The sequence below is a fragment of the Caldalkalibacillus salinus genome (assembly GCF_016745835.1).
Taxonomy (GTDB): Bacteria; Bacillota; Bacilli; order Caldalkalibacillales; family JCM-10596; genus Caldalkalibacillus_A; species Caldalkalibacillus_A salinus.
In genome coordinates, this window is record NZ_JAERVL010000015.1 from 173,015 (window position 1) to 282,362 (window position 109,348).

The window sequence follows — 109,348 nt, forward strand, 5'->3', positions numbered from 1 at the left end:
CGCCGCTAGCATGACAGAGAAATTCATGACGACCGTCATGCCGTACACGTGGAAAAAGGGGACTACCCCCATCGTGCGCTCTGTACCATACTTAGAGGTCGACAGCCATTTGCAGCACTGGTACGTGTTGACGACAAGGTTACGGTGTGTGAGCATCACCCCTTTAGGATGACCGGTGGTCCCGCCTGTATACTGTAATACAGCAATATCGTCGGGGGTTCTACTCGCTTTGATATCAGATGGTTTATTATGTCTTTTGATCAGGGATAAAAATGGACGAACGTTGCCTTTAAATGCAATATCCACCTTTAACCCTTGTTTTCTCTGAACTAGGGGGTATAGTACATTTTTAGGAAAGGGTAGGTAATCTTTGATACTGGTGATAATGATATTTTTCAGTTCACAGTCAGCTTGAACTTTGGCAATTCTAGGATAGACGAGGTCTAACCCAATAATCGTTTTTGCTCCCGAATCTTGCAGTTGATACTTCAATTCACGCTCCACATATAACGGATTAGTCTGGACCACGATGCCTCCCGCTAGTAAGACACCATAATAGCTAATGACCGCTTGGGGACAGTTTGGTAACATAATAGAGACCCTGTCGCCCTCTGATACGCCTAGTGCTCTAAGAGAGGCGGCAAAAGCGTGTGCCTCATGATATAACTGCCTGAAAGTGATCCCTTTACCCAGAAAGCGTATGGCGATACGATTTGGTTTTTTATGGTAGGCTTCTTCAAGAAGATCCTGTAAGCAAACTTCCGGGTAGTCTAACGTTGTTGGTATGTCGTGGGGGTAATGTTCGTGCCAACGCAACTGTTTTTGACTCATCACTCACGTCCTCCCCTTTCTCTCATTCCATTACTAGCCCCTTAGTTATATATAGTCAGCCCAAGTAGAAAACAGAAGCCCCTTTTTATCGGTCAGTGTTAAAAATTTCGGAACTTACTGTTTTTGGAATTTAGGAGAAACTTTTTTCCCTTATCCAGCGTCTAATATCGTAGATTCAAAGATTAATAGACTGATAGAAATGGGAGAGATGATGAATGAGAACACCGAAGAGCTTTCAGACATGTATCGTGCTGCTCATCGCCTTCAGTATGGTATTTGCTTACATGCCAGCTAGCGCAGTGATTGCAGCATCTGACAGCATCAAATTACAAAGTGATCGTACACTATCACACGGTGCCACACACGAGGTTTATAGTAAAGAGATTGACGGCCAATCCGTCCATTTTGATGTGGTGCGAGTGGACCTCACACATGATTACATACGTGTCGCACCTATGTATGGGGACGAGATAAGTAGTCGTGAGCGTGTCACATCGATGACAAACAAAGAAGACGCCGTTGCAGGCATTAATGCGAGTTTCTTTAACATGCAAAATGAAGGAGGTACGTTTGGTGCCGTTGTACGTGATGGAGAGCTTATTTCAAGTCCAGCAGACGTAGACGGTTGGAACACGTTTGCCATTTTACAAAACCGTGAAGCTATTATTCGAGAGCTTGGGTTCACGGGAGAAATCGTCGCACCAACGGGAAATACTTTTCCACTCACTGGTCTAAACAAAACTGAATATTGGTCACCAGACTCCCCGGCTAGTAACTACTCTGGCACGGTCCATATGTTCACATCCGAATGGGGAAGCGAAAGTCGTGGTGCGATTGAAGGCTACGATGAACTAGTAGAAGTAGAGGTGACTCAGGGTGTTGTCTCCGATATACGCTTAAATACGAGTCGTACTATTCCAGAAGATGGTTACGTTTTAATGGGACACGGACAAGGTAGCACCTTCTTACAGGAGAATTTGGATATCGGTGATACTGTTGATCTGCAATACAACCTGACACCTGAAAACCTTGATATCAACCAAGCCGTCGGTGCTAACTTCTTACTAGTAGAGAACGGACAAGTTGTACCCGCAATGCCTGAAGACAGTGCATTACAAGGTAAGAATTCAAGATCTGCTCTAGGTGTAACACAAGACGGACAAACCTTGTTCATGGTTTCCGTGGACCGTAGTGATGTGAACCCTGGTGTGACATTAGAACAGTTAGCATCATTCCTCGTTGACCTGGGGAGTCACAGAGCGGTAAACTTAGATGGTGGTGGCTCTACATCACTTGCGATTAAGCAACCCGGTCACCTTCAATCAACGAGAGTTAATACAACGTCTTGGGAACGTAGTGTTGCAGATGCGTTAGGCATTTTTAACACGGCTCCTAAAAGTACTGCTAAAGAATTGCAAGTTAGCGGTCCAGAGGTCGCTTTACTTAATGAAAGTACGACATTCCAATTCAATGGCTATGATCTAAACTATCATCCTTTCTCACCGGAAGAAGTCAATTGGACTGTTAAGGATGGAACAGGACAAGTAAACGGAAAAAGTGTGCAGTGGCAGGAGCCAGGTGAGACCTTCATACAGGTCGAAAAGGACGGTGTGACAGCCAGCCACTCACTTCTCGTGATTGGTCCTGAACAGATCGCTGACATCAATGTTGCACCGGAAGATATCCTCATGTTCCCAGGGCAGCAACAAGATTTAGACGTTCAAATTGTATTGAACAATGGAAAAACTTATACATTTGCTGCTAATCAGTTAGAGTGGAATACGAACGGATTGGGAACGATGGATGGGTATTCTTTTACAGGTGATTCTAGTCCTGGTGAAGGTACTATAGATATTTCTATTGTGGGTAAAACGAAACAGATTCCTGTCATCATCGGATACACGTTTAGAGATATTCAGAATCACTGGGCTAAGGAGAGCATCGAGTATCTAACCGAAAAAGGCTATGCGAGCGGGTTAACAGCTAGCGAATTTGGCCCGAACCGAGACCTTACGAGAGCAGAGCTCATCGTCTTTTTATCGCGCGTAATGGAATGGAATATCGCAGAAACGGAGCAAATAGTTGAGTTAGATGAGGACGTTCCTCCTTATGCGGAGGCTGCTATCAAATACGCTGTTCACCATGATATTATCCAAGGTGACCATAACGGAAATATACACGCTTATAACCCTATTTCTCGCATGGAGATGGCCACCATTCTAGAACGTATTCTTTCATCCCAAGAAACGCCTCCGGAGGAAAAGCAACAAACACCTATAGAACAGGTATATTCAGACTGGGATGAAGTCCCTGAGTGGGCACAAGAACCCGTCCAATATGTCACTGATCGCCAGATATTCGGTGGCGCAGACGGTCAATTCAAGCCCCGACACAACATCACGCGTGCTGAAGTTGTCACTGTGTTAGTCAGAGCTTTTTTCGGGGATGATTCAAAAGAAGAAACAATGAGCGGTGAAAATGACGAAACAACCCAAGAAGAAAATGATGAAACAACTCAATAAGATAATGAAGACACTGAATTAGAGTCAGCTGAGACTGACCGATTGCAAATAATGTAAGATATGTAACCAAAAAACGAAGCACCTAGATATAGAAGGAGTTCCTATGAAAAAGTTTTTAGTGATGTCATTAGCATGTCTTTTACTCATTCCAGCCACCATTTTTGGTGGCTGGAAAGTCATTGAATGGAAAGCATTGCATGACCTTAGTGGTCAAAATATCAATGTACAGCCCTACGAAAAGAACATAACTGAAAAAACGTACGATGTGATTGTGGTTGGCGGTGAACCTGAAGGCGTGGCTGCTGCTGTCTCTGCAGCAAGAAACGGGTCAAAAACCCTCTTAATTGAACACAGAGATGGATTAGGTGGCTTGATGACTTACGGCATGCTCAATTTTATTGACTATGATCAAGATAAAAACGGAGATATAGCCAATGCGGGCATTTTCAAAGAGTGGCACCAACTCGTTGGAGAAAAGGATGTCTTTGATATTGAAGTTGCAAAAGACGCTTTTCTATATTTAGTCCAACAAGAAGAGAACTTGACCCTGTCTTTAAACACTAAACTGAAAGACGTAAAATTGGCAGGTGACGGGAACCGTCTTGAAGGAGTTATAGTAGAAGACGAGAACGGCGAACACACTTATACAGCCCGTCGGTTTATTGACGCTACTCAAGATGCGGACTTGGCTGTCCTAGCCGGTGCCCCGTATTTTGTAGGGGGAGCTGATATAGGTGTAGAAGATAGAAAAATGGCTGTCACACTGATGATTCACCTTGACAATATCAGTTGGGAAGGGGTGGCTTACGCTGTGGCCACTAGTCAGTTTGGCCCAGCTAAAATGAACCCTGTTGCCGCATGGGGATTTGTTGATCTCCACCACATGTACACCCCTAAAGAGCCAGGGACACGTTTACGTGGCTTGAATATTGCCAGACAAAGTGATCGCTCGGTCTATATTAATGCTTTACATATATTTGATGTTGACGGTTTAGATTCAGCCTCCAAAGCAGAAGGTATTGAACGTGCTAAACGCGAAACTGAGCATATTGTTGACTACCTCAGAGCAGAATTCCCAGGGTTTAAGAACGCAACCATCGCTAGCTACCCGGATGAATTATATGTTAGAGAAACACGACATATTCTCGCAGAGTACCAGCTCCCTATTACTGATGTTTGGGAAAATAAAGATCATTGGGATCGTATCGGCTTTGGCGCTTATCCCGTGGATATCCAAGCAACGTCTGTAAATGACTACGGTTATATTGTGACAGACCCTATACAATATGCGATTCCTTTTCGCTCCTTAGTCCCCCTTGATGTTGATGGGTTGCTTGTGGCTAGTAAGGCTTCAGGTTATTCCTCCTTAGCTGCCGGGAGTGCAAGAATTATACCGACAGGCATGACTGCCGCTGAAGCTGCAGGGGTTGCTGCTAGTCTATCGCTAGAACAAGACATCTCGTTTAGAGACATGATGGATGAGGAAAAACTGATACAAAAACTACAGAAAACACTACAAGAGCAGGGTGCCCTTGTTTATCCTTACTCTATTGATTATGCTTATAAGGGAGAATGGTACTATCCAAGCATTCAAACGATGTTGATGTACGGCCTTATTTCGGGTGGTCACGACAATGACCTTCGTGTAGATGAACCTATGAGTGAACTGGCGTTTGTCAACCTCATCACAAACGGGTTTCAACGTATTAACTCAGATTTGTACCGTCAACATGAACGGGGTTTAAGTGATATACACTTAATGGCACAGAAAGATCAAACACCAATTACGAGAGATCAATTTGCACGTTTCCTGCTCACTGTTCAGGGTCACTCTAGAGAGGGTGATGCGTGGCAACGTGTCATGGATCAACCAGATGTGTTGGACACGACCATCATCGATCGTCTTGATGAAAACCGTGAAATAACACGCAAAGAAGGTTATTATTTGCTAGCCCGTATCTTTGACCTACTCGAGAACGAAAGCTTCCCTACGAACCATACTGAATGACTCATGTAAAGGATGTCGCCCATGTTAAAAAAGATTCTTTGGTTACTCGTCATCATATCTATTCTCGCTTCTATTCCACTTGTTATTGATCGTTACCAAGGTGAAACCTCTACTAAAAGGGTAGAGGTTGTAGTCGATTATGATAAAGTATCACGTATGAGTATGAGGTCTCCCATTGATATCACCCCTCAAGACATACTCACGCAGCTATCAGAGGCGGGCGTTAATTCGGTCGCCGTGTTTGAGAATACTGTGGGAGATCTTATTGATCGTGGCATCATACAACTCTACACAACGAACCACCTGAATTTATTTTCTGAATACAGCGATTTACCACAGGATCAAACCCTTGCTTTATTCTCCACTCACTTAAGTGATGAAGAGATTGAGACCTACGAAGCGTTATTCCTAGAAGCGATCCCAGATGTGGCTCAAAGCTACGAATGGGATGGTCGACCGGCCGTGATGATTGATAAACCGGCAAATAACATCAGGAACACTGTTCTTGGCTTTGATTTTGACCAGTTACAAACCCTTCAAAACCAAGGCTTCCACGTGATTGCACGTATTAAAACGAGCCGTGAGTGGAACGAGGATTTTCTAGAGTATCAGTTCAAAAAACTGAGTGAGCTTGGTATACATACTACAATCTTTGATGGAAGAGATGTCCTAGGCTACCCTGAAAAGGAAAAAATGGCGCAAGTGGCCGATTGGATGAAAGAGTACCAGTTAAAATTCATCACGATAGAATTCCATGAACAAGACGGGGCTCATACGCTAAGCGAATACACTGATCACCAAATCATACGTTTATTAAGTGTCACGGACCAAATGATGAATGAGGACGAAGTGAGTACAATTTCAAATATGCTCACTTTAGGGATTGAGGAACGCAATGTACGAATGGTTTATCTTAATCTCCCTGTCTCACAACCTCATCAACCTCATACCGATTTAGAGACCATACTGCAAAAAGCGAATGAAGTTGTCTATTTTACGCTAGAAAGCATTCGACAGAATGGGTATGAGTTGGGGTACGCCGCCCCTTTTACCATTTTTGAAGTCAAGGGACAAGCATGGCACAGACTAATCATGATTATAGGCGCTTTGGCACTCGCAAGTTTATATGCATACAAACTGCGCCCTAAGCTCGCTTATCTACCTATTCCTTTAGGCCTGCTTGTGTTTGTGTTAGGACAAGTGACTGACCGTTCTATGTTGATTTATCAAGGTTTCGCCTTAGTGGCTGCCTTCATAGCCCCAACAATAGCCACAATATATATCATTGAGTTCTTACAAAAACGTCAATCACTCCAAAAATACCCTACTCTTGTCAGTATTGGGTTGTTCATCGTGGCTGGCATCATTAGTTTATACGGGGCATTAGTGGTTGTATCACTCCTTAACCACCTCTCATTCATTAAATATATGACACAATTCAGAGGAGTTAAAACCTTACACCTTGCACCTTTTATCTTACTGACCCTTTATTTCCTAGCACAATTCCGTATCGTGGACCTGTATGACCGAGTGAAATATGTGCTACAGTACACGATTCAAGTGAAACATGTGTTGACCGTAGCAGCCATTTTGTTCGGGGTTGTCTATTATGTCTCACGTTCTGGTAACGAAGGTGTTGTCTTACCATTTGAGCTTGAGTTTAGACAATTATTGAATGATCTTCTGGGCGTAAGACCACGTACAAAGGAATTATTACTAGGGCATCCGCTGTTCATATTGGCTAGTTACTTTGTTCTAAAGTATCGTAAGGGCGTTGTCCTTTTCTTCGTCGGTATCATTGGTCAGATCTCAATGGTCAGCACGTTCACCCACCTACATACGCCGTTACTCGTATCGCTGCAACGTACAGTGTACGGTATGATCGGTGGTATCATGACAGGTCTACTCCTTATTTTATTGTGGCGTATACTAAACAGCTTGTGGAACAAAAGGGAGCGTTTATTAGATGGAGGATAATAAGATTAAAATTATGCTATCAGGCTACTTCGGTTATGATAACGCAGGGGACGAAGCGATCCTCTCGTCAGTCATACAAGCCATTAGGACCGTAGCAGAAGAACCCGTGACTTTTGTTGTCCTTTCTGGCAACCCTGAGCAAACAGAAAACGTTCATCGCGTTAAAGCGATTCACCGTACTGACTTAAAAACCATTTGGGCTGAATTGAAGGACACCGCCATCTTCATCAGTGGTGGTGGTAGTTTACTACAAGATAAAACAAGCCCAAGGACGATACCTTACTATCTGGCTATGATTCACTTAGCCCAACTTGCTCATGTGCCGGTTGCAGTCTACGCTCAAGGCATAGGACCAGTGCAACGCAAAATATTTCATAAGTGGATTGCAACGACATTAAAACGTGTGCAGTACATCTCTGTTCGCGACCCAAAGTCAAAGGCGTTGTTGGTGGATTGGAAACTCCCTGAACAAAAGGTGGCACAGGTCGTCGATCCCGTGCTCCTCATGTCCACTGATGGCATAGAGTCTGCGACGAGGTTATTAGCACGAGAGAATATTACCTTAAACGCGCCTCCAATCATGTTCTCTATCAGACAATGGGCGGAGGGCGATCAAGACTTGAAAGTGGTGGCGCAAACGTGTGATGCCCTTATTGAACAAGGGGAAGAAGTCCTTATGGTGCCGATGCACTACCCTGAAGACGCCCAGGTGGCTTGTGAAATATTATCTTATATGAATCATAGGGCGCACATCTTACAGGAGCCGTATACACCACAAGAACTCTCGCAAATCGTGTCTGCCGGAAAATTGATGGTTGGTATGAGACTACACGCTTTAATATTTGCAACCGCTCAAGATGTCCCTTGTTTAGGTCTCTCCTATGATCCTAAAATAGATGCGTTCATGAACATGTTAGGTCAAGATCCAATAGCCCGTGCAGGTCATTTGGCCCATCCCGCTTTATTAGAAGCGATTGAAGAGGCAATAGATGGGCTTCCTGACTTAGAACAAAAGACACAGGCTAAAGCGAAACAATTGAGAGATCAAGCGCTGATACCGGCTAAACAGGTTGTTAAGATGCTAAACTCTCATTCAGTAAAATAACGTGTGTAGTGAGCGTTGTGATCAACTGTGCGTAGTGGACGATCATACCTCATGATATGTACATGCGAATAAAAAAAGCGCTACAGTGGGTTTGCCACTTTAGCGCTCTTTTATCTTCTAATAGGCTAAGTGAAATACAGCAGGTACAGTGCGCCTGCTAACATGAAAACAACACTTAACACCATCAACACTTTCCATAGCGTTTCCAATCTTTGTTCCCCCCACTCAAGCTACAATACTGACGCCCACAGTTGTAACAGACACCTTCATTTACTTTCTACCTTTTGACCTTTAGATCTACAGATCAAGCATCACAGTCTTCCTCAGTTAGGCAAGAGGGCTCTTATGCTCTTATATAACACTTATGCTGGCCCCTATAACGTAGGATAGGCCGATAGAAATAAAGGCGGCCAAGAGTGCCACAGCGATGTTGCCCTTTTCTATCTGTTCATCAACCTTGAAACTAGGGGTTGCAAACTCAAAGATAAAATAAGCGAAGAGTAGTATAGTAAAACCAAACACGCCCCAGATCATCATTTGCCATAACGTGTCATGGTGCAGGATAGAAAACCGAAAGACGTTCGCAATACCAAGTATTTTTCCCCCAGTGGCTAAAGCCACCGCAAAATTGCCTTTCTTAATCTCTTCCCAGTTCTTATATTTGGTCACCAGTTCAAAGATAGCCAAAAAGACAAATATCGCTAAAAAGGCGACACTTGCATTCGCGATCACCATAACATAATGGTTCTGTAATAACTCATTCATCTTCTCCACCTCATCCCAGGTCAGTGTCCGCTTTAACTTTTAAGTGAGTTCTGCTACAGTGACGCCACTGCCTCCTTCGCCTGCACCACCTAGACGAATGTTTTTTACCCGCTTATGCTTGCGTAGGAAGTCTTGTACGCCTTTGCGCAGTTGGCCAGTCCCTTTTCCATGTATGACGTAGACCTGTTGGTAACCACTTAAAAGCGCCTGGTCTAAATATCGATCCACTTGTAGTATCGCTTCATCTGTCGTTTGTCCTCTCAAGTCCACCTCCATCTTAGCCGGTTCATTCGCTGTCTTCACGGTCGGTCTTGGTGCGACTTTCGGCTGTTGTTCACGGTGGACCTTTTCCATTTGGTCTGTTGCGACCTTCATTTTCATAATACCGATTTGGACTAAAAATTCTTTATCTGACGCTTTCTCTACGATGTGGCCTTTTTGACCGAACGTATGCACATACACTTCGTCTCCCGCCCGGAAGGATTGCGCCCCCTTCTTCTTGGCTTTGTTGGTCTTTGCAGGCTTAGACTTTCTTTCCGTGGTTTCTTTGAGGTCATCTAATTGTTTCTTGGCATCGATGAGAACATGTTCTTTGACTGTCTCATCCTTAGACGCCTTATCTCTCAGGGTTTGAATAATCTCGTCCGCTTCTTGCATGCGCTTCGTGAAATACTCATTCGCTTTCTTCTCCGCTTCCTCAATGCGATGCTGTTTCTCGCTTTCAAGCTTTTCTTCTTTTTGTTGTAATTCATGTCTTAATTTTTGTACCTCTTGTTTGTAACGATCCGCCTCTGTACGATCTTTTTCCGCCTGTTTGCGATTTTCTTCTAGTGATGCGATCATGGCTTCTACCCTTGTGTCGTCCTCTCCTAGCTGGCCTTGGGCTTGTTTAATGATATCATCGGATAACCCGAGTCTATGGGCGATGGAGAAAGCATTACTCTTGCCGGGCACACCGACTAGCAACCGATAAGTCGGACGTAAGGTTTCGACGTCAAATTCTACACTCGCGTTCATGACACCTTCCTTGGAGTACGCGTACGCCTTTAATTCACTGTAGTGTGTTGTCGCGACCACACGTGCCCCTCTATTATAAACATCATCAAGGATGGCCATGGCAAGTGCTGCACCTTCGGTAGGGTCCGTTCCTGCTCCTAATTCATCGAATAACACCAAGCTCTGGTCGTCTAACTCTTGTAAAATACGGACGATATTTGTCATGTGCGAGGAGAAGGTACTCAAGCTCTGTTCAATACTTTGTTCGTCACCGATGTCAGCATAGATATTAGACACTACTGCGATTTCCGTTTCCTCTTCTGCAGGTACAGCAAGTCCGGCACATGTCATTAAAGTGAGTAGTCCTAACGTTTTTAAAGTGACGGTTTTACCACCCGTGTTCGGACCTGTAATGACCATAGAAGAATATGAATCTCCTAATTCAAACGTAATAGGCACGATCTCTTCTTTAGAGATTAAGGGATGGCGCGCTTGTTTCAGGTGGAAATAGCCTTCTTGATTGACTTTAGGCTGGACGCCTTGTAGTGATTTGGCGTAGTATGCCTTGGCAAAGATAAAATCAATGTCTGCTAAAGCTTGGATATTCACATCAAGCTCTTCTACCGCTTCCATTACTCGGTCAGACAGCTGACGCAGTATTTTTTCAATTTCTTTTTCTTCTTTTACTTTCGCTTCTCTTAACTGGTTATTAATCGTGACGACTGCACTAGGTTCAATAAATAATGTGGCCCCTGATGCAGACTGATCATGGACAATGCCTCCAAAATGATTGCGGTATTCGGGTTTAATCGGGATACAATATCGATCATTCCGTATCGTAATAATCGCGTCTTGAAGCATTTTTTGGGCGGATGATGAACGTATCATCTGCTCGAGCTTTTCTCTAGAACGGCTCTCAAACGTACGGATTTGCGCCCGAACCTGTCTTAATGTTGGGCTCGCTGCGTCCATCACTTCACCATGCTCATCAATACAAGCGTTAATCTCTTGTTCTAGGGCTTTCAAAGATGATATTTGTTGCGCAAGGTTCTCCAATATGGGCAGTTCAATGTCTTCGAGTAATTGTTCAATAAAGGTTTTAGTTTGTCGACCACCATATAGTGTACTTGCGATATCTAGTAGTTCTTCAGCGTTTAACATACCGCCAATTCGCGCCCTTTTGATAGAGGCCCGAATATCACGAATGCCTCCGAGAGGGACTGAACCCTTAAGTCTTAAAACAGTGCTTCCTTCTTCGGTTGCTCTCTGTTGCTCAACCACCCAATCATAGTCAAAAACGGGGGTCAGCTTTTCTACTTTTTCCTTGCCTATATAAGATGACGTATGTGCCATTAATTGTTCTTTTATTTTTGGAAATTCTAATACGGATAATACTCTGTCATTCAGCATAATGTCCTCCCTGTAGATTAGGGTCTTTCTTGTAGTCTTACTTGTACCTTTAGAACCTTTATTGTCCCATTAGGTCTTTCTTGTCCCTATGTCTTGTAATTATGGTGTCTTATCATCATTTGCTAGCATCTTACCCGTTTATTATAGCATATAAAAACAGTCCCAACCCTATAAAAGAATTGGGACTGCGTATGCTAAGTGGTTGAGAAATGTGCCTTAAACTGTTCTTCCAACTTTTGTATGATTTTCTTCGACTTCTCAACTTCTTCTGTCTCTATAGATGCGTCGGAATCCTGCGGCTCGGAGAATTGATTTATAGAGGAGTCTAATACGTCCACATCGACATAGTCATCTAGTCCAATCTGATATTTATGTCGAAGAAGGAAAGGCTTCCCTAGACGCACAAGGGCTTCGTCATCACCAAATTCTCCTTCCTTAACCATCACAGGTACTCTTATAAACAAGTAGCCAGGGTTGTCGGCAAGCTTTTTGTCAAAAAAGCCATGATCGTATTCCCAATTCCCGCCTTCATCAAAACCGTGCTCGTGGAAAAACTGACGGATATCTACGAAATGGCCTTCAAAGTTCTCAAGTGCCGTATTTTCAAACGGATACATAGGCGACCTCCAATGACGATTTTAGTTCTAATTTTCCCTTCAATGGTCACTTTCATGCGCCTAAGTGTGACTCCGTCTAGGTTTTGATCATCCCTATTATGAACTACATTATAAACGTTAGGCCACGACATCTCTACCTTGCTCGTATTTTTTGTACTGTTCCTCATTCATGATTTGAGCTAGTGTCGTCATCATATGATATACATCAATAAAGCGAGTATATAACGCAACGGGCGCTAATCGAATTACATTAGGGGAACGGAAATCTGGGATCACACCAGCATCCTTTAACGCTTTACATATACGGGGAGCTTCAGAGTGTTCCAAAGCGATGTGGCCTCCCCGGTTTTCTGCTTTTAAAGGTGTGCCAATAGTCAAGCGTTTCTCTTCGTCAACCTGCTCATTATAAGCTTGAACAAGCTTCACGAGATAATCGGTCAGTGCTAACGATTTTTTACGAATATTCGTCATCCCTGCTTCCTGAAAAAGCTGCATTGAACCGTGAACGGGAGCCATGCTTAACATGTGAGGTGTTCCGATTTGAAAGCCACCGGCAGACGGTTCCGGTTCAAATGATAAGCTCATATCAAACTGCTTGTCTTTCTGAGTACCGAACCAGCCTGCTAGCCCTGGTACCGCCCCGTGATGCTTTTCATGTACATACAAACTGGCGACACTCCCCGGACCACTATTAAAGTATTTATAGTTACACCAGAAAGCAAAGTCCACGCCCCATTCATGTAAGTCATGCTCAACGGATCCAGCTGAATGGCACAGATCAAAACCGATCAGTAATCCTCTATCATGGGCTTCTTTTGTCAGATAGGCCATGTCCAACAATTGACCACTACGATATAAAACAGCGGGAAGCATCACAATCGCAATCTCATCATGATGACGATCCATCCATTCGACCACTGTCTTTTCGTTAATGGTTCTCCCATCCTCACTCGGCACGAGCAGTAAAGTCTCATCTACATCGAAGCCGTGCAACTGAACCTGACTTTGTAAAGCGTAAATATCAGTCGGGAAGTTTAAAGCGTCGGCCAGTATTTTTTTTCGATTCCCTTGAGGACGATAAAAGGTAGCCATCAGTTGATGGAGATTGACTGTTGTCGAGCCGGTGACAATCACCTCGTTTGGCTTTGCACCCAGTAGTGACGCTTGGATCTCGGCACTTTTTTCTGCATAGTAATACCAAGGAATGTCGCCGTTCATCCAACCGTCTATCCCTAACTCTTTCCAATCCTGAAGAACTCGTAGTACACTTTGTTCGGCTTTTTTGGACATCAATCCTAGAGAGTTTCCATCCATATAAATGTGATCGTCTACACCATAAAACTGATTTCGAAATCCTTGAAGTGTATCCTCTTGATCCAATTGTAAGGCTGTGTCTTTTAATTGATCTAAATTAAGCATCCTTTGTTCCCCTCTCATGTTATGATATGGTTATAGATTAGTTATAAAATCAGGAGCGTGATGATAAAATGAAAGCGATTGATATTACTCGTCCATTATATCCTACCATGGCAGTCTGGCCAGGGGACACCCTTTTCTCATACGATTTAAATTGGGCAATGGAGAAAGGCTCATCTGTTAACGTGGGAACAGTGAAGATGAGCATACATACGGGAACGCATGTCGATGCACCATTTCACTATCAATCTGAAGGGAAAACGATCGATCATATCCCGTTAGACACGTACATCGGACCGGCCCAAGTCGTTCATCTTCCTTCCAAAGTAACGTTTGAACGACAAGACTTTGAAGCGTATGATTTCACACATACCCCTCGTCTTCTCATTCGAACTGACGCTTGGCCAGAGGGGGCCTCTTTCCCTGAACATGTGCCTACACTCGCTCAGGAAGCAATACAATTTTTGGCCCATGAAGGCGTCGTATGCATCGGGCTTGATCTCCCTTCTGTTGACGATATAGATAGCAAAACTTTAGATAACCATCACACCTTAACACAACATCAAATCGCCATTTTAGAGGGCTTGGATTTATCCCATGTTGAAGAGGGCACGTATGAACTAGTGGCTCTTCCTTTAAAAATAAAGGGCGCTGACGGTTCGCCTGTTCGTGCTATTTTAAGACACATGGGTTAGCCAGCTGAAAGTGTCATTCCTTATAGATAGGGCTAAATCATTTTGCTGATTTAGCCCCTTTTTATTTCCTATAGAGTTTTGCATTCATTGCGTATAACATCAACTCATACGCGTCATAATGTGTGTTTTATCAATGAGACATGGCTACTGTTAGTAAAAAAACTGCGAGGGTACCAATATACCGGCCTAGACTACCTGTCCTAGTCTAAAATCGCTTTCGCTTTAGCTACAACGTTTTCGACAGTAAAGCCGTACTCTTCAATGATTTTTCCACCAGGTGCTGAAGCCCCAAACGTTGTGATGCCAAGTACTGCACCTTCATCACCTGTATAACGTTCCCATCCTAGAGGGAAGGCCATTTCAACGCCTACGCGTTTTTTCACTTGTGGAGGCAGTACTTCGTGCTTGTAAGCCTGGTCTTGCTGTTCAAACAAGTGCCAGCTTGGCATACTCACGACTCTCACTTTGTGCCCTTCTTTTTCAAGCTCTTTCTTCGCTTCAAGAACGAGATTCACTTCTGAACCAGAGGCCAATAATATAAGATCTGGTGTGCCCTCACTGTCTGAGAGGATATAAGCACCTTTACTGACTTTGTCATAAGCGTTGGCGGTCTCTGCGAGCACTGGTAGGTTCTGGCGTGTAAGCACAAGTAACGTCGGTTCTTCTGTGTTGTTCATCGCCACCTGCCAAGCCGCCTTCGTCTCATTTCCGTCCCCTGGTCTAATCACATTAAGGCCCGGGATCGCTCTCAATGCAGGTAGCTGTTCGACTGGCTCGTGTGTTGGGCCATCTTCACCAACAGCGATACTGTCATGGGTAAAGACAAACGTTACAGGTAACTTCTGAAGCGCCGCAAGACGAATAGCTGGACGTAAGTAATCTGAGAAGACAAAGAACGTCCCGCCAAACACTCTTAACCCACCATGTAGTGTCATACCGTTCAATGCCGCGCCCATCGCATGTTCACGAACACCAAACCAAATATTTCTGCCACTATAATCTGCAGGCTCGAAGTTATTTTCATCCTTGATTAGGGTTTTGTTTGAACCCGCTAAGTCCGCAGACCCTCCTAGGAAGTGAGGTACGCTTTTAGCAATGCCATTTAAGACTTCACCGGATGCGGCTCTTGTCGCAATTTTATCCCCTGTTTCGAAGGTTGGAAGCGTATCCTCCCAGTTGTCTGGTAATGTCCCTTCGATGGCTTGTGTTAGCTGCTTTGCTAATTGTGGATGTTCCTGCTTGTACGCCTCAAACCTGTTATGCCATTGTTTTTCCACACCCTCTGCTTCACTCTTGAGCTCTTCGTAGTACGATTGGACATCTTCAGGGACATGGAATGGTTCATGAGGCCAGTCATAGTGCTCTTTGACCAACGGCATTTCGTCTTCTCCTAGTGGGGCACCGTGAACTTTATTCGTGCCACCTTTATTTGGACTTCCATATCCGATCGTGGTCTTTACTTCAATGAGAGTGGGTTTCTCTGATTCAGATTGTGCAGCAGCAATCGCTTTTTCAATTTCTTCTAGATTGTTACCATCTTCTACTCTTAAGTAATGCCAGTGATTTGCTTCAAATCTCTTTTGAATATCTTCAGAGAACGATAGGTGCAAGTCTCCATCGAGTGAGATATCGTTAGAGTCATAGAGCACAACCAGTTTGCCTAGCTTGAGGTGACCGGCGAGTGATATTGCTTCAGCGGCAACCCCTTCCATCAAGTCTCCATCACCACATAGCGCATAAGTATAATGATCAATGACGTTATGTACATCTTGGTTGTATTTTGCGGCTAAGTGACGTTCGGCCATGGCCATACCAACAGCCATACCAATGCCTTGTCCTAATGGTCCTGTCGTCGCTTCCACACCTGGTGTATGACCATACTCTGGATGACCTGGTGTCTTAGAATCCCATTGCCTGAAAGCCTTTAAGTCCTCCATAGAGACACCGTAACCGTGTAGATGCAGTAAGCTGTATAACAACATCGATCCGTGTCCCGCACTTAAGACAAAACGGTCCCTGTTAATCCACTCAGGGTTGTTTGGATTATGATTCATAAACTTCGTCCATAGCGTGAAAGCCATAGGAGCTGCTCCCATTGGTAAACCTGGATGTCCAGAGTTGGCTTTTTCTATGGCATCAATTGATAGTGTTCGGATCGTATTAATCGCTTTTTGTTCTAATGCTCGATCCACTTTTGGCATTCTCTCCAACCTCCTGTATGAGTTCTTCATTATCTATAAGTTGCATTATCTCATTTTTTTATACTAAAAATCAATTTTATTGCAGATAAAACGTCTAAAAAATCAGCGGATGCCCTATACCATGATATTCATCATCGACATAGGTTATTAGTGGGAGTCAGAACCCCCCCCCAAAAAAATGAATGAAAAAAGGAGTGTTGTCTACATGGGTCACGGTTATGGAGGATTTACTTTGATTGTGGTTCTATTCATTCTTCTTATCATCGTAGGGTGCGGTTGTAACATTTATTAATGTTATGAAGAGATCCGACTTACTTTGATTGAAAGGAGGATTCTCACATGAGTCACGGATATGGCGGATTTACACTGATTGTCGTCCTGTTTATCCTGCTAATCATCGTTGGTTGCGGCTGTAACCTCAACTACTATTAATCAATAATATCGATATCAAAATAAATTTCAGCCGCATAAATTAATCTTTAATCAAAAGGTGAAGGTCTAGGGGACCTTCACCTCTTTTGTTATTATACCCAGAATAAGTTTATTATGATAAAGCAGATTCTCGACAATTTCCTCGGAAATAGTTATGGTTAATTTCCAGCGGTGCCGGTGTACCACGGTCCTACATGGAGTCGTCGTTACTTGTCAGCATGCTGCATGGCAACATTGGCTAATGTCTTAGACATGACCCCAGTACCACCTTTGGTCCCTCGTTCACTTTCCTTATCTGTCCAAGCCGTTCCAGCTATATCGAGATGGACCCAAGGGGTGTCTTCAGCGAACGCTCCTAAAAACAGCCCCGCGGTGATAGCGCCTCCCATTCTACCTGGACTGTTGTTAAGGTCAGCGACATCACTTTTTAACAATGCTTGATAGGGATCAAAACTTGGAAGCTGCCATAGGTACTCTCTAGCCTCTTGGGAGCACGCTAGTACTTGATCCATCCAAGATTGTCGATTTGTAATGGCGCCTGTGCTCACTTTACCTAACGCTACCATCATGGCACCTGTAAGCGTGGCCACATCGATGAGGTGTTGAGCCCCCAGCTGTTTAGCGTAAGTGATACCATCGGCCAATATGAGCCGACCTTCTGCATCAGTGTTTTTGACCTCAATCGTTTTACCGCTAAGTGACGTGATGACATCACCTGGCTTGATGGCGCTACCACTAGGCATATTTTCTGATGAAGGAATGACGGCCAGTACATTACACTTTGGTTTTAAATGCCCTATCGTCTCCATTGCGCCTAAGACGGCGGCACTGCCTCCCATATCCATTTTCATTTCATGCATATTTAATGCGGGTTTTAATGAAATACCGCCACTATCAAAAGTTAATCCTTTTCCAACAAAAGCCAGAACATCATCCCACTCTGGTTTACCCTGATACTTCAGCACAATCATCTTGGGTGGTTCCGTACTCCCAGCGGAAACAGCAAGTAAAGCGCCCATTCCTAGTTTCTCCAACTCTTCCTTGTCCAATATGTCACAAGCCATATCGTGGCGTTCAGCTAACGCGTCAGCTTCTCCTGCTAGGTGTGTCGGAGTCATATAGTTCCCCGGTGCGTTCATCAAGTTTCTAGCGAGGCAGACCCCCTCAGCGTGCGCTTTACCTTTATGTAAACCTCTTTCAATCCTATCTTTGTTTGCGTGACAGACAACAACCTCTCCATGCAAAGATGCCGTTTCGTCTTGATCCGTCTTTAGTCCATGGTACTCATACTGCGCCACAACCTTACTCTCACCTAGACTTACAGCAACTGCTTCATCTGATAGGTCAGGTCCGGTAAAACTATCGAAACAGTAAGTAAGGTGTTTAAATTGACGTTGCTTAAGCTCTTTTGTTACTTTTGCTGTACATTCATCAAGGTCACGCAATGAGATATTTTCTTTCTTTCCTAGACCGATGAAGGCCACATTCTTCACATGTGCGCCTTTCATGATCGGTATTACAGTGACTTTCTTTTTCTCAGCAAAATGCGATTGAGCCTTCACATACTCGGCAAGAGAGCTCTCGATGGCATTCACTTGTTGAAAACAAGGGGTTTTGAACGTTTGCTCGTTGTTTTCATACAGTCCAAAAATAATCACTTCTGCCTGTTGTAGCTTACCGATGACTTCCATTGTTATGCACCTCCATTTTTCTTCAATTATACGTGAGTCTAAACATTTTGGGAATCATCGGTTGATCTTGTCTACACCCCGTTTTGATAATGTTAATTTTGTAATTGTAGATATTTTAATTCAGGTATATGATATAAATAAGAAAGGTGGTACATGAATGGAATTATTTTATAATATCCCTCTGTGGACATCGTTAACTGCCATTTTACTTGCTCAGTTTATAAAAGTTCCCCTGTATTACTTTCCAAACAAAAGCTTTAATTGGGGCCTGATCTTCAGCACCGGGGGAATGCCCAGCTCCCATTCAGCGGCGGTGACCGCACTTGCAACAGCCATCGGGTTTGACCATGGTTTAGATTCACCTTTGTTTGCTATCGCTGCGGTGTTCGCGATTATTGTCATGTTTGACGCTGCAGGTGTAAGACGACACGCAGGGGAACAAGCCGTTGTCCTTAACAAGCTCGTTGAAGAGTTTAACTATATTATTCATGAGATGAAAACATGGCAAGATCAAACTGAACATGTGAAGCGTAAAAAGTTAAAGGAATTGTTGGGCCACCAACCTATTGAAGTCCTTGTCGGTGGTTTATTTGGCATCGTCGTCGCTTTCATCTTTCATATTGTTGTCCTGTTTTATTTATAGTCATGAGGGTTTTATTGGGATTATTATGAGAGTTTTATTACAAAATAAAAAAAGAACGGACTTGTGCCGTTCTTTTTCTCATTACGTTTCCGTATTCGAGTAGATCAAATGTCTAAAGGAAGTAGACTCGACTATCAAGATGGGCTCGGTCGATACACTTGCATGGCCTTATCCTGGTTAAGCTGGTCGAGGACCGCTTCAGATACTTCCCTTGGTCCTTCTTCAATAACGTAAACATTCAATTTTCTTTTCCCCCACACTTCGTATACGTCATCCACCGTTTCAAAGTATAAATCTATCTTATTGCCTTTTATGGCCCCACCAATGTCTGCAACAACACCATAGCCGTATCCTGGGATATATAAGACTGAACCGATGGGAAAAACACTCGTATCTGCGGCTATTGTTGAGAATAAATCTCTACGGACTTTTACGCCCGAATAGGTGATACCGTATTGAGGGTGATCTGGTTTTTTACCAGTTGATTCGTAACCAGCAGTGTATCCGGTTGCCAGTACCTCTTTTACCGGATATTGATTTAGATTCAATTGTTGTTCTAAAGCAACCAAGTCATACTCAATATCCAGATCCATGGATTGTCGACTCGCCTCTCCCTCCGTAGGAGGCCCAGTGTCTTGACCACCATCAAGTACATGGTCTTGTGAGACATTGGTTTCAAATGCTGGGTGTTGTGCGCTCTGTCCTTGGTCAGGTTTCTTTGAATTTATATTTTCATGATTAACATGGCTTTCATTCATGTTGTTCTCAGTATATTCCTCGTCATGCAACGATTCTTCTTTTTCACGAGATTTTGTATTTTGTAACGATGCTAATTGAAGAAAATCATGCTTTGATGTCATTCTTTTATCTACTCGTCGGTGAGATTCTAGTGGCATGTGATCAATGACAGCTTCTTCTTCAGTTGATTGTAATTGTTTCAGTAGGGTTTCATGATGGTATAAATGTTCTTCAGACTCTGACACTTCTTGAGGTATCTTGTGCTCTTCAACAGGGTTACTATCAGCTTCCATATAGCCTGCAAACCATAACGTTGAGAACATCAAACTGGTCATAAACATCGTGACCATCATCAACTTAACTCCAAGCTCACGTTTCACGTTCACTGGATATTCCCTCCTCTCCTTTTTCATAGTGTCCAGAACAAGGAAGGAATATACATGTGCAGCAACAAAAAAGACGCCTAGTGGCGCCTCCGTCTTAATGGGCATATCATGATTGAATCCGTATTGAATACATAACAAATTTGAATCAATACTAAAAGCTTATGTTCATGTCATAAATGAGTCTAAAACATTCTATAACCCTTTTGTCGTAGTAAACGTATCGCCAATCCGCTGAGTATAGCGCCTAATAAACCGGCACCAAGTATGATATAGTCCACATATAATAAACCGGCAATCTGCTCTGCTAAATGGCGAATGATTTCACCAGGGTTAAGTATAGATATTTGTCCTTCCTCTTGCACAGACCAAACAAATGCCTTATCCTTTACCATCATTAGCACAACGATGGGGTATAGTATCAACCCAGGTAACCAGGTTGTCTTCAATAACATGTTCAACAAAAATCCAATCCCAAAAAATAAGATAAGAAACAATAGGACAGATATGATTATTTGCGCTAATAACAAGCGTTATCACCTCATTTTGACTGTTCAAAGAAAACTGTACTCATTTTTTCTACCTTTGTCAATGTACAATTAATCACGACAGCCACAACGAGCCAGGTCCTTTTCTATGCTAAAGAGACAAGAAAAAAGCTATCACGTGGATAGCTTCGCCATTTATGATTGGGCTTTATTGCACTGAACGGCAAGGTAGAGAGCGTAAACAAATCATTTTATAGTAAATTTAAATGCACTAACTCAATACGAGGTTGACTGAAATGGTTCTTCGTATTAGTATTCCATTCAACATGTCTTGTGCAATGTTTACAGGATTCTGTTCCGCCTAATAAGAGCTGTACATACCCATGATCATAACAGTAAGGACACTTTACATTCTGTTCTTTTGACTTCATTAACATGTCTCCACCCCCCTGTTATTTTTAAGGACTACTATAGCATTTCCTCTTAAGAGTTAAAACCTTGTAAATATTCTGAATAATTAAATCTAACGCAATGGAAGCGTATACATGCTGTTTATGCTTTTATTTTCGCACTTTTTTGTCTTATGAACTAGGACAATTAAGATTCTGATAGGCTGCGGCTGACCCGGGGGTTATGGAGAAGACATTACAAAACAACACTAAAAGCCGTCAAGATCGAGTTGACGGCCAGTGTCCATTACGGTATCTGTATTTGTTATCAGAAGCTTTAGGTCATAATAAAAAGAGGCTACGGTCTAAAATCTACCCTTACGTAAAACGAGAGGGATGCCACCAATAATAAAGAGGTACCGGAGATCGATAATCTTCTTCATGAGTGAAGCAATTGGACCGAAAATTTTCTTTTTACCAACGATACCGATCGCTTCTCCTTTACCTAATGAAGCCACTGTACCTTTGATTTCAGGTTGGAATTGACGTAATAATTTAGGTTGCCCTCTTACGACAGCCACAAGGTTTAAGGATAAGTTCATCGCCATTTGGATCGCCATTTGCGCTGTTGGAGGGTAAGGACGGTTAATTTCTTCATTAATAATGAGCGCACAGTCACCGACGACAAAAATGTCTTCGAAACCAGGCGCACGTAGATATTCGTCTACCTTCACACGGCCTCTCATCGTTTCAATACCTGCATTTTCAACGATACTATTACCGCGTACGCCACCCGTCCAAACAATCGTGCCTGCTTTAATTTCTTCACCATCTGCTAGAACAACGCCTTCAGGTGTACATTCCTTGATCGGTGTATCAATCTTAAACTCGACACCCTTTTTACGAAGCACGTCCATGGCATACTCAACAAGTTCCGGGTCAAAACCGGGTAGTGCCGTTGGCGCCGCTTCAATGTTGATAATTTTAACTCGCTCTGGATCGACATCAAATTCTTTGCAAAGCTTCGGTAAACGGTCTGCAAGCTCACCTACGAATTCAATCCCTGTAAAGCCAGCGCCTCCGACAACGAAACGAAGATAATCTTCACGTTCAGGTTCATTTTTATATTTAGCAAACATATACTCAATATGTTCACGGATATAGCGCACAGAGTTAATACTGCGAATACTAAAGGCATTCTCTTTTAACCCTTCGATACCGAATGTTTCAGGTTCGCTTCCTAAACTGATCACAAGGTGGTCATACTCTTGCTCCCCGTTTTCGAGTTGCACCTTTTTCTCTTCAGTATTAATGGACACTACAGTATCTTGAACAAAGTTGACACGCTTCGTGTTAAGTAGGTCGTTGATGTCGACTCGTGCACGGTCATGATGCATTGTTCCAGCTGCAGGTTGATGAAGCTCCGTAGTAATATAGTGGTAATCATGCTTATTGACTAGTGTAATCTCCGCTTCATTGTAGTGTAACTTTTTTTGGAGACGTTGAGCAGTGACAATACCACCGTAGCCACCACCAAGGATTAAAACTTTCTGTTTACTCATTTCAATCACATCCATTTTTTTATTTGTCTGCGTTTTACTGTTAATTTTCCCGTAACCTACGCGTTTAAAAGCATGAATCATTTGCCTATTTTAGCGAGAGGCTACGAGACCGAAATTGCTTCATGTGACAATGTCTATCTCTAGTATGCTAACCTACTGAGATTGTTCAGTATTTCACGAACAGTGCCACAAAAGAACACAACAGTGCTTACTTTTGACGTATTTTCCCTCATTAAGGTTTTCCCTCTTACATCATAGGGGGTATTGCGCAATTTTTCAAGACAAAATTGAATATTTTATTACATTTCAAGCTTTCATTCGTGTTTAAAAAAGCTTATAATAGTAAAAGATTGTCTTTTTTGCATTCTGAGTGGAGGTGTTTTGATGTCACGTGACGAGCAAGTGTTTGAAATCACTGTCATCGGCGGTGGGCCAACAGGGCTATTTGCAGCTTTCTATGCGGGTATGAGACAAGCAAGCTGTAAAATTATTGAAAGCTTGCCCCAATTAGGCGGACAGCTGTCAGCATTATATCCAGAAAAATATATCTATGACGTGGCGGGATTTCCAAAAGTTCGTGCCCAAGAACTCATTGATAACCTGAAAGAACAGCTAGATCACTTTGATACGAACGTTGCCCTTGAAGAAACTGTCGAGGACGTGTCTAAGAACGAAGACGGCATTTTCGAGATTCGTACAAATATGCAAACGCACCTATCTAAGACTGTTATTATTACAGCCGGCTGCGGTGCATTCCAGCCTCGAAAGCTAGATATTGAAGGTGCTGAAAAATTTGAAAGCACGAATCTTCATTACTTCGTTGATGATCTCCAAAAATTTGCTGGTAAAAACGTGCTCGTATGTGGTGGAGGAGACTCTGCCGTAGACTGGGCGCTCATGCTAGACCCTATCGCGGATGTGACTTTGGTTCATCGTAGAGATAAATTCCGTGCACATGAACACAGTGTTGAGAATTTGAAGCAATCGAACGTTAACATACAGACACCCTATCGCATCGTTGACCTTGTTGGAGAAGAAAAAATTGAGCGTGTGGTGCTCGAGCATTCTAAGACCAAAGAGCGTCATGAAGTTGAGGTTGATGCCCTTATTGTTAATTATGGCTTTATTTCTTCTCTTGGGCCTATTCAAAAGTGGGGACTTGAAATTGAGAAAGGCTCCATCGTTGTTAACTCTAGAATGGAGACAAACGTACCGGGTATTTATGGCGCAGGTGATATTACCACTTATCCAGGTAAGATTAAGCTGATAGCTGTAGGATTTGGGGAAGCACCAACAGCGGTGAACAATGCCAAATCTTTTATAGATCCAGACGCAAAGGTCCAACCTGGTCATAGCTCTCATATGAATTTTTAAGCAAGTGAACGGAAGTCCATAGAAAGATGGGATGAAAGAAGGAGTTGAATCCAAAGATTCAGCTCCTTTTTAAATGCCCGCAGCGTATAGATATGCCGATATTTTAGAGGATTCCTTAACAAAGTTGTTTTTATTTAACCTTCTTATAATGGGATAGGGTTTGTGTTGTTTTGATGTCAGGTGTGCGAGACGATTAATCCGATTGTGAACAACATCAATTTTTTGGCTCATTAATAAAACTTCAGGATGGTCGATTCCTTTTAACCTAGCCAACTCAATCATCTGCTTTTGCATACGTTCCATTTTTAATAATAGTATTTTTTCCATTGCAAATCCTTTCTTAACTTCTTTCGTCATTCTCTACCAACATCGTTTATTCTATCTAATTTTTACGCACTTTACAAACAAGATTTTCCACTATTTTTAGCCAATCATGTCGGAAAAAGGACCATCAAGTCGCTTTTATAAAAGTTTAACTTTTCTGAATTTTATAACGGAAGAGGCTATCCTTGTCACATCTTTAGTGTCCCTATATAATATAGGAGACATGCACTATCACGTCAAGTGCGAGTAGGAGGAATAGTTCATGAGTATCACACTCACTAATGTAGACTCAGACCTACAAGAAATCGTAGAAAAAGTAGAGCAAGGTGAAAGGTTAACCTTAGAGGATGGCATTAAACTTTATCATTCATCTGATCTTTTAACGATTGGCCAACTTGCCAATATGGTTAACCAACGTAAAAATCAAGATCGTGTCTATTTTATAGAGAATATGACCATTTACCACACTAACGTGTGTGAAGCACATTGTCGTTTTTGTAATTTCCGTAAGGATCCTGGAGAAGACGGTTCATATACTTATACAGGTGATGAACTAGTAGAGCAAGTCCATCAAAAGATAACGGACACTACACAAGAGTTACATATGGTTGGCGGGCACAACAATACCCAGTCATTTGATTACTATGTCGATATTGTCAGAAAGTTAAAGGCCGCTTTTCCACACCTACGAATGAAAATGTACACACCTGCCGAAATCGAGTTCTTCAGCCGTATCTCAGGCCTGTCTACTGAAGATGTACTGAAAACATTGCTTGATGCTGGTCTAGACACGATGCCAGGCGGTGGGGCTGAGATATTATCCGAGCGGTACCGTTTAAAAATGAGTCCGGAGAAGGTTTCAACAGATGAATGGTTGAACATTCACAGGCAGGCCCATCATTTAGGGATGAAAACCCATGCCACTATGTTATATGGCTCCATTGAAACAATCGAAGAACGCGTACAGCACATGTTACAATTACGCGAACTCCAAGACGAAACAAACGGTTACATGGTCTTTATTCCCTTAGCAGTACAGCCGATTAGCCCCAAAGCGGGTATAAAGCGACGTACCTCAGCTTTCGATGATATTAAAACGATCGCGATTAGTCGGTTAATGCTCGATAACTTTGACCATATTAAAGCTTATTTCATTAACATTGGAACACAGTTGACACAGCTTGCGTTAACCTACGGGGCTTCAGATGTACATGGGACCCTTATTGAGGAAAGAATTAGCCACGCAGCCGGGGCGCTTACACCAGCGGGACTCACACGAGACGAACTCGTGTGGTTAATTAAAGGTGCTAACAAAGTACCGATTGAACGAGACACGTTCTATAACACGATTAAAGTGTACGAATAAATAAATCGTAAACTTACAAAAAACCTGTTGTTATTCTATTTGGGAATACAACAGGTTTTTATATTTGTTCATATCGATGCTCAGTCTTTTTAACATTAATCAGTCAGTATAGAATTCACCTGTACAAATATATTCTGCGGGACCTGTCATCCACACGTGTGCATCGGTATGCCAACTAATCTCCAGGTCCCCGCCCAGTAGATGTACGGTAATCGGTTTACCTTGTGGCACAAGCCCACGTATATGCGCGGCCACTACAGCTGCGCATGCCCCGGTTCCACAAGCATAAGTCACACCTGAACCTCGTTCCCAGACACGAAAATCTATTTCTTTTTCATTGATGACCTTAATAAATTCCACGTTAATCCATTCGGGGAAGCATTCATGTTTTTCAATTTTTGGGCCGAGTGTTTCCACCGGGGCTTCGTTTATATCATCTACGAATATCACGGCGTGCGGATTGCCCATAGAAACACCCACAAAGGATATCGTTTCACCGTCAATGTCTAACTGTTCATCTGTCGCTTGATCTTGTAGGTCTTCACCGAACATCGGTAAGGCCGCCTTTTCTAGTCGAGGCTGTCCCATGTCAATCGTCACCGATTGAACAACGCCATGATCAACGTTGATGTTGGCGTCAACGATGCCTCCTAACGTTTCAATCTGAAACTGTGTCTTATTTACAATACTGTGATCGTAAACGTATCGGGCAACACAGCGCAGACCGTTCCCACAATTCTTAGCTTCCGATCCATCTGAGTTAAAGACTCTCATTTTGATGTCTGCCGTTTTAGAAGGGGCAATAAGTATCATACCGTCTGATCCAATACCCGTTTGAATTTCAGATACCTTGCGAGCTAAGGAAGGCAAACTGTCTTCCTCTAACGGCTCCTCAAACTGATTAATATATATATAATTATTGCCCAACGCGTGCATTTTAGTAAATTTAACTGCCTTTGTCATCTTCGTTTGCTCCTCTTCATATACAAAAAGAGTGGATTTTATCCACTCTTTTTTGTTCATCATATTCTATTTTACCATGCACGTATATCTTAGGAAACCATACCGACTAATGTAGGACCTGCATGAGATGAAGTTGCTTATCTTTACTTAGATCGATAAACTTATCATTGACTTGAACAAGCGGCCGGGAGGGGTGATTCGGATTGACGAGTAACACCTTGCCCCTTTCACCTGTGGAAAGTAAAACATCTTTACCTACGAGGGTGTCTAATGTCTTGTTCAAGAATGTGTTCACAATCTTTGGGTGCAGTCGACCTAGTTCATCTTGTCTTAACTGATTAACCGCCTCATAGAAAGGTAATGGGTCTTGATATACCCGTTTAGACGTCATAGCGTGGAACACGTCTGCTACGGCTACTATTTTACTAAAATAATCTAAACGATCCCCTTTCAGACCATAAGGGTAGCCACCGCCATCTTCCCGTTCATGGTGTTGCAAAGCGACCACAGCTGTGCGTTCAGATACACCTGGTGTTTCCTTTAACAATTCATAACCGTAAACGGTATGTTGCATCATTTCTTCAAATTCAGCCTTTGTTAGCTTACCAGGCTTATGTAGTATATGTTCAGACACTTTCATTTTGCCGACATCATGTAAAAGCGCGGCTGTCGTTAAGTGAGAGAGTTCCTCATCATCAAATCCTAACCATTTACCCAGAATGGTACTGATGACGGCTACACCAATATTATGGCGGTAAGTATAATCGTCTTTAGCTTGTAACGCGTGAAGTAATTCAAAATAGTTCCGATGTTCCGTCGATTCAGCTATGACTGGTAAAATATTCTGCTTAATTTCATCAAAGGGGAGTTTATTCGAGTATCGTACTTCATCAAAAATGGTTTTAAACACCTTTGTCGCGTCTTCAATGACCGAGAGATCCACATCTTTTTTATATGTGTTTTGTGGCTGCTCTGATTCGGTGTAAATATCTTTATCTGTTAATTGATATCGGTGCTTCCTGAGAAGTTCTATATGCTCTTCTGTTAGAACTGTATCCTTAGGAAGCAGGAAAACCCCTTGATCCGAGATGATGTCTACTTTAAGTTTTACTCCATCGGATATCTTTATCTGTTCCATCCCAACACCTCAATGACATTATTTTTGACCCATTTTGACCCTCAATGCCTTTTATCCAGTAAACTTACTTCCATATCTTCCTGTAAAATTCCTTCATAAAAGGACAATTATTTTTAAAAATCGACAAACGACGTGACTTTTATCCATTTTTCGTCAATAAAACGAATTGAACAAGACACTTTAAGACATGCATGGCAATTAAAAAAACACGGATGTGTTAAACATACCGTGTCATTGCCTCAGTTAAGTAGGTATAAATGGTCGGGATGGCCGGATTTGAACCGACGACCTCTTGGCCCCCAGCCAAGCGCGCTACCAAACTACGCTACATCCCGATCGATATAGTCCTATATAGCTTTCTGATTCAATCTTAATGTATCATAGAAGGAGATATTTTTGCAAGATGATCTTGAGAGGGGTGAAGCTTGTGAATAACCTAAACAAATGGACACAACAAGATCAGTTTGATAGCCTAGTGACACCACAAGTTGTGGTCCATAAGGAGACACTCCACCGTAACATTTCTAGCATGGCTCAGTTTGCAATAAAGCAAGGATTAGTCATGCGTCCTCACATTAAAACACATAAATCAATCAATATATTACATTTACAGTTTGAATATGGTGCGAGCGGTTTTACTGTCGCCAAGCTCTCTGAGGCAGAAGCGTTGCTCGAAGCGGGCTTCAAACAAAATATTTTCTCTTTTCGTCCATCCATTCTGATTGGCTTTCCTATCGTTGGCGAAAGAAACTTAGCACGGGTAAAAGCTTTACAAGACCAGGCGGAGGTCATTTTAATGGCTGATTCCCTCCAGCACTTACAAGCGTACAGCGCTTTCGCCAAAAGACATCATGTGACTTTTTCCATCACCATTAAAATCAATACTGGTTTAAACCGATGTGGCTTGGAGCCAAACCCTGAATGCGTGATGCCTCTACTAGAAGAGGGGTTCAATATGGAAGGGATTCGTATTATCGGTATGATGACACATGCTGGACATGCGTACGGGGCAACTACTGAGACTGAAGTGTATGATATTGCTCTTCACGAAGGGCAGCAGATGGTTGAGCTCAAACAATTCATGATGTCTAAACTCGCTGACACTGACTATCATGAGCAATTAAAGGGGCTTACTATCAGTGTCGGGTCGACACCCACCGTTCGTGTGTCTGGCACTGTCCAAGGCGTAGATGAAATCCGACCTGGTAATTTTGTATTTCATGATCGGACACAGGTTCATTTGGGCGTGGCGCGTTGGGAAGATTGTGCGCTTCGTGTCAGAAGCCGCATTGTGTCTCATCCTACGTCAAATCGTTGGGTTATCGATGCTGGGGCAAAAACATTAGGGCTTGATAGGGGGGCTCATGGACGTGGAGAGTTGAAGGGACATGGTGCCGTTGTAGGTGAACCCAACCTTACGCTCTCACGTTTATCGGAAGAGCATGGTGTGTTAGAAGGTGAGGCACAGCAAGCATTAGACGTTGGCGATGTGGTTGAAGTTATCCCTAACCATGCCTGTCCTGTCGTGAATCTCACTCACTGCTTACATATGATTGCTAAGGATGGTCAGGAATCGGTATGGCCCGTTACAGCGACACAACGAAACTATTAACATTTTAGTGAACATACCATGTCTATCCTCATATCTGTTTGCTTAACATGATAGAATGTAGGCGAGTACATAAAAGAAAGGAAGAACGGCATGAAATGGGAAAATGACGCGATATTGTTACTTGATGAATTGGTACAGCCCATTCCTTTGTTTGTCCGCCCGATGGCCAAACGAAGTGTAAAGAAGAAAATTATAGAAATTGCTCAACAAGCGTCTAAGGCAAAAATCGAAAAAGATGACGTCGTGCACGGTTATATAGCGGCTGCCCCAAAGAAAGATGTGAACCGATTGAGGTCTTTCTTGGACGAAAAACGCATTGATTATACGTCATACGAACATTATCTAAAAGAGTCTTAAACGCCTTTTACGAATAAATAAAGCTTCTTCTATAGGTTAGAAGAAGCTCTTAGCTTACCCGTTATAATCGTATGTGTATGACATTAGATATGACATTGGCCATATGACGTCGTTAATGAAGTTATCACTCAGCCAAAAGACATAGATAATGCAAACGCTTAGAACAATTCCTCCTCTTCTTTCCGCACTTGTTCACGAATATTTTCTAATAATGTTTTTGGCGTTTCACCAGTGACGATCGTCCCATTTACGAGGGCGTACGGTGACTCATAGCACTGTCCACAGAACCCTAAACATCCATATTCTATAACATCAAGATTGTTGTCTTTTTCCAATTCCTCTTTTACTCTGTGTGTTCCAGCTGCCAAGTTACTTTGACAGAACTCAATGATCGGTCTCATGTCATCCCAACCTTTCTCTTCACTCTAAACACAATGCTAATAGGTGTTTCACATCTCGTCAAATTTTCTGGCATCATGGCGCTTTTTTATGCTGTAATATAAAGCAAATTGTTGATTTTTCATAAAAACTTCGTTAAGATGAACAAGGATTCTATTGTTATATTAATCATTCATTATTTTGCTTGTCATATCAAGGTTTCACATCATTATTTTGATATCGGTTGCAATCGAGAAAGGAAGTCGGCAGATGAGCAGAAATATCGTCATATTAGGTGGAGGCTACGGCGGATTACGGATATCTCAACGTTTATTATCAAGTGAACTACCGCATAATATACAACTTACCATGATTGATCGTCAACCCTATCATTGTCTAAAGACAGAATATTATGCATTAGCGGCCGGAACAGAGTCTGACACAGCACTTCGAGTCCCCTTTCCAGAGGACTCTAGACTGAACTTAAAGTATGGTGAAATCACAGACATTAACTTAGATAAGAAACAGGTTCTTCTCAATGATCACGAAGTCATTGAGTATGATTTTGTGATCATCGGACTCGGTTGCGAAGACAAATACCACGGTGTGCCAGGTGCTCCTGAACACACATACAGTATTCAAAACATGGAAGGTACACGTGAGACCTACAAAGCTTTGAATAATGTTAAAGCCAATGGAACGATCTCCATTGTTGGGGGTGGGTTAAGCGGCGTAGAATTAGCTTCAGAGCTCAGAGAAAGTCGCTCTGACCTTAATATCACCATCTACGATCGTGGAGAAAGCATATTAGGCCCCTTCCCAGAGAAGTTGCGAGAGTATGTCAGAGAGTGGTTTGAAGAACACGAAGTGAAACTTTGTCACCATGCCAACATCACAAAGGTTGAGCCAAACACACTGTATAATCATGATAAACCTATTGAAAGTGACGTGATCGTCTGGACTGCTGGCATTCAAGCCAATCGCCTTGTGCGAGAACTTCCTGTAGAAAAAGATCATATGGGTCGTGTGGTGTTAACGGAGCATCATTATATTAAAGCATTTCCGGAAGTGTTTGTTGTGGGTGATTGTGCGAGCTTACCCCATGCACCTAGTGCTCAATTAGCTGAAGGCCAAGGAGATCAAATTGCCCTTGTTCTACAAGCGTTTTTAAATGAACAACCATTACCGGAGCTTCCTCAAATTAAACTAAAAGGTGTTTTAGGTTCATTAGGTAAAAAACACGGGTTCGGATTAATGGGGAATGCCTCTTTAATCGGTCGTGTTCCGCGCGTATTAAAATCAGGTGTATTGTGGATGTATAAGCACCACTTAGGATAATGGGATAAACGACTCACTATCACAATACAATAGTACAATTATTTAATATCATAACGGTTATTTATTTTCTTAATCTTAATATATTCATAAAAGTGATAACCCCCCGTCAATTCTTTGACGAGGGGTTTTTTGGGTGTAAATAAATGTTTATATTTAAAATCTCTTGGTTTAAACGTCTTTCTTTAAACGTCTTTCTTTAAACGTCTTTGTTTAAGCGTCTTTGTTTAAATGTGGTTTTAAACATTTTGGACTTTTGCGTTTTGGTCCAAACGTTTTTCGCTGAACGTTTTTGATTGAAGCGATGTATTCTTAGGGGTTTGAACGGGCATTTACCCTTCTAACGCTTGGGTTAAGTCTTCAATGAGATCCTCAATATCTTCGAGCCCTACAGATATGCGTACTAGGCCGTCTGAGATGCCCAATTCTGCTCTTCTTTCCGCCGGTATAGAAGCATGGGTCATTTTAGCTGGAACGGAGATCAGACTTTCCACTGCGCCTAGACTTTCCGCCAGCGTAAAGTACTTCACGCGACTTAATACCTGCTCGGCTCTTTCCCCGCTTCCCACGTCAAAGGAAAGCATACCGCCAAAACCGCGGGATTGCTTCGTCTGTATATCATGCCCAGGGTGATCCTTCAGACCTGGATAGAATACGGCCTTGACATCATCACGCTTCGTCAAGAAATCTACGATTTGACGCGTATTTTCTTCATGCTCTTGCATTCTGATTCCCAGCGTTTTAATCCCTCGAATCAGAATCCACGAGTCTTGAGGGCCTAAAACCCCTCCGACGGAGTTCTGTACGTGATGCAACTGCTCTCCTAGCTCTTCATCCTTAACAACAGCAAGGCCAGCGACAACATCACTGTGGCCTCCCAGGTACTTAGTGGCACTGTGTGTGACGATATCGGCACCTAACTGTAGTGGGTTCTGCCAATAAGGTGTCATAAACGTGTTATCGACAATCAGCATCAACCCTTTATCCTTACATAGGTCAGCTACTGCGGGGATATCAGACACTTTTAGCAGTGGATTACTCGGTGTTTCCAAAAATACGGCCTTTGTGTTATCCTGTATCGCCGCTTCGATATCCGCTAAGTGGCTCGTATTGACATAAGTCACCTCAATGCCAAAACGATCGAACACGTGAGATAACACACGATAAGTCCCTCCGTATACATCATCACCAACAATAAAGTGATCCCCCGCCTTAAAAAGCATCACGATGGCGGATATAGCCGCCATCCCTGACCCAAAGGCAAAGCCTCTCGTCCCTCCTTCAATCTCAGCGATTAAGGCTTCGCAGGCGTGACGGGTAGGATTACCCGTTCTAGAATATTCAAAGCCACGGTGCTGACCGATGGCATCCTGTTTATACGTACTCACTTGGTAAATCGGGACTGAAACAGCACCTGTGTGCTCATCCCCGTCTATACCACCATGAATCAGTTTAGTTTTGAGTTTCATACGTTGTTTCCTCCTTGATCTTGGTATATGTGTTGGCTTAAGTAGCGTTCGCTACTATCGGCAAAAATCGTAACGATATGGGCGCCATTTTTGGCTTGTTGCGCTTCTTTTAATGCGGCTGCAAAGGCGGCTCCTGATGAACTACCGACGAGAAGACCTTCCTTTTGAGCTAATTGTTTCACATAGTAAAAAGCTTCATCATCCGTAATGGTGTGAATGGCATCGAAGTAGGATTGATCCATGTAAGACGGAATGAATTCCATACCAATGCCTTCTGTACGGTGAGGACCCTGCTCGCCACCATTTAAAATCGATCCCTCCGGCTCTACAATGACCGTTTTCGTTTCGGGATTTTGTTCTTTCAAATATTGAGACACGCCCATGAACGTACCACCCGATCCTGCACCAGACACAAATATATCCACATCGCCTTCTAATTGTTCCCATAATTCCGGACCTGTTGTCTTGTAATGGGCAGCAGGATTCGCCGGGTTTTGAAATTGTTGGGGACAATACGCCCCGTCAATCTCCTGCTCTAATTGCTTCGCTTTCTCTATGGCTCCTTTTATCCCTTCACTTGTAGGTGTGTTGACGACTGTTGCTCCTAGCGCCTTCATCAACTCCTGCTTTTCCACGCTAAACTTTTCCGGCACCACAAACATAACGTTATAGGGGCGACTGACAGCAGCTAATGCTAAGCCAATCCCTGTATTTCCAGCAGTCGGTTCTATAATCGTTCCGCCGGGTGTTAGCTTCCCTTTTTTCTCGGCGTCTGCAATGAGTTCCATGCCTAGCCGATCTTTTACACTGCCACCTGGATTATAATATTCTAATTTTGCAAAGAGGCGTACATCTTGAGGAAGATCGAACTGTGTGATCTCTACAATTGGCGTATGACCAATCAGTTCCTTTACTCCAGTATACACTTTTTTCATCGTTATTCCACCTATTCCAATAATTTTAGTATGGATTAAAAAGGATTTCCCTGATGTTCACTCTCCTATTATTATAACTTCTTAGAAAAAATAAGCCAATTCATAGATTTTTTGCACACAGGGTAATATAATAGTAGTAGAAAGGAGTGTTGAAGATGACTGAAGCAACTCTTGAATCTCGCGTACAGGATGTATTAGATAAACTTCGCCCGTTTCTTCAACGAGACGGTGGGGATTGTGAGCTCGTTGCCGTTGAGGAGGGCATTGTTAAACTTCGTCTATTAGGTGCGTGTGGGAGCTGTCCTGCTTCTACTATGACACTTAAGGCAGGGATTGAGCGTGCCCTTACAGAGGAAATCCCTGAAGTACAAGAAGTAGAACAAGTTTTCTAAGACAACGATTAGAGAATCTCCTATCCATTGAAACATGAGCGTATAAGCTTTGAAAGACATCCTAATTTTGGGATGTCTTTTATTATTATACACACTGTTTTGCCTCATTTTGTTCGCTGTTAGGCCTTTTTATTTGGTCTCTTTGCCTTCATCAGCATGATCAGATGCAAGGTGTTGATCAAAAAATTGAATGACACGCTCGGTATAGGCTTCCGGGTAATCTGCAAAGCTTTCAACATGGTCTGAACCTTGAGGCACCCATAGCTCTGTCTGAGATTCATACGCTTGCTGAATCTGCAAGCTATTCTCATAGGGTATGGCCTCATCACCGTCACCATGAATTAATAAGACGGGAGATTTGGGTTCCTCTGCACCTCTTGGACTCACTTGATCAACTTCAATTCCAGTTAATGCGGGAAGGGTGCCCAAAATCACAGGGGTGAAGGGAAAATTGGGTAAATTAGACCAGTAAGATAAGTTGGACTCTAAATATTCACGAAGGTCGGAAAAAGGTGAATCTGCTACAGTCGCACTGACCAGAGACTCTTTTTGGGCTGTCATAAGTGCTGTAGACGCCCCCATGGAAAAACCAATCACCCCTATAGGGAGGTCTGGAGACTTGCGATGGGCATACTGTATCACTGAGATGAGATCTTCCTGCTCTTTAAATCCGACCGTCGTTTGGTCTCCTTCAGAATCACCAGAATTTCTAAAATCAAACAAAACCACTTCGTAATCTTCAGTCACTATGGCTTTCGCTAAAGCGAGAGCAGGCAAAGCGTCTTGTAAGCGATTGTTTCTGTAGCCATGGGCAAAAATAATGGTCCCCTTTGGCTCGTCTGTTTCTGCGAATACATGCCAGCCTTTTAATGTGACCTCATCAGAGCCTTGTCCTGATGTCACTTGAATATCATCGTATTGTAAACCGTAATCAGTAGGGGTTTCATCTAACGTTTTTCGGTCAGGATGCGTTAATGACCACCCCACATAGACTGAGATACTGATAATTGCTATGATGATGACAGCTAGACTAGAACAAACTGAAATGAGGCACCATTGTTTTAGCGTTAAACGTCTTTTCAATTTTGGCTGCGGTTGTTGAAAACCTTCACCCATCGTATTCCCTCTCTTCACTTCATTTTACAAACATTGGAATTCCATTCTTTTTTTAATATACCATGGAAGTTTTGTCCGCGTCTATGCATACTCTCACTGTATTCAACTCAAGATAATGAGAGCTTATTTTTTGATAAAACCGATTCATTTAAAGGGCTGGTGAAGTTATGACGAAGAAAGGTGCCATGAAGGAGCATTGTTTAAACTTACTCAATGAGCGTGGTGTTCAGGTCGAAGACATTGCCGAGCTTGTTTACTTTTTACAGGAGAAATACGTCGATGACTTAAGCATGGAGGACTGTTTGGCTAACGTTGATAAAGTGATTTCCAAACGCGAAATTCAAAATGCGATACTAACTGGCGTTACTTTGGATAAAGCAGCGGAACAAGGGTTGATTGAACAGCCTTTATTGGACATTATTCTAGAGGATGAGGGTCTGTACGGAGTAGATGAGGTTGTCGCCCTTTCAATCGTCAATGTCTACGGCAGTATTGGATTTACGAACTACGGGTACATTGATAAGCTTAAGCCAGGGATTCTAGAGAAATTAAATGATAAGTCAAGCGGGGCCTGTCATACCTTTTTAGATGATATCGTTGGGGCCATTGCAGCCAGTGCGTCGAGCCGATTGGCTCATGCGGAGGCCCATGAAGAAGAAGAGGGATCGTAACCCCCTCTTCATCCCTCAATTAGCCCAGTGTGATATCGTGCTCATACTGTAGCAAATGATCCCATTTGTACGTAGGTTGGGCTTTCTTTTTTTCAAGCTCCTCTTTTGAAGTGAACCCTGTAAACACAATGGCTGTATCTACACCGGCACGAATACCAGTTGAAATATCTGTGTCGTAATTATCACCTATTAACAAGGCATCCGATTGTTCAATCTGTTTCTCTTTCAAAATCATGTCCAACATGAGTGACTCCGGCTTCCCTATATAAAGTGGAGCGGTACGAGTTGCTGTTTCCACAACGGAGGTGATGGCGCCGTTACCAGGCAATAGACCTCTTTCTGTCGGTAAGGCTTTGTCAGCATTAGTGGAGATAAATGTTGCACCTGCTCGCACAGCAATGGTGGCTTTGGCCAATTTTTCATAGGTGACGTGTCTATCTAAACCGATAATTACATAATCACAGTGCTGCAGCTCTTCTTCGCTGTCCACAAGACGACATCCCGCCTCACTCAATGCTTGTTGAAGTCCCTTTTCTCCTATCATGTACACTGAAGGTGCCTGAGATTCTCGTGTTACATAGTCCGCTGCCGCCTTACTCGTCGTGTACACTTGCTCCGGTTTAACAGGAATATCGAAGCCTTGTAAATGAGTTAGGACATCGCTGGTGGTCTTCGTGGAATTATTGGTCAAAAAAATGTAATCTTGTCCCGTTTCGACAAGTTGTTGAACAAAGGGGGCGGCTTCATCGATACGTTCATTGCCACGGTACATTGTCCCATCTAAATCAATGATCATTAGTTTATAGTTTTTGTGCATGATACACGTGCCTTCCTTCCGTTACGTTTGATGTGGTCATACTTATTGTTTATTTCTTCCTGAAGATTCATTTCCTCCATAAAGAGAAGGAACCCCGCTCAGCTTGAACGAGATTCCTGAATAATATATTTACAATGTTTCCCGCCTTTAGCGAGACATTCTGTTCGTTCAACGTGCTCTGTTCCTAAAAGTTTCTGGAAAAGAGAGAGCTCACAGTTACAAGCTTCATTATATTCTTTGGCGACATGGGCGATAGGACAGTTGTATTCTTGAAAGACGTACCGATCATCCTGTTGTTTTTCCCACTGTACCATATAGCCCTTATCATTTTGTATGTTAGCAAGTGTCTGGACTTTCTCCTCAAACGTCAAGCCTTCCATTCTGGTCCTATGGTTAGTCTCCAGTCGTTCCTCCCTGCGCTTAAAGAGCGTTTGCACTTTACTTTTTCCCTCAAGTTCTTCAATATCTTTGAGAAAATCGAGTGTAATATCGGAATAATTACGAGGAAAAACTTCATCCCCCTTTTCAGTCAGGGAATAAACGTTGGTAGGTCTACCCATAGCCTGACGTATACGCTCGGTTTTTAAGTATTGATCTCGCTCTAGGGTGTTAAGATGTCTACGCACAGCCATTTCTGTAATGCCCAACTGCTGTGCTATATCGCTCACGGGCATAGCCCCTTGGGTTTTTAAGATATAAAGTATCTCTTCACGTGTGGAGGTGTTTTCCGTCGCCACGTCGCTCACCACCTTTACTTGTATATTTTACATCATCCTTCACCTAAAGTAAATTTGTGGCCTTATTCTTTAGGCTTAAATGCACTCACCGGACCCAATTGTGTACGGATGTAGGTTCTAATTCTGTCCGGGAAAGCCTTTAAGCTCTCCTTTGACCGGTGAAACACATGCCAAAGATCCTCTACAGTACTTTCTGTATAGTGGGTCATGAGCCATTTCCTTTGTTTAATGTATCCAGTGATCAGTTTGACATCGTTGTGTGTAAGAACATCTTCATCACCCAAAATGATAATAATGTCTTCGTAGCTTCCTGGATCCCTCATAATAAACCCGTCAATCATTTGATTCCCTACATCTAGTATAGCTTCTATAGACATATGGATGGCACGTTCAAACGCGAGCTGATGTAGCATCGTTACCGGAATTCCCTCGTACTGTTCGGCATGCTCGAGTACGCTTTGAATATATTGTAATCTTTGTTCTAATAAGTCTTGGTCTACAAAGTACATGATAAACCGCCCTCCTAGAATCTTATTTTTTCTTTCTCTTGCTGACGATCACCAGTACGATAAATGTCAACACGATTCCAAGGAGCGTTATCATCGCCATTCCCTGCTCCATCCTGTTCCACCTCTTTGTGTTGCAATTTATTTTATTTTATACTAATTTAGAGTGAGAAAAAAGTTGAAGACGTGAGGAGAGACGATTTCATGAGCGATGCAATGTTTATGTATGATGATACAGAAGACACCCAGACACGGTTTGTCGGTTTTATAGGTGAAACCAAACGATTTGACCTCGCCCTCACCAGTTCACAACGTTTTTTTGGGAAGTTGCTAGTCCATGACATTCAAACAGGACGCTCAGCAATTATAGGTGACGACGATTTAAAAGAGGAAGGCTATTTAGAGCACGTATATCAACTGAGTGAAGAAGAAGCGCAAGAGTTACATGCTTTCTTGGAACAAGTGGTTACAGGTTAAGTGTAGCTCATTTTGGTTAGAAAGAGAGCCACATTTGCAAAAAAGTGAGTGCCAGTTTGAGGGCACTCACTTTTATTTTTCTGGCTTTTTACCTTTTGGTTTTTCATTTGAACCTTGGCGTTGGGCACTTTTTATTTTTTTTAAGACAAAGTAAGCACAGCCAAAATTACAATATTCCTGTAAATACTCATCCAACGTGCTTATTTTCGCGTCATACGCCGGCTTGGCCTTTTTATTGTGGTCATCATAAAAACCTCGCAAGCGAAGTTGACTATAACCCCAATCCCCTACAATATAATCATATTTAGATAAAATATCGCTAAAACGTTCCTGAAATGCTTCTATATCCCAACCGTCTCGTTCGTCTTGAAGCAGTTCATATTCTGTTCCTTGAACTTCAATCATGTTCATCACTCCTTAAAGGATAGTTATATGATAACACCTCCTGCATGGAAAGGAAATATTTTATATATCATCTTTCCTAAAGAGCGGGGCAATCTATGCAATAAGGAGGTGGAAAGTGGAGTGAGGATAAAACATATATTGATTATAGCTTTGAGTTCAGTGTTGCTTATTACTGGGTGCCAACCGAACGATCAACAGCAAGGAATGGGTGCACAATCACAAGACCAAAACCATTTTGGCTCCAAGCAAGCCCAGTATCAGGGTAAAGGGGCACAGTCCATCTATCGGAATCGCCAAGGTCAGGGTGCTAATTATGATGCACCAGAGCGTAGCATCTTTCCACTTGCGCAACAACAGCAGCAAAGCGGTACAGACCAAAGTGCCCGTCTTAGAGATGGTGATAGTCCCGGAACACGTACAGGGCGTGACCAGATGCCTTATGGTTATGCTGAAAGCTCTGTAAACGACCCATTCGCAGCTCAAGCTGGGTATGGGGCACAGTCTTATATAGACCGTCAAGTATTGGCAGACACCATTTCTCAAGTGATCGTCGGATTACCACAAGTAGATGATGCCTCTGTATTGGTCACTGACCAGAATTGTATCATTGGGTATCGTCCAAACGAAAACGCCCAAAATATGGGACAGCAAAACGGGCAAAACGCAGGCGCAGGACGAAACAATGGTCAACAGGCTGGACAAAATGGAACCACAGCCCAGGGTAATCAACAGGGAGACATCAACAATATTGTGGAAATGTCAGGGCTGAGCTGTACCCCAAGATGGTTCAAAGTTTATGCGACAGATGATATGGACCTTGTTCAGAGTGCGACGCAGGCAGATAACGATGGCACAGACGCTCGTAAATCCATTAGCAAAGAGGTCGAGCGTATTATTGAACAACTGGGGGGACCTAAAAACAGTTGGGACCAACCGTATATTCCTAACATGGATGCGGGTCAAGGCGGAAAAAGTGGTCAACAGGCCCCTATAGAAAATGCAAAACAGCAGCAAGGCAATAATAGCCGCTAATACGCGTGCACGTTGAAAACGCTTGGATGAGCCATCCAAGCGTTTTTGTATGTTTATGTTTTTTGTGTTTTGTCTATTCGTTTATAAAAAGTCCGTAGCTGCACTTTTAGTTGGATGTAGAAACGGCCTGGCCCTCCGTCTCTTGGCTATTATTCTGTGCTGATTGAACCTGCTCGTGAGCGTGGTATGAAGAACGCACTAATGGTCCTGATTCTACGTGGCTAAAGCCGCGTTTTAAGCCTTCTTCTTTAAGTTGAGCAAATTCATCAGGATGCCAGTACTTCTCAATTTTAAGATGCTTCTTCGTGGGTTGTAGATATTGTCCGAGTGTCAGAATATCGACATTGTGAGCACGTAGGTCATCCATGGCTTCAATAATGTCGTCCCATGTTTCCCCTAAGCCTAACATAATACTTGACTTGGTTGGGACATTTGGCTGCATGTCTTTTGCTTGAGCCAATAATTTAAGAGATCGATCATACTTTGCTCTTGCACGGACACGGTCAGACAAACGACGAACTGTTTCTATATTGTGGTTTAAGATATCAGGCTTGGCGTCCATAATAATCTGCAAAGCATCTTTGGACCCCATTAAGTCTGGAATTAATACTTCTACACTACATAGCGGAAGCTTTTTACGAATCGCTTTGATGGTTTCAGCGAAGATGGTTGCCCCGCCATCCTTGAGGTCGTCTCTCGCCACTGAGGTTACAACGGCATGTTTTAAATTCATTTTTTCAGCCGCTTCCGCCACTCTTTCAGGTTCTGCCCAATCTAATTCTGTTGGCAGGCCTGTTTTGACAGCACAGAAACGACACGCGCGTGTACAAATATCGCCCAGTATCATAAAGGTTGCCGTTTTGTGAACAGCCCAGCATTCGTAAATGTTAGGACATCTCGCCTCTTCACAAACTGTATGTAACGTTTTGTCCCTCATCATTGATTTGAGTTCATTATAATTATCATTCGTTCTTAATTTAATTTTAAGCCATTCTGGTTTGCGTTCAGCCATTTATAAACACTCCGTTTCTACCAAAGATTAGCTAAAACCAGTGATCCCATCACTTTGTATTCTAACACGATTGTGGTGTTTCAAGATATTCCACACTATTATAACCTTCTTTTTAGCTTAGACCAACTCTAAAAACCTATTCCCATGAAATGGATTCATGAAACATCTTCTTTTATTGCAAAATAAGAAAAGCTGACGTTTAAAATCAGGTATGTGTTTGGAGGTGTCAACCTTTGTTGCGTATTAAAGCATTTACCCTTGCCTTTATTTGTATTTGTCTATTAGCGGCTACTTTCCCGATCACCTCCGCTCACGCCGAGCAAGAAAAATCAGAAGAAGAGATACGGGATGAACGCATGGCACTTTACCTTAAGTACGAAGCCTTAACTTCTGTGCCATGGTATTATTTAGCGGCAATAGATCAATATGAGCGTACAGTACAAAAGGTGAGAAAAGATATTCCCACGCAAGGTGGAAGTATTTCGATTTACTACAAACCCTCTGACTGGAGTGGGATTTTAAACCCTAACCCTGAAGAGACTTTCGTCGAATCCATCCGTTTTTTCGAAGGACTTGGACGAGATGGAAACAATGACGGACTCGCCAGTCGTGAAGATGACGAAGATGTCCTCTATACTATGGCCCATTATTTATCACAGTATGGTGCGAACATGGATGATTTTAAAATTGCACTCTGGGACTATTATCACAATGATTTAAGTGTGAAGCAAGTCACAACGATCGCTAAAATTTACCGACACTTCGGAACGTTGGATTTAGACCGTCGTGCTTTCCCCCTTCCACTGACCCATTCATACAGTTACCGTAGTACATGGGGAGATGGTCGAGGATGGGGAGGTCGCCGTATTCATGAAGGGACCGACATCTTTGCTTCTTACGGCGTACCGGTCCGTTCGACCACATACGGGATAATTGAGATTATGGGCTGGAACAGGTACGGTGGTTGGCGTGTAGGCATTCGGGATGCTAACAATGTCTATCACTACTTCGCCCATCTATCTGGCTTTAATGATGAGGTGAAAGAAGGCGATATCGTCGAACCTGGGACAGTTGTAGGATACGTCGGTAGTTCCGGCTACGGTAAGCCAGGGACCTCAGGTAAATTTCCTCCTCACTTACACTATGGCATGTATAAATTTAATGGTCGAACGGAATGGTCTTTTGACCCGTACCCTTATTTAAGAGTATGGGAAAAACAAGAGTGGAAACGCCGAAAGAAAAATTAAAAACGAATATGTTAGCGGCTGACTCATGTGTCGTGATGACAATGACGTCAGCCGCTTTTTATTATCTGATTTTTATTATTCAGTTGGAATTGTCACGTTAGGAACAGGCGACAAGTTGCCGTCGCTGCCTTTAAAGTATACATTGGGCACGTCTCCAGGAAGCACATGCACCTCAATCGGAAACTCGGTGGTGACAACAGCCTCATCCGATGTAAACGGAATCACAATCTGCACATCTGCTTCGATGGTTAAGTATACTTCGATTGACACCACGTTAATCCCCGCTTCCTCCATTCTCACGTCAATATCCGCTTTTGCTGCCCCCAGAGGGACAAGTGTAATGGGGACATTGGGACCTAATTGGGCTAAGATATTACTATTAAGCGCTTGCCCTAAGGGAATTTCAATCGGTTCTTTTGCCAGCTCCATGAGCAACTGATTCGCTCTATCCGTTACCTGCGTAATAATTCGTGCTTGTTTGGATTGGTCAAAAGAAATAAGGGTGATACTCTCCGATGAGTCCTTCTCAATTACAGCGACTTGATTGGACCCTTCCATGTCTTCCGTTATTTTTTTTGATATCGCATCGGTGATGGTTAAGGTCGCAATTTGTTTCACGTAGGTCCTTGCGATTTCTTTTAATGCTGGTTCTAGGTTTCTCTCTACATATAAAAAACCCTGTATAGATAGCAGTGTAATTAGAATCAGGACGATCAATAGGACGTGACGCATTTTTAGTGGCCCACGACGAGTGGTTTTGAAGCGTTTTGACATGCGATCCCCCCTCTCTTTACCATGTCTATGCACGACGGCTTGTCATCATGGTATAAGCCCTAAATTTTTTGATAGACAGGAAAAGCGCCTAGCTGATATAATAAGGTCAAAATGTTGCACAAGGGCAATTTTTTTAGTACGGAAAAAAATTCACATACTCACATACCTGTAAACATGATTAGGCACATCTTTGTAAACAATGAATATAGTAGTAATACCTCATGTTTTTGTTTTTGCGAAAACATTATTTTTATATCTAAAAGTTGTATGAAGGCAACTTTTATAGTTGGACGAAACAAGCAAAAAAATGATAGGACTTTTATATAAATGGAGGGAGAAGCATGAGTGTTCATACGAAGACGCCTGTTAGTCAATCCTTGTCCTCAAACGCTTCCGAAACGGATATTCCTGCCATTGAAGTGGATAATTTGAGTGTGTCATACGATAGAGAAACGGTGTTTTTTCCTTCTAGTGTCTCCCTACAAAAGGGTCATGTGATCGGCATATTAGGACCAAATGGAGCCGGCAAATCTACGTTTCTCAAGTCCATCATGGGTCTCATCCCTAAAGATCAAGGAAAGATTACATTTTTTAACCAGAAGATATCGAAGTTCCGAAAAAAGGTCGCTTATGTGCCCCAACGGACGGATATTGATTGGCATTTTCCCGTTTTGGTACGTGATGTGATTATGATGGGGCGTTATCCCTTACAAAAGTGGTACCAACGCAACCGTCAAGAGGACCATGACATCGTGCAGCGTTGTCTGGAAAAGGTACATTTGACATCTTTTGCAGATCGGCAGATCGGTCAACTATCCGGGGGTCAACAACAAAGGGTGTTCTTGGCTCGTGCACTCGCACAAGAAGCCGAATTATTTTTATTAGATGAGCCTTTTGTCGGTGTTGATGCTACAACGGAGGACATTATGGTGGAACAGTTAAAAGCCTTAAAAGCTGAAGGAAAAACCATCCTTGTCGTCCACCATGACCTGAGTAAAGCCAATCAATACTTTGATCAGTTACTGCTCATAAACCAAAAAGTGATCGGCTACGGCCCTGTAGACAAAATGTTTCAACCTGAATGGTTACAGAAAACATATGGCGGACAGTTAACAATGTTGTCTCAGCATGATCAAGTGACGGTGATCCACTGATGGAAACATTACTATCAGTTATATGTCAACCGATGCTAGGCATCGTGAACGTATTTGAAAACGTGTATGAACAGCTGTATTTATTTGCCGATGCCTTAGTACGATATTCTTGGCTACAGCAAGCGTTATACGCTTCTATTCTCGTCGGCATCATCTGTGGTGTCGTTGGTTGTTATATTATTCTTCGAGGGATGGCATTGATGGGGGATGCTATTTCGCATGCTGTTCTACCTGGCGTCGCAATATCATATCTATTGGGCACCGGCTTCTTTATCGGTGCCGTTGTCACAGGTATATTGACGGCATTAGGGGTAGGATTCGTTAGTCGTAACACACGTGTCAAGGAAGATTCCGCTATCGGTATTATGTTTACAGCCGCTTTCGCTTTAGGGATCGTGATTATTAATCTCATGGGAAGTATGGAATTCGACTTGTATCATATCCTGTTTGGAAATGTACTAGGCGTATCAAGCGTCGATTTACAATTCCTGTTCTGGATAGGGGTACTCGTACTCGTATGCGTCATCGTCTTTTACAAGTCCTTACTCGTGTCTACCTTTGACCCTACAATGGCTAAAGCGGTCGGCATTCCAACCGGGTGGATTCATTACCTGCTCATGCTACTGTTATCCCTTGTGACCGTGGCTTCGCTTAAAGCGGTCGGGATTATACTGGTTGTGGCTATGCTAATTACACCTGCGGCTACCGCTTATTTATTAACAGACCGTCTCAGTGTCATGTTGTGGATCTCTTCAATTGTCGGTGTGGTCTCCTCTGTGACAGGTCTGGTATTATCTTATATTCTGGATGTGTCCTCGGGTGCATCTATCGTACTCGTTGCGACTTTCTTCTTTTTCTTAGCGATGTTATTTTCACCGAAACAGGGCATCTTGAGAAGAAGATTTCGATTACGTCGGGCTTCGTAACGGAGCTCTTACCAATAACACATCATTTTCTTTTTTCGTCACCTTGAGTGCTTGAATGTAGTAGAAAATGATGTGAACAATAAAAAACGCTTATAGAAGGAGTTAAGCTATGAGAGGTAGAATACTATGGCTTTCGTTCGTCGTTATGGCTGTCATGGCACTAACGGCCTGCTCATTGGGCGAAGAGATCGAGAAGGAAAAAGTACATGTCGTCTCTTCTTTTAGTGTGCTACATGACATTGTCAGTAAAGTCGGAGGTGAAAGAGTAAAAGCGGATTTCCTTGCACCTTTGGGTGAGGACCCACATGAATTTGAACCGACACCGGGTACGTTCCGCTTGATGGCTGAAGCGGACATTATATTTTATAACGGTTACAACCTGGATTACTGGATTCAAGGCCTCGCACGAAATGCTGAAACCCAAGCGAAAGAAGTGACTTTAACGGATGGTGTGGCTTCTATTCCGTTAAGCGAAGAAGCGGGTGACTTATCGGGGGCAGAAGATCCGCACGCATGGTTAGATCCTAACGCTGTGATCATTTACGCTGAAAATGTGGCTCAGGCTTTAATAGAACAAGATCCTGAAGGCGCAGATTATTACCAGTCCCAATTAGACGCCTATATTGAAGAATTGGAAGATCTGGATCAGTGGATTGAAGAACAGGTCGCGCTCATACCAGAGGAACACCGTTTCATTGTCACAAGTGAAAGTGCCTTTAAGTACTTTGCTAGAGCTTATGGCTTTGAGTATGACGCCATTTGGGAAATTAATGCCCATGAAGAGGGAAGCCCACAACAAATGTCTAGACTGATTGAAAAGATTATCGACCGGCAGATTCCTGCTGTATTCTTAGAAACCTCGGTGGATGCTAGACCGATGGAAAGAGTGGCACAGGATGCAGGAGTCGATATCGGTGGGCGCGTGTTTACAGATTCATTAGGAACGGAAGGATCGAACGCGGTGACTTACAAGGACATGATGACACATAACGTGACAGTGATAGTGGAGGGGCTGAGACAGCAATAGTCAGGTGGACAGCGTATAAATGCTTTAAATGAGCACACATTAATAGGGGTAAAATGTTTTATTAATATTAACAACTGTTTGTTGACGTCACTCGGCAGCGCAACACGTTGTCCCTAAACACGTAGCTTTGATATAGGAAGTGATGTATCATGATTGATATGATATTTGAGATGATTGTGCTCTTTTTAAGAATCGTCACCATTTTACCCCTGCTTCTTTTTGTCACTTTGATGATGGGTAAACGCTCCATCGCAGAGCTCCCTGTATTCGATTTTCTCGTTGTCATCACACTGGGTTCAGTCGTTGGGGCTGATTTAGCGGACCCAACGATTGAACATTTACATACAGCCGTGGCTGTGGTCACCATTGGTTTTATTCAAATAATCGTCTCCAAATTAAAGTTATCTCATCGCAAATTTGGACGTTTAATTACTTTTGAACCTACTATCGTCGTACATAACGGTGTTTTTCTTAATCAAAATATTAACCAAATAAAATACTCCGTTGATAATATATTGAACTTACTGCGTCAAAAAGGTGTATTTGACGTCAGTGAAGTGGCGCTGGCCATCGTTGAAGCTAACGGTGAACTCACTGTACATAAAAAAGAACAGTATTCCAGTGTCACAATTGAAGACTTAGGACTATCTAAAACCTCAAAGGGGATCGCATACCCGGTTATCATCGAAGGGTTTGTGTATGATCAAGTGTTGGAAAAGCTCAACCTGAACCGCGATTGGATTGATCAAAAGTTAAAAGCGAAAAATATAGATTTACAATCTGTCTTTTTCGCCTCAGTAGACAAGGACCATCATCTACATGTGTCCGTTAATCAAGATGAGCACAGTCCTTCGAGTACAGCACCACCTATAATGAACTAAGTCGCTTCAAAGAAAAGCCCTCACTGCAGGAACAGCGGGGGCTTTTAAGTAGCTAAAGCAACTTAACGACTCCTCGTGAATGAATAGTTTAACGTTCATACATTAGGAAACGGTAATCGTAAGGATTTTTTTCATCCTTTACGCCTTTTTCTTCGGATATAAGGCGCCATTCAGATGGATCAATCTGTGGGAAATACGTGTCACCTTCAAAAGCCTCATCGATCAAGGTAATGTAAAGGCGGTCTGCCACGCTTAACAGCTGCTCAAATATCTTGGCGCCCCCAATGACAAACACTTCTTCCTCAGTCCCTCCAAATCTAGCTAACAGCTCGTCTACACTATGAACGATCGTACACTCTGGATGCCGGAACGTGTCGTCTCGGGTCATGACAATATTTTCTCTGCCGGGTAAGACACGCCCTATGGACTCAAATGTCTTCCTGCCCATGATTATAGGTTTACCCATGGTCACCCGTTTAAAGTAGGCCAGGTCGGCGGGTAAACGCCAGGGCAGATCATTATCGGCACCAATGAGCCTATTTTTATCCATTGCGACCATAAAAGAAATCATACAGAGACTTCTCCTTTAATATGCGGGTGTGCCTGATAGTTAACGAGCTCAAAATCCTCATGTTGAAAGGAAAAAAGATCCTTCACATTCGGATTGATTTTCATTTGTGGGAGTGGATAGGGTTCCCTCTGAAGCTGCTCCTTCACTTGATCGATATGGTTTAAGTAGATATGCACGTCCCCGAATGTATGAACGAAGTCACCCGGTTCTAAGTCAGTCACTTGTGCGATCATCATCGTCAGCAATGCGTAGGAGGCAATGTTAAAAGGAACCCCTAAAAAGGTATCTGCACTTCTCTGGTAGAGTTGACAGCTTAACTTGCCATCATTGACATAAAATTGAAATAGGCAATGACAAGGGGCTAATGCCATGTGAGGCAAGTCTACCGGGTTCCATGCACTGACGACTAACCTTCTAGAGTGGGGGTTATGCTTAATATCATGGATGACCTGTTTGATTTGGTCCACCGTCTCGCCGTTAGGTCCTTCCCAAGAACGCCACTGCTTACCATACACTGGACCAAGCTCTCCGTTTTCATCTGCCCATTCATTCCAAATCCGAACCCCATTCTCCTTGAGATACGCTATATTGGTGTCACCTTTTAAAAACCAAAGCAATTCATGAATAATAGACCTCAGATGTACTTTCTTTGTTGTAATTAGGGGGAATCCTTGTTGTAAATCAAACCTCATTTGATGGCCGAACATAGAGATCGTCCCAGTCCCTGTTCGATCTTCCTTTTTGCTTCCTTGTTCTAATATTTGTTGACACAAATCTAAATACTGTTGCATGTTGACAACCTCCATCACACTTATCTACATATCATGCACACAAGTGCACCTCATTGTTTCATTTATCTTATTGTCACTGTTGATTTTACTAATCCATTTCTAAAATGAATCGATCTGATGCGTTGTTAAAAATATAACACATAACGCCCCGATAGGACAGACCATCATGAAAAAAGAGACTCAGCTTAAGTTGAGTCTCTTTCTCTCCTTTTATTTTTCTTCTAAAAGGACACGTGCACCTACGAGCGGCGCGTTCACTAGAGCATTTTGAGCAGTGCGTCTTTCCCTTTCATCCCCTCTGTGACACCTAAATTTTTGGCCTCGTGCGTCACAGACTCCAAGGGCGCTTCTAATAAATCATCAATCGTTTTGACGCCTACTGCCCGACCTGCAATCACTTTCCGATCCTTCAGTTTTTCATTGAGTAACGCCACGTCTAGTGCACCACACATGATATAACCCTTTTCTGTCGTCACGACTAAAAGATTAGTCTTCGGGATATTGACTTCAATGGCTAAAACGTAGTGACCTGATATCTCAATCGGACTAAGTGACATCATGGGACCCTTCACACTCCTATGCTCTTGATGTTATAACGTATGTACATCAAGTGCGATTGGTCACCCAGTTAGTGCACGTTTTTAGAATCGGGATGTGGTTCAGGTTGATGCTGTCCAAGCCCCTCTTTATCCATTTTATCTTTTAGCTTCTCGATTAAATAATTACCTAACATCTGATACACTTCATCCTCAGACATGTCCCTGATCAGTTTGAGCATGTCATCTCTGTGATGATCCTGCAGTGCATATAATACTAACGCTACAGCGTCCTCTTCATCTCCCACTAATTGATCTTTATAAAGCTCATAAAGGTCGTCAATAAACTTCATCGCCTTCACCTCCGTTGTAGCTGTTTAAAAACTTTTAGAAATGTTTGTTACCTTACTTCCCCGCTTCTTCAATTCCTTCAATCTGCTTTTCCTCAATAACATCACTCTTCACTTCTGTCATACGAATGCATGTTATGAAGTTTGGCGTTTGAACTAAGTTATGTGCCATCTCTTTTTTCGCGCACGCTCTAGATCCAGTCGTTGTAGACGTACGGCTAATATATCTCTTAAGAATTCAGGTAGAAAGTACTGTACCTTAGACTTATCTATACGGGAAATTTCTGGATACATGCGACCAAATGTGAACATGTCTATAGTGGCCACACGATACGTTTGTTCAGGATCTAACGGTTCATTGTGATACAGAATGCGAATGTGATCTGGATCTATATGACTCCTGTCCTTATTGACAATGACTTCAATACCGTCTAGACAAAGGCTTCCTAATACCTTACCCCGAAAACCAAATCCTTTAATCTCTTTTTGCTGAAATTCTTCAGATAATGATTTACGAATGATGGCGTACACCTCTTTCCCGCTAAGGGTCACCACACACGGGTTAATAGGATGTGGACAAATTTGATGTACGTGATATTTGGTCACTTCTCCTTTGTCTATATCATCTAATATCTGCCCAGCATTCACAAGAGAAAAGTCCGCCTGACACCAATCGTTTAAGCTCTCGGCTAGCATATTGCCTAAAGTCGATTCCCCGTACCAGTTAATGTCTAGTGACTCCTTTATTTCCGCAATAGGTTCAGACAGATACTGAGAGGCGATGTGTTGCTGCTGTTCTATGGTCTGAAGGCTTTCATGATCTGATACATGATTTTCTGTCGGAATGCACTGGGCTTGGATAGAGAAATGAGGCTCAAAGAGGGTGTCTTCCCATTCCACAGATACATGCCCTACATAATGGCCTGAACGCCCACACTGTGCAATCCATCGATCACGGACCTTCTTACCCCGATAAAGCACATGATGCGTATGAGCACCGAGTATCAATTGTATATCCTCATTTTCCTCTAACAGTTTTTCATCCTGAGGCAAGCCTAAGTGAGACAAGAGGACGATAAAATCGACTTTCCCTTTTAAGTGTTCTAAGTCCCTACGTATGGCTTCTATGGGATGTTCAATTTGCCACCCTAGCATTTTGTAAAATTGGTTAAACGGTATCGTCGTGCCGAGTAGTCCTATTTTTAATCGCCCACATTGTATGATTTGAAAAGGGGCTAGCCAGGGAGGCCTCCCACCGTCTTCGTAAAATAAATTATTAACAAGAACGTTAAATTCTGCACGCTCGTACATATTGTCCAATACCGCTTTGGGAAATGTGATACCTTCGTTGTTTCCAATCGTAATATAGTCATAGCTTAACTGATTTAATAAGTCTATATTCACTTGTCCAAGTGTGCCTTCCGTTATAGGGTGAGAACGGTCCATATGATCCCCTATATCAACTAGGACATAAGGCTCTTCTTGGTCTTCTAAGGTATGCTTCAGCTCTTTAATCACGCTCACCGCTTTTGGCCACATAGAGAGCTGACTATGAAGATCGTTGGTATGTATAAAATGAAAACGTGGAATAGTGACATCCTCCCCTCTACACGGTCATTATATTATATCATGCTTTGGCTGACTTCATTTATATTTCACGATGTCAAATTATATTTCACTCAAAACAATCTAATGGCATTATGTATTTATATTCTTATACAACAAACCTCCACAACAAAGTTGTGGAGGTGACATGACCATCATTTTGTCATGTGATATTAAAAATTTACATAAACCACCGTTAACCGATAGAGCCTTCCATTTCAAACTTGATAAGGCGGTTCATTTCAACCGCGTATTCCATTGGAAGTTCTTTTGTAAAGGGTTCAATGAATCCCATAACGATCATTTCAGTCGCTTCTTGTTCAGAAATACCACGACTCATGAGATAGAAGAGCTGTTCCTCTGATACTTTAGAAACAGAGGCCTCGTGCTCTAGTGTAATGTTATCGTTTAGGATTTCATTGTATGGAATCGTGTCTGAAGTTGACTCTTCATCCATAATAATGGTGTCACATTCAATATTCGCTTTAGAACCTTCAGAACGACGTCCGAAGTGACATAATCCTCTGTAAGTGACCTTACCACCTTGTTTACTAATGGACTTAGATACGATGGTAGAAGTACATTCTGGTGCTAAATGGTGCATCTTAGCGCCTGCATCTTGGTGCTGGTCTTTACCTGCAATAGCGATGGAAAGCACGTTACCTTTTGCGCCACGTCCTTTCATAACGACTGCAGGGTATTTCATCGTTAAACGACTACCAATGTTACCATCCACCCATTCCATTGTCGCATTTTCTTCAGCTACAGCACGCTTCGTTACAAGGTTGTAAATGTTCGGTGCCCAGTTTTGAATTGTCGTATAACGGCAACGCGCATTCTTTTTAACAATGATTTCTACAACCGCACTATGCAAGGAGTTCGTACTGTAAACAGGAGCCGTACACCCTTCAACGTAATGCACAAAACTGTCCTCATCGGCAATAATTAATGTCCGTTCAAATTGACCCATATTTTCCGAGTTAATACGGAAATATGCTTGTAAAGGTGTTTCACATTTGACACCTTTAGGCACGTAGATGAAACTTCCACCAGACCAAACGGCACTATTGAGTGCTGAGAATTTGTTATCGGATGGTGGGATCACCGTTGCCCAATGCTCTTTAAAAATCTCTTCGTGTTCTAACAAAGCGGAGTCTGTATCTGTGAAGATGACACCGTCTTTTTCTAGATCTTCTTGCATATTGTGGTAAACAACCTCAGATTCATACTGAGCAGATACACCTGCGAGGAATTTTTGCTCCGCTTCAGGTATACCTAATTTATCGAACGTGTTCTTGATTTCTTCCGGTACCTCTTCCCAAGAACGACTCGTTTGCTCTGAGGGCTTCACGTAGTACACGATCTCGTTAAAGTCTAATTCGTTAAGATTACCGCCCCACATTGGCATGGGCATTTTATAGAATTGCTCAAGGGATTTAAGACGGAAATCTAACATCCACTGTGGTTCATTCTTCATACGAGAAATCTCTTCCACAACTTCCTTTGTCAATCCACGGTTGGCACGGAATATCGAGACGTCCTTATCGGCTGAACCGTAATCGTACTCTCCAATTTCAGGTAATTGCTTTGCCATGACAAATTCCTCCCTTCATTTATTCAAAATCCTCATCAATGTCGTCTTCTTTTCCGACACTCTTTTCCATCGCTTTCCAAGCAAGGGTCGCACATTTGATTCTAGCTGGAAATTTAGATACCCCTTGTAAGGCCTCAATATCGCCTAGATCAAATTCCCCTTCATCATACTCTTGGCCTAACATCATTTCGGAGAAGATCTCCGATAATTGCAAAGCCCTATCTATAGTTAATCCCTTGATGGCTTCCGTCATCATTGACGCAGAGGCCATCGAGATTGAACATCCGTCACCTTTAAACTTGGCATCCTCTATTTTACCGTCTTTGACTGCCATCTGAAGTTCGATTCTGTCGCCACAAGTTGGATTATTTAACTGTACTGTCAAGCCCTCTTGTTCTAAGTCTCCCTTGTTACGAGGGGTTTTGTAGTGATCCATAATGACCTGACGGTACAATTGATCTAAGTTACCCATCGACATCTCCAAAATACTCCTTTGTCTTGATTAATCCTTCAACTAGACGATCGACGTCCGCTTTCGTGTTATAAATGTAAAAGCTAGCACGAGCTGTCGCTGAAACATCTAACCATTTCATTAATGGTTGGGCACAATGATGACCCGCTCTTACGGCTATACCTTCTGCATCAAGCACTGTAGCCAGATCGTGTGGATGGACATCATCTAGGTTGAACGTTATTAATCCTCCGCGTTCTTTTGGTCCATACAGCCTAAAGCCATTAATGTCGTTTAGTTTCTCCATCGCATACTGCACTAATTCATGTTCGTGCTGCTGTATATGATCGAAGCCAATGGATTCTAAAAAGTCAATCGCTGCACCTAAGCCGATGGCACCTGCAATAATCGGTGTTCCACCTTCGAATTTCCATGGAAGTTCCTTCCATGTCGATTCGTGTAGCTCGACGAAATCAATCATCTCTCCACCGAACTCCACAGGCTCCATTTTTTCTAAAAGCTTCTTCTTTCCGTATAGGACACCAATCCCCGTTGGCGCACACATTTTATGGCCGGAGAAAGCGAAGAAGTCACAATTAAGATCCTGAACGTCAACTTTCATATGAGGGGTACTCTGGGCCCCATCGACGACCATGACAGCGCCATTTTCATGTGCAATTTGAGTGACTTCCTTAATCGGGTTGATCGTTCCCAATACGTTTGAAACATGGACCATGGCCACAACCTTCGTTTGAGGTGTGACGGTCTCTCTCACATCGTCCAATGAGATAGATCCATCCTCTTGCAAGGGAATATATTTTAATGTAGCACCTGTGATTCGCGCCACTTGTTGCCATGGAATGAGGTTACTGTGGTGCTCCATTGGCGTGATCACAATCTCGTCTCCCTCTTGGCAATGTTCTCTGGCATAACTTGTGGCTACAATATTTAAGGCCGTAGTCGTTCCACGTGTGTAAATGATCTCTTTAGTGCTCTTGGCGTTAATGAATTTTCTTACCTTTTCCCGGGCACCCTCGTAACCTTCTGTCGCATAGTTACCTAAAGTGTGTACCCCCCGGTGAACGTTGGAATTGTATGCTTGGTAGTACTTTGATACTTTTTCAATCACTTCCGTCGGTTTGTGGGAAGTTGCTGCACTATCAAGATACACAAGCGGATGACCATTCACTTCCTGATCGAGTATCGGAAACATGTCACGGATTTGATTAGCATCCATTACTTGATTTTCCTTTCGATTAAATCTTTGAGTCTATTTTGAAGTCCTTCAAGCGGTATATCTTCAACAACGGGAGACAAGAAGCCTAGTATAATCAGTCTTTCAGCCTCAAGTCTTGAGATTCCTCTAGACATGAGATAGTAAAGCTGATTCTTATCGACCTTACCAACGGAAGCCGCATGCCCCGCTCGCTCAACATTCTCATCGATGAGTAAGATTGGATTTGCATCCCCACGTGCTTTTTCACTTAGCATTAAGACGCGCTCAGTCTGTTCACCTGTGGATTGATAAGCGCCTTTTTGAATCTTACTTATCCCGTTAAAAATGGCTCGTGCTTGATCCTTCATCACACCGTGACTCAGCATTGTCCCTTCAGTGTAATGTCCACTTTGATCCATTTTTTGAACGTAGTTAAGTGATTGATCACCCGTACCTACAACCACGGACTTAGTATCTCCTGTGGATCCGTTTCCAGTAAGGAAAGTGGTATTGTCTGAAACGGTGTGGCCGTTGTTCATTTGGCCTAATGCCCAATCGATTCGTCCATCATTGTCCACTTTAGCCCGGCGGTAGATGTAGCTCGTTGTGTTTTTACCTAAGCTATCAACAGCGGCAAATGTCACGTGCGCATTCTTTCCGACAAAGACCTCAGCAAGATAGTTATTGACGCTTTCTCCTTCGTCTTCACCGAAGAAATTCTCAACGTAAGTGACCTTACTGTTATCCTCAGCCACAATCAAGATGTGTGGGACGAGACCTGCTTCACTGTTCGCTTGCCAGAACAATGTCTGAACAGGCACTTCTACTTCCGTATTCTTAGGAACGTATAGGAATACACCACTATTGAAAAGTGCGGCATGTAGCGCGCTAATCTTATGATCATCTACTTTACCAACCTGGTTCATAAAGTATTTCAGTAATAAATCTGCGTGATCCTTTGCTGCCGTTTTGATGTCTGTTAGAATTACACCTTTGTCTTTTAGCTCTTGGTCTAAAGACTGATAGACAGCGTGTGCGTTTTTATGAATCAATAAGTTCTTCAAATCCGCTCCTTCACCCAACTGGGCACGCAGATCTTCTGGCAATTCACTAATATCTGATAGTGTCTCTTTCTCCACTTCGTGAATAAACTGATATAGATTCCACTTATCGATATTTGTCTTTTCTACTTTGGGTAGCGCAAGGAGTTCACTGTTCTCAAGGCCACGCAATCGAAGTTCTAACAGCCAAGAAGGTTCATTGTGCTTCTGTGAGTACTGGGTAATATAGTCGCGGTTGAAGTTGACTTTCGTTTCTACGGTCATGCCAATCCCCCCTTAGCTATTAGGCCTCTTGACCTACAGTTTCGTCTTTGATACCCAGTTCCTCTTTGATCCAGTCGTAACCTTCTTCCTCTAAGCGTTGTGCGAGCTCTGGTCCACCCGATTTAACAATGCGTCCTTGCATCATAACGTGAACGTGGTCTGGCGTAATATAATTTAATAAACGTTGGTAGTGTGTAATAATTAAAAATCCACGATCCTTACTGCGAAGGTTATTCACCCCTTTTGATACGACTTTAAGTGCGTCGATATCAAGGCCGGAGTCAATCTCGTCAAGAATACATAAACGAGGCTCAAGCATGAGCATCTGTAGAATTTCATTACGTTTTTTCTCTCCACCTGAAAAGCCTTCGTTTAGGTAACGTTGAGAGAATGAATTATCCATATCTAAGATGTCCATCTTTTCATCTAGGCTACGAATGAATTTCATGAGAGAAATCTCGTTGCCTTCGCCACGCTTGGTATTGACAGCAGAGCGAAGGAAATCCGCCGTCGTCACACCACTCACTTCACTTGGGTATTGCATGGCTAAGAAAAGGCCAGCTTTTGCTCTCTCATCTACTTCCATTTCAAAGAGATCTTCACCGTCTAGTTCTGCTTGACCGCCTGTCACCTCATAGTTTGGATGGCCCATTAAGGCAGATGCTAATGTACTCTTACCCGTCCCGTTTGGACCCATGATGGCATGGATTTCTCCACCTTTTACTTCTAAGGAGAAATCTTTTAAGATTTCTTTATCTTCAATCGCCACTTTTAAGTCTTTGATTTTTAAGTGTGGTGCTGACATCGTTGAATACCTCCTACATAATCTAAGTATTTGAAAGGATTTGCTCCTCTGTTCTCTGATTAGTAATTATCAGTGATTATCATTTGACCTTCATTATAGTATATCATATGCAGAAATCAAGAAAAGTACTTAACCATAATCTAAACGGATGGAAGTTTGATAACTAGTTAAGATTTCTAGCATATGCTCTCTCAGTGTTCTTCTATCGGTGACTAGAACAATTTTACGTTGGAGCAACTCCATTCCCAACTAATTAATTATAATTATTATTAATTAGTACTTCTTATATTTTAACACAGACAAAAAGGATTTGCACACATTTGCAAATCCTTTTTAATTGCGTCATAATCGATCAAACTGCTGCTCTATATCATAGTACGTCTTCAATGATGACCTTATTTTAGTTTACTATCTAATTGTGAGACCACTCGCATACTCTTCTGATACTCTTTTTCTCGTTCTTTTTCCACTTTCACCTGTTGGTCAAAAGACTCATCATACTCTGCATAGGACAAGCCATGTACACGATACATCGCTTGCTCCATTTGGGGCGTCGTTTCCGACTTGGTGGAAGAAATAATTAATCACAATCCTTTCTTGTTTTCTTCCGTTTCATTTTATCATGTTTTAACCCAGCCCCAAAACAGTGTGTAGTTGTTGCAACTCTTCTGACTACAAGTGACACCATGTTAGGTTTTCTCACCACGTTATCGTGTACATATCCCTCGTTATGCTCCATATAACTTCATTAATGTTGCGTACGGTTTAAATGTGCCAAGCATTCTTGTACGAGTGTCACACCTTGGCTCATCGTTGCGCCACCGCCAAATGCTGCACACACGCCAACCACTTCTAAGATTTCTTCATCTGTTGCGCCTTTATGTAGTGCTTCTTGAGTGTGATAGACGATACAATATTCATCTTGGGAAAAGATGCTGATCCCTACCCCGATTAGATGCTTCATCTTTTTATCCAGCGCGCCTTCTTCAAAGCAAGCACCGGTGAAATCATTATATCGCTTTGCAATCTCTGGCATTTTCTCTTCAAAATGTCCTAAACCCTCTTTATACTCTTGCAGCCATAACTGTACTTCATTCTCCATAGGTTCCTCTTGCATGGAAGCATTCTCCTTTCTGATCTTCATGTTTGTCCTTATCTTACCCTACGGCAAACAAAAAATACCTGCTTACGAAGCATAAAAAACTTCGGTAAGCAGGTCACAGACATCCTTTTATCGGACAGAACTAACACGATCTTTTTAGAACTAACCGATTTGATGATTTAGTTTTTTATGATTGAGTTTGATTAAAAGGCCGGGATCACATTGCCTTCGTAATTTTCTTCGATAAACTGGCGCACTTCTTCTGACGTGATCGCTTCTACTAAGGCTTGAATACGCGGATCATCTTCTTGTCCTTCAATTGTGGCAACCACATTCACGAATGGGTTATCATCAGGAGATTCTAAGATCAGGGCATCTTCCGCTGGAGAGAGGCCTGCTTCTAACGCATAGTTCGTGTTAATAATAGCCAAATCCCCATCTTGGTATAGCGCGGGTAGCGTCGCAGCCTCGACACCTGTAAATTCCAATTCTTTCGGGTTATCAACGATGTCATCTACAGTGCCGTTGAACCCTACACCTTCTTCTAATGTGATTAAGCCTTCTGACTCTAGTAAGGCTAGGAAACGGCCTTCTTCAGATACGGCCATCGGGTGTAAGATTGTAGCTCCCTGAGGAAGTTCTTCTATAGAATCATAGTGGGCAGAGTATGCGCCCATCGGTTCGATATGCACACCGACAACGTCTACGAGATTATATCCTGCTGCCTCATTCTCAGCTTTTAAATAAGGAATGTGTTGAAAAAAGTTGGCGTCGATTTCGCCAGCGTCCAATGTTTGGTTAGGTGTTGTGTAATCTGTAAACTCGACGATGTCTAATGCGATTCCTTCTTCTTCAAGCATCGGTTTTACAAATTCTAAAATTTCAGCATGAGGGACCAAGGTTGCCCCCACTGTTAACTCTTGCACTTCTTCCCCATTTTCATTTCCAGCACCTTCATTATCTCCACCTTGCCCTTGTCCACATGCCGCAAGAACTAAGATAAGAGCAAAAATAAAGCCAAACTGTAAAATTTTCTTCATGGTTTTCTCTCCTTTTTCTTTTTTATTATTTTTGGGTTATTGATATATATTTTAAACTTTACCGCTTGTCTATTTTCCTAACGATAAAGTCCCCAAGCATCTGAAAGATTTGTACCATAATAATGATGTTTATCGTTGAAATCCAGATGACATCCCACTGGTGACGCTGGTATCCCATGAATGCCAAGTGTCCTAATCCGCCCGCCCCAATCAGTCCAGCCATAGCGACATAGCCAATAAGTGCAATTCCTGTGACGGTAATGCCTGATACTAACGCCGGTTTAGATTCAGGAAGCAATACTTTATATATAATCTGGAGGTTGGACGCGCCCATCGACTTAGCCGCTTCAACAACCCCTTTTGGAATTTCTCTGAGACCAATTTCAACTAATCTGGCGTAGAATGGCGCAGCACCAATAACTAGAGCAGGAATCGCTGTTTTAGCCCCGATGGCACTACCTAATAGCGCTCTAATGATAGGGACGAGTAAGATTAAAAGAATAATGAAAGGAATAGAGCGAAAAATATTCACAAATGCGCTCACAGCTCTGTATAGCTTCTGGTTTTGCCATGGGTTCCCCTCAGCCGTCATATACAGGAGTATGCCAAGTATCACGCCAAAGATGGCAGTGAAGAGAATGGACACGCCCATCATATACAGTGTCTCTACAGTCGCATCCCATACTCGGTCCCAGCGTACATTGGGCACGACATCTTGCTGAAACCCATTCAATAGGTCTGTCATGTTGCTAACACCTCCACTTCTACTCCTTGATTTCGGAGGTAGGTCAGTCCTTTCTCTATGTCACGATCTTGACCACTAATGTGCAGTATGAGTGTCCCGTAGGAAGAATCTTTAAGACGACTCACCTTCCCTTGCAGGATATTCACTTCTAATGTTGTTTCTCTGATTAACCCGTTAATGATTGGCTTTTCCGCCTCTTCGCCAACAAAGTGACATTGTATCACTTGGCCACCATCGATGTCCCAATCCGCATGTACTTCTAATGCTTCATTCGACTCGGTCACCTGCTTCACAAACCTTCGCGTCATATCTTGCTGCGGATTCTGAAAGACCTCTATGACATGACCCATTTCAACAACTTTCCCACTATCCATCACCGCCACTCTGTCACATATCTTGCGGATAACATGCATTTCATGTGTGATAAGGACAACTGTTAATCCTAGCTTTTTGTTGATGTCTTGTAGTAATTGCAAAATGGCATCCGTTGTCTTAGGGTCCAAGGCTGAGGTGGCTTCATCACATAGTAACACTTTTGGATTATTGGCCAATGCGCGCGCAATCCCGACACGTTGTTTTTGTCCGCCACTCAGTTGTGATGGATACTGGTCCTCTTTACCTTCTAGCTCAACTAAACGTACCAGTTCCATGACCCTCTCTTCCCGCTGCTCAGGTGGGACTTTTGCTATTTCTAAGGGAAATGCGATGTTCTCCTTGACGGTCCGTGACCAGAGCAAATTAAAGTGCTGAAAGATCATGCCGATTTCTTGTCTCTGCTTTCGCAATTCAGTAGAGGGGAGTGCACTGATATCAACACCATCGATGTGGACGGCGCCACTCGTTGGCCTCTCAAGCAGATTTAGCATACGAATGAGTGTACTCTTCCCAGCTCCACTATAACCTATGACCCCAAATACTTCCCCTTTTTGGATGTCTAACTGTACATGGTCCACCGCTGTTACGGATTGTTGATTCCCACGGAAAACTTTAACCACGTCTTGTAAGTTAATCATCCTACCACCTCACTTTCTATTTAAACAATATAGATCCATCGTTAATACATTGTAGCGAACAGCAAATACATCCATAAAAAAAATCCTTTCAGCTTCAAAGCGGAAAGGATGCGAGTTATTATCTTCATCCTCTCATCACTCGAAGATTTACCTCTTCGCAGGAATTGGCACCTTTCCTTCATGTCGTCCACGAAGGCGGTTGCCGGGTTTCATAGGGCCAGTCCCTCCACCTCTCTCGATAAGAGTGCATGTATCATTCAGTTTATAAGTCACTGAAGAAGATAATAACATGACTTTATTTAGTTGTAAACCGTTTTGTTAAGCATGAAAAAGTTGGCAGTTCTATCTCCAACTGGCTTAAGCCAGCAATATCTTCTGCGAATGTATTTAATCACGTTCTAAGGTGTCGTTGCAAGGTGAAGCCAACTCTTATTATCATGGGTGCTTTGAGCGTCATCCAATTGTCCATTGACGTCATTTTTCATGTTCTCTTGGGATTTAGGTCCGTTTTGATGTCCATTCCCATGTTCCCCTTTACCCGGTGTGTGTTTTTTTTTATCATCGGAGCTTGATCCAGATGACTCACGTTGTTTCTCTTTGTTATCTTTTTCTAAACCGGGAGGGATAAATAATAGGCCTGGTGCATTCAAACGTCCTTTACCGGACTTTTTTTCCTCAGAGGCACCTTCTTCATCCGAACTTTCAGTCATACCTTCAACTTCTATATTAACGCTTTTATCTTCAGAGTCTGGATGATTGCCATTGTTGCCTTGGCCTTTGTTGTTACCTTGGCCTTTGTTACCATTGCCTTTATTGCCTTGACCCTGGTTACCTTGGCCTTTATTGCCTTCACCTTTGTTACCTTGGCCTTTGTTGCCTTGATTGTCTTGACCCTCATGACCTTGGCCTTTGTTACCATTAACACCTTTACCGTTTTCTTGACCTTCTTCAGAAGCGTTATGATGTCCATTCGATTGACCTGGTTGTTCATCTACATCCTCTTCAGCTTCACCATTGTCCTTATGATTGGATATCACATTTTGTAAGCCGTTAAACTCTTGTGCCAACTCCGCAATGGATTGACCTTTTAATTCCTCAAGGTTGATGTCTACCCCTTGTTCTTTAGCTCCCAAATAAATGGAGTAACGCCCGGTAGACATACCCTCTTCTTGCGCTTTCGTACGTACCTCTTCATCCACTGTTACTTTGTGAAGCTTCACTTTGTTCTCTTGTTCTGCCTCTGTTTCCTCTACAGGCTCATGACTGACTTCACTCTCGATAAGCTGTAAGGCAGTATCAACGTTTTCTGTGTATTTCGTTTCACTATCTTGGTCAACGAATGACGTGGCTAATAGCACATCTTGGTTCCCCTCAAGAAAGCCATCGATTCTTGCTTGGGAAATCACGTCATATGTTAGTTCTGGAAGTGACTTTCCTTTCCATTCATCACTAAGATGTGAAACTAGGAGCTTCCCATCATCATTTAGAGGTTCTAAACTAATGACTTCCATGGACTTATTAAGGCCCATTTCGATACTAGGATTGATGTCGATGTTGACATAGGCTACTGCGGTATCATCAGCTCCAAAAGGGACGAGGGCGAACATGGATGCGAATACTAATAAGAAGGAAGCGACTAAGGCTAATGCTGGTACAGTTTTCTTCTTTCTGCTTTTGACTTCGAACGGTACAACTTGAGCAGAAGGTACGTCAACTTCCATTCCAACTTCCCAGTGCAGTTTGTTTGCTTTGACTTTACGGAATTCGCCTTCAGGGGTCATGACAACTGCTTCGTCATTTTTCATTTCTAGAATGAGTCCCTTATTCACTGATTTCCCTCCCTTCTTTCATGTCTTCCTCTGGCTCGATATAGGATTGCAGTGATTCATACCCTCCGATATAAATCAACGCCATCGCTATTATATACTTTCGATTCCTCTCTACCGTTTTACGACTGCAGTTCACAAATTTTAATAATTCTTTCATCGGAAGTTGCTTTTTTTCCTTTAAATGAAAAACAAATTCTTGGTGTGTGGCGAGGGTTTTGGCGATTTGCTTTGCATTTTCTCTAGCATCTACATGCTTAGGACATAGGGTGACCAAATCCTGGAAGGTGATGTCGTACTCCTTGAGTAGCTCCTGGTAATCAGCGATATCCATTCTACGACGTTCAATTTCTTGGTGCTGTTGATACTGGTTGACAGAGGCGTGAACTTGGGCGATGCTTTCTTGTTGCTGTTCCTCATCTGTTGATTCTGTTTCTAAGAAGATATCACGCGTTTGTCTCGTTTCCTTACGTATATAATCAATCACACGACGACGAATGACCATTTCCGCAAAAGATAGAAACGATGTGCCTTGTTGGTTTTCGTAGTGGTTAATCGCTTCGTTAAACGCTTCAATAGCCACACTATACTCATCACGAGATTGGTCAATATACTGTTTACAGACCTTAGAAGCGACTTTCGCTATAAAAGGCTGATACTTTCTAATAAAATCATTTCTATATTGGGAATCATACTTGGCTTCTGTCACCAAAGCATGGATGTCTTCTGACTGTTCTTGGCGCTTTTTCTTCCATTTCCCTAGAATCATTGCTATCAAGTGAATTCACCTCGCCATACTACTATATCGTCTTTAAACCTCTCTTTATGTGGGGAAGTCCACATTCGTCAAACTATATCATCATTTTACATATTTCTACCTTCGTTTACTAGAGACTTCATTCCTGTTTTTATAAAGGAATTTTTTGTTTGGAATCTAGCACTTTATCAGGTCTTCTATAAAACACGTAGTAGAAATAAACAGAACCCACGATATAAAGGGCCGCTGTGAGGCTAAACACGTAAGCATAACCCCAGTAAGCACCATATCGACTAACGATATACGAACTTACAGGTCCCATACACGCCCATCCTAACATAAATATTGTTTGTCCGACACTATTCGCCAAACCTTTCATATTATCGTCTACTTTATCCATCATGACCGACATTTGGATAGGATTACCCGCATTCATCAATGCTTGACGAAACAAGAAACCGACCGAGGCGAGATAGAAGTTGTTTGTAAAACCGGTGAGGAGTAGGAACGGAATGGACAATAGCTGTAAAACAACCACCGCCCTTACTTCGCCTATTCGTTTAACAATCGCTGGACCAATGAGCATAGCAACGGCCGTAGCCGCTTGCCCTAGCGAGACCACCAACCCTATGGATGTGTTAGACGCTTGGAATCGGTCAGCAAAATACACGTTTAAATACGGAATCACCAGCCCCGCCCCAAAACCGATGAGCATCTGAGCCACTGCAAATAAACCGATGATTTTTATTGATGTATGATGTTGGACCAATGCGCGCTTGAGGTTACCCTTGGTTAACATACTCGTTAGTGTTTTATGTTGCTTCACTTTCCCCTTTTCCTGCAGCATACTAATGGGTAAAAAAGCTAAAAAGGACATTCCTGTGCCGATGAGTAGAGTTGTACGTAAACTTATCAGCTCTGTCATTCCAAACCATAGATGTAACACGTCCGCCAACGCTCCACCACCCATGTTACCAATCACGTTAGCCACCATCATTAATGCAAAATTAAGGCTGAAAAGATGCACCCGCTGTTCCTTCGTTGAATTCTCCGATAGCAACGGAATAGCGGATACTTGAATAAAGGATGAGAATAAGCCTGTCATAAACGCCGTAAGAATCAACCCCGTCTCCACTTCCAATATGGCACGCAGGACAAAACTAACGACAGTAAAAAGTAACCCAACGGCAATGATTTTTTTTCGGCCCAGTTGATCGCTAAGGATACCAGCAGGAATGAGAATAATAGCCGCTGCTAGTGACTGCATGGCCACCATATTTCCGATCACGGTCTGATCAAAGCCCAGCGCTTTGACGTATAAATTATACATAATCATGAACATCCCCATGCCCACTTGAAAAAGAACATTGGCCCATAAAAAAAGGCGTACATTTCGGTTGTAGCCTTTGATTTGCTTTATCCAATCATGTATGACAGTCATTTTGTTGTCCTCACTTTCATGCCACAATTCAATGACATCATCAATGTCATTACTTCGAATCACTAAACAAAATTATACTTTAAGACTGATCACATAGGAAGGTTAATATTTAAAATTTTGCGACATCCATACAAAGGATGACAATGCGTGAGGATAGGACACTAAGCGGCCATTTTTTGGATGAAGTGAAACTTTCCGAAAGTTTGATCCGTCTAGAGCTTCAAGATTCTAGAGAATAATGCCATATGGAAAGGAGCATGGGTTTATTTGAAAAAGATACTTTTATTTGTGACTGTAAGTGTGTGTATGTTTGCTACCGGATGTTCTGTCAACAGTGAAGACACAACACTCGGTTTACAACCATCAGCTTCTCAACAAAATCAATCCGGTGAGCATGATAACCAATCTTCAAAGACATCGACTGTGGATGAAATTAAAGATATGGATTACCAAGGAACCGTTATTTCAAAGAAAGTCTCCGACGATGGCCAACGAATATTAGTAGCTGATAACATTGCCCCTGATGATTTAAAGAAATATTCAGCGAAGGAATTAGCCTCAAAAGCGTTATCAGAAGATGTGGATATTGCTTGGTATACGATTGATCCTAATACTTATAGCAAATTAGAAATTGGTCAAAAAGTAGGGATAGACCTTGCATCTAATAGACAACTCGATAGTAGACCACCCATAAGAGGCGCTGAAAAAGTCATAATGATAAATTAATTTTTGTTCAAGTACAACCTGGATGGGATTGATACACTTGAAGATAGCTTTTCTGATGCCAAACAACAAAAGTTAAAAAAAGGAGTTAAGGAAAAATATAAATCACTATTCTAAGAGAAAATAAAAGATTTGTACACAAGTGTGGCCACCTAGGTTCCTTTTAGGTGGCCACATTAGATTATTTTATACGACTTGCTCATTAGTGTCATCGTTATTCGTTTTCGATTCCTCTTGTTGGCGCTTCTTCTTTTCTTCCTCAATTAGTTCTCGGCGTAACACTTTTCCAATAATCGATTTTGGTAGTTCCTCTCTAAATTCATATATATGGGGAACCTTATAGGAGGCAAGGTGTCTTCTGGAAAATTGGTCCAGTTCTTCCACCGTGAGTGTTTGACCTTCCTTTGCAACGATGTAGGCCTTCACTGTTTCTCCTCTGTATTGATCAGGAATGCCGATCACAGACGCCTCCATCACTTTGGGATGTTCAAAAAGGATCTCTTCAATCTCACGAGGATAAATGTTGAAGCCCCCGGCGATAATCATATCTTTTTTGCGATCCATAATATAGAAAAAGCCTTCCTCGTCCATTTTGGCAATATCCCCGGTATATAGCCAGCCATCCCTTAAGACTTTATCCGTTTCCACTACTCTTTTCCAATAGCCTTTCATCACTTGTGGTCCTTTGACGACTAGTTCACCCACTTCACCAGGAGGTAAGGTTTCTCCTGTTGACAAGTTGACGATCTTAGCTTCTGTATCGGGCCAGGGGACGCCGATTGAACCGATTTTGCGTTTCCCCCAGATCATATTGGCATGAGTGACGGGGGAGGATTCTGTCAGGCCGTATCCTTCTACCAGGCGCCCTTTTGTAAGCTGTTCGAATTTTTCTTGCACTTCAACAGGGAGAGGGGCTGAACCACTGATACACGAATGTATAGAAGAAAGATCATAACGTTCGATGTTAGGATGGTTAATAATAGCGATATACATTGTAGGAGCCCCTGGGAAGATCGTGGGTCTCTCATCTTGAATCGTTTTAAGTATCAAATCCGTATCGAATTTAGGTATTAATAGTAAGGTGCCCCCCATATAGATAGATAAGTTCATGACGATACTCATACCATACACGTGGAAAAACGGAAGCGCAGCTAACAGTTTCTCTTTACCTTCTTTTGATCGGTGCAACCATTGTCTTGACTGGAAAGCATTCACGACAAGATTATAATGAGTGAGCATGACGCCTTTCGGCTTGCCTGTGGTGCCGCCCGTATATTGTAGGAGGGCGAGGTCCTCCCGTGGATGAATGTGGACTTGTGGTTCAGATTGCCCAGCTTGTCCTACAAGAAAAGTGCGCCATCTCTCGACCCGATCATGCTGAGGAACATGAGTTTGCAAGCCATCTTTTTTCGCTTTTAAAGGATATAGTAAATTCTTGGGGAAAGGCAGATAGTCTTTTAGTGAAGTGATGACCACCTTCTCCAAGGGGGTTTGGTGCATGATTTTCTCGATGCGCTTATAGATAATATCTAAGCTAAGCAAGACCTTTGCTCCGGCGTCATTTAACTGATATTCCAACTCTCTCTCTGTGTACAAAGGGTTTGTTTGTACGACGATGGCACCAGCCATGAGTGCACCATAATAGCCTATAACTGCTTGTGGACAGTTCGGGAGCATGATGGCCACGCGGTCACCTTTTTTAACCCCGTTTAATGTAAGCGCATTCGAAAATTGGCAGCTCAAATCATACAGCTCCTGGTAAGTTAACGTCTTACCTAGAAATTGTAAGGCAATATGCTGTGGATACTTTTTTGTTGCTTCTTTCAAAAATGTGGGTAAGCTCACGTTCGGGTAATCATAATGGGGCTGTATCTGGGGTGGGTAATGCTCAGACCAGGGTATACGGTTTGCCATTCCACCTTCACCTCTCTCAAGATTATAGGCTGAAGAGGGCCCAGGCCCCCTCCGCTTAAACCACGTATTTCTCCGCTGCAATGACCTTTTGAGCAATATGTCTCTTTTTACTGATATAAGACATCGGCTGGCGTTTGGTTAGCTTTTTCAATATGGAGAGCTGAGTTCGTAACATATCACCCGACTCCATTTCCGTTATAACGTCTTTGGCCCATTTTTCCATCTTTTCCATAGACTCATGGACGAAGACTTCTGTCATGTCAATGGCCTGCTTTGCTTTAGGCTCCCCTCCTTTATCTCGTATTTTTTTTGTGCGTAAAAGCATGCTTTCCATCGCAAAGATCTGAATAATCATGTCACTCAGTTTGCTGACAATCTCCTGTTCTTGTTCTAGTTGTTCTTGATATTTTTCAAAGGCAAGACCGCTTGTCATGAGAAAGATCTTCTTAGCCATGGCCAAGAGATGCTGTTCTTCCTCTAGAGGTTCGCTAAAGGATTGTTGGGGGAACATCTCTAGCAGCTCCGACTGTAAAGCTTTTGCCTCCTGTATCAGAGGGAGCTCGCCCTTCATGGCTTTTTTGACCAGCGTGCCTGGAATGAGTAAACGATTAATCTCGTTCGTGCCTTCAAATATGCGATTAATTCTAGAATCACGATATAGACGTTCGATTTTGTATTCTTGAATAAATCCGTATCCGCCATGTATTTGGACACCTTCATCCACAACATCATCCAATACTTCAGAACCAAACACTTTGTTAATCGAGCATTCTATGGCGTACTCAGCGATGCCTTTGGCTAGTTGCAAACCGGCTGACGGGTCATCGTTATCGATGCCCTGTAATCCTTCATCTATTAGACCTGATGTTCTATATACCATACTTTCAAGTGCGTAGGTCATGATGGTCATGTCAGCCAGTTTGCTCCCCACTAATGGGAACTTAGAGATGGGTGTGCCGAATTGCTTACGTTCATTGGCGTATGTTGCTGAGAGTTTAATTGCTTCTTTGCTGGCGCCCAAACAACCGGACCCTAGCTTAAATCTCCCAATATTCAAAATATTAAAGGCAATGAGATGGCCTTTGCCTACTTCCCCAAGGACATTTTGTACAGGCACTTGCACTTGGTCAAGGATGAGCGGACATGTCGATGAACCTTTAATCCCCATCTTTTTCTCTTCTGGTCCTATACTGACGCCCTCCATGGATTTTTCCACTATAAACGTACTAAAATGTTCACCGTCTACCTTAGCGTAGACGATAAATATATCGGCAAATCCCGCGTTCGTGATGAACTGTTTCTGTCCTTCTAAGACGTAATGCTGTCCATCTGCGCTTAAAACAGCCGTCGTCTTGGCCCCGAGTGCGTCCGAGCCGGAAGAAGGCTCTGTTAAGCAATAAGCTGCTATTTTTTCCCCAGTGGCGAGTGGGGGCAGGTATTTTTCTTTCTGCTCTTTTGTGCCAAAAAAGACGATAGGCAATGTGCCAATCCCAGTGTGAGCTCCGATGGATAAAGATATAGATGACCCTTTGGACAGTCTTTCATTAATCAATGTAGAACTGACTTTATCTAAATCTAATCCTCCGTAAGCCTCAGGGATATCTGCCCCCAGTATGCCTAATGCTCCTGCTTTTTGAATCATCGTGACGGAGAGATCATAGTTTAATCCTTCTATTTGTTCGTCCATCTTATTGACTTCAGCTTCAAGAAAATCGCTCGCGGTGTCGGCCATCATTTTTTGTTCATCTGTAAAGTCTTCAGGTGTGACGATATCCTGCGTGCTAGATTCTTCAATGAGGAATGCGCCTCCTCGTTTGTGGGCTTGTATGGTATGCATGTGAATGGCTCCTTTCAATTTAGGGTTTGGCTTCCTCCGACTTGGAGCTCGGCCTTGATTCTTTTCGACTTGGGCATGGCGTTGGCTCCTCTCTCTTCGCTTCTCGACTCTGCTCAAAGGAAGCTTCGACAGGGAACTCGGCCTTGATTCTCTTCGGCTTTGGCAAGACTTTGGCCAAGCCCCTCTCTCCGCTTCTCGAGCTTCGCTCAAAGGAAGCTTCAACATGGGGCTCGGCCTTGCTCCTTTTCGACTTGCGCAAGGCGTTGGCTGAACTCCCTCTTCTGCTTCTCGAGCTTTGCACAAAGGAAGCTCCGACAGGGGCTCGCTCTAGCGTCTTTTTATTGCGACTCGATTATGAATGAACTTCGAGGATGCCAGCTGCACCCATGCCACCACCGATACACATGGAGACGATGCCTGTGCCACCGCCACGTCGGCGGAGTTCGTGGATGAGGGTGGTGGTAAGTTTTGTACCGGTGCAGCCTAATGGGTGACCGAGTGCGATCCCCCCACCGTTGACGTTCACTTTGTCTCTCGGTATGTCTAGTTCTTTTATGATTTGGATACATTGTGAGGCGAAGGCTTCGTTAATTTCGAACAGGTCGATGTCATCTAGGTTGAGGTTTGCGAGTTCGAGTGCTTTAGGTATGGCTTTTACGGGGCCAACTCCCATATATTCAGGTTCTACGCCACCTAAGGCGAAGGTTTTAAAGGTGGCAAGGGGCTTGAGACCGAGTTCTTCGGCTTTGTCTTTACTCATGACGACGACGGCCGCGGCACCGTCACTGGTTTGTGAGGCGTTACCTGCTGTAACACTCCCTTGTACGGCAAAGGCCGGCCGTAATTTGGTTAGTGCTTCTATGGACGTATCTTTACGCACACCTTCGTCCTCAGCAAAGGTGAATGATTCTTCCCACACTTTGCCGTCCTCTGTCACTCCTTTTTTCTTAACCTGAAGTGGGATGATTTCCTCTTTGAAACGATTGTTCTCTAGGGCATCCGCCGCTTTCTGATGGCTACGATAGGCAAATTCGTCTTGTTCTTGCCGTGATATATCGTATTTTCGAGCCACGTTTTCTGCTGTGTGCCCCATACTGATGTACACTTCAGGCATATCTTCGACTATGTCTGGATGGGGAGATAGTTTGTGACCTGTCATCGGCACTGCACTCATACTTTCAATTCCACCAGCCACGATAATATCGGCGTGACCGACCATAATTCTTTCGGCTGCCATAGCAATGGATTGCAGGCCCGAAGAACAAAATCGATTAATGGTCATCCCAGGGGTTTGAACGGGATACCCAGCGTATAATGAGACAATGCGGGCGAAATTCAAGCCCTGTTGTCCTTCAGGCATCGCACACCCAATGATGACATCTTCTACCATCTCTTTTTTTAGTCCGGGGGCACGATCGATCACGCCTTCTAATACCGTTTTCCCCATATCCTCTGGTCTCGTTTGGGCTAAGCTTCCTTTTTTAGACTTGCCTACAGCTGTCCGGGCAGCTGAGACAATAACCGCCTCTCTCATCTGTGTTCCTCCTTCATACGAGATGATCGTCTGACTAATTAGAGTCCATTCGATCGTTTTAACTGAGCGATCCTTTCAAATCCTTTAATTACGTAACGGTTTCCCTTTCGTTAGCATGTGTTGAATTCGCTGTTGGGTTTTGGGTTCACCACATAAGCTTAAAAATGCTTCACGTTCGAGGTCGAGTAGGTATTGTTCAGATACTTCTGATCGAGCTGGTACGTTCCCGCCGGCTAGCACGTGAGCTAGCTTGTTGGCGATCTTTTTGTCATGATCGCTAATATAGCCTCCTTGATACATGGTGTAGATGGCTAACTGCAAGACAGCTTTACCGTTTTCACCTAGCACTTTGATTTTCTCTTTTGGTGGTGGCGTATAGCCCTCGGCTGTCATTTGGAGGGCAGCTTGCTTAGCCTCGTGTACAAGATAATCACGATTCATCACAACGTCGTCATCCGTCTGGAGTAAGTGTAGACGTTTCGCTTCACTCGCACTTGTAGCCACTTTGGCCATACCGATCGTTTCAAAGAAGTGATTCAGTAACGGCTGGGGGTCGGCCTCTTTGTGATTCTTTGCCCACTGACTGGTTCTCAACGCCGTTTCTTTACAACCCCCGCCACCAGGAATGAGGCCAACACCGACCTCCACTAAGCCATAATATGTCTCTGAAGCGGCAGAGACTTGGTCTGTGGCCATACACACTTCAACACCGCCACCGAGTGTCATTTGGTGTGGGGCTGCGACGACGGGTTTTTCGAAATACTTTAAGCGGAATAAAGTTTGTTGGAATTGTCTAATCATAAAGTCTACTTCTTCCCATTCTTCGTTCTGTGCTTCCATGAGGAGCTGCATGATGTTCGCACCGACACAGAAGTTACGGCCTTCATTGGCAATGACGAGTCCCCGATAATTTTTTCTGACCTCTTCCATACTGTTTTGGATCATCAGTAAGATGTCTGTTCCGATGGCATTATTAGGAGAATGGAATTCCAGGCAGGCCACATCATCCCCGATATCAATCAGACTGGCTCCAGCATTAGATTTAATGACCTGATTTTGCTCTTTGAAATCTTGCAAAGAAAGCTTGTGTGGGTCTTTTTCTAACTTTTTCAGTCCTTCTTGAGCAATGTAAAAAATGTGGCCGTCTTCTTTTTGATAGAAAGTTTGATGGCCTTGTGCGATCCATTCTTTGACCCAGTCCGGCACCGAGAGTCCGTCTTGTGTCATCCGCTCAACGGATGCTTCCAAGCCGATCGCATCCCAGACTTCAAACGGTCCTAGATCCCAGTTAAAGCCCCATTTCATCGCTTGATCAATCTGAGTGATGTCATCGGCGATTTCTCCTCGTTTTTCCGCGGCATAAACGAGTACTTGACTAAGCAGACGCCAAGCAAGTTCAGCATAGCGGTCTCCTTGCTCTAAAAACGCTTTAAGCTTGGGACCTACGCCCTTCACCTGTTTCACTGCTTCTATGGAAGGGGCTTTGATTTTCTGACGAGGGTGGTAGGTGAGGTCTTCGATATGAAGGGTTTTGATCTCACTTCCCTTTTCAGTTTTTACTTTTTGATAAAAGCCTTTTCCACTCTTTTCCCCTATATGGCCTTGTTCTACCATATTTTGTAGAAAGTTGGGCAGTGTAAAGACTTCCTTTTCTTTCTTATCCTCTACATTCCGATGTACGTTATTGGCGACATGTACAAAGGTGTCGATGCCGACCATATCAAGGGTTCGAAAGGTGGCGCTTTTAGGACGCCCCATCACACGGCCACTCACAGCGTCTATCTCATCTACCGTATAGCCGTTTTGTAACTCTTGAAGAGCTGTCATGAGGCCATAGGTGCCAATGCGATTGGCAATAAAGTTAGGCGTATCTTTTGCCGTGACAACGCCTTTTCCGAGTTTCTTTTGACAAAACTGATGCATGAAAGATATGAGTTCTGGGTTTGTTTTTGCATGTGGAATGATTTCTAGTAGCTTCATATATCTAGGGGGGTTAAAGAAATGTGTGCCTAAGAAGTGTTGTTGAAAGGCTTCCGATCGTCCTTCAACCATATCATGGATGGAGATGCCTGATGTGTTCGTACTCACAATGGTACCTGGGCGCCATACGCTTTCAATCTTAGCCAATAAAGTTTGTTTAATGTCGAGTCGTTCCACTACGACCTCGATAATCCAGTCTACGTCCTGAAGGGATGAAAGATGGTCTTCTATATTCCCTGGTGTGATATGCGAGACGAGACTGGGCTCAAATAGAGGGGCTGGCTTCGTCTTTCTTAGCTTGGCTATCGCTTGTGTCGCTAAACGGTTGCGAACGTGAGGGGACTGTAATGTTTCACCCTTCTTTTCCTCGTTTGGTGTTAATGTTTGAGGCACAATGTCGAGTAGTAGGCTCGGTATACCTGCGTTTGCTAGATGGGCAGCGATTGCGGCCCCCATCACGCCAGAGCCTATAACGGCTGCTTTCTTAATTTGTCTTTCCGCCATCTTGATTCTCCTTCCTCTCCTTTGGAATCGTTTTCAAGTCAACCGGCGAAACATAGGATTTATCATACTAGGTTAGGATGATGTCCACCTCCATTTATCTTTATGACCATTTTCAGCGTTATAGTAGGTTAAGGGGGTCTGTCTCGGAATTGCCTCTAATATAGGTTCTCATTGACATTAAGCATTGTAGGGCATAAAATACTTATAACTGAATGAATACTCATTCATTTACGTTTGATTTTATCATAGAGGTGATAGGATGACAAGAACAAAAAGTGGAGAGAAATACCAGCTTATTCTGAGTGCAGCATTAAAAGTTTTTGCAGAAAATGGGTTTTATCAATCACAGGTCTCCAAGATTGCCAAAGAAGCAGGGGTCGCTGATGGCACGATTTATTTATATTTTAAGAATAAAGAAGACCTCCTTATTCAGCTGTTTGCCGAACAATTGGGATCGCTGATTAGTAAAAGTAAACAAAAGATAGATAACGCAAACGATGCCAAAGAAGCGCTGTACATGATATGTGCCACGCACTTCGAAGAGCTTGAACGTCAGATTGACCTCGCTTATGTCACCCAAATTGAGTTAAGACAAAGTTCTATTGAATTAAGAAAAGCGATCGGGCAAACGGTTAAACCATACTTCAAGTTAATAGAAACGGTGATCAGGAGAGGCATAAACGAAGGGATCTTTCGTGCCAATGTGGACCCTAAACTTTATCGATTACTTATCTTTGGTGCGATGGATGAGGTGGTTACATCATGGCTCATTTCAGGGCAAAAATATAGCTTATCTAATCAAGTGGACCAAACGTTGTCCTTCTTACTTGAAGGTGTCAGCACTTAATATACAGATAAAAGGTGTACGTTAAAATGTGACCATTTGAAGCGGTATAGGATATGGAGAAAATAAAATAAAACATTTAGTTGAGGGGACCAAACATTTGATACCCCTCTTTCCTTACTAATGTCACTACAGAAAAAAGGCTGTTTTGAACATCACTCAAACAGCCTTTTGCCGTCTATAAAATCGTCAATCGTTATCATTTATTTATGTTGAGCTTCTTTTCTTTCGTACCGTCTTAATCGTTCACTCAGAACCTTCAATCGATGGAATAACTGCATCTCCCACTCTCGATCTTTTAATTTTTTGGCCACGGAAAGTAGGTCAAGCGCGTGATCAATTTGGGAGCGGAGAACGACAGTCATTGATTGCTCTTCAATATCAATACAGTCGGAAAAAAGGTCGTGTAAATCTTGTACATCCACATAATCTCCAAAGTGGATCTCTGGAGCCTGATCACTTTGGGCGTAATCTGCTAGAATGTCGTAGTCATCTTTGATTTTGGGGTGGACTTCAATGGATTGACAAATGGGACAATAGAGTATCGGTACTTGGTGAATATAAGTATATTGATTCCGAAGTGTACCGATCGTGCCTATCATACTTGCGCCACAGCAAAAGCTCATCTTTTACGCCCTCCTTTGTATTGAATGGTTCTAATATCTTATTCGTGCTGACTTTGATAATTCCTTTTTACAAATAAAAAGTGTGTAAGAGTAAGGATATCACAGGAATTGGAAGTAAACCAGTATTAACTTCTTCCAAATTCATTCCCTCTTTCTTTTACATCTAAACGGCGTTATGTTAGGTCACACCCTTTCCGGACAACGGTTTCCCACACCGATTTAGAACCTATTAGAGTATGTAAGTCTTTCCTTCGTAGGCAAGATCAATTGGTCCTTTAAAATGCTGTCCGGCTTCTTTTACAAGTTCCTCATGTTGACCGAAATGGGGGAGGTGTGTCAGTAAAAGGCTTTGTGTCTCTAAGCGCGCTGCTAGCTGTCCCGCCTCTTCTCCCGTTAAGTGTCCTTGCACCTTACCTTTTTGGGCTCGATAAATAGACGCCTCTGAGATCACTAAATCAGACCCTGGAGCAAAGGAAAGCAGATCCTCATTCCACTCTGTGTCTGCTGTGTATATCATACGACTGTTATCAGTGCTAATGTCCATCGCTAGACAATACACGGGATGTGTCGTCGATATAAACCTTAATTTGAAAGGACCGATTGTAAGCGTTTGCTGATGCCGAATGGGGATACCTTGACAGTAGTCTTGATACGTTAAACGTTGAAATGCGTCCTTGTCTTGGTCGTGGCCATATACGGGCAACACAGTAGACCTGTTGTCTAACTGACTCTGGATCATGGTTGCATATTGTAATGATCGTAGGTCTGCGATATGGTCAGCATGATAATGGGAAAGCACCACGGCATCTAGCTTCATGAGTGGCAGGTACTGCTGTAACCGACTTAACACACCTGAACCACAGTCAACGAGGATACGATAATCGTCTTCTTCAATTAAATAACCGGAAGTGGCCTCCCCCGCTTCGGGATAAGCCCCCCAGTACCCTATAACGGTTAGTTTCATCATTGAGTCTCTCCTTCACTCACTTGTTTAAGGTTTAAATGTCTTAAACAGTAACCTGGTCTTTAATTCGTGACGTGGACCCTCAAGAAATGGGGCATCAAACGCATCAAACGTAATACAAGCCATTAATGTTCGGTAATGGAACGGGTAAAATCGTACGTAGCTGTTCCTTCTCATCAAACCGTAAGGACTGATCAGCTGATACACCCGTTGGATGAAAGAAAAAGGGTATGAGCTGTTCTCGACTCAAATGGATCGTCTTGCCACTTTCAATGAACGATAGCGCTATTAATTGATCATCTAATACCCTTATATCACAGTTTCGTCCTTCACCCTTAGCTTTGACGCTTGACAAAATATAGGGCTGGAGATCTTCAACAAACCGGTGGACGTCCATAATCTTGATGGTTCCTTGATTCGTTTCTATTCTATTATTCGTCTTCAGAGCATAAAGTATGTCCTGCCATTCCGATTCGTACCATGGAATTGGGCATTCTAGAATTCTATTAGGGTGGGCATCAAAAAAGGCCTGAAAAAGTTTGGGGGCATCTGTGGCCTCCCCTCCCCATTCAATGAGGACGGCATTCGCTGGTCCATGAGTGCTTGTGTTTGTATTAGGAGTAGGCACGCCGATCACAACGAAAGATGTGATCTTCCCCGCCGTTTCAGTCACGAACACGTGATGTTCTAGATGCCAACAGCTGGCGTAAGAGGCTGCGTTAAGTAAGCCTTGTAGTTGCTGTACTGAGAGATCGAAGGCGCACCTCCGATGACGGTAGTGGTGCCAAATCGTGAAAAGGTCCTGTGGTTGCATCGTTCGCACTTTTTTCTCATTTTCGTGATGGGGGACTTCTTGTTGCGCCTGTCTTGCACTTGTTAAATATGTCTGCTTATCGCGAGAGAAAGACTGACTTTTTAGTGAAGGGGGCAATGCTGACACAGAAGACTGTAAATCTTCTTGATTCAGAAAGAATCGTCTCACTTCTCCAAAACGTGTACAACCAACATGGGTATACAATGATCGCCAACCAGACACGAGGAGGATAGAAGCCCTTAATGTCTCAACATAGTCCAAAACTTTTTGTAGTATCTGCGAAGCAAGTCCTTGCCCTCTGTACGCGGAGTGTGTACATACCGCACCGATAGATACAGTTCGTAATGACGCACATCCAACATGAATATGAGTTGGTACAACGCCTATGAAAGATACAAGTTTATGATTGGTAAAGTAGCCAAAACAGTGCTGTATATTACTCGGTGAAAATAAATGGGGAAACGCTTTTCCCATGGAACTCTGGTCCTGATCGCGGAAAACCTGATCTGCTAGCCTTATAGCTTGGGGTATGTCCCTTGTCGCTAGTTGCCTCACTCTTTCTGTCATAAAACACCTCTTCCTCACACAAGAATAATGTCACGATGAGAAAAAGCCATCTACACTTGATGTAAATGGCTTCTCGCTTTGCTTATTTGTTTTCGATGCTTAGTCCTGCGATACGAGTTTTGCATATTCGTCCGCGGACATCAATTTTTCTAAGTCAGATTCATTAGTGAGTTCTACTACAATCATCCAACCTTTATCGTAAGAGGATTCGTTTACTAATTCAGGGGCATCTTCAAGTTCCGTGTTCACTTCTACGATTTTCCCGCTGACGGGCGCATATAGCTCTGAAACTGTTTTGACAGACTCAACACTGCCAAAGGATTGGTCTTGTTCAATCTCGTCCTCTTCCTCTGGTAGCTCAACAAATACGATATCCCCTAGTTCAGATTGGGCAAAATCCGTAATGCCTATGTAAGCTTTTTGACCTTCCACGCGAACCCATTCGTGTTCTTCACTGTACTTTAGATCTTTAGGTAAATTCAAGGGTAACCCTCCTATTACAGTAGCATATTCCTATGCAGAATAATGACGTTGATTCAAAATTTATCATACTACTTTCCCCATACGTCTGCAAACACATCTTCTTTAAAACCGATCGTCACATTCTCGTCGTCGGTGACAATCGGGCGTTTGATAAGCATACCGTCAGATGAAAGCAAGTCTAATTGTTCATCCTCAGACATCGTTGGAAGCTTGTCTTTTAGTTCCAGCTCCCTATACTTTTTCCCACTCGTATTAAAAAACTTCTTCAACGCTTGTCCAGATGTCTCCCACAAAGTTTTGAGCATTTCTTTTGGAGGAGGGTGCTCGACAAGGTGTTGAACCTCTACTTCATACCCGTTTTCTTCAAGCCAAGCCTTGGCTTTTCTACAAGAGCTTCACTTCGGATAAAGATAAGCTGTGACTTTTTTCATGTCATAGACCTCCTACTGAACCATTATCATCTATTAGTGAACATTGTAACCCTTTCTATCTTACCCTAAAAGAAGGTTCGAGTTCTAGTATTGAAGTTCTAGTGTTGAAGTGCGGTCAATGTCTATTTGATGTACGGTTAATTCGTTTATCCTAATCATCATCCGTACGGAAGACCTTGGCACCACGAATGTATTCGACATCTTTTCTTCCTTCCCTAGCGTTAACGATGCGAGCCACGGCAAAAAGATAATCTGATAATCTGTTAAGATACTGACGAACAAATGGATTAATCGTCTGTCGTTCTGCTAAGGACACCACTCTTCTTTCCGCTCTTCGCACAACGGTCCGAGCGACATGCAGATGAGCAGCAGCCTGTGTACCTCCGGGCAAAATGAATCGCTGTAGCGAAGGTGCTTCGTCCACGTAAACATCAATCCGCGCTTCAAGACGCTTAATCATGTTCTCATTCACCTTGTACTCATACTTATCTTCAGCGCCTTCCTTCATACTGAGGTCGGAGCCACAATCAAATAATTCGTGTTGTATGTCTTCTAATTCCTTCTTTAACTCTTCTTCAGCCTCATTGAGAGTAGATACAGCGACACCAACGATACTATTCGCTTCATCCACTGTTCCGTAAGCTTCAACCTGCAAGTCATCTTTGGACACCCTGCCTCCAATGATACTCGTTTGGCCCTTATCTCCCGTTTTGGTGTAGATTTTCATATCGACAACCTCCTTTACATCATATGTATTCTCACTGCTATGTCCCGTTTCCTTTCAATTGTTTGTATAGCCCGTGCCATACGTAGAGGACACGTTCAGACAATTGAGTGGCATCTTGGAGTAACCAACCGCATAAATCACGAAGGTCTCGATCAGACTTGTCCATGGGCACTACCCCTCTTCCCATTTCAAGCATAATAAGGATAACATGGTCACCGACATCACGCCTGTCCTTATGAGCGTGACATGCTCTTCTTTCCTGCTCCACATGCGCTAAAGCCTGGAGATGGTTTTGCATACGTTCTCTGAGCTCATCTATAGACTGGCCTTTATGGAGGGCCTGCTTAAGCCAACGTTCCCACCCCTCAATCACGATCGTGTCAGTCTTAACCCATACGTCACGCCAGCGTTCAAGCCTATGTCCTTCATAAGCACTGATCCACTCGCACCTATTATGATTCATTTGCGACCTTACAATCTTGCGCTTGCCTGCGTAGGCACCGCCGACCACGAGTAGCACTGCCATTCCCCCTCTTCTAGCCCAAGCCTTAGTCTTATGGCAGAGCCGTGTTGCACTTGCCACTCCCAGAATGATTTTTCCTTCACCATGGCGGACAGTATGGCTCGGATGACACCTCCATGTGTCACAACGAGGACACGAGAAAGATCGTTCGGTGCCTGTGGAATATGATCAGTCAAACAGTCTGATAAAAAAGATTGAACACGGGAAAGAAATTGATGTCCGGTCTCTCCCTGGGGAGGGCTGTAAGCTTCCCAGTCCGAAAGCCAGGATTGATAGTGCTGATTCTCTTTCAACTGTTCATACGTTAAACCTTCCCATAGACCAAAGTTTAATTCTCGTAAACGTTGGTCGACATGATAAGATTGGTAAGGTAGGAGATGCTGTACCGTTTGGACACAACGCCTGAGATCACTCGTATAACAAACATCGAAAGAAAGCGGGTGTAGGGCATCTTTTAGCATGGAGATTTCATTGATGTGAGTTGCACTTATATCTATATCTGTATGTCCAAGATATCGCTTTTGCTTATTCCATTCGGTTAGACCATGACGAACCAAATATAAATCCAACTGAGTAGTAAGCCCCATACTTCCCCTCCTTCCACACTGGCACCAATAACATCTCCGCCTATACCGCCTAAAGCACGGTTAAGATAGGAGCCAAAAACGAAAAAATAGACCGTCATTCCAGCAGTTAAAAATAAAATATATGGCCATAAAGTATGAACCATTGCAGTGCATACACAAAGGATGAGGAAGGGAATGATGAACCAACTTAAATCTTTTAGCTGTAAACCTCTCTTCCATTCCCAAGCCAAACCTTCCTCCTTATACACCGGTAAAAATAATAAGAGTAAGGCACCACCTAACCGACTGATAAAAGGGATGAGGATGAAGATTAACAAGAAGCCTGCTTGATTAAGAACATCCTGGGTCTCCCATAATGTTAGAAGCAGATAAAGTAAACTTCCTTTCCAGGCGAGCAAGAAGAAGACGGATAGGACAGCGAAACTCCCGACTTGGGGCTCCTCCATAATACGCCATTTCTTTTCTAAAGGCGCCTGTGACCCAAGGGCGTCTGAGACATCTAGCCACCCGTCTAAATGAAGACCTCCCGTCAGACCTACCCACACTGTCAAAAGAAGCAAAGTAAGAAACAGCGATGGTACATGGGGCATGAACACAGATGCCAGGAGTACAACGAACAAACCAATCACTGCACCTACCCAAGGGAAAAAGCGCAAAGCCCATACTTTCACTTGTTCATGCCATGGTGCTTGGAGGGGGACCGGTATACGAGAAAAAAACTGTAAGCTTAGGACCAGCCCATAAAACATACTTTTTAACATAATGGCTCTCCTTCCCAATCGGCTTTCCATACGTGGGGTAGACCCCCAACGACTTGCAACACGTACGTTGCCTTGTTCACCAGTATTTGATGGAGCATTTGAAGAATATGAACATATTGGTGGACCATATCGTTATCAATGATCAAGTCCTCATTTATATCGTTAGACACAATGATCAGTTCAATAGCACGAGTTGAAGCCACACTCAGCCAATGCTCTACTTCTCTTAGCACCGCTTCAAAGTGATAGTTCCGATTGAATAACGCGTCGTCTAACCATGTCGTTAAGCAATCTAGCAGTACGACGGTATGCATCGGTCGTTTTTCTAGTACATTTGACACGTGAGTCGATTCGATGGTTTGCCACTCGCTTCCTCTACGATGTTGGTGATGGCGTATACGCTGATCCATCTCTTCATCTATACGTTTTCCTGTCGCCAAGTAGACAAGACCTGATGACTGTTGTGGCCCTACCGCGCTTTGCTGTGCTTTGCCCCAAGCGATTGACTCAGCCACTGCACTCTTTCCAGATCTTGCCCCTCCTGAAATGAACGTCACCACTCGTGTCTCCTCCATTTCTCCAATGCGTGAATTAACGCCACATTATTTGATCGCTCGCTCACAGCAAAACGTAACGCCCGACCTTTAATGCCTGGGAAATAATGTGTGTGCCGAGCTAATATCCCCTGAGATAGTAAGGATTCAAACAAGTCCATCATTAAGTGGTGCTCATTCCTATGCGCTAAGCTCGGGGATATCTCTTGGTAAGCTTGCGATTCCCTGAGCAAGAAGAAGTTAGGATGAAACGGCGTCACATCAAACGCCAGTGCCTCTAATTTTGTTTGCAGGTAGGCTCTTTCCTCTGCTAACCACTGCCGCGTTCGCGCTATGAAAGTATGTTGCTGTAGTAAGAACGGAATAAGTTCCGCCGCTATCGCATTGACTGTCCAAGGAATCTGTTGACTCTTGATGCTCTGGATGATTTCAGGTGATCCTAATATGTACCCCATTCTTAAGCCTGGAACGCTAAATATCTTCGTCATAGATCGAAGGAGTATCAGATGGGAATGTCTTTTCAGCCAAGCGGTTAAGGCTTCCTCTTTAGGTAAGAAGTCTATAAACGCTTCATCAACTACAATGGTCGTCTGCGTTTTTGAAGCTGCTTGAATAAGGGTATCCATTTGATGTTGTGGGATCAGTGTGCCCGTAGGATTATTAGGTCGACATACAAGAACAACGTCAACTTCTTGTAGCTGTGACACAACCTCTTCTAAAGGAAATGAAAAGTGAGCGTGGCTATCTAAAAACGAATAAGTGTATGTCAATTGGTACGCTTGACAGGCTCTTTCATACTCAGAAAACGTGGGTTGGATAATCGTCGCTTTCTTACCCTTGAACATGGCTAGGACATTAAAGATCGCTTCCGCTCCACCATTCGTGAGACAAACATGACTGGCATCGACACCAGCGTCCGCTGCAACCGCTTCAATGGCCTTGTCATAATTCGGATCTGGATAGGTCACGACTTTTTCAAACGCTTGCTCGTATACTTCTTTTGTCCCTGGTGGGGGCCCTAGAGGGTTAATGTTTGCGCTAAAATCAATATGTACATCCGTTTGCTTGTCAGGAAACAAAGCTTGTATCTGTGCAGGCTGTCCACCATGATTAGGCCATTCCATACCTCTCACGCTTCTTTCTATTATTGAAATTGTGTCATTCAGTTAATCCATACACTAACCACTAAAACAAGCAGCAAAACAAAAACAGTCCACCCACCATGCATGATACGAACAGCGTAGATAATATCTCTCTGATGTAGTAACCGTGTCATGTCGCCTAATGTCGCACAATGCGATACCCTTCCTTGGTACGTGTTTCTCCCCCCTAATTGAATGCCAAGTAAGCCAGCGGTCATCGCTTCCGACCAGCCACTATTGGGACTAGGATGTTTTTTGGCATCACGTAATGTGATGGCGATACCGCGCCTTACTGATAATGAGGGCGTGACAATAAAAGCGGATAGGGCCATACTTAACGCCGTTAATCTTGCAGGTAACCAATTAAGGATGTCGTCTAGTTTAGCCGAGGCCCAGCCGAACGCTTGATAGCGATTATTTTTATAGCCCACCATGGAGTCAAGTGTATTAACCGCACGGTAGGCCATCGCAAGTGGAGCGCCCCCTAAAAAGGCAAATAATAGAGGAGCGGTAATACCGTCTACCGTGTTTTCCGCTACACTTTCAACCGTCCCACGGACAACTTCAGGCTCATCTAGGTTATCTGTGTCTCTTCCTACAATCATGCCCAACGTTTGACGTGCTTGGGGTAAATCCCCTTTTTTCAAATGAGTATGGATCTTAAGGGCCATCTCTTTTAACCCTTTGATTGCAATCGTGGTTGCAATAAGTAACGTCTCCACCACTGCCCCCACGACAACATGTAACTGATGGGCTAAGTAGACCACGACAAAGGTCGTGACAAAACACCCCACAACGACCACGAGTGTAAGGCCTACCCCTTTCATCCTGCGATGCGAGCCTTTGTTCCACTTCTTGTCAAGTAAAGCAATCCCCCTCCCTATACCGACAACGGGGTGAGGCAGTCGTTTGGGGTCACCAATGATGAGGTCTAACCCAATGGCCGCCATGACAATGGCCATCATAATCATAGGTGATGAACTTATGATCATCATAGCTAACTCCTGTTCTGTCTACGCTTATATTTCTGTATGGCGACGGTGGTCGCTTCGTAAACTAACTGCCCAATCCCTCTCCCTAACGGCGTTCCGGAACCTGCATAGGGCGTCGCTGGGCCTTCTTGTGTGGCAGCGATACACATGCTGTCTGTAGACGTCCCGGTTGCGGGGGTATGTGTATGTGGGTCATGCACACCCTGGTCAATAACAGCTTTTGTTTTGGCTTCTGATGCTGACATCATGGCATTGACAAAGGCACCGTCCGTTAAGTGTGTGTCGCAACATATAAACGTGTTAATTGTGCCTACCTGTGACTGTGGGGCGTGGGCTCGTTTAGAAGTGATGTCAACAGCGTTACCAACCCCGGCGGTGACAAGGGCTAAATAAGCGATTCCCTCAATCTCTTGTTCTAGAACGACGACATCTTGAAGTTGAACGGCGGTCATCATACCAACGGTGTCTTCCACAGGCCATTGTCTTGCCCTTATCCACTGCTGGATATCCGCTACAGGATCAGTACAATCATAGTCCATAGGCACGTGAAAGTTGCATAAATGACGAATCCATTGTAAGCCACTACCCGTCACACCATTAGAGATCGTGCGAACGGGGGCTTTAAAGTGGACATGGACGCACTCGTCACTTTGGCTAACATGATAAAAGTGGCGGAAGTGTGTCTCTCTTCCATTTGATTTTCTAGGAGGCGTGAGCATGAATTGCGGGTGTGGCCATTGTGGATGTGAGAAAGACGACACCTTAACGTCGTATGTCTCTTCTAGGCTTTTCTCCCTTTTTAACTTATGAACAGGTCCGACCTCTTTTAGTTGACCTGCTTTTAATAACCCTACTCGGTCAGAGTAAAGCGCAGCAGTATTGAGATCATGTAGGATAGCGAATACGGTTAACCCTTTTTGGCGTTGCCACTCTTTCAAGAGTTGCAGAACGTGAAAGGTATGATGAATATCTAGGTGGTTGGTCGGCTCATCTAGTAAGACGATCTCGGGCTCTTGCACAAGGGCCTTGGCAAGCAAAACCCGTTGTTTCTCCCCCCCACTCAAAAGTGAGAACCTCTTTTTCTTATATTGAGACGTTTGAGTCAGATTCAATACTTCTTCTATGACCTGGTTGTCTTTTTTTGTCAAGCTAGGAAACCATCCGCTGAGATAAGGGTAACGCCCAAGCGAAACAATTTCTTCTACCGTATAGTCAAAAGCGTGCGTTTGCTCTTGGGTAAGGACGGAGATAAGGCGTGCTTTTTCCTTTTTACTGTAGGACTCTAAAGGTTTACGAGCTAACGTCACACTGCCTTCCGTTACGGATAGTGCACCCGTAAGTAGCTTGAACAACGTCGTTTTCCCGCTCCCATTAGGTCCTAAGAGCGTAAAGAATTCACCCTTCATAATATCTAATGTCACATTTTTTAAGATGGGGGTGTGGTCATAGCCACCCGTTAAACGGTCTATTTTTAATATGGCGTCACTCATGATTTGTCCTCACCACTTTCTCCCGATAGAGTAATAGCGCAAAAACGGGAGCCCCTATCAGAGCTGTAATTACGCCGATGGGTAACTCTTGTGGGGCGATAACCGTCCTAGATATAAGATCCGCTAGCGTTAAGAAAGAGGCGCCTACCAACAAGGATAAGGGTAAAACATGCTTATGATTGGGTCCTACGACGAGACGTACCAGGTGAGGAATGACGAGTCCGACAAAGCCAATCATACCCGAAACGGCCACACAAGCACCTGTCAATAGAGCAGCCCCCAATAGAATCCAGCGCTTCTTCTCCTGGACAGCAACCCCGATATTTTGAGCTGCTTCCTCACCCATAGATAATGCGTTAAGCTCACGTGTGTGCATGAGCAACAGAACGGTCCCCACGATAAAAAAAGGAAACACCAGTTGGACATAGGGCCATTTTCTCATCCCTAAATTCCCCATTAACCAGAATAAAATCTGCCGTAATTCCTCTCCACTAAGAGCGATCACTAAGGCGATAATCGCACTGATAAAAGAACTCATAATAATACCGGCCAAAATAAGGGTCTCTACACTTAGAGTCGGACTCACGAACCGCGTCAATCCGTAAACGAGCATTAAAGCAAGTAGCCCACCTACAATGGCCACAACGGGCAAGGTGAATGTGCCCAGTCCAAATAATGTGAACTGGAAAAAGAGCACACTCACAGCTCCTAGTGCAGCCCCAGAAGATACACCTATCGTGTAGGGGTCTGCAAGTGGGTTACGTAACAACCCTTGGAACGCTGCGCCGGCTAAAGCTAACGCTGCGCCAACGATCGTTGCTAGCAACACACGAGGCAAGCGTATATCCCAGATGATAGCTTCTACATTTGCCGGTACAGGCGTTGCACTCGACACCCCTAGTAACTTGCTATCTAACACTTGTAGAATCATCGGGATGGGGATATAGACACTACTCACAGATAAACCAAGAAGGGCTGTACCTAGTACAAACCCTCCACAAAATAAATACAACCCTATAAGCTTATTCGCCGAATACTTCTGGATAAATGATTGTTGCAAGTGTTTCCACCCCGTCAACCAAACGCGGTCCTGGTCTCGTTACCGTGTCGTTGTCTACATCATAAACACGTTCATTTTCTATCGCAGGAATGTGAGCCCAACCTTCTCGGCCAAGCACTTCTTCCTTGGGTTGTTCAACATAGTAACCATAAGTTGTGACAATTACATCGGGATTTAACTCTACAATTTCTTCTTCTGTTAGATTTGGCCAGCCTTCTAAATGTCCAGCTGCGTTTTCAGCGTTGATATACTCTAGCATTTCGTGAATAAATGTACCGCTACCGCTTGTAAATATATCTGGCGCAGGTGAAATCTCCACCCACACTCGTGCTTCTTCATCAATGCTATCAGCTTTTTCAGTGATAGACGTCAACTTCTCTTTCATGTTATCGACGACTTCTTCCGCACGTTCAACCGTTCCAGTCGCCTGCGCAATAAGTTCGATACTCTCATACGCTTCTTCAAAAGAGCTAGCGTCTGCCACAACGAGTACATTGATCCCAGCTTCTCTGAATGTGTCTAAGACATCCGGAGATTGATTATGTAAATGTTCTGAAGCCAGCAAAAGGTCTGGTGCCATCATCAATACTGTCTCTTCATCGACATCCATGTCTCCAACTTTGTCAACGTCTAGGGCTTCCTCAGGATAATTGCACCATTCTGAGACCCCAATCATTTTGTCGCCTAAGCCTAGAGCGTACGCAATCTCTGTATTACTAGGCAATGTGGATACAATCGTCTGTGGCTCTTCTTCCAATGTCAGCTCGTTACCGACACCATCCGTCATTGTAAGTGGATAACCAACGTCTTGAGACCCACCTGTCTCTGTTTGTTCTTCCTCTTGTCCTTCTTCCTGGGATGTGCCTTCTAAATCACTGGCTACATCTTCTGCACCACAACCTGTCATCATAAGGGCGAATGATAATAATAATGCTAGGAACAAACCTTTTGCTTGCCCATGTTTACCTAATACTCTTGCCATTGTCTTCACTCCTTCAGTAGTCTATCATTCTAGTTCACTAAGACATCGCTTGATGTTGACGCACACAAAAAAACACCTTTCCATTCAGGAGGAAAAGGCGTGAGCTCATAAAGGGATTGAAAGACCTTATCTGTACTTATAGACCATCATAAAGTGAGGTCTATGCTATTAAGAGATAAAAAAGGTCCACCGTTCTCTTTAAGCTTCCTTTTCCCCGAAGGAACTTAAATCTCCCCCATATAGGCAGGTCTCCTGACTTACGCTTCCATGCGCCATCCTCCCCTTCCCGTGCAACGCACAGTGGGTCATGAGGAACGCTCAGCGAATACAGTGGCGGGACCGTGCTGGATTCTCACCAGTCTTCCCTTTTCACCTTATAGTGTTGATACAGGTTCAGCAGTATTCTGCCCAAAAATGTTAAACGCTATAAGGAACCTATAGGGTCTATCTTATGTTTATGAATAAACGCGACATACTCGTTCGCTGCGTCTTTTTGTGTACTCTCATTATACTCGAAACGAATAAGGAATGTAAATCTATTATAACGTTGATATATCCTTCTACTTCCTTAATTGTATCGCTACCTTAAAAGGTTATGAATCATGAACCGTGACAGAGATATGATAACCCGCGTATTTTTTCATATTAATGACGCCATTTTCTAAGATCAGATATTGTCCTTTAATGCCGATTAAGCGATCTTCAATACAAGGCGTTTTATCTAAATTGTATGATTTGATCTTATCGATCTGCTCTAATTGGGGATAAACAATCGCGATCACTTCTTCTTCCCGCAGTAGGAAAGGGTGGAATACCTCAGGTACTTTCTTCAAAATATCTTGACGTACCTGTTCAAGACTCACGTCCGGCAACTCGCCTTTCAACATCTTTCTCCAGTTCGTTTTATCAGCTATGTATTCACTTAAAGCCACTTCCAATTCACCAGCCATCTTCCTCGTGGGTAGCTCGGCAACAGGAACAGCGTAACTAGCCCCCTGGTCCCCCCAGCGTTTTAATTCATTCCCCTTTCGAGTAAGGCCAACTTTAACATCACTACTGACTGCCAAGTAAACGTAATGGGGAACCATGCAATGCTGTTCACCCCATGCTGCATCCCTACACGTTCCTTGTTCAAAGTGACATTCGTGAGGTTTGACAATACAGAGGTCGTTCTCAGGTCTATTTTTAAAACACGGGTAACAGGCACCATTATTAAAGCTCTTTTTTATTTTTCTCCCGCAATAGACACATTCGATGTGCCCCGCAAATTGAATACTGACCGTTTGATTTAAGGCATCATTCATGAATAATGACGCATCTTTAAACGCCAGCGTGTAGTTTAATGGCTCTTCATATTCGTGCTTCAAGCCTTTAAGCATCCCTGTTGCGATCATTGCTTTTACACTCCTTCCCATAGGTATCAATGATGAGACTGTCTGTTGACTTGACCTATCTTGAATATCCTTGAAAATCTTGAACATCCTTAATATCTTGTACATCCTTAATATCTTGTACATCCTCTATATCATGTTCTCTAAAGATGAGACCTGACGTTATCAAAATGAGTAACATGCCACAAATGGCATAATAAATGCTCCCCTCGGCAACGGTATCGATTAATATTCCCCCTACTAAAGGACCTGTCATACTCCCTACAGCAAAGAAAACACCTGCCATCACATTGCCCGTTGGTAATAGACTTTTGGGTAAAAGATCTGCCATATACGTAATACCGAGTGAGAATATGGAGCCGATGCATGCACCAGCGAAGGTGAAAGCCACTAACAATGCAACCTTATTAGATTCGACGATGCTCGCGATCCCAAAAAAGAGTAAACCTAGTAACATCACGATTAATAGTATATTCTTTCTACCATATCGGTCACTGAGCACACCTAGGGGCAATTGCGTGACTAAACTTCCGATTACAAAAGCCGGAAGTAGTATAGAGACCCACTCAACCGTTATACCAGATCGAAGGGCATATACGGGATAGTTGCCATGCAAAGACGCCTCTAGAAAGCCGTACCCAAAAGGCGGCAATAAAGGGAACCAGCTCAAACGTAAAACGGTCTTATATTTATCCCAAGTGCCGTATCCTGCACCTGTTTCAATTTCATTATCTGGCCATTCATTACGCAAACGTAGCAAAAATAACCATGCCAGCGCACTTGTAGCAGAAGCGACGATAAAAGGGAGAAACTCACTGATGTCTAAGAGCCTCGTCATCAACGGACCGATACCAAAACCAGCTCCAAAAGCAAGACCGTAGATGGCGATATTTCGCCCCCTCTTCTCCTTTGTACTAGTGGAGGTGATCCACACCTGCGTGGCAAAATGGAGCATGTTATCCCCTATACCGACAATGACTCTTAGGACAAACCAAAACCAAAACGCCTGCCATATAGGGAACAAAAGCATAGACCCTACCACTAAAAACAAACCAATGATGATCACCGGTTTATAACCGTAACGGCGCACAGGTTTCTCTATAAAAGGAGAGGCGATTAATATCCCTATATATAAAGCTGCAGCATTTAAGCCATTATATGCAGCCGGCACACCGATGCTCTCCAGCATAACAGCTAAAACGGGTAGCAGCATCCCTTGAGAAAATCCGGCAATCCCCACCATAATAATAAGTAACCAAAAACGGTATTGGGCATTGTTCCTATCCTTTACCCGGTTCATACGACACTCCCTCTTCGCTCTAATTTGGCAAAAAAAAGCCCCGAAGAAACTAAGTCTTCAGGTATCATGAGACCATTTGCACTACGGAAAACTAATTCTATCTCTTTTAATACTTCCGTCTAGGTGTTTAATCTTGATGTGAAGCGAAGTCTCTTCAGTTTTGTTTTTGTTTAACATCTTGCATACCCCCATCACATTTGGCACAGGTATACATTAATAATATATCAAATTCTTTTATTGACGTCTATTTATCTGTTTTAATAGTGTATTGAAAATCATCTAGGCCTTAACAGCATTAGTCGTGAATAACCTTCATCACTTGATCCCCCCCCGTAAAGAATAGGACCTAAGTCTTAAGCAACACGTATACACCTTGAAGCTTGACGTCTCCTTTTTCTATCATTGTTGAATGATGTCGAATGATTTTAAGTTTCTATATCGCCATTTTTCACCTCTTGACCTCACTTTTCTATCCTATCCTACCATGTTCCTATTTTTTTGATTGCCCCCTGAAAGATTAAGAAAGGACCGAAACTTTATAGTGCAAAAAACAAAATGGGTATTTGGGAGGTCAAATTAAAATGAAAAAACATATTATTGCTGCATTGGCACTGATCATGGTGTTCTCATCACCAATGGCCGCATTCGCAGATGAATCTACAGAAACGACACAAGAGGTAGAGGTCACACAAGAAACGACAGAACAACAACATGAAGATGCGGAGTCACTGCTTGCAGAACTAAGCGAACTTGCTGAAAGTGTTGAAGGAACAGATGAAAGTGATGTAGACGAAGAAGAAATTTCAGTTGATTCACCAGATTCCTTTATGTACAAAGTGAAAAGATTATATGAAGATTTTGAGATGATTGTCACTTTTAAAGAGGAAAGCAAACTAGAATTATACATTGAAAATGCACAAAAAAGATTACTAGAATTACAAACCCTTGAGGAAGAACTTCAACCAGAGTTCTCTGCGGAACTATACGACGAGTTTATCGAAAACCTTGAAGAAGCACTGAAACTGACAGTTGCATTACAAGAACAAGAAAAAGAAGTTGTAGAACCATTAGTCGAAAAACTTGACGAGGTTGTATCTGATGGAGAAGACATCGTCATGCAAATGGAAGAAGAGATCTTCGTTCAGGATGAAGAAGATGCTACTGAAGAGGTAGAGTCTGATGAAGACTTTGACTTAGAATATGTAGTACCAGCTGTTGTCGCTCATATCGATGTCGAGATTATTAGAGAGTTAAGAGCAGAAGGATTCGGGTTCGGTCAGATCGCTCAAATCGTATCTATGTCTGAATTAAGCGGTGAAGACCTTGACGTTGTCGTAGAAATGGTTCACGAACATAAAGGTATGGGTAAAGTGGCTAAGATGCTCGGATTACACCCAGGAAACCTTATTAAACGAGGTAAAGTAGCGATGGCTGAAGGTGAGGAAGAAGACGCTACAGAAGAGGAAGAGGCGACAGAAGAAGAAGACGCTACTGAAGAAGATGAGGAAGCTACAGAAGAAGAAGACGCTACTGAAGAAGACGAGGAAGCTACAGAAGAGGAAGACGCTACTGAAGAAGACGAGGAAGCTACAGAAGAGGAAGACGCTACTGAAGAAGACGAGGAAGCTACAGAAGATGAAGACGCTACTGAAGAAGATGAGGAAGAAGAAACGGACGAAGAGTATGTTAAATTACCAGCCGTGGTTGCCCACATCGATGTAGAAATTGTACAAGAGTTACGCTCATTTGGATTCGGATATGGACAAATCGCTAAAATTGTAGCGATGGCTGAACTTAGTGACGATGCTGACCTTGTAGATGTTGTACAACTCGTCATCGAACACAGAGGTATGGGTAAAGTCGCTAAGATGCTAGACCTTCACCCAGGTAACCTTATCAAGCGTGGTAAAATTGCGATGCTAGAAAGACAAGCCCTGGAAGATGAAGAAGATGACAGCTCTGATGCAGAGTTAACAACAGAGGAAGATGAAGAAATCAAGGTTTCTAACAAAAACAAAGGTAATAACGGTATTGGAAACGGCAACGGCAAGAACAAAGACAAAGGCAATAAAGGTAAAGGAAATGGCAACGGCAAGAACAAAAACAAAGGCAATAATGGTAAAGGAAATGGCAACGGCAAGAACAAAAACAAATAATATCATCCAGTGAACAAAAAGGAAGCGCCTCGATGGGCGCTTCCTTTTTGTTCTTCTTTTACTTAGTGATTGAACCTGCGATTAAGCTTGTGTTTCCGTTTCTAACTTTTTGAGCGGTTGTGGAGGACAAGATTTCTGCGTCAGACGAGATACAACGATAATCGTGATAAGCCCTGCCACCATAGCTAGGGTTCGGAATGGAAACAACACCTCACCACTTTCGGCTATCATTGGATAAGGTAGAAAGCTCATCAACCCTAGAGAAGGCTCTCCTCCACCAATTCTTAAGAATGCTGACACAGCTAAACCTGCCACTGCCCCGTAAGCATTTGCTTTTTTATCAAATAAGGCTGTTGTTAACTGAGGGAACAGAATACAGAATACTAAATCAGCACATAAATACCATAAGACATACACACTTTCAACATTCAGAGCTATTAACGTGGCGGCTATACCAACCGTGATAATACTACGACGAATCACTTTCTTCAGGTCTACACTCGTGGCTTTCGGTTTAACAAGTGGGCGATAAACATTCCATGCAGCCATAGATGATGCTGATAGAATAGATGAATCCATCGAGGACATAACAGCGGCAGCAACTGCCCCAAGTGCAATGATAGCCACTAACTCAGGCGTCATATAATACATCACATACGCTAGAATCATAGCGGGATTCTCCGGTTCTGTTGTCCCTAATGCTCCCCAGTCCGCGCTAAATCCTGCAACACCAATCATGACCGCAGGAACGGCTAATATAATACATAAGAATCCGGCAGTGATCGAAAGCCACATGGCCGTTTTCTCTGTACGGGCAGAAAGCACTCTTTGGAAATAGACTTGCCATGGAATACCACCAAAGATAAGAAGTAGAGCAAAGTCCCACCAATTCCAGTAATAATCACCCCACTCTGGGTCGTTCCATGCACCAAACGGTGGAAATATAGAGGCAAAGCCTTCCCAACCTTCTTTGTACATGTCCCAGCCTGCACTGAAGCCTCCAATATGACTGAAAGCAAATGGTAGAACAATAAACAACCCTATGATCATAATAAGGATTTGTGCCACGTCAGTCAGTGCCACTGACCACATGCCACCTACAATTGTATAAGCAATGGCGATGATCGCGGATAATATAATTGCAGTGTTGAAATCTAATCCTAGTATCAGGCCAAACGTCGTTCCAAGAGCGGTCAATATAGCCCCACTCCAGAACAGCTCTCCAAGGAGTGCTGGTAGATATAGGAACCCAGCCACTTTCTTTCCGTACCGCACTTCAAGTGGGTCGAGCATGGTCATAAATTCATATCGTCTCATAATTCGGGCGTAAAATATACCGCCGATAATTAAACTTAGCCCATATCCCCAGGGGGCTTGAGCCCAGACGATTCCCCATGCGTAAGTCATCTCGGCTGTTCCTGCGATATATCCACCACCAACCCATGTTGCGGTCATGGTAAACATTGCGACCCATAACGGCATCGATCGACCTGCGACCATCATATCTTGAGCACTATTTGTACGTTTACCGGCCGTTACAGAACCAATATAGAAAATAACAGCATAGAATATGAACATGAAGGCGAGTGCCCCCCACTTCACATCTTTTCCTGTAACGCCAACGAATGCTGCAACGCCTAACAATAGTAGTAAAAATCCTATCATTCCTGCTAGTTGAAATTTTTGCTCATTCTTGTCTATCTTGGGTTGCACCCAATCACTCCTTTTAAAATTTGGTTATCGTGGTCAAAATAGCATGATGAACATGTATCTTACCCTCTACAATTATTCTCTTAGTCAAAAACTGAATACCACCCCCATGTAAAGTTAAAATGATGACTTATCTATATAAATGACAAATCACTACATCACTCATGTCTTTCAGCATCTTTTTCTATCAAGTCAAAGATCCTGCCAGACTCAAAACACCCTACTAATTTCTCGAGGAAATGATAATAGTCTCTCGCCTCTTGAAACTTTTTTTGATCAATTTCAATCTCCCTGATGACTTCGGGCGAAAGTGCTTCACTTTCTAACAATGTTCGATACTCTTTTTCAGCTTGGTCTATTGCTTTAACATTGACATTAATTTCATCTTCCCATTTTTTAATGAAGAAATTAATGAAGTTCTTATAAAAATCTGTTTCTGCTATATATAAATCTTTGCGTGTTCCGGGCTTGTACACACGATGAACCATTTTATTTTCAAGTAATTTCCGTACACCGGTGCTCATGCTTCCCTTACTCATACCCATCTTTGCACCCATCTCATCTAAAGTGATCGGTTCATTATGAAAGTATAGCAAGCCGTACAACATACCCATTGAAGCTGTCACACCATAATGATCCATGGTCTGGGCAATCGCCTCCACGACATGGGCTCTCGCACTTTCTAACTCTTCCTGTTCCTCTTGCAACTTGTTCTGTGCCAGGTTTTCTTTTTCGTTCCCTTCACTTGTCACTTCACATCACTCCCATACTCTTATTTAATAGAAAAGAAGGCACAACTTATCTTCTATTGAACAGATACGAGGTCGCTTTTTATTTAATAGAGCGAATTCATACACTATTCTATCTCTATATATTATTAAGGTCCGTTACGAATTTTTTATCGAACATTTTGTTTGTTTAATACCTTTTAAACAATTTACTCTTATATAATGATAACGGATTGATATAAGATGTCAAATTCCACTCTTTTTCGACCCTGCCAATGTCGTGAGATGATGCTAACAGATCATCTTTTGATAAATTTCAGGGTTGCGAATGATCTAAATTCAATGTTAACATCGATTAGTTCAAAACATTTTATATATATTAATCTTTTGTAAATCAATGTCAAGAGGAGGTTGCCCATGTTACAGAAAAAAATGTACCTTAATGGTGAATGGGTCGATGCACGCTCTGGTGAAACAAGAGAGATTATCAATCCATATAACCAAGAAGTTATAGCTATTGTGCCAGAAGCAGATGTAGAGGATGCTAAGCAGGCGATTAAGATCGCACGCGAAGCATTTGACAACGGTGAATGGTCACATTTACCTGGTGCTGAGCGTGGACATAAGCTATTTCTATTAGCTGAAAAAATAGAAGAAAATAAACAGGAACTTGCTGAACTAGAAACACTTGATACTGGTAAAACAGTCACAGAATCCATCGCAGACATGGAAGATATCGCGGGTGTTTTCCGTTACTTTGCAGGCCTTGCAGATAAGGATGGCGGAGAAGTGATAGAATCCCCAATTCCTCATTCCACTAGTATGGTGGTACGTGAGCCAGTGGGTGTGTGTGGACAGATCACACCTTGGAACTACCCATTGCTTCAAGCAGCTTGGAAACTAGCACCTGCACTCGCGGCCGGAAACACGATGGTCATTAAACCAAGTGAAATTACACCATTAACAACCATTAGAGTGACAGAGTTAATGGAAGAAGTCGGCATTCCAGAAGGGGTTGTCAACGTTGTTCTTGGACCTGGTGCTACAGTTGGAAACGAACTTGCCGAGAGCGAGGAAGTCGACCTTATTTCCTTCACAGGTGGCGGCGCCACAGGTCGTAAAATTATGAAAGCTGCAGCAGGCAACTTCAAAAAAATCGCCCTTGAGTTAGGCGGTAAAAACCCAAATGTTGTTTTTGCTGACGCTGATTTCGAAACAGCAGTAGACCAAGCCCTAAACGCGGCATACTTCCACGCTGGTCAAGTTTGTTCCGCCGGCTCTCGTCTCATTGTTGAGGAAAGCATTAAGGATGCGTTCGTAAAAGAGCTTGTCGAACGTACCAAAGGTGTGAAACTTGGCTCTGGATTTGAAGAGGATACTGAAATGGGGCCACTCATTTCTGCGGAGCATTTAGCGAAAGTGGAACGTTATGTTGAAATTGGTCAAGAAGAAGGTGCCAAACTACTCGTTGGTGGCTCACGCCCAGAAGATCCTGAACTACAAAACGGTTTCTTCTATTTACCAACAATCTTAGACGGATGCACACGTGACATGACGGTCATCCAAGAAGAGATTTTCGGACCTGTTATCACAGTAGAAACATTTAAAACAGAAGATGAAGCGATTGAACTCGCTAACGATTCCAACTACGGTTTAGCAGGCGCCGTTTGGACAAACGATATGTATAAGGCTAACCGTGTCACACGTGCTTTACGCATGGGGACCACATGGGTCAACGACTTCCATCCTTACTTCCCACAAGCACCATGGGGGGGTTACAAGCAGTCTGGTATTGGTCGTGAACTAGGTCATATTGGACTCGAAGAGTATCAAGAGACCAAACACATTTTCCAAAACCTAGATCCACAACCTGTCCACTGGTTTACAAAGAAGTAGAAACCAATGTACATTAAAAAGGATAAGGAAGTCTAAAAATAATTGCTTCTCCCCCTATACAGGGGGAGTTTTTTTATGTCTTAATAAGTGATGTATCCCTCTGCTTCAATCACTTTATGTGCTATCTTACGTTTGAGGGCGATCGTATCTAACTGGTGTGTCCGTGTGAGTTTACGTACGATGGAGAACATTGTCCGCCGCTCATCACCCTCCTCCATTGCTGAAATGCACTCTTTTGCTTTGAGCTCTAATGCTTGCATCGTCTCATGAGCGTACACATCTGTCATGTTGAGCATGAGGCTTGCTTTATCTTCACCTAAACGGTGTATCGCATTTTCGGCTCTTAGCATGGCACTTTCCAGCGCAAAAATGTGTATAACAATATCCGCCACATGAGCGAGAAGCTCCTGTTCCTGTTCCAGTGCTGGTCCATATTTTTTCATCGCTGTACCCGCCACCATTAAAAATAATTTTTTCATCATTTGAGTATAGTGTTTGATACGATTCATCATCTTTCCTTCCAGGTTCACTGGCATGAGCATCATCAGCTCCTCCTGCAACCTCTCACCCGTACTGATGAGGTCTAACTCTCCCTTCATCACTTTGCGTGTTAAAGTTGCCGGTATCAGTAGACGATTAATCTCGTTTGTCCCTTCAAAAATACGATTAATTCTAGAGTCACGATAGATATTCTCGACCTCATATTCATTCATAAAACCGTACCCGCCATAGATCTGTACTGCTTCATCAATCACTTGGTCTAAAACTTCCGAGGCGAAGACTTTGTTAATGGAACATTCAATGGCATACTCGGCAATGGCATCACCGATCGCGCGACCGTCCGACTTGACCTCCTCCGATATATGCCCTAAATTCTGTTCAATGAGTCCTGCTGTACGGTATACCATACTCTCAGCCACATATGTTTGGATAAGCATATTGGCCATTTTGTTTTGGATTAGTGTAAAGCTTGAGATCGGTGTGTCAAACTGCTGTCTTTGTTTGGCGTATTGAATAGAGAGGTCAATGGCTCTTTTAGCTGATCCCACACATCCAGCGGCCAAGCTAAACCGCCCCACATTTAAGATATTAAAAGCAATCACGTGCCCTTTCCCAATTTCACCCAATACGTTCTCAACTGGTACCTTCACGTCATCTAGCAAAAGCGTTCTTGTAGATGAACCTTTGATCCCCATCTTTTTTTCTTCCGGCCCTGTACTGACACCAGGGTAATCACGTTCGACGATGAATGCCGTGAAATCTTTGCCATCTACTTTGGCATAGACAATAAAGACATCTGAAAATGCTGAGTTCGTAATCCATTGCTTCTCCCCGGTAAGCAAAAAGTACTGCCCACACTCAGAGCGCTTCGCCACCGTCTTAGCACTGAGTGCATCGGAACCTGAAGTCGGTTCAGTCAAAGCGTAGGAGGCGACACTGTCCCCTATTGCTAAAGAGGGTAAATACTTCTTCTTCTGCTCTTCATTACCGAAGAAGACAAGAGGTAATGTTCCTATCCCTACGTGCGCCCCGTATGTCAAGGCGAATGAACGTGCCCGGGCAAAGTTTTCTTGTATGATTGTGGCGCTAATTTTATCTAAGCCCACGCCACCGTAACGTTCCGGGATGTTCGCACCGACTAAACCTAACTCCCCTGCCTTTTTCATCAGTTTAACAGAATGCTCAAACTGATGTGCCTCAATCTCATCTAGTACAGGCACGACTTCCTGAGCCACGAAGTCAGACGTCATTTTACCCATCATCATTTGCTCTTCACTAAATGCCTCCGGTGTAAACACATCCTCATACTGACTGTCATGTAATAAGAAGCTGGCTCCTCGCATGGCCTCTTTTTCCATTTGTTGTCCCTCCCCCTCTTTTCCTCACTCAATAAGTTAACTAAATGTATTGTTTAGTTATTGATATTCTGAGGAGAAGAGAATTATTAAAAGATTCATTCCTAACACCAGTCCATTGAATTGAGGTTCAAAGTATATTAAATGACCGTGAGAAACAAAATAAACATAAATAGAAGTGAAGGTGATATAGATGAGTTTAATGGAAGTTTTATTAAGAACCGCGGTAATCTTTGTCGTTTTGTATTTTCTAGCACGTGTGTTAAACAAGAAACTCATATCTCAAATGACTTTCTTTGATTTTTTGGCCGGCATCACGATCGGGTCGATGACCGCTACAATTATATATAATAGGAATGTCCGACTAGATATTGCCATTGCAGGCCTTGTCCTATTTTGCTTCATTGTGTTAATCATCGATATCCTTTCCGTCAAAAGCTTTCGTTCGAGAAAAGTGCTCAATAGCGAACCGACAATATTAATGAAGAATGGAAAGGTGTTAGAAAAAGGGCTTAATATCGCTCGCTTTAATATAGATGAGTTGTTACTGAATCTCCGTAAAAAGGGTGTGTTTTATCTCGATGAGGTTGAGTACGCATTATTAGAAACAGACGGCACTGTCAGCGTATTGCAGAAGCCCCAAGCGCAATATGCAAGGAGACAGGATGTTCAAGTCACTGGCCCCGCAAGAGGATTGCCTGAGGTCTTTATTATTGATGGGCATATACTCCCTTCCGCTTTAGAAGCACGAGGTAAAGATCGCCAGTGGGTCACCCAAGTATTACAGCAACAAGGGGTCCAGCGATTGGAAGATGTTATAGTGGCTCAAGTGGATGCATTAGATCAAGTTTACATTGATGTGAAAAGTGACAATATCTAAGTTTGCATAATCCGTTGAATTTAAAAGTAACACAGCTAATGGTATGGTATTAAACAACGACCACTGTTCTAGAATGACCATAAGTCATGCTCGTTGTCCGCATACTTCTTGCCAAACAAAACAAGCCAGTGAGTCTTTATTAATCATGACTCGCTGGCTTGTTTTTTGAAAAGCTGTGATATCAGCAATGACGTGCAGCTCGCTCAAAACTTATCTCTATTCATCTAAATTCAAACGTATTTCATCCGCTTTTAAGTAATCATTTTCGAACTTATAAGTCACAGTAAAGTCCCCAATAAACCCAGCAGGAGACACTTGTATGGCTTTTGTCACTTTCAGATGATGATTGTCATCAATGTCATAATAAGTTATATTTCCAAATACGGGTTTCTCAAACAAGTGATCCTCTTGGATACCTAAACTTTCAAGTGGTATTTCCACTTTGTGATCGTTAACTTGTATGGCAATATTGTGGTCTGTTTTAGCAACACTTGTATGACTTAATAAGTGGGGTGTTGGGTCTTCTACATGTATAAAAGCAAGATCTTTATTTAAGACTTGTATATGTTTATCTTGTATACCAGTACCCGTTCCGGTTGTTGTTTCAATCACAACTTCTTTTTGACCATCACCCGTTAAGTCAACTGATTCCAGTAAAATATCACGGTTAATAGCATGAAAACCTTCTAACGACTTTTCAGAGTGACTAGTCACGAGTTTAAGACTTGTAAAAATGTTGCCTTGCTTGGTACCTACTATTTTCAAACTATTTTTCTCATTAGTTGCTATGGTTTGTTCGGTATTTTCGCTATCGGTTATCCTCACTTCCTTTGTTTCATTATCCCATTCAACATTTTTTTCAAAGGCTCTCGGCTACAACTCGTATAGGAACTAAGACTCTCCCTTCTAGTACTTGGGGACTCACATCGGTTTCTACTTTTTCCCCGCCTACAAATAAACTGATGGCATTGCTCGCTAATGTAGAAATACCAAAAAAAGAAATGCCAGAAATACTGATGAGTAAAGTTAAGGTCCATAATTTTCTCGTGTTCTCACTCATTTTTTCTCCCCTTTAGAGTATTGTTGTTATCATAGACGTTATTCATAAGAAATAGTTGCATAAATTGGAAAACGGAGGATAAGTAAAGTTTGAGAGGAAAAGGGTATTTTATTAACGTTGATAACACCCATGCCGTGTCGCACTAAAAAGGTATGGGAACAGGCCCATACCTCTTTATTTCTATTCTAATGTTCACTAGCCAACTTCTTTTTGGCCTGTTCAAACTCATCTTGTATCTCTTGACTTGGAGCCCCTTCCACAATGCTGACAGCGTATATCGTGATAGCGGAGAAAATAAAACCGGGTACAATACTATATAATTCATAGCTTGTTCCTTCCCAAAGTATCACGGTTAAACCACCGACGATCATACCCGCCACAGCGCCGGAACCGGTCATACGTTTCCAGAAAAGGGATAATACGACGGCGGGACCGAAAGCGGCTCCGAAACCGGCCCACGCATACGAGACAAGCTCCAGTACGCTACCTTCTTCCCAGGCAAGGTAGACGGCAATGAGGGCAATGAGAAGAACAGCCAAACGGCCAATCCAGACTAATTCCTGTTCTGACGCATCACGGCGAACAAATTGACGATAGAAGTCTTCCGTTAGCGCACTAGAGGATACGAGCAATTGCGAATCAATGGTACTCATAATCGCCGCTAGGACAGCTGCTAGTAAGAAACCGGCGATCCACGGATGGAACGCATACTGAACTAACTCAATGAAGACCTTTTCCGGATCACCTAGAGGTGTATCGGTACCAAAAACGGCGATGCCAACGAAACCAACCATAATGGCACCATAGAGAGAGAGCACCACCCACACAATAGAGATCAGTCTCGCTTTACGTACTTCTTCGGGCTTACGAATGGCCATAAAACGGGCTAATATGTGTGGTTGACCAAAGTAGCCTAACCCCCATGCCAGAGCAGACACGATACCGACCAAACTGAGTGTGTTAACGGTCGTCCAATCTCCATTCTCGTCTAAGCTGACATCCATGGATACGTCGAGCAAGTCTGGGTTAGCCGCACCAATCTGAGCAAAGATTTGGCCAAAACCGCCTAGTTCAACAATAGCGATAATCGGGGCCACAATAAGGGCAAGAAACATCAATATACCCTGGATAAAGTCCGTCCAACTTACAGCTAGGAAACCACCTAAAAATGTATAGGCAATGATAACAATGGATCCGATAATAAGGGCGGTATGGTATTCCATGCCGAAAGTGGCTTCAAACAGTTTACCCCCTGCTACAAGGCCAGATGCTGTATAGAATAAGAAAAATATTAATATAAATACGGCAGATATGATACGTAGTATGTGACTTTTATCGCGAAAACGATTCTCAAAGTACTCAGATAGTGTGATGGAATTACCGGCTAGCTCGGTATAACGACGCAATCTTTTGGCGATGTAACGCCAGTTTAACATTGTTCCCGTCGCTAAACCGATGGCGATCCATATGCTCCACATTCCCATACCTGAAGCGTATGCAGCACCCGGTAAGCCCAGGAGTAACCATCCACTCATATCACTCGCTTGGGCTGATATGGCAGCAACCCAGCTGTTGAGTTTTCGGCCTCCTAAGACATAATCCGATAATGTATTGGTCATTCGATATGTAATAATTCCAATCGCTAGCATTATAACAAGATATAGAAGAAAGGCAATATAAGTTGCTTCAACCGATTCCATTATTCTTCTCCAGCTCCTTCCTTATAGTACGAAATAATGGCCCAAACGATGAGTAATGGCATCGGGACGAGCAACCAGAACCAAGTGGCTAGGGTTAGAGTATTATGATCCATCCGTATTCATCTCCTTCTTCTATAATATTTGCTTCATACTAGATGTATATACCCCGTATAGTAGGATATAAAACTACTTTTTTAACATCCCTTTTATAACAAACCCTACATTGGCTGGCCGCTCGGCTAATCGCCGCATAAAGTAACCGTACCAGTCATTGCCATAAGGGACATAAACCCTAACCCGATACCCTTCCTTTACCAATTGTTTTTGTAATTCAGTCCGTATGCCGTATAACATTTGAAATTCGAACTGATCTAAAGGTATATGTTTTTCTTTTACGTAAGATTTCGTATGGGCAATCATGGCCTCATCGTGTGTGGCAACCGCAGCGTATAGCCCTTGGCTCAACTGGCGCTCCACAATTTTTTTAAAGTTATCGTCAACGTCTTTCTTATCTGGATAGGCCACTTTGGGAGATTCTTTGTAAGCACCTTTGACTAGCCTAAGGTTTGTACGCCACTCGGCAAGACGTTGTACATCCTCCTCGCTGCGATACAAGTATGACTGTATGACGAGCCCTACATTATCATATTTTTCTCGAAGCGCCTCGTAAATATCGAAGGTCATCTCTAGGTGAGCGTAATCCTCCATGTCAATACGAACAAAGTTACGATGCTTCTGGGCCACGGACAATATTTTTTCCATGTTAGATAGACACAGATCTTTGGAAATGTCTAATCCCATTGATGTCAACTTTAAGGAAAGATTGGAATCTACTTTCTCCCGAGCCATTCCTTCTAAGGCATCCATGCAGTGTTCTGCCATCATAAAAGCCTCTTGTTCATTGTGCACAAATTCCCCTAGGTGATCAATCGTCACTTTCATGCCTTGCGCATTCAAGTCTTTGATTGTCTGCAACGCAGATTCAAGGCTCTCCCCCGCTACAAACTTGCCAGCACCAAAGCGAAGGCCATACTTTTTGGCTAACCGATTAAAAAGACCATTTCTCCCCATGTACAGAAAAAAATTGCGTAACAGTTGCTCCATTTTGCATCTCCCCATCTTTGTAAGAAATAATAAATATATATGATTGCGTTGGACTTAAATGAACGTTTAAGTTTAGACATCTCTGTCCTACACTACTGGCGCTATAAGCGCCTCAAGTACAAATAATTACTATAAGGAGAGGAATGAAAGCGCATTCTTACCTCCATGTTCAGTATACTATATTTTAGAGAGACACAGAACAGACAATTGTCGATAAACGTAAAAAAAGAAAGACTAATTTAATCTGACTGACTAAGTTAGTCTTTCTTATATCATAAAGTGACAGTTATCATGCCTAAAAGATGATCATCATGCCTAACACTCGTGAAAATCACTTGGGGTGTTATAGATGATTAAAGCCCTATACTTGTGTTGACACCTTTTTCTCTGTTCGTGCTTCAAACCAATTGATGATGTGATCTAACCTTTCTAAACGATGCTGAGGTTTACCGGAGCGGGACAAATCATGATTTTCATCAGGGAAACGCACAAATTTGGTCTCTACACCTAATCGTTTTAAGGCCACATACCATTGCTCTGCCTGTTCCATAGGGCAGCGTAAATCTTCTTCACTATGCACAATTAAGGTTGGGGTCTGGACATTTTTAGCGTACCGCAAAGGAGAAATAGCTAGAAGTTTCTCTTCATCTGCCCAAAGGTCCGCTTTGCCATGCTGATACCAAGTGAAGAAATATCCGATATCACTCGTGCCGTAAAAACTGTGCCAGTTACAGATACTCCGTTGTGTGACGGCCGCTTTAAAACGATCGGTCTTTGTCACGATGACATTAGTCATATACCCGCCATAACTACCACCAGTGACAAATAACTGATCTGTATCAACGTAGTCCTTGTTCTCGATGACATAATCGACACCAGCCATTAAGTCTTCATAGTCCATCCCACTATAATCTCCAACGACAGCCCGAACAAAATCATGTCCGTAACCGTGACTACCACGAGGGTTAGTATAAAGGACGACATAGCCTTTGGCTGCCATGAGCTGCATCTCATGATGTAAGCCATTACCGTACGCTGTATGTGGCCCACCGTGAATCTGTAAAATAAGTGGATACTGTTGCCCTTCCTGAAATGGGTAAGGTTTTAGAAGCCACCCTTCTATTTCAAGACCGTCTGTGCTCGTATATTTTATCTGTTCAGGCTCGCTTAAGGCAATCTCGCTTAGCAAAGGGCCGTTCCAATCCGTTAATTGTTGCCTTTCGTCCACACTGTCTAGATCCTGCACCACTAAATCACCTGTTGATTGGGGATGACCAAGCACGACAACAGCACGCTGTTCATTAATCAAATCAAAAGACGACACATTGGCCTGTGCAGGGGTCAGGGCCTCTGACACTTGGCCTTCAATATTCGTTTTAAATAGTTTGCAGTCTCCACCTACGGTCGCGTAAAAATAGATGTCTTGGCTATCTGGGCTCCATATTAACCTTAGGACTGCTGTATCATATTTTGCGTCTACCCCGACAAGATTACCGACAGGGTGGTCCAAGTCAGACGTTAGCTTATGTGCTTTTCCGCCTGTCGTGGGGACGAGCCATACTTCAACATTCCCGGAGCTCATCCATCCACGATTGTGCCCGGCAAAGGCCACCCATTGACCATCAGGGGAGTAGGTTGGACTCGTGATTATACCGTTCCCCTCATACAGTAAATTTTCCTCCCCAGTGGCTAAATCAAACTGCCACAAGGATGGTATTTGACGTTCCTCAATATCCTGATCCTTTGAACCAACATATAAGACCTTTTTGCCGTCTGGTGAGAAGCTTGGCTGCGTAAAATCATACGTTTCATCCGTTAATCTCGTCCATGTCTGATCCTCAATGCTAAAGAGATAGACTTGTTTACGTTTGTCATCATGGATACCTACACCATCCGCTTTGTATCTAAGGCGTGTAATTTCAATCACGTCGCTTTTCTTATCCTCATGACGCCCTGAGTCTTCCCCAGTGGCATTCGTCTGTGTATCCGACGTTGTTTCAGCATCTCCCTTCGTGGTGATGACCATACGTTTACCGTCAGGTGACCATTGATACTCTAACACACCGTTTGGCACGTCTGTAAGGGGCTTAGCTTCTCCACCGTCAACTGGAAGTAACCAAATTTGTTTTTTTCCTGTCCGATTAGATAAAAAGGCTAGTGTCTTGCCATTGGGTGACCACTTCGGTGTGGTGTCTCTTATTAATTGATCCGCTTTATATTGATATGTATAAGGTCGACCTTCATCCTCTAAGTCTGTGACATATATAGAAGAGTAGTAACCATCTTTTTCTCCATCAATCTGTGTTAAAACGTAAGCTACGCGAGTGCCATCTGGTGATGTTTGTGGATCACCGACAAATTTAAACTTTAGTAGATCCTCGGCTGTGATCGCTCGTTTCCCCAATTTCGTCTTCCCCCTCGTTTCAATTATCTGAATATCTTTTATTCTAACATTTCGCACAGCGAAGTAAAATACTCTCTATTCACGTGCCCGTTGTTTTCGCTCTTTTTTGGCCCTTTGACGCCCTTGATAAACCAAGGCTAGGACGACAATAACGCCAACGACAGTTAGAATAACATAAGCATTGTGAGAAATATATTGCCATAGGGCATGACCCTCCATGATTACTACTCCTTTCCTTTCGTACTGAAAACTAGATGAAACACGACTTAAAATATGGTCTAACGGCCTCATTAAAAATTCGGCGACAGCAGAAAGCCTCTTCTTTACGAGAAGAGGCCTCATCTGTCACTTATAAGCGACCGCCTTAATTATAGGGGCGATCATCATCCTCATCGTCTTGACTATGTCCATACATCTGCTCAATCATGTCCATATCGATTTCTTTCTTTGCTTTATTCATCATTTTTCTAGCGCCACGGCTGGTTTTGTTCATCGTCCGATCCACCTGCTGTCTAGAGCGATCGACCATACCTTCAACTTCGTCTGCGACACCGGCCGAGTCTTTACCAAACATGGCTAGCATCGGGCAGTAGCGCGTCACGCCTTCAGCCACTTTCATGGCGGATGCCATCGTCACGAAAAAGCCTGTGTTACTGTGAGGACGTCGGATCATTTCAGATGTTCCCCAAGCGACCCCTGTGAGACCAAACATCAATCTCATGTATGCGTCTATTGTATTAACATTTTTCTTCATTGATGAAATCCTCCTGTGGTTCGCATTTTTCGTTAGTATGTGTTACTTAAATGAAATCATGTACTGAAAAATTCAGTGCTTTGTCATATACATATGCAGTTCACTTGATCATTTCATGTAGAATAAGGGATAATGAGACTATTGTGAGTAAGTAGGTCAATACTAAATGATAAGAGATGTTTGAAGAAATGAGGGTTATAGCTGAGATGTCTTATAACGATACTTTTATACGTGCTTGTCGAAAAGAGAAAACGGATTATGTACCGGTGTGGTATATGCGTCAAGCGGGACGTTACGACCCGGATTATATGAAAATCAAAGAGAAATACTCTTTGCTTGAAATTTGTGAGCAACCAGAATTAGCAGCTGAGGTGACCATGCAACCGGTGAATAAATTAGGGGTAGATGCTGCTATTCTGTATTCGGATATCATGAATCCAGTGGCCTCTATTGGCATTGATTTTGACATTGTTAAAAATGTCGGACCCGTTATTGAGAACCCAGTGCGTACTATGGAAGATGTGCGTAATCTTAAGCCTATACAGGTAGAGGAAGACCTTGGGCACGTTTTAGAAACTATACGCATCCTTGATCGTGAGCTTACCATTCCTTTGATCACTTTTGCAGGCGCACCTTTTACGATTGCGAGTTACATTGTTGAAGGAAAGCCTTCTAGGAACTATTTGAAAACGAAACAGATGATGTACAGTGCGCCAGACGTATGGGATGCCCTAATGAAGCAACTGGGTGATATGATTACGAAGTATTTGCAGGCACAGATCCGTTCGGGTGCGAAAGCGATTCAACTTTTTGATAGCTGGGTTGGCGCGTTAGCTCCTAAGGATTTTGAACGCTATGTCCTGCCTACGATTCGTCAGATTTTTGACGCTTTAAAACATGAAGATATCCCTAAAATCTACTTCCCAGGTGTGAGTTCTGGGGAACTATTACCGAGCTTAGCATCATTACCGGTCGACGTGATCGGTTTAGACTGGCGTGTATCCATATCTGAAGGAAGAAGAAGACTCGATCACCGTTTTGCCGTTCAAGGCAACCTAGATCCTATGGTCTTAAACGGTCCCGAACACGTGATTAAGCAATATGCGAAAGAAATAATAGATGAAGGTATTCTTGAACCTGGCTATATTTTTAACCTTGGGCACGGATTGTTCCCTCAGGCTTCCGTTGAGAAGTTAAAGGTGCTCACGGCTTATGTTCAAGAGTATTCAAAAGAAGTGCTCAAGTAGAGAGGATGATTTGAATGTCTAAAGAAACCATCGGTGTGTTAGTGATGTCTTACGGAACACCTGAGAGTATGGACCAAGTTGAGGAATATTACACCCATATTCGCAGAGGCAACCCTCCAACGAAAGAACAGTTAGACGAGTTAGAAGAACGCTATGAGGCTATCGGTGGATTTTTCCCACTTAGACAGAATACCAATCGTCAGGTGGAGGCCCTACAAGCTCTTTTGAACGAGGATCATGCTTCTGAATATAATTTCGTTTGCTATCAAGGCTTAAAACATGCGCGTCCGTACATTGAAGATGGCGTGAAGCAAATGGCAGCTGACGGTATAAAGCGTGCAGTGAGCATCGTTCTTGCGCCCCACTACTCCGTTATGAGTATAGGGACATATAACAAGCGCGCTCATGAAACAGCACAAGAAGTCGGGATAGACCTCCTGTCTGTCGACTCTTATCATTTGCATCCCGCGCTTATTGATGCCCATGTAGATAGAGTCAATGAATCGTTAGCACAGTTTGAGGGTAACAAAGAAAGTGTCCGCCTCATTTTTACAGCGCATAGCTTACCGGAGCGGATACTCGAGATGAACGATCCTTACGTTGATCAAATGCATGAAACGTCCAATGCGATCGCTAAGCGAGTGGGGACTGCCAATTGGCAGTTTGCTTGGCAAAGCGCAGGTCAAACGGCCATGCCTTGGTTAGGTCCTGATATTTTAGACGTGTTAGAAAAAATCAATAAAGAAGAACAAGTCGACAAGGTTCTGATCTGTCCCATCGGTTTCGTATCCGACCACTTAGAAATCTTATATGACATCGATATCGAATGTAAGGATCTTGCCCAAAAGCTTGGCATGCATTTAGAAAGAACACGTTCACTTAACACTGACCCTCAGTACATTGAGGTTCTTACAGATAGTGTTTACAGTAAGATAGAAAAGGAATGACAAAAATGGCGAAGAACATTGTCATTGTAGGGGGCGGCATTACGGGCTTGAGTGCCGCCTTTTACGCGTCTAAATTTGCACAGGAAAAACAAATCCCCGTCAATATTACACTCATTGAAAAGGCACCTGCATTAGGGGGAAAAATGCAAACGCAGTATCGCGACGGTTTTACCATTGAACGTGGACCGGATTCTTTTCTTGCTCGTAAGCGACCGATGATTGATCTCATTCAGGACCTTAATTTGACTGATCAACTGGTCGGAACGGATAGCAAAGCCAAAAAGACGTATATTCTTCACAATGGAGAGTTGCATCGCATCCCTGCTGGTTCCGTTTTAGGCATCCCGACAGCGATGGGGCCTTTTTTCAAAACAGGATTGATTTCTCCTGCCGGAAAGTTAAGGGCTCTCATGGACCTTATACAACCGAAAGGGGAACACACGTCAGACGAATCTTTGGGACAGTTTCTAGAGCGGAGACTAGGCAAAGAAGTGGTTCAACACATCACGGAACCGTTACTGTCAGGGATTTACGCTGGAGAGATGAGCAAATTGAGTCTCATGGCTACATTCCCACAGTTTCGTTCTGTTGAACAGAAACATCGCAGTCTTATTCTGGGGATGAAAGAGAATCGAAAAAATCAAACGGCACCTCAAGACATTCCGGGTGTACCCAAAGGGACCGTATTCCTTAGTTTAAAAGGCGGGTTATCCAGTCTTATTAAAGCTTTAGAACAGCAACTCTCTCCTCAAGTGACCGTCTTAACGGGTCAACAGGTCTCCGCCATACAAAAGCATGGCGATGTTCAAGATGAAAATACAGCTGATTTTCACCCATACACTGTTCGGCTCGATAATGGTACAGAATATCAAGCGGACAACGTGATTCTGACAACACCACCGCCTCAGGCCGCCACTTTGTTAGCGCCTTTCGATGTAGGTGAGGCTTTACAAAACGTTTATTACGTCTCAGTTGCCAATGTCATTATGGCTTTCGAGAAAAAAGATATTGCCAAACCGCTTGATGGTTCTGGGTTCCTCGTACCACGGAGTGAAGGACGGCACATCACCGCCTGTACTTGGACATCTACTAAATGGGCTCACTCAGCACCAGAGGACAAAGTGCTAGTGCGATGCTACGTCGGTCGTAGAGGGGATGAATCCATAACCACACTTCCAGAAGATGAACTGGTGAAAAAGGTACGCCAAGACATGAAAGACTTGATCGGGTTAGAGGCTGAACCCCTTTTCTACGAGGTGAATCGCTGGCCCCATGCCATGCCGCAATATCCTGTTGGGCATGTCAACATGGTCAAGGACGTGCGGAAAAAGCTTGAACAAACACTCCCAGGTGTGTTCGTCACAGGGGGGGGGTACGGTGGTGTCGGTCTCCCCGATTGCGTTCACCAAGGTAAGACAGTCGCAGAGCAAGCCCTTAGTGTTGAAGATTCATAATACAAGATTCTGATTCTTAATGGATTCCATAAAGGGGTTCACATAAAGGGGTTCACATCGTACCTGTGAAAACGATAGTCATTTCTGCATGGCTAGCGACTGTAGGGTGTCGCAGAGCGTTAAATGAAGATGAAGACGCTCAGAAGACGATTAATTTCCCCTATAATCAAGAAAGGAAAGAACGGGATGTGTTCTTTCCTTTCTTTGTCTTATTATTACGATTGAAAAAGATAAGGTGTAAGGGACATGAATGTCTTTCG

Annotated in this window: 105 protein-coding genes, 1 tRNA gene, 1 pseudogene and 2 riboswitches (1 of these 109 only partly in view); of the genes and pseudogenes, 31 read left to right on the plus strand and 76 right to left on the minus strand. The window is 43.1% G+C overall.

Annotated elements, in window-relative coordinates:
* Positions 1–831: the 5' end (the start) of an AMP-binding protein gene (locus tag JKM87_RS10400; protein WP_202080287.1), read on the minus strand. Its footprint begins 936 nt before the window's first position; 831 of the gene's 1,767 nt are visible here — the first part of the coding sequence; the start codon lies at positions 829–831; its stop codon lies off the left edge, out of view.
* Between the two features lie 215 nt (positions 832–1,046).
* Here JKM87_RS10400 and JKM87_RS10405 point away from each other — a divergent pair, with 215 nt between their 5' ends.
* The 4 genes from JKM87_RS10405 (at position 1,047) to csaB (ending at position 8,443) form a co-directional block, all read left to right on the plus strand.
* On the plus strand, positions 1,047–3,353 hold the full coding sequence (locus JKM87_RS10405) for a phosphodiester glycosidase family protein (RefSeq protein WP_202080288.1): 2,307 nt from the start codon (positions 1,047–1,049) through the stop codon (positions 3,351–3,353).
* A gap of 103 nt (positions 3,354–3,456) precedes the next feature.
* Entirely contained in the window at positions 3,457–5,361 is a 1,905-nt protein-coding gene (locus JKM87_RS10410; RefSeq protein WP_202080289.1) for an FAD-dependent oxidoreductase, read from the plus strand.
* A 21-nt stretch (positions 5,362–5,382) separates the two neighbouring features.
* Positions 5,383–7,338: a DUF5693 family protein gene (locus tag JKM87_RS10415; RefSeq protein ID WP_202080290.1), complete on the plus strand. Its 1,956-nt coding sequence runs from the start codon at positions 5,383–5,385 to the stop codon at positions 7,336–7,338.
* Positions 7,328–8,443: a polysaccharide pyruvyl transferase CsaB gene (gene csaB / locus JKM87_RS10420; RefSeq protein WP_202080291.1), complete on the plus strand. Its 1,116-nt coding sequence runs from the start codon at positions 7,328–7,330 to the stop codon at positions 8,441–8,443. The genes JKM87_RS10415 and csaB overlap by 11 nt, the downstream gene beginning before the upstream one ends.
* 351 nt (positions 8,444–8,794) lie before the next feature.
* Here csaB and JKM87_RS10425 read toward each other — a convergent pair whose 3' ends face one another.
* From JKM87_RS10425 to kynU, 4 genes are all read right to left on the minus strand, one after another.
* On the minus strand, positions 8,795–9,208 hold the full coding sequence (locus JKM87_RS10425) for a DUF350 domain-containing protein (protein WP_202080292.1): 414 nt from the start codon (positions 9,206–9,208) through the stop codon (positions 8,795–8,797).
* Between the two features lie 39 nt (positions 9,209–9,247).
* Positions 9,248–11,611: an endonuclease MutS2 gene (locus JKM87_RS10430; RefSeq protein WP_202080390.1), complete on the minus strand. Its 2,364-nt coding sequence runs from the start codon at positions 11,609–11,611 to the stop codon at positions 9,248–9,250.
* A 197-nt stretch (positions 11,612–11,808) separates the two neighbouring features.
* Positions 11,809–12,231, minus strand: coding sequence for a YugN family protein (locus JKM87_RS10435; RefSeq protein ID WP_202080293.1), 423 nt, complete (start codon positions 12,229–12,231; stop codon positions 11,809–11,811).
* A 117-nt stretch (positions 12,232–12,348) separates the two neighbouring features.
* A complete protein-coding gene (gene kynU / locus JKM87_RS10440) occupies positions 12,349–13,650 on the minus strand; it encodes a kynureninase (protein WP_202080294.1) in 1,302 nt (433 codons plus the stop codon).
* 68 nt (positions 13,651–13,718) lie between these two features.
* Here kynU and kynB point away from each other — a divergent pair, with 68 nt between their 5' ends.
* Complete coding sequence (kynB, locus tag JKM87_RS10445) at positions 13,719–14,342, plus strand: arylformamidase (RefSeq protein ID WP_202080295.1); 624 nt, start codon at positions 13,719–13,721, stop codon at positions 14,340–14,342.
* Positions 14,343–14,542: 200 nt separating this feature from the next.
* On the opposite strand, the gene tkt is transcribed toward kynB, so the two are convergent.
* Entirely contained in the window at positions 14,543–16,534 is a 1,992-nt protein-coding gene (gene tkt / locus JKM87_RS10450; RefSeq protein ID WP_202080391.1) for a transketolase, read from the minus strand.
* 187 nt (positions 16,535–16,721) lie between these two features.
* Between tkt and JKM87_RS10455 the strand changes: the two genes are divergently transcribed.
* Both JKM87_RS10455 and JKM87_RS10460 read left to right on the plus strand, forming a co-directional pair.
* Positions 16,722–16,835 carry a YjcZ family sporulation protein gene (locus tag JKM87_RS10455; RefSeq protein ID WP_202080296.1) on the plus strand — a complete coding sequence of 38 codons (114 nt, stop codon included), beginning with the start codon at positions 16,722–16,724 and terminating at the stop codon, positions 16,833–16,835.
* A gap of 47 nt (positions 16,836–16,882) precedes the next feature.
* Positions 16,883–16,975, plus strand: coding sequence for a YjcZ family sporulation protein (locus JKM87_RS10460; RefSeq protein ID WP_202080297.1), 93 nt, complete (start codon positions 16,883–16,885; stop codon positions 16,973–16,975).
* 206 nt (positions 16,976–17,181) lie between these two features.
* On the opposite strand, the gene JKM87_RS10465 is transcribed toward JKM87_RS10460, so the two are convergent.
* Complete coding sequence (locus tag JKM87_RS10465) at positions 17,182–18,666, minus strand: leucyl aminopeptidase (RefSeq protein ID WP_202080298.1); 1,485 nt, start codon at positions 18,664–18,666, stop codon at positions 17,182–17,184.
* 157 nt (positions 18,667–18,823) lie between these two features.
* Between JKM87_RS10465 and JKM87_RS10470 the strand changes: the two genes are divergently transcribed.
* Positions 18,824–19,309, plus strand: a complete 486-nt coding sequence (locus JKM87_RS10470) for a divergent PAP2 family protein (protein WP_202080299.1) — start codon at positions 18,824–18,826, stop codon at positions 19,307–19,309.
* 134 nt (positions 19,310–19,443) lie between these two features.
* Here the strand turns inward: JKM87_RS10470 and JKM87_RS10475 are convergent.
* From JKM87_RS10475 to JKM87_RS10490, 4 genes and pseudogenes are all read right to left on the minus strand, one after another.
* Positions 19,444–19,842 (minus strand): annotated as a pseudogene (locus JKM87_RS10475) (3D domain-containing protein); the annotation flags it as partial.
* Positions 19,843–20,615: 773 nt separating this feature from the next.
* On the minus strand, positions 20,616–20,960 hold the full coding sequence (locus JKM87_RS10480; RefSeq protein ID WP_202080300.1) for a YuiB family protein: 345 nt from the start codon (positions 20,958–20,960) through the stop codon (positions 20,616–20,618).
* A 209-nt stretch (positions 20,961–21,169) separates the two neighbouring features.
* Entirely contained in the window at positions 21,170–21,355 is a 186-nt protein-coding gene (locus tag JKM87_RS10485; protein ID WP_336885163.1) for a YuiA family protein, read from the minus strand.
* 317 nt (positions 21,356–21,672) lie between these two features.
* On the minus strand, positions 21,673–22,869 hold the full coding sequence (locus JKM87_RS10490; protein WP_202080302.1) for an NAD(P)/FAD-dependent oxidoreductase: 1,197 nt from the start codon (positions 22,867–22,869) through the stop codon (positions 21,673–21,675).
* Between the two features lie 384 nt (positions 22,870–23,253).
* Here JKM87_RS10490 and JKM87_RS10495 point away from each other — a divergent pair, with 384 nt between their 5' ends.
* Positions 23,254–24,243: an NAD(P)/FAD-dependent oxidoreductase gene (locus JKM87_RS10495; RefSeq protein WP_202080303.1), complete on the plus strand. Its 990-nt coding sequence runs from the start codon at positions 23,254–23,256 to the stop codon at positions 24,241–24,243.
* Between the two features lie 69 nt (positions 24,244–24,312).
* Here the strand turns inward: JKM87_RS10495 and JKM87_RS10500 are convergent, their stop codons facing one another.
* Positions 24,313–24,600 carry an aspartyl-phosphate phosphatase Spo0E family protein gene (locus JKM87_RS10500; RefSeq protein WP_202080304.1) on the minus strand — a complete coding sequence of 96 codons (288 nt, stop codon included), beginning with the start codon at positions 24,598–24,600 and terminating at the stop codon, positions 24,313–24,315.
* A gap of 229 nt (positions 24,601–24,829) precedes the next feature.
* Here JKM87_RS10500 and mqnE point away from each other — a divergent pair, with 229 nt between their 5' ends.
* The gene (gene mqnE, locus JKM87_RS10505; protein WP_202080306.1) at positions 24,830–25,933 is read left to right on the plus strand and encodes an aminofutalosine synthase MqnE; all 1,104 of its coding nucleotides are present in this window, start codon (positions 24,830–24,832) and stop codon (positions 25,931–25,933) included.
* A 99-nt stretch (positions 25,934–26,032) separates the two neighbouring features.
* Here mqnE and dapF read toward each other — a convergent pair whose 3' ends face one another.
* From dapF to JKM87_RS10520, 3 genes are all read right to left on the minus strand, one after another.
* Positions 26,033–26,896 carry a diaminopimelate epimerase gene (gene dapF, locus JKM87_RS10510; RefSeq protein WP_202080307.1) on the minus strand — a complete coding sequence of 288 codons (864 nt, stop codon included), beginning with the start codon at positions 26,894–26,896 and terminating at the stop codon, positions 26,033–26,035.
* A 106-nt stretch (positions 26,897–27,002) separates the two neighbouring features.
* Positions 27,003–28,034 (minus strand): HD-GYP domain-containing protein, encoded by a 1,032-nt coding sequence (locus JKM87_RS10515; protein ID WP_202080308.1) that lies wholly within the window; start codon positions 28,032–28,034, stop codon positions 27,003–27,005.
* 258 nt (positions 28,035–28,292) lie between these two features.
* A tRNA-Pro gene (locus JKM87_RS10520) sits at positions 28,293–28,369 on the minus strand.
* A gap of 92 nt (positions 28,370–28,461) precedes the next feature.
* Between JKM87_RS10520 and JKM87_RS10525 the strand changes: the two genes are divergently transcribed.
* Positions 28,462–29,646: an alanine racemase gene (locus JKM87_RS10525; protein WP_202080309.1), complete on the plus strand. Its 1,185-nt coding sequence runs from the start codon at positions 28,462–28,464 to the stop codon at positions 29,644–29,646.
* A 90-nt stretch (positions 29,647–29,736) separates the two neighbouring features.
* Positions 29,737–30,003: a DUF2621 family protein gene (locus tag JKM87_RS10530; protein WP_202080310.1), complete on the plus strand. Its 267-nt coding sequence runs from the start codon at positions 29,737–29,739 to the stop codon at positions 30,001–30,003.
* Positions 30,004–30,161: 158 nt separating this feature from the next.
* Here JKM87_RS10530 and JKM87_RS10535 read toward each other — a convergent pair whose 3' ends face one another.
* Positions 30,162–30,404 (minus strand): YuzB family protein, encoded by a 243-nt coding sequence (locus tag JKM87_RS10535; protein ID WP_202080311.1) that lies wholly within the window; start codon positions 30,402–30,404, stop codon positions 30,162–30,164.
* 247 nt (positions 30,405–30,651) lie between these two features.
* Between JKM87_RS10535 and JKM87_RS10540 the strand changes: the two genes are divergently transcribed.
* Complete coding sequence (locus JKM87_RS10540) at positions 30,652–31,719, plus strand: NAD(P)/FAD-dependent oxidoreductase (protein ID WP_202080312.1); 1,068 nt, start codon at positions 30,652–30,654, stop codon at positions 31,717–31,719.
* A 329-nt stretch (positions 31,720–32,048) separates the two neighbouring features.
* On the opposite strand, the gene JKM87_RS10545 is transcribed toward JKM87_RS10540, so the two are convergent.
* Positions 32,049–33,185: a bifunctional cystathionine gamma-lyase/homocysteine desulfhydrase gene (locus JKM87_RS10545; protein WP_202080313.1), complete on the minus strand. Its 1,137-nt coding sequence runs from the start codon at positions 33,183–33,185 to the stop codon at positions 32,049–32,051.
* Complete coding sequence (cysK, locus tag JKM87_RS10550; protein ID WP_202080314.1) at positions 33,182–34,120, minus strand: cysteine synthase A; 939 nt, start codon at positions 34,118–34,120, stop codon at positions 33,182–33,184. The genes JKM87_RS10545 and cysK overlap by 4 nt, the downstream gene beginning before the upstream one ends.
* Positions 34,121–34,275: 155 nt before the next feature.
* Here cysK and JKM87_RS10555 point away from each other — a divergent pair, with 155 nt between their 5' ends.
* Positions 34,276–34,512 (plus strand): NifU family protein, encoded by a 237-nt coding sequence (locus JKM87_RS10555; RefSeq protein ID WP_202080315.1) that lies wholly within the window; start codon positions 34,276–34,278, stop codon positions 34,510–34,512.
* A gap of 129 nt (positions 34,513–34,641) precedes the next feature.
* Here JKM87_RS10555 and JKM87_RS10560 read toward each other — a convergent pair whose 3' ends face one another.
* Complete coding sequence (locus JKM87_RS10560) at positions 34,642–35,628, minus strand: alpha/beta hydrolase (RefSeq protein ID WP_202080316.1); 987 nt, start codon at positions 35,626–35,628, stop codon at positions 34,642–34,644.
* Positions 35,629–35,795: 167 nt separating this feature from the next.
* Between JKM87_RS10560 and JKM87_RS10565 the strand changes: the two genes are divergently transcribed.
* Complete coding sequence (locus JKM87_RS10565; protein ID WP_202080317.1) at positions 35,796–36,299, plus strand: phosphatidylglycerophosphatase A family protein; 504 nt, start codon at positions 35,796–35,798, stop codon at positions 36,297–36,299.
* Between the two features lie 19 nt (positions 36,300–36,318).
* On the opposite strand, the gene JKM87_RS10570 is transcribed toward JKM87_RS10565, so the two are convergent.
* The 4 genes from JKM87_RS10570 to JKM87_RS10585 form a co-directional block, all read right to left on the minus strand.
* Complete coding sequence (locus JKM87_RS10570; RefSeq protein ID WP_202080394.1) at positions 36,319–37,119, minus strand: TIGR01457 family HAD-type hydrolase; 801 nt, start codon at positions 37,117–37,119, stop codon at positions 36,319–36,321.
* 95 nt (positions 37,120–37,214) lie between these two features.
* A complete protein-coding gene (locus JKM87_RS10575; RefSeq protein WP_202080318.1) occupies positions 37,215–37,853 on the minus strand; it encodes an ArsR family transcriptional regulator in 639 nt (212 codons plus the stop codon).
* Between the two features lie 62 nt (positions 37,854–37,915).
* A complete protein-coding gene (locus JKM87_RS10580; protein WP_202080319.1) occupies positions 37,916–38,362 on the minus strand; it encodes a DUF86 domain-containing protein in 447 nt (148 codons plus the stop codon).
* 22 nt (positions 38,363–38,384) lie between these two features.
* Positions 38,385–38,474 (minus strand): LPXTG cell wall anchor domain-containing protein, encoded by a 90-nt coding sequence (locus tag JKM87_RS10585; RefSeq protein WP_202080320.1) that lies wholly within the window; start codon positions 38,472–38,474, stop codon positions 38,385–38,387.
* Between the two features lie 89 nt (positions 38,475–38,563).
* On the opposite strand from JKM87_RS10585, the gene JKM87_RS10590 reads away from it, so the two are divergent.
* On the plus strand, positions 38,564–38,836 hold the full coding sequence (locus JKM87_RS10590) for a DUF3055 domain-containing protein (protein WP_202080321.1): 273 nt from the start codon (positions 38,564–38,566) through the stop codon (positions 38,834–38,836).
* A gap of 72 nt (positions 38,837–38,908) precedes the next feature.
* Here the strand turns inward: JKM87_RS10590 and JKM87_RS10595 are convergent, their stop codons facing one another.
* Complete coding sequence (locus tag JKM87_RS10595; protein ID WP_202080322.1) at positions 38,909–39,241, minus strand: YutD family protein; 333 nt, start codon at positions 39,239–39,241, stop codon at positions 38,909–38,911.
* A 159-nt stretch (positions 39,242–39,400) separates the two neighbouring features.
* Between JKM87_RS10595 and JKM87_RS10600 the strand changes: the two genes are divergently transcribed.
* Positions 39,401–40,273 (plus strand): YhcN/YlaJ family sporulation lipoprotein, encoded by an 873-nt coding sequence (locus JKM87_RS10600; RefSeq protein WP_419761857.1) that lies wholly within the window; start codon positions 39,401–39,403, stop codon positions 40,271–40,273.
* 106 nt (positions 40,274–40,379) lie between these two features.
* Here the strand turns inward: JKM87_RS10600 and lipA are convergent, their stop codons facing one another.
* Positions 40,380–41,285, minus strand: coding sequence for a lipoyl synthase (gene lipA, locus JKM87_RS10605; protein WP_202080324.1), 906 nt, complete (start codon positions 41,283–41,285; stop codon positions 40,380–40,382).
* 233 nt (positions 41,286–41,518) lie between these two features.
* Between lipA and JKM87_RS10610 the strand changes: the two genes are divergently transcribed.
* Positions 41,519–42,532, plus strand: coding sequence for a M23 family metallopeptidase (locus JKM87_RS10610; protein ID WP_236838745.1), 1,014 nt, complete (start codon positions 41,519–41,521; stop codon positions 42,530–42,532).
* A gap of 75 nt (positions 42,533–42,607) precedes the next feature.
* On the opposite strand, the gene yunB is transcribed toward JKM87_RS10610, so the two are convergent.
* Positions 42,608–43,306 carry a sporulation protein YunB gene (gene yunB, locus JKM87_RS10615; protein WP_202080325.1) on the minus strand — a complete coding sequence of 233 codons (699 nt, stop codon included), beginning with the start codon at positions 43,304–43,306 and terminating at the stop codon, positions 42,608–42,610.
* Between the two features lie 341 nt (positions 43,307–43,647).
* Here yunB and JKM87_RS10620 point away from each other — a divergent pair, with 341 nt between their 5' ends.
* The 4 genes from JKM87_RS10620 to JKM87_RS10635 all read left to right on the plus strand — a co-directional run bounded on the left by JKM87_RS10620 (position 43,648) and on the right by JKM87_RS10635 (position 47,294).
* The gene (locus tag JKM87_RS10620) at positions 43,648–44,460 is read left to right on the plus strand and encodes a metal ABC transporter ATP-binding protein (protein WP_202080326.1); all 813 of its coding nucleotides are present in this window, start codon (positions 43,648–43,650) and stop codon (positions 44,458–44,460) included.
* A gap of 32 nt (positions 44,461–44,492) precedes the next feature.
* Positions 44,493–45,386: a metal ABC transporter permease gene (locus tag JKM87_RS10625; RefSeq protein ID WP_202080396.1), complete on the plus strand. Its 894-nt coding sequence runs from the start codon at positions 44,493–44,495 to the stop codon at positions 45,384–45,386.
* Positions 45,387–45,495: 109 nt separating this feature from the next.
* Positions 45,496–46,413, plus strand: a complete 918-nt coding sequence (locus JKM87_RS10630) for a metal ABC transporter solute-binding protein, Zn/Mn family (protein ID WP_202080327.1) — start codon at positions 45,496–45,498, stop codon at positions 46,411–46,413.
* Positions 46,414–46,565: 152 nt separating this feature from the next.
* A complete protein-coding gene (locus JKM87_RS10635; RefSeq protein ID WP_202080397.1) occupies positions 46,566–47,294 on the plus strand; it encodes a DUF421 domain-containing protein in 729 nt (242 codons plus the stop codon).
* Between the two features lie 88 nt (positions 47,295–47,382).
* Here the strand turns inward: JKM87_RS10635 and JKM87_RS10640 are convergent, their stop codons facing one another.
* From JKM87_RS10640 to JKM87_RS10725, 18 genes are all read right to left on the minus strand, one after another.
* Positions 47,383–47,865 (minus strand): dihydrofolate reductase, encoded by a 483-nt coding sequence (locus JKM87_RS10640; RefSeq protein ID WP_202080328.1) that lies wholly within the window; start codon positions 47,863–47,865, stop codon positions 47,383–47,385.
* The gene (locus tag JKM87_RS10645) at positions 47,862–48,656 is read right to left on the minus strand and encodes a thymidylate synthase (protein WP_202080329.1); all 795 of its coding nucleotides are present in this window, start codon (positions 48,654–48,656) and stop codon (positions 47,862–47,864) included. The genes JKM87_RS10640 and JKM87_RS10645 overlap by 4 nt, the downstream gene beginning before the upstream one ends.
* Positions 48,657–48,913: 257 nt before the next feature.
* Entirely contained in the window at positions 48,914–49,216 is a 303-nt protein-coding gene (locus JKM87_RS10650) for a YunC family protein (protein WP_202080330.1), read from the minus strand.
* Positions 49,217–49,284: 68 nt separating this feature from the next.
* Positions 49,285–49,545, minus strand: a complete 261-nt coding sequence (locus tag JKM87_RS10655) for a DUF6154 family protein (protein WP_202080331.1) — start codon at positions 49,543–49,545, stop codon at positions 49,285–49,287.
* A gap of 153 nt (positions 49,546–49,698) precedes the next feature.
* Complete coding sequence (locus JKM87_RS18210; RefSeq protein ID WP_336885166.1) at positions 49,699–51,132, minus strand: bifunctional metallophosphatase/5'-nucleotidase; 1,434 nt, start codon at positions 51,130–51,132, stop codon at positions 49,699–49,701.
* Between the two features lie 211 nt (positions 51,133–51,343).
* A complete protein-coding gene (sufB, locus tag JKM87_RS10665; RefSeq protein ID WP_202080333.1) occupies positions 51,344–52,741 on the minus strand; it encodes a Fe-S cluster assembly protein SufB in 1,398 nt (465 codons plus the stop codon).
* Between the two features lie 19 nt (positions 52,742–52,760).
* On the minus strand, positions 52,761–53,219 hold the full coding sequence (gene sufU / locus JKM87_RS10670) for a Fe-S cluster assembly sulfur transfer protein SufU (protein ID WP_202080334.1): 459 nt from the start codon (positions 53,217–53,219) through the stop codon (positions 52,761–52,763).
* Positions 53,206–54,429 carry a cysteine desulfurase gene (locus JKM87_RS10675; RefSeq protein WP_202080335.1) on the minus strand — a complete coding sequence of 408 codons (1,224 nt, stop codon included), beginning with the start codon at positions 54,427–54,429 and terminating at the stop codon, positions 53,206–53,208. The genes sufU and JKM87_RS10675 overlap by 14 nt, the downstream gene beginning before the upstream one ends.
* The gene (sufD, locus tag JKM87_RS10680; protein ID WP_202080336.1) at positions 54,429–55,733 is read right to left on the minus strand and encodes a Fe-S cluster assembly protein SufD; all 1,305 of its coding nucleotides are present in this window, start codon (positions 55,731–55,733) and stop codon (positions 54,429–54,431) included. The genes JKM87_RS10675 and sufD overlap by 1 nt, the downstream gene beginning before the upstream one ends.
* Before the next feature lie 19 nt (positions 55,734–55,752).
* Positions 55,753–56,538 (minus strand): Fe-S cluster assembly ATPase SufC, encoded by a 786-nt coding sequence (gene sufC, locus JKM87_RS10685; RefSeq protein WP_202080337.1) that lies wholly within the window; start codon positions 56,536–56,538, stop codon positions 55,753–55,755.
* Between the two features lie 395 nt (positions 56,539–56,933).
* Positions 56,934–57,083 carry a YuzK family famiily protein gene (locus JKM87_RS10690; RefSeq protein ID WP_202080338.1) on the minus strand — a complete coding sequence of 50 codons (150 nt, stop codon included), beginning with the start codon at positions 57,081–57,083 and terminating at the stop codon, positions 56,934–56,936.
* A gap of 203 nt (positions 57,084–57,286) precedes the next feature.
* Positions 57,287–57,655, minus strand: coding sequence for a carboxymuconolactone decarboxylase family protein (locus tag JKM87_RS10695; RefSeq protein ID WP_202080339.1), 369 nt, complete (start codon positions 57,653–57,655; stop codon positions 57,287–57,289).
* 188 nt (positions 57,656–57,843) lie between these two features.
* A complete protein-coding gene (locus tag JKM87_RS10700; RefSeq protein ID WP_202080340.1) occupies positions 57,844–58,680 on the minus strand; it encodes a MetQ/NlpA family ABC transporter substrate-binding protein in 837 nt (278 codons plus the stop codon).
* A 58-nt stretch (positions 58,681–58,738) separates the two neighbouring features.
* On the minus strand, positions 58,739–59,425 hold the full coding sequence (locus JKM87_RS10705; RefSeq protein ID WP_202080341.1) for a methionine ABC transporter permease: 687 nt from the start codon (positions 59,423–59,425) through the stop codon (positions 58,739–58,741).
* Complete coding sequence (locus tag JKM87_RS10710) at positions 59,422–60,438, minus strand: methionine ABC transporter ATP-binding protein (protein ID WP_202080342.1); 1,017 nt, start codon at positions 60,436–60,438, stop codon at positions 59,422–59,424. The genes JKM87_RS10705 and JKM87_RS10710 overlap by 4 nt, the downstream gene beginning before the upstream one ends.
* Before the next feature lie 129 nt (positions 60,439–60,567).
* A riboswitch (SAM riboswitch) is annotated at positions 60,568–60,683 on the minus strand.
* Positions 60,684–60,836: 153 nt separating this feature from the next.
* Positions 60,837–62,267 (minus strand): anti-sigma-I factor RsgI family protein, encoded by a 1,431-nt coding sequence (locus tag JKM87_RS10715; protein WP_202080343.1) that lies wholly within the window; start codon positions 62,265–62,267, stop codon positions 60,837–60,839.
* A complete protein-coding gene (gene sigI, locus JKM87_RS10720) occupies positions 62,260–63,033 on the minus strand; it encodes an RNA polymerase sigma-I factor (protein WP_202080398.1) in 774 nt (257 codons plus the stop codon). Before sigI ends, JKM87_RS10715 begins: the two co-directional genes overlap by 8 nt.
* A gap of 139 nt (positions 63,034–63,172) precedes the next feature.
* Positions 63,173–64,462, minus strand: coding sequence for an MFS transporter (locus JKM87_RS10725; protein ID WP_202080344.1), 1,290 nt, complete (start codon positions 64,460–64,462; stop codon positions 63,173–63,175).
* A 267-nt stretch (positions 64,463–64,729) separates the two neighbouring features.
* Here JKM87_RS10725 and JKM87_RS10730 point away from each other — a divergent pair, with 267 nt between their 5' ends.
* Positions 64,730–65,188 carry a DUF3221 domain-containing protein gene (locus JKM87_RS10730; protein WP_202080345.1) on the plus strand — a complete coding sequence of 153 codons (459 nt, stop codon included), beginning with the start codon at positions 64,730–64,732 and terminating at the stop codon, positions 65,186–65,188.
* 183 nt (positions 65,189–65,371) lie between these two features.
* Here JKM87_RS10730 and JKM87_RS10735 read toward each other — a convergent pair whose 3' ends face one another.
* The 5 genes from JKM87_RS10735 to JKM87_RS10755 form a co-directional block, all read right to left on the minus strand.
* Entirely contained in the window at positions 65,372–67,099 is a 1,728-nt protein-coding gene (locus tag JKM87_RS10735; protein ID WP_202080346.1) for an AMP-binding protein, read from the minus strand.
* A 55-nt stretch (positions 67,100–67,154) separates the two neighbouring features.
* Positions 67,155–68,936 (minus strand): acyl-CoA dehydrogenase family protein, encoded by a 1,782-nt coding sequence (locus JKM87_RS10740; RefSeq protein WP_202080347.1) that lies wholly within the window; start codon positions 68,934–68,936, stop codon positions 67,155–67,157.
* A 19-nt stretch (positions 68,937–68,955) separates the two neighbouring features.
* Positions 68,956–69,114 (minus strand): hypothetical protein, encoded by a 159-nt coding sequence (locus tag JKM87_RS10745; RefSeq protein WP_202080348.1) that lies wholly within the window; start codon positions 69,112–69,114, stop codon positions 68,956–68,958.
* 174 nt (positions 69,115–69,288) lie between these two features.
* Positions 69,289–70,470: an acetyl-CoA C-acyltransferase gene (locus tag JKM87_RS10750; RefSeq protein ID WP_202080349.1), complete on the minus strand. Its 1,182-nt coding sequence runs from the start codon at positions 70,468–70,470 to the stop codon at positions 69,289–69,291.
* A gap of 84 nt (positions 70,471–70,554) precedes the next feature.
* A complete protein-coding gene (locus JKM87_RS10755; RefSeq protein WP_202080350.1) occupies positions 70,555–72,954 on the minus strand; it encodes a 3-hydroxyacyl-CoA dehydrogenase/enoyl-CoA hydratase family protein in 2,400 nt (799 codons plus the stop codon).
* Positions 72,955–73,213: 259 nt separating this feature from the next.
* On the opposite strand from JKM87_RS10755, the gene JKM87_RS10760 reads away from it, so the two are divergent.
* Entirely contained in the window at positions 73,214–73,801 is a 588-nt protein-coding gene (locus JKM87_RS10760; RefSeq protein WP_202080351.1) for a TetR/AcrR family transcriptional regulator, read from the plus strand.
* Between the two features lie 200 nt (positions 73,802–74,001).
* Here the strand turns inward: JKM87_RS10760 and JKM87_RS10765 are convergent, their stop codons facing one another.
* From JKM87_RS10765 to JKM87_RS10845, 17 genes are all read right to left on the minus strand, one after another.
* Positions 74,002–74,424 carry a hypothetical protein gene (locus tag JKM87_RS10765; RefSeq protein ID WP_202080352.1) on the minus strand — a complete coding sequence of 141 codons (423 nt, stop codon included), beginning with the start codon at positions 74,422–74,424 and terminating at the stop codon, positions 74,002–74,004.
* Positions 74,425–74,653: 229 nt separating this feature from the next.
* Complete coding sequence (locus JKM87_RS10770; RefSeq protein ID WP_202080353.1) at positions 74,654–75,388, minus strand: MBL fold metallo-hydrolase; 735 nt, start codon at positions 75,386–75,388, stop codon at positions 74,654–74,656.
* 106 nt (positions 75,389–75,494) lie between these two features.
* A complete protein-coding gene (locus JKM87_RS10775) occupies positions 75,495–76,769 on the minus strand; it encodes a GNAT family N-acetyltransferase (protein ID WP_202080354.1) in 1,275 nt (424 codons plus the stop codon).
* A gap of 99 nt (positions 76,770–76,868) precedes the next feature.
* Positions 76,869–77,252 carry a glycine cleavage system protein GcvH gene (gene gcvH, locus JKM87_RS10780; protein WP_202080355.1) on the minus strand — a complete coding sequence of 128 codons (384 nt, stop codon included), beginning with the start codon at positions 77,250–77,252 and terminating at the stop codon, positions 76,869–76,871.
* A gap of 68 nt (positions 77,253–77,320) precedes the next feature.
* Positions 77,321–77,683 (minus strand): arsenate reductase family protein, encoded by a 363-nt coding sequence (locus JKM87_RS10785; protein ID WP_202080356.1) that lies wholly within the window; start codon positions 77,681–77,683, stop codon positions 77,321–77,323.
* 151 nt (positions 77,684–77,834) lie between these two features.
* Positions 77,835–78,410: a cob(I)yrinic acid a,c-diamide adenosyltransferase gene (locus tag JKM87_RS10790; protein WP_202080357.1), complete on the minus strand. Its 576-nt coding sequence runs from the start codon at positions 78,408–78,410 to the stop codon at positions 77,835–77,837.
* Between the two features lie 37 nt (positions 78,411–78,447).
* Entirely contained in the window at positions 78,448–78,930 is a 483-nt protein-coding gene (locus tag JKM87_RS10795; protein ID WP_202080358.1) for a bifunctional adenosylcobinamide kinase/adenosylcobinamide-phosphate guanylyltransferase, read from the minus strand.
* On the minus strand, positions 78,882–79,520 hold the full coding sequence (locus JKM87_RS10800) for a histidine phosphatase family protein (protein WP_202080359.1): 639 nt from the start codon (positions 79,518–79,520) through the stop codon (positions 78,882–78,884). The genes JKM87_RS10795 and JKM87_RS10800 overlap by 49 nt, the downstream gene beginning before the upstream one ends.
* Positions 79,472–80,281, minus strand: a complete 810-nt coding sequence (locus JKM87_RS10805) for an adenosylcobinamide-GDP ribazoletransferase (protein WP_202080360.1) — start codon at positions 80,279–80,281, stop codon at positions 79,472–79,474. Before JKM87_RS10805 ends, JKM87_RS10800 begins: the two co-directional genes overlap by 49 nt.
* A complete protein-coding gene (locus tag JKM87_RS10810; protein ID WP_202080361.1) occupies positions 80,275–80,838 on the minus strand; it encodes a bifunctional adenosylcobinamide kinase/adenosylcobinamide-phosphate guanylyltransferase in 564 nt (187 codons plus the stop codon). Before JKM87_RS10810 ends, JKM87_RS10805 begins: the two co-directional genes overlap by 7 nt.
* On the minus strand, positions 80,835–81,959 hold the full coding sequence (cobD, locus tag JKM87_RS10815) for a threonine-phosphate decarboxylase CobD (protein ID WP_202080362.1): 1,125 nt from the start codon (positions 81,957–81,959) through the stop codon (positions 80,835–80,837). Before cobD ends, JKM87_RS10810 begins: the two co-directional genes overlap by 4 nt.
* A gap of 38 nt (positions 81,960–81,997) precedes the next feature.
* Positions 81,998–82,969, minus strand: a complete 972-nt coding sequence (gene cbiB, locus JKM87_RS10820) for an adenosylcobinamide-phosphate synthase CbiB (protein ID WP_236838749.1) — start codon at positions 82,967–82,969, stop codon at positions 81,998–82,000.
* Between the two features lie 5 nt (positions 82,970–82,974).
* Positions 82,975–84,459: an adenosylcobinamide amidohydrolase gene (locus JKM87_RS10825; protein ID WP_236838750.1), complete on the minus strand. Its 1,485-nt coding sequence runs from the start codon at positions 84,457–84,459 to the stop codon at positions 82,975–82,977.
* Complete coding sequence (locus JKM87_RS10830) at positions 84,452–85,519, minus strand: FecCD family ABC transporter permease (protein WP_202080363.1); 1,068 nt, start codon at positions 85,517–85,519, stop codon at positions 84,452–84,454. Before JKM87_RS10830 ends, JKM87_RS10825 begins: the two co-directional genes overlap by 8 nt.
* Positions 85,482–86,501 carry an ABC transporter substrate-binding protein gene (locus tag JKM87_RS10835; protein WP_202080364.1) on the minus strand — a complete coding sequence of 340 codons (1,020 nt, stop codon included), beginning with the start codon at positions 86,499–86,501 and terminating at the stop codon, positions 85,482–85,484. The genes JKM87_RS10830 and JKM87_RS10835 overlap by 38 nt, the downstream gene beginning before the upstream one ends.
* Before the next feature lie 225 nt (positions 86,502–86,726).
* Positions 86,727–86,917, minus strand: a riboswitch (cobalamin riboswitch).
* 177 nt (positions 86,918–87,094) lie between these two features.
* Complete coding sequence (locus JKM87_RS10840; protein WP_202080365.1) at positions 87,095–87,895, minus strand: DUF2797 domain-containing protein; 801 nt, start codon at positions 87,893–87,895, stop codon at positions 87,095–87,097.
* Between the two features lie 55 nt (positions 87,896–87,950).
* Complete coding sequence (locus JKM87_RS10845; protein ID WP_202080366.1) at positions 87,951–89,192, minus strand: MFS transporter; 1,242 nt, start codon at positions 89,190–89,192, stop codon at positions 87,951–87,953.
* 581 nt (positions 89,193–89,773) lie between these two features.
* On the opposite strand from JKM87_RS10845, the gene JKM87_RS10850 reads away from it, so the two are divergent.
* Positions 89,774–91,348, plus strand: a complete 1,575-nt coding sequence (locus tag JKM87_RS10850; protein WP_202080367.1) for a DUF5667 domain-containing protein — start codon at positions 89,774–89,776, stop codon at positions 91,346–91,348.
* Positions 91,349–91,429: 81 nt separating this feature from the next.
* Here JKM87_RS10850 and JKM87_RS10855 read toward each other — a convergent pair whose 3' ends face one another.
* Both JKM87_RS10855 and JKM87_RS10860 read right to left on the minus strand, forming a co-directional pair.
* Positions 91,430–93,013, minus strand: a complete 1,584-nt coding sequence (locus JKM87_RS10855) for a high affinity choline transporter 1 (protein WP_202080401.1) — start codon at positions 93,011–93,013, stop codon at positions 91,430–91,432.
* 203 nt (positions 93,014–93,216) lie between these two features.
* Positions 93,217–93,810, minus strand: a complete 594-nt coding sequence (locus tag JKM87_RS10860; RefSeq protein WP_336885164.1) for a GbsR/MarR family transcriptional regulator — start codon at positions 93,808–93,810, stop codon at positions 93,217–93,219.
* Positions 93,811–94,203: 393 nt separating this feature from the next.
* Between JKM87_RS10860 and betB the strand changes: the two genes are divergently transcribed.
* Entirely contained in the window at positions 94,204–95,682 is a 1,479-nt protein-coding gene (gene betB / locus JKM87_RS10865) for a betaine-aldehyde dehydrogenase (RefSeq protein WP_202080368.1), read from the plus strand.
* 80 nt (positions 95,683–95,762) lie between these two features.
* Here betB and JKM87_RS10870 read toward each other — a convergent pair whose 3' ends face one another.
* On the minus strand, positions 95,763–97,541 hold the full coding sequence (locus JKM87_RS10870; protein WP_202080369.1) for an acyl-CoA dehydrogenase family protein: 1,779 nt from the start codon (positions 97,539–97,541) through the stop codon (positions 95,763–95,765).
* 190 nt (positions 97,542–97,731) lie between these two features.
* Here JKM87_RS10870 and JKM87_RS10875 point away from each other — a divergent pair, with 190 nt between their 5' ends.
* Positions 97,732–98,418, plus strand: a complete 687-nt coding sequence (locus JKM87_RS10875) for a DUF421 domain-containing protein (RefSeq protein ID WP_202080370.1) — start codon at positions 97,732–97,734, stop codon at positions 98,416–98,418.
* 216 nt (positions 98,419–98,634) lie between these two features.
* Here JKM87_RS10875 and JKM87_RS10880 read toward each other — a convergent pair whose 3' ends face one another.
* The 7 genes from JKM87_RS10880 to JKM87_RS10910 all read right to left on the minus strand — a co-directional run bounded on the left by JKM87_RS10880 (position 98,635) and on the right by JKM87_RS10910 (position 105,440).
* Positions 98,635–99,183: a hypothetical protein gene (locus JKM87_RS10880; protein WP_202080371.1), complete on the minus strand. Its 549-nt coding sequence runs from the start codon at positions 99,181–99,183 to the stop codon at positions 98,635–98,637.
* Positions 99,184–99,277: 94 nt separating this feature from the next.
* Positions 99,278–99,478 carry a stalk domain-containing protein gene (locus tag JKM87_RS10885; protein ID WP_202080372.1) on the minus strand — a complete coding sequence of 67 codons (201 nt, stop codon included), beginning with the start codon at positions 99,476–99,478 and terminating at the stop codon, positions 99,278–99,280.
* A gap of 185 nt (positions 99,479–99,663) precedes the next feature.
* Positions 99,664–101,178: a sodium/proline symporter PutP gene (gene putP, locus JKM87_RS10890; RefSeq protein WP_202080373.1), complete on the minus strand. Its 1,515-nt coding sequence runs from the start codon at positions 101,176–101,178 to the stop codon at positions 99,664–99,666.
* A 186-nt stretch (positions 101,179–101,364) separates the two neighbouring features.
* The gene (locus tag JKM87_RS10895) at positions 101,365–102,282 is read right to left on the minus strand and encodes a proline dehydrogenase family protein (protein ID WP_202080374.1); all 918 of its coding nucleotides are present in this window, start codon (positions 102,280–102,282) and stop codon (positions 101,365–101,367) included.
* A gap of 361 nt (positions 102,283–102,643) precedes the next feature.
* On the minus strand, positions 102,644–104,686 hold the full coding sequence (locus tag JKM87_RS10900) for a S9 family peptidase (protein WP_202080375.1): 2,043 nt from the start codon (positions 104,684–104,686) through the stop codon (positions 102,644–102,646).
* A gap of 75 nt (positions 104,687–104,761) precedes the next feature.
* A complete protein-coding gene (locus tag JKM87_RS10905) occupies positions 104,762–104,905 on the minus strand; it encodes an EYxxD motif small membrane protein (protein ID WP_202080376.1) in 144 nt (47 codons plus the stop codon).
* Positions 104,906–105,050: 145 nt separating this feature from the next.
* Entirely contained in the window at positions 105,051–105,440 is a 390-nt protein-coding gene (locus JKM87_RS10910; RefSeq protein ID WP_202080377.1) for a YgaP family membrane protein, read from the minus strand.
* Between the two features lie 206 nt (positions 105,441–105,646).
* On the opposite strand from JKM87_RS10910, the gene hemE reads away from it, so the two are divergent.
* From hemE to JKM87_RS17915, 4 genes are all read left to right on the plus strand, one after another.
* A complete protein-coding gene (hemE, locus tag JKM87_RS10915) occupies positions 105,647–106,687 on the plus strand; it encodes a uroporphyrinogen decarboxylase (protein WP_202080378.1) in 1,041 nt (346 codons plus the stop codon).
* 14 nt (positions 106,688–106,701) lie between these two features.
* Positions 106,702–107,634: a ferrochelatase gene (gene hemH / locus JKM87_RS10920; RefSeq protein WP_202080379.1), complete on the plus strand. Its 933-nt coding sequence runs from the start codon at positions 106,702–106,704 to the stop codon at positions 107,632–107,634.
* A 5-nt stretch (positions 107,635–107,639) separates the two neighbouring features.
* Entirely contained in the window at positions 107,640–109,088 is a 1,449-nt protein-coding gene (gene hemY, locus JKM87_RS10925) for a protoporphyrinogen oxidase (protein ID WP_336885165.1), read from the plus strand.
* A gap of 65 nt (positions 109,089–109,153) precedes the next feature.
* The coding region (locus JKM87_RS17915; protein ID WP_236838751.1) for a hypothetical protein at positions 109,154–109,348 on the plus strand (195 nt) is incomplete at its 3' end.

What these genes read in the sequence shown, in the direction of transcription:
- JKM87_RS10405 (WP_202080288.1), top strand. Translation starts at nt 1,047, where the DNA reads ATGAGAACACCGAAGAGCTTTCAGACATGTATCGTGCTGCTCATCGCC.
- JKM87_RS10410 (WP_202080289.1), top strand. Translation starts at nt 3,457, where the DNA reads ATGAAAAAGTTTTTAGTGATGTCATTAGCATGTCTTTTACTCATTCCA.
- JKM87_RS10415 (WP_202080290.1), top strand. Translation starts at nt 5,383, where the DNA reads ATGTTAAAAAAGATTCTTTGGTTACTCGTCATCATATCTATTCTCGCT.
- csaB (WP_202080291.1), top strand. Translation starts at nt 7,328, where the DNA reads ATGGAGGATAATAAGATTAAAATTATGCTATCAGGCTACTTCGGTTAT.
- JKM87_RS10425 (WP_202080292.1), bottom strand. Translation starts at nt 9,208, where the DNA reads ATGAATGAGTTATTACAGAACCATTATGTTATGGTGATCGCGAATGCA.
- JKM87_RS10435 (WP_202080293.1), bottom strand. Translation starts at nt 12,231, where the DNA reads ATGTATCCGTTTGAAAATACGGCACTTGAGAACTTTGAAGGCCATTTC.
- kynU (WP_202080294.1), bottom strand. Translation starts at nt 13,650, where the DNA reads ATGCTTAATTTAGATCAATTAAAAGACACAGCCTTACAATTGGATCAA.
- kynB (WP_202080295.1), top strand. Translation starts at nt 13,719, where the DNA reads ATGAAAGCGATTGATATTACTCGTCCATTATATCCTACCATGGCAGTC.
- JKM87_RS10455 (WP_202080296.1), top strand. Translation starts at nt 16,722, where the DNA reads ATGAATGAAAAAAGGAGTGTTGTCTACATGGGTCACGGTTATGGAGGA.
- JKM87_RS10460 (WP_202080297.1), top strand. Translation starts at nt 16,883, where the DNA reads ATGAGTCACGGATATGGCGGATTTACACTGATTGTCGTCCTGTTTATC.
- JKM87_RS10465 (WP_202080298.1), bottom strand. Translation starts at nt 18,666, where the DNA reads ATGGAAGTCATCGGTAAGCTACAACAGGCAGAAGTGATTATTTTTGGA.
- JKM87_RS10470 (WP_202080299.1), top strand. Translation starts at nt 18,824, where the DNA reads ATGGAATTATTTTATAATATCCCTCTGTGGACATCGTTAACTGCCATT.
- JKM87_RS10485 (WP_336885163.1), bottom strand. Translation starts at nt 21,355, where the DNA reads ATGTTAATGAAGTCAAAAGAACAGAATGTAAAGTGTCCTTACTGTTAT.
- JKM87_RS10490 (WP_202080302.1), bottom strand. Translation starts at nt 22,869, where the DNA reads ATGAGTAAACAGAAAGTTTTAATCCTTGGTGGTGGCTACGGTGGTATT.
- JKM87_RS10495 (WP_202080303.1), top strand. Translation starts at nt 23,254, where the DNA reads ATGTCACGTGACGAGCAAGTGTTTGAAATCACTGTCATCGGCGGTGGG.
- JKM87_RS10500 (WP_202080304.1), bottom strand. Translation starts at nt 24,600, where the DNA reads ATGACGAAAGAAGTTAAGAAAGGATTTGCAATGGAAAAAATACTATTA.
- mqnE (WP_202080306.1), top strand. Translation starts at nt 24,830, where the DNA reads ATGAGTATCACACTCACTAATGTAGACTCAGACCTACAAGAAATCGTA.
- dapF (WP_202080307.1), bottom strand. Translation starts at nt 26,896, where the DNA reads ATGACAAAGGCAGTTAAATTTACTAAAATGCACGCGTTGGGCAATAAT.
- JKM87_RS10515 (WP_202080308.1), bottom strand. Translation starts at nt 28,034, where the DNA reads ATGGAACAGATAAAGATATCCGATGGAGTAAAACTTAAAGTAGACATC.
- JKM87_RS10530 (WP_202080310.1), top strand. Translation starts at nt 29,737, where the DNA reads ATGAAATGGGAAAATGACGCGATATTGTTACTTGATGAATTGGTACAG.
- JKM87_RS10535 (WP_202080311.1), bottom strand. Translation starts at nt 30,404, where the DNA reads ATGAGACCGATCATTGAGTTCTGTCAAAGTAACTTGGCAGCTGGAACA.
- JKM87_RS10540 (WP_202080312.1), top strand. Translation starts at nt 30,652, where the DNA reads ATGAGCAGAAATATCGTCATATTAGGTGGAGGCTACGGCGGATTACGG.
- JKM87_RS10545 (WP_202080313.1), bottom strand. Translation starts at nt 33,185, where the DNA reads ATGAAACTCAAAACTAAACTGATTCATGGTGGTATAGACGGGGATGAG.
- cysK (WP_202080314.1), bottom strand. Translation starts at nt 34,120, where the DNA reads ATGAAAAAAGTGTATACTGGAGTAAAGGAACTGATTGGTCATACGCCA.
- JKM87_RS10555 (WP_202080315.1), top strand. Translation starts at nt 34,276, where the DNA reads ATGACTGAAGCAACTCTTGAATCTCGCGTACAGGATGTATTAGATAAA.
- JKM87_RS10560 (WP_202080316.1), bottom strand. Translation starts at nt 35,628, where the DNA reads ATGGGTGAAGGTTTTCAACAACCGCAGCCAAAATTGAAAAGACGTTTA.
- JKM87_RS10565 (WP_202080317.1), top strand. Translation starts at nt 35,796, where the DNA reads ATGACGAAGAAAGGTGCCATGAAGGAGCATTGTTTAAACTTACTCAAT.
- JKM87_RS10580 (WP_202080319.1), bottom strand. Translation starts at nt 38,362, where the DNA reads ATGTACTTTGTAGACCAAGACTTATTAGAACAAAGATTACAATATATT.
- JKM87_RS10585 (WP_202080320.1), bottom strand. Translation starts at nt 38,474, where the DNA reads ATGGAGCAGGGAATGGCGATGATAACGCTCCTTGGAATCGTGTTGACA.
- JKM87_RS10590 (WP_202080321.1), top strand. Translation starts at nt 38,564, where the DNA reads ATGAGCGATGCAATGTTTATGTATGATGATACAGAAGACACCCAGACA.
- JKM87_RS10595 (WP_202080322.1), bottom strand. Translation starts at nt 39,241, where the DNA reads ATGATTGAAGTTCAAGGAACAGAATATGAACTGCTTCAAGACGAACGA.
- lipA (WP_202080324.1), bottom strand. Translation starts at nt 41,285, where the DNA reads ATGGCTGAACGCAAACCAGAATGGCTTAAAATTAAATTAAGAACGAAT.
- yunB (WP_202080325.1), bottom strand. Translation starts at nt 43,306, where the DNA reads ATGTCAAAACGCTTCAAAACCACTCGTCGTGGGCCACTAAAAATGCGT.
- JKM87_RS10620 (WP_202080326.1), top strand. Translation starts at nt 43,648, where the DNA reads ATGAGTGTTCATACGAAGACGCCTGTTAGTCAATCCTTGTCCTCAAAC.
- JKM87_RS10625 (WP_202080396.1), top strand. Translation starts at nt 44,493, where the DNA reads ATGCTAGGCATCGTGAACGTATTTGAAAACGTGTATGAACAGCTGTAT.
- JKM87_RS10630 (WP_202080327.1), top strand. Translation starts at nt 45,496, where the DNA reads ATGAGAGGTAGAATACTATGGCTTTCGTTCGTCGTTATGGCTGTCATG.
- JKM87_RS10640 (WP_202080328.1), bottom strand. Translation starts at nt 47,865, where the DNA reads ATGATTTCTTTTATGGTCGCAATGGATAAAAATAGGCTCATTGGTGCC.
- JKM87_RS10645 (WP_202080329.1), bottom strand. Translation starts at nt 48,656, where the DNA reads ATGCAACAGTATTTAGATTTGTGTCAACAAATATTAGAACAAGGAAGC.
- JKM87_RS10650 (WP_202080330.1), bottom strand. Translation starts at nt 49,216, where the DNA reads ATGATGTCACTTAGTCCGATTGAGATATCAGGTCACTACGTTTTAGCC.
- JKM87_RS10655 (WP_202080331.1), bottom strand. Translation starts at nt 49,545, where the DNA reads ATGAAGTTTATTGACGACCTTTATGAGCTTTATAAAGATCAATTAGTG.
- sufB (WP_202080333.1), bottom strand. Translation starts at nt 52,741, where the DNA reads ATGGCAAAGCAATTACCTGAAATTGGAGAGTACGATTACGGTTCAGCC.
- sufU (WP_202080334.1), bottom strand. Translation starts at nt 53,219, where the DNA reads ATGTCGATGGGTAACTTAGATCAATTGTACCGTCAGGTCATTATGGAT.
- JKM87_RS10675 (WP_202080335.1), bottom strand. Translation starts at nt 54,429, where the DNA reads ATGGATGCTAATCAAATCCGTGACATGTTTCCGATACTCGATCAGGAA.
- sufD (WP_202080336.1), bottom strand. Translation starts at nt 55,733, where the DNA reads ATGACCGTAGAAACGAAAGTCAACTTCAACCGCGACTATATTACCCAG.
- sufC (WP_202080337.1), bottom strand. Translation starts at nt 56,538, where the DNA reads ATGTCAGCACCACACTTAAAAATCAAAGACTTAAAAGTGGCGATTGAA.
- JKM87_RS10690 (WP_202080338.1), bottom strand. Translation starts at nt 57,083, where the DNA reads ATGGAGCAAGCGATGTATCGTGTACATGGCTTGTCCTATGCAGAGTAT.
- JKM87_RS10695 (WP_202080339.1), bottom strand. Translation starts at nt 57,655, where the DNA reads ATGCAAGAGGAACCTATGGAGAATGAAGTACAGTTATGGCTGCAAGAG.
- JKM87_RS10700 (WP_202080340.1), bottom strand. Translation starts at nt 58,680, where the DNA reads ATGAAGAAAATTTTACAGTTTGGCTTTATTTTTGCTCTTATCTTAGTT.
- JKM87_RS10705 (WP_202080341.1), bottom strand. Translation starts at nt 59,425, where the DNA reads ATGACAGACCTATTGAATGGGTTTCAGCAAGATGTCGTGCCCAATGTA.
- JKM87_RS10710 (WP_202080342.1), bottom strand. Translation starts at nt 60,438, where the DNA reads ATGATTAACTTACAAGACGTGGTTAAAGTTTTCCGTGGGAATCAACAA.
- sigI (WP_202080398.1), bottom strand. Translation starts at nt 63,033, where the DNA reads ATGATTCTAGGGAAATGGAAGAAAAAGCGCCAAGAACAGTCAGAAGAC.
- JKM87_RS10725 (WP_202080344.1), bottom strand. Translation starts at nt 64,462, where the DNA reads ATGACTGTCATACATGATTGGATAAAGCAAATCAAAGGCTACAACCGA.
- JKM87_RS10735 (WP_202080346.1), bottom strand. Translation starts at nt 67,099, where the DNA reads ATGGCAAACCGTATACCCTGGTCTGAGCATTACCCACCCCAGATACAG.
- JKM87_RS10740 (WP_202080347.1), bottom strand. Translation starts at nt 68,936, where the DNA reads ATGCATACCATACAAGCCCACAAACGAGGAGGCGCATTCCTCATTGAA.
- JKM87_RS10750 (WP_202080349.1), bottom strand. Translation starts at nt 70,470, where the DNA reads ATGAGAGAGGCGGTTATTGTCTCAGCTGCCCGGACAGCTGTAGGCAAG.
- JKM87_RS10755 (WP_202080350.1), bottom strand. Translation starts at nt 72,954, where the DNA reads ATGGCGGAAAGACAAATTAAGAAAGCAGCCGTTATAGGCTCTGGCGTG.
- JKM87_RS10760 (WP_202080351.1), top strand. Translation starts at nt 73,214, where the DNA reads ATGACAAGAACAAAAAGTGGAGAGAAATACCAGCTTATTCTGAGTGCA.
- JKM87_RS10765 (WP_202080352.1), bottom strand. Translation starts at nt 74,424, where the DNA reads ATGAGCTTTTGCTGTGGCGCAAGTATGATAGGCACGATCGGTACACTT.
- JKM87_RS10770 (WP_202080353.1), bottom strand. Translation starts at nt 75,388, where the DNA reads ATGAAACTAACCGTTATAGGGTACTGGGGGGCTTATCCCGAAGCGGGG.
- JKM87_RS10775 (WP_202080354.1), bottom strand. Translation starts at nt 76,769, where the DNA reads ATGACAGAAAGAGTGAGGCAACTAGCGACAAGGGACATACCCCAAGCT.
- JKM87_RS10790 (WP_202080357.1), bottom strand. Translation starts at nt 78,410, where the DNA reads ATGAAAATCTACACCAAAACGGGAGATAAGGGCCAAACGAGTATCATT.
- JKM87_RS10800 (WP_202080359.1), bottom strand. Translation starts at nt 79,520, where the DNA reads ATGGGGCTTACTACTCAGTTGGATTTATATTTGGTTCGTCATGGTCTA.
- JKM87_RS10805 (WP_202080360.1), bottom strand. Translation starts at nt 80,281, where the DNA reads ATGTTAAAAAGTATGTTTTATGGGCTGGTCCTAAGCTTACAGTTTTTT.
- cobD (WP_202080362.1), bottom strand. Translation starts at nt 81,959, where the DNA reads ATGGAATGGCCTAATCATGGTGGACAGCCTGCACAGATACAAGCTTTG.
- cbiB (WP_236838749.1), bottom strand. Translation starts at nt 82,969, where the DNA reads ATGATCATAAGTTCATCACCTATGATTATGATGGCCATTGTCATGGCG.
- JKM87_RS10825 (WP_236838750.1), bottom strand. Translation starts at nt 84,459, where the DNA reads ATGAGTGACGCCATATTAAAAATAGACCGTTTAACGGGTGGCTATGAC.
- JKM87_RS10835 (WP_202080364.1), bottom strand. Translation starts at nt 86,501, where the DNA reads ATGGCAAGAGTATTAGGTAAACATGGGCAAGCAAAAGGTTTGTTCCTA.
- JKM87_RS10840 (WP_202080365.1), bottom strand. Translation starts at nt 87,895, where the DNA reads ATGATCGCAACAGGGATGCTTAAAGGCTTGAAGCACGAATATGAAGAG.
- JKM87_RS10845 (WP_202080366.1), bottom strand. Translation starts at nt 89,192, where the DNA reads ATGAACCGGGTAAAGGATAGGAACAATGCCCAATACCGTTTTTGGTTA.
- JKM87_RS10850 (WP_202080367.1), top strand. Translation starts at nt 89,774, where the DNA reads ATGAAAAAACATATTATTGCTGCATTGGCACTGATCATGGTGTTCTCA.
- JKM87_RS10855 (WP_202080401.1), bottom strand. Translation starts at nt 93,013, where the DNA reads ATGATAGGATTTTTACTACTATTGTTAGGCGTTGCAGCATTCGTTGGC.
- betB (WP_202080368.1), top strand. Translation starts at nt 94,204, where the DNA reads ATGTTACAGAAAAAAATGTACCTTAATGGTGAATGGGTCGATGCACGC.
- JKM87_RS10870 (WP_202080369.1), bottom strand. Translation starts at nt 97,541, where the DNA reads ATGGAAAAAGAGGCCATGCGAGGAGCCAGCTTCTTATTACATGACAGT.
- JKM87_RS10875 (WP_202080370.1), top strand. Translation starts at nt 97,732, where the DNA reads ATGAGTTTAATGGAAGTTTTATTAAGAACCGCGGTAATCTTTGTCGTT.
- JKM87_RS10885 (WP_202080372.1), bottom strand. Translation starts at nt 99,478, where the DNA reads ATGAGTGAGAACACGAGAAAATTATGGACCTTAACTTTACTCATCAGT.
- putP (WP_202080373.1), bottom strand. Translation starts at nt 101,178, where the DNA reads ATGGAATCGGTTGAAGCAACTTATATTGCCTTTCTTCTATATCTTGTT.
- JKM87_RS10895 (WP_202080374.1), bottom strand. Translation starts at nt 102,282, where the DNA reads ATGGAGCAACTGTTACGCAATTTTTTTCTGTACATGGGGAGAAATGGT.
- JKM87_RS10905 (WP_202080376.1), bottom strand. Translation starts at nt 104,905, where the DNA reads ATGGAGGGTCATGCCCTATGGCAATATATTTCTCACAATGCTTATGTT.
- JKM87_RS10910 (WP_202080377.1), bottom strand. Translation starts at nt 105,440, where the DNA reads ATGAAGAAAAATGTTAATACAATAGACGCATACATGAGATTGATGTTT.
- hemE (WP_202080378.1), top strand. Translation starts at nt 105,647, where the DNA reads ATGTCTTATAACGATACTTTTATACGTGCTTGTCGAAAAGAGAAAACG.
- hemH (WP_202080379.1), top strand. Translation starts at nt 106,702, where the DNA reads ATGTCTAAAGAAACCATCGGTGTGTTAGTGATGTCTTACGGAACACCT.
- hemY (WP_336885165.1), top strand. Translation starts at nt 107,640, where the DNA reads ATGGCGAAGAACATTGTCATTGTAGGGGGCGGCATTACGGGCTTGAGT.